This is a genomic window from Undibacterium sp. Ji83W (genome assembly GCF_049340385.1).
In the GTDB taxonomy this organism is placed as follows: Bacteria; Pseudomonadota; Gammaproteobacteria; order Burkholderiales; family Burkholderiaceae_D; genus Undibacterium.
The window spans coordinates 1-112,524 of record NZ_JBMPOZ010000021.1 but is presented as its reverse complement, the minus strand read 5'-3'; the positions used below and the strand labels follow the sequence as shown (position 1 = coordinate 112,524).

At 51.3% G+C, this 112,524-nt stretch carries 116 protein-coding genes, 1 pseudogene and 1 riboswitch (1 of these 118 only partly in view); of the genes and pseudogenes, 48 read left to right on the top strand and 69 right to left on the bottom strand.

Going from position 1 to position 112,524, the window contains the following annotated elements:
• From ACO0LD_RS25805 to ACO0LD_RS25710, 20 genes are all read right to left on the bottom strand, one after another.
• Positions 1–1,547 carry the 5' portion of a hypothetical protein gene (locus tag ACO0LD_RS25805; protein WP_423011330.1) on the bottom strand. It extends 16 nt beyond the left edge of the window, so 1,547 of the gene's 1,563 nt are visible here — the first part of the coding sequence; its start codon is at positions 1,545–1,547; its stop codon lies off the left edge, out of view.
• Positions 1,544–2,035 (bottom strand): hypothetical protein, encoded by a 492-nt coding sequence (locus ACO0LD_RS25800; protein WP_423011328.1) that lies wholly within the window; start codon positions 2,033–2,035, stop codon positions 1,544–1,546. Before ACO0LD_RS25800 ends, ACO0LD_RS25805 begins: the two co-directional genes overlap by 4 nt.
• 3 nt (positions 2,036–2,038) lie before the next feature.
• Positions 2,039–2,299, bottom strand: coding sequence for a hypothetical protein (locus ACO0LD_RS25795; RefSeq protein ID WP_423011326.1), 261 nt, complete (start codon positions 2,297–2,299; stop codon positions 2,039–2,041).
• Positions 2,300–2,307: 8 nt separating this feature from the next.
• The gene (locus tag ACO0LD_RS25790; protein WP_423011324.1) at positions 2,308–2,586 is read right to left on the bottom strand and encodes a hypothetical protein; all 279 of its coding nucleotides are present in this window, start codon (positions 2,584–2,586) and stop codon (positions 2,308–2,310) included.
• Complete coding sequence (locus ACO0LD_RS25785; protein WP_423011322.1) at positions 2,580–4,130, bottom strand: hypothetical protein; 1,551 nt, start codon at positions 4,128–4,130, stop codon at positions 2,580–2,582. Before ACO0LD_RS25785 ends, ACO0LD_RS25790 begins: the two co-directional genes overlap by 7 nt.
• Positions 4,117–5,766 (bottom strand): hypothetical protein, encoded by a 1,650-nt coding sequence (locus ACO0LD_RS25780; RefSeq protein WP_423011320.1) that lies wholly within the window; start codon positions 5,764–5,766, stop codon positions 4,117–4,119. Before ACO0LD_RS25780 ends, ACO0LD_RS25785 begins: the two co-directional genes overlap by 14 nt.
• Before the next feature lie 8 nt (positions 5,767–5,774).
• A complete protein-coding gene (locus ACO0LD_RS25775) occupies positions 5,775–5,912 on the bottom strand; it encodes a hypothetical protein (protein WP_423011318.1) in 138 nt (45 codons plus the stop codon).
• 2 nt (positions 5,913–5,914) lie between these two features.
• Entirely contained in the window at positions 5,915–6,679 is a 765-nt protein-coding gene (locus ACO0LD_RS25770; RefSeq protein ID WP_423011360.1) for a glycine-rich domain-containing protein, read from the bottom strand.
• An 89-nt stretch (positions 6,680–6,768) separates the two neighbouring features.
• Positions 6,769–7,188: a hypothetical protein gene (locus ACO0LD_RS25765; protein ID WP_423011316.1), complete on the bottom strand. Its 420-nt coding sequence runs from the start codon at positions 7,186–7,188 to the stop codon at positions 6,769–6,771.
• 9 nt (positions 7,189–7,197) lie between these two features.
• Positions 7,198–7,884 (bottom strand): hypothetical protein, encoded by a 687-nt coding sequence (locus tag ACO0LD_RS25760; RefSeq protein WP_423011314.1) that lies wholly within the window; start codon positions 7,882–7,884, stop codon positions 7,198–7,200.
• A gap of 92 nt (positions 7,885–7,976) precedes the next feature.
• Entirely contained in the window at positions 7,977–8,585 is a 609-nt protein-coding gene (locus ACO0LD_RS25755) for a phage adaptor protein (RefSeq protein ID WP_423011312.1), read from the bottom strand.
• The gene (locus tag ACO0LD_RS25750) at positions 8,582–8,866 is read right to left on the bottom strand and encodes a hypothetical protein (protein WP_423011310.1); all 285 of its coding nucleotides are present in this window, start codon (positions 8,864–8,866) and stop codon (positions 8,582–8,584) included. Before ACO0LD_RS25750 ends, ACO0LD_RS25755 begins: the two co-directional genes overlap by 4 nt.
• Positions 8,866–9,171, bottom strand: a complete 306-nt coding sequence (locus tag ACO0LD_RS25745; RefSeq protein ID WP_423011308.1) for a hypothetical protein — start codon at positions 9,169–9,171, stop codon at positions 8,866–8,868. The genes ACO0LD_RS25750 and ACO0LD_RS25745 overlap by 1 nt, the downstream gene beginning before the upstream one ends.
• Before the next feature lie 115 nt (positions 9,172–9,286).
• Positions 9,287–10,210: a DUF5309 domain-containing protein gene (locus tag ACO0LD_RS25740; protein ID WP_423011306.1), complete on the bottom strand. Its 924-nt coding sequence runs from the start codon at positions 10,208–10,210 to the stop codon at positions 9,287–9,289.
• Between the two features lie 24 nt (positions 10,211–10,234).
• Complete coding sequence (locus ACO0LD_RS25735) at positions 10,235–11,215, bottom strand: hypothetical protein (protein WP_423011304.1); 981 nt, start codon at positions 11,213–11,215, stop codon at positions 10,235–10,237.
• Positions 11,216–11,489: 274 nt separating this feature from the next.
• Entirely contained in the window at positions 11,490–11,642 is a 153-nt protein-coding gene (locus ACO0LD_RS25730) for a hypothetical protein (RefSeq protein WP_423011302.1), read from the bottom strand.
• A 5-nt stretch (positions 11,643–11,647) separates the two neighbouring features.
• A complete protein-coding gene (locus tag ACO0LD_RS25725) occupies positions 11,648–11,932 on the bottom strand; it encodes a hypothetical protein (protein ID WP_423011300.1) in 285 nt (94 codons plus the stop codon).
• On the bottom strand, positions 11,916–14,285 hold the full coding sequence (locus ACO0LD_RS25720) for a portal protein (protein WP_423011298.1): 2,370 nt from the start codon (positions 14,283–14,285) through the stop codon (positions 11,916–11,918). Before ACO0LD_RS25720 ends, ACO0LD_RS25725 begins: the two co-directional genes overlap by 17 nt.
• Before the next feature lie 8 nt (positions 14,286–14,293).
• Positions 14,294–15,541 carry a PBSX family phage terminase large subunit gene (locus ACO0LD_RS25715; RefSeq protein ID WP_423011296.1) on the bottom strand — a complete coding sequence of 416 codons (1,248 nt, stop codon included), beginning with the start codon at positions 15,539–15,541 and terminating at the stop codon, positions 14,294–14,296.
• Positions 15,531–15,851 (bottom strand): hypothetical protein, encoded by a 321-nt coding sequence (locus ACO0LD_RS25710; protein ID WP_423011294.1) that lies wholly within the window; start codon positions 15,849–15,851, stop codon positions 15,531–15,533. The genes ACO0LD_RS25715 and ACO0LD_RS25710 overlap by 11 nt, the downstream gene beginning before the upstream one ends.
• Positions 15,852–17,106: 1,255 nt before the next feature.
• Between ACO0LD_RS25710 and ACO0LD_RS25705 the strand changes: the two genes are divergently transcribed.
• Complete coding sequence (locus tag ACO0LD_RS25705; RefSeq protein WP_423011292.1) at positions 17,107–20,622, top strand: CHASE domain-containing protein; 3,516 nt, start codon at positions 17,107–17,109, stop codon at positions 20,620–20,622.
• Here the strand turns inward: ACO0LD_RS25705 and ACO0LD_RS25700 are convergent.
• Together ACO0LD_RS25700 and ACO0LD_RS25695 are read right to left on the bottom strand one after the other, a co-directional pair.
• Positions 20,567–20,779, bottom strand: a pseudogene (locus ACO0LD_RS25700) (helix-turn-helix domain-containing protein); the annotation flags it as partial. The gene ACO0LD_RS25705 and the pseudogene ACO0LD_RS25700 sit on opposite strands and share 56 nt — an antisense overlap.
• A gap of 148 nt (positions 20,780–20,927) precedes the next feature.
• Entirely contained in the window at positions 20,928–21,383 is a 456-nt protein-coding gene (locus tag ACO0LD_RS25695) for a hypothetical protein (RefSeq protein ID WP_423011290.1), read from the bottom strand.
• A gap of 443 nt (positions 21,384–21,826) precedes the next feature.
• On the opposite strand from ACO0LD_RS25695, the gene ACO0LD_RS25690 reads away from it, so the two are divergent.
• The 9 genes from ACO0LD_RS25690 to ACO0LD_RS25650 all read left to right on the top strand — a co-directional run bounded on the left by ACO0LD_RS25690 (position 21,827) and on the right by ACO0LD_RS25650 (position 30,941).
• The gene (locus ACO0LD_RS25690) at positions 21,827–24,025 is read left to right on the top strand and encodes a TonB-dependent hemoglobin/transferrin/lactoferrin family receptor (protein ID WP_423011288.1); all 2,199 of its coding nucleotides are present in this window, start codon (positions 21,827–21,829) and stop codon (positions 24,023–24,025) included.
• A 12-nt stretch (positions 24,026–24,037) separates the two neighbouring features.
• Positions 24,038–25,150 (top strand): hemin-degrading factor, encoded by a 1,113-nt coding sequence (locus tag ACO0LD_RS25685; RefSeq protein WP_423011286.1) that lies wholly within the window; start codon positions 24,038–24,040, stop codon positions 25,148–25,150.
• Positions 25,138–26,073 carry a heme/hemin ABC transporter substrate-binding protein gene (locus ACO0LD_RS25680; RefSeq protein WP_423011284.1) on the top strand — a complete coding sequence of 312 codons (936 nt, stop codon included), beginning with the start codon at positions 25,138–25,140 and terminating at the stop codon, positions 26,071–26,073. The genes ACO0LD_RS25685 and ACO0LD_RS25680 overlap by 13 nt, the downstream gene beginning before the upstream one ends.
• Complete coding sequence (locus ACO0LD_RS25675; protein ID WP_423011282.1) at positions 26,070–27,167, top strand: FecCD family ABC transporter permease; 1,098 nt, start codon at positions 26,070–26,072, stop codon at positions 27,165–27,167. The genes ACO0LD_RS25680 and ACO0LD_RS25675 overlap by 4 nt, the downstream gene beginning before the upstream one ends.
• A gap of 23 nt (positions 27,168–27,190) precedes the next feature.
• The gene (locus tag ACO0LD_RS25670) at positions 27,191–28,006 is read left to right on the top strand and encodes an ATP-binding cassette domain-containing protein (protein ID WP_423011280.1); all 816 of its coding nucleotides are present in this window, start codon (positions 27,191–27,193) and stop codon (positions 28,004–28,006) included.
• Positions 28,007–28,034: 28 nt separating this feature from the next.
• A complete protein-coding gene (locus ACO0LD_RS25665; RefSeq protein WP_423011278.1) occupies positions 28,035–28,427 on the top strand; it encodes a VOC family protein in 393 nt (130 codons plus the stop codon).
• On the top strand, positions 28,420–29,274 hold the full coding sequence (locus ACO0LD_RS25660) for a ChaN family lipoprotein (RefSeq protein WP_423011276.1): 855 nt from the start codon (positions 28,420–28,422) through the stop codon (positions 29,272–29,274). Before ACO0LD_RS25665 ends, ACO0LD_RS25660 begins: the two co-directional genes overlap by 8 nt.
• Before the next feature lie 43 nt (positions 29,275–29,317).
• Positions 29,318–29,590 (top strand): hypothetical protein, encoded by a 273-nt coding sequence (locus ACO0LD_RS25655; protein WP_186956450.1) that lies wholly within the window; start codon positions 29,318–29,320, stop codon positions 29,588–29,590.
• Positions 29,591–29,717: 127 nt separating this feature from the next.
• Positions 29,718–30,941: a DUF2325 domain-containing protein gene (locus ACO0LD_RS25650; RefSeq protein WP_423011274.1), complete on the top strand. Its 1,224-nt coding sequence runs from the start codon at positions 29,718–29,720 to the stop codon at positions 30,939–30,941.
• 48 nt (positions 30,942–30,989) lie between these two features.
• Here the strand turns inward: ACO0LD_RS25650 and ACO0LD_RS25645 are convergent, their stop codons facing one another.
• The gene (locus ACO0LD_RS25645; protein WP_423011272.1) at positions 30,990–32,009 is read right to left on the bottom strand and encodes a DUF5694 domain-containing protein; all 1,020 of its coding nucleotides are present in this window, start codon (positions 32,007–32,009) and stop codon (positions 30,990–30,992) included.
• 84 nt (positions 32,010–32,093) lie between these two features.
• On the opposite strand from ACO0LD_RS25645, the gene ACO0LD_RS25640 reads away from it, so the two are divergent.
• Positions 32,094–32,228 carry a hypothetical protein gene (locus ACO0LD_RS25640; RefSeq protein WP_423011270.1) on the top strand — a complete coding sequence of 45 codons (135 nt, stop codon included), beginning with the start codon at positions 32,094–32,096 and terminating at the stop codon, positions 32,226–32,228.
• Positions 32,229–32,288: 60 nt separating this feature from the next.
• Here ACO0LD_RS25640 and ACO0LD_RS25635 read toward each other — a convergent pair whose 3' ends face one another.
• Together ACO0LD_RS25635 and ACO0LD_RS25630 are read right to left on the bottom strand one after the other, a co-directional pair.
• Positions 32,289–32,516 (bottom strand): hypothetical protein, encoded by a 228-nt coding sequence (locus ACO0LD_RS25635; RefSeq protein ID WP_423011268.1) that lies wholly within the window; start codon positions 32,514–32,516, stop codon positions 32,289–32,291.
• Between the two features lie 342 nt (positions 32,517–32,858).
• Positions 32,859–33,782: a LysR substrate-binding domain-containing protein gene (locus tag ACO0LD_RS25630; protein WP_423011358.1), complete on the bottom strand. Its 924-nt coding sequence runs from the start codon at positions 33,780–33,782 to the stop codon at positions 32,859–32,861.
• Between the two features lie 91 nt (positions 33,783–33,873).
• Between ACO0LD_RS25630 and metE the strand changes: the two genes are divergently transcribed.
• Both metE and ACO0LD_RS25620 read left to right on the top strand, forming a co-directional pair.
• On the top strand, positions 33,874–36,174 hold the full coding sequence (metE, locus tag ACO0LD_RS25625) for a 5-methyltetrahydropteroyltriglutamate--homocysteine S-methyltransferase (protein WP_423011266.1): 2,301 nt from the start codon (positions 33,874–33,876) through the stop codon (positions 36,172–36,174).
• 312 nt (positions 36,175–36,486) lie between these two features.
• Positions 36,487–37,050: a hypothetical protein gene (locus ACO0LD_RS25620; RefSeq protein WP_423011264.1), complete on the top strand. Its 564-nt coding sequence runs from the start codon at positions 36,487–36,489 to the stop codon at positions 37,048–37,050.
• Between the two features lie 99 nt (positions 37,051–37,149).
• Here the strand turns inward: ACO0LD_RS25620 and ACO0LD_RS25615 are convergent, their stop codons facing one another.
• From ACO0LD_RS25615 to ACO0LD_RS25600, 4 genes are all read right to left on the bottom strand, one after another.
• Positions 37,150–37,632: a hypothetical protein gene (locus ACO0LD_RS25615; RefSeq protein WP_423011262.1), complete on the bottom strand. Its 483-nt coding sequence runs from the start codon at positions 37,630–37,632 to the stop codon at positions 37,150–37,152.
• Positions 37,633–37,714: 82 nt separating this feature from the next.
• A complete protein-coding gene (locus ACO0LD_RS25610) occupies positions 37,715–37,987 on the bottom strand; it encodes a DUF6086 family protein (RefSeq protein ID WP_423011260.1) in 273 nt (90 codons plus the stop codon).
• A gap of 105 nt (positions 37,988–38,092) precedes the next feature.
• Positions 38,093–39,430 (bottom strand): type II toxin-antitoxin system HipA family toxin, encoded by a 1,338-nt coding sequence (locus tag ACO0LD_RS25605; RefSeq protein ID WP_423011258.1) that lies wholly within the window; start codon positions 39,428–39,430, stop codon positions 38,093–38,095.
• 2 nt (positions 39,431–39,432) lie between these two features.
• Positions 39,433–39,702: a helix-turn-helix domain-containing protein gene (locus ACO0LD_RS25600; RefSeq protein WP_423011256.1), complete on the bottom strand. Its 270-nt coding sequence runs from the start codon at positions 39,700–39,702 to the stop codon at positions 39,433–39,435.
• A gap of 251 nt (positions 39,703–39,953) precedes the next feature.
• A riboswitch (cobalamin riboswitch) is annotated at positions 39,954–40,234 on the top strand.
• A gap of 282 nt (positions 40,235–40,516) precedes the next feature.
• On the opposite strand from ACO0LD_RS25600, the gene ACO0LD_RS25595 reads away from it, so the two are divergent.
• From ACO0LD_RS25595 to mmsB, 5 genes are all read left to right on the top strand, one after another.
• The gene (locus ACO0LD_RS25595) at positions 40,517–42,028 is read left to right on the top strand and encodes a CoA-acylating methylmalonate-semialdehyde dehydrogenase (protein ID WP_423011254.1); all 1,512 of its coding nucleotides are present in this window, start codon (positions 40,517–40,519) and stop codon (positions 42,026–42,028) included.
• Positions 42,029–42,038: 10 nt separating this feature from the next.
• Positions 42,039–43,199 carry an acyl-CoA dehydrogenase family protein gene (locus ACO0LD_RS25590; RefSeq protein WP_423011252.1) on the top strand — a complete coding sequence of 387 codons (1,161 nt, stop codon included), beginning with the start codon at positions 42,039–42,041 and terminating at the stop codon, positions 43,197–43,199.
• On the top strand, positions 43,196–43,987 hold the full coding sequence (locus ACO0LD_RS25585; protein ID WP_423011250.1) for an enoyl-CoA hydratase: 792 nt from the start codon (positions 43,196–43,198) through the stop codon (positions 43,985–43,987). The genes ACO0LD_RS25590 and ACO0LD_RS25585 overlap by 4 nt, the downstream gene beginning before the upstream one ends.
• The gene (locus ACO0LD_RS25580; RefSeq protein WP_423011248.1) at positions 43,984–45,183 is read left to right on the top strand and encodes an enoyl-CoA hydratase/isomerase family protein; all 1,200 of its coding nucleotides are present in this window, start codon (positions 43,984–43,986) and stop codon (positions 45,181–45,183) included. Before ACO0LD_RS25585 ends, ACO0LD_RS25580 begins: the two co-directional genes overlap by 4 nt.
• A gap of 198 nt (positions 45,184–45,381) precedes the next feature.
• The gene (gene mmsB, locus ACO0LD_RS25575) at positions 45,382–46,281 is read left to right on the top strand and encodes a 3-hydroxyisobutyrate dehydrogenase (RefSeq protein ID WP_423011246.1); all 900 of its coding nucleotides are present in this window, start codon (positions 45,382–45,384) and stop codon (positions 46,279–46,281) included.
• Positions 46,282–46,372: 91 nt separating this feature from the next.
• Here mmsB and ACO0LD_RS25570 read toward each other — a convergent pair whose 3' ends face one another.
• The 3 genes from ACO0LD_RS25570 to ACO0LD_RS25560 form a co-directional block, all read right to left on the bottom strand.
• Positions 46,373–49,102, bottom strand: coding sequence for a diguanylate cyclase domain-containing protein (locus ACO0LD_RS25570; protein WP_423011244.1), 2,730 nt, complete (start codon positions 49,100–49,102; stop codon positions 46,373–46,375).
• Between the two features lie 137 nt (positions 49,103–49,239).
• Positions 49,240–50,091, bottom strand: a complete 852-nt coding sequence (locus ACO0LD_RS25565; RefSeq protein ID WP_423011242.1) for a hypothetical protein — start codon at positions 50,089–50,091, stop codon at positions 49,240–49,242.
• The gene (locus tag ACO0LD_RS25560) at positions 50,084–51,034 is read right to left on the bottom strand and encodes a hypothetical protein (protein WP_423011240.1); all 951 of its coding nucleotides are present in this window, start codon (positions 51,032–51,034) and stop codon (positions 50,084–50,086) included. The genes ACO0LD_RS25565 and ACO0LD_RS25560 overlap by 8 nt, the downstream gene beginning before the upstream one ends.
• A 178-nt stretch (positions 51,035–51,212) precedes the next feature.
• Between ACO0LD_RS25560 and ACO0LD_RS25555 the strand changes: the two genes are divergently transcribed.
• From ACO0LD_RS25555 to ACO0LD_RS25545, 3 genes are all read left to right on the top strand, one after another.
• Positions 51,213–52,073, top strand: coding sequence for a hypothetical protein (locus tag ACO0LD_RS25555; RefSeq protein ID WP_423011238.1), 861 nt, complete (start codon positions 51,213–51,215; stop codon positions 52,071–52,073).
• A gap of 68 nt (positions 52,074–52,141) precedes the next feature.
• Entirely contained in the window at positions 52,142–52,921 is a 780-nt protein-coding gene (locus tag ACO0LD_RS25550; RefSeq protein ID WP_423011236.1) for a metallophosphoesterase, read from the top strand.
• A gap of 25 nt (positions 52,922–52,946) precedes the next feature.
• Positions 52,947–53,171, top strand: a complete 225-nt coding sequence (locus tag ACO0LD_RS25545; protein WP_423011234.1) for a DUF6434 domain-containing protein — start codon at positions 52,947–52,949, stop codon at positions 53,169–53,171.
• A gap of 79 nt (positions 53,172–53,250) precedes the next feature.
• On the opposite strand, the gene ACO0LD_RS25540 is transcribed toward ACO0LD_RS25545, so the two are convergent.
• Positions 53,251–54,741, bottom strand: coding sequence for a DUF4214 domain-containing protein (locus tag ACO0LD_RS25540; RefSeq protein ID WP_423011232.1), 1,491 nt, complete (start codon positions 54,739–54,741; stop codon positions 53,251–53,253).
• A gap of 409 nt (positions 54,742–55,150) precedes the next feature.
• Here ACO0LD_RS25540 and ACO0LD_RS25535 point away from each other — a divergent pair, with 409 nt between their 5' ends.
• The gene (locus ACO0LD_RS25535) at positions 55,151–55,459 is read left to right on the top strand and encodes a hypothetical protein (RefSeq protein ID WP_423011230.1); all 309 of its coding nucleotides are present in this window, start codon (positions 55,151–55,153) and stop codon (positions 55,457–55,459) included.
• A 34-nt stretch (positions 55,460–55,493) separates the two neighbouring features.
• Here the strand turns inward: ACO0LD_RS25535 and ACO0LD_RS25530 are convergent, their stop codons facing one another.
• From ACO0LD_RS25530 to ACO0LD_RS25500, 7 genes are all read right to left on the bottom strand, one after another.
• Entirely contained in the window at positions 55,494–55,949 is a 456-nt protein-coding gene (locus ACO0LD_RS25530; RefSeq protein WP_423011228.1) for a chromate resistance protein ChrB domain-containing protein, read from the bottom strand.
• A gap of 32 nt (positions 55,950–55,981) precedes the next feature.
• Positions 55,982–56,338, bottom strand: a complete 357-nt coding sequence (locus ACO0LD_RS25525; protein WP_423011226.1) for a rhodanese-like domain-containing protein — start codon at positions 56,336–56,338, stop codon at positions 55,982–55,984.
• An 11-nt stretch (positions 56,339–56,349) separates the two neighbouring features.
• Entirely contained in the window at positions 56,350–57,549 is a 1,200-nt protein-coding gene (locus ACO0LD_RS25520) for a chromate transporter (RefSeq protein ID WP_423011224.1), read from the bottom strand.
• A gap of 12 nt (positions 57,550–57,561) precedes the next feature.
• Complete coding sequence (locus ACO0LD_RS25515) at positions 57,562–58,548, bottom strand: chromate resistance protein ChrB domain-containing protein (protein WP_423011222.1); 987 nt, start codon at positions 58,546–58,548, stop codon at positions 57,562–57,564.
• Between the two features lie 105 nt (positions 58,549–58,653).
• A complete protein-coding gene (locus ACO0LD_RS25510) occupies positions 58,654–59,121 on the bottom strand; it encodes a GNAT family N-acetyltransferase (RefSeq protein ID WP_423011220.1) in 468 nt (155 codons plus the stop codon).
• A gap of 56 nt (positions 59,122–59,177) precedes the next feature.
• The gene (locus tag ACO0LD_RS25505; protein ID WP_423011218.1) at positions 59,178–60,059 is read right to left on the bottom strand and encodes a class I SAM-dependent methyltransferase; all 882 of its coding nucleotides are present in this window, start codon (positions 60,057–60,059) and stop codon (positions 59,178–59,180) included.
• 185 nt (positions 60,060–60,244) lie between these two features.
• Complete coding sequence (locus ACO0LD_RS25500) at positions 60,245–61,327, bottom strand: alpha/beta fold hydrolase (protein WP_423011216.1); 1,083 nt, start codon at positions 61,325–61,327, stop codon at positions 60,245–60,247.
• Between the two features lie 280 nt (positions 61,328–61,607).
• Here ACO0LD_RS25500 and ACO0LD_RS25495 point away from each other — a divergent pair, with 280 nt between their 5' ends.
• Entirely contained in the window at positions 61,608–62,174 is a 567-nt protein-coding gene (locus ACO0LD_RS25495; RefSeq protein ID WP_423011214.1) for an HAD family hydrolase, read from the top strand.
• On the opposite strand, the gene ACO0LD_RS25490 is transcribed toward ACO0LD_RS25495, so the two are convergent.
• Together ACO0LD_RS25490 and ACO0LD_RS25485 are read right to left on the bottom strand one after the other, a co-directional pair.
• Positions 62,147–62,968: a substrate-binding periplasmic protein gene (locus ACO0LD_RS25490; protein ID WP_423011212.1), complete on the bottom strand. Its 822-nt coding sequence runs from the start codon at positions 62,966–62,968 to the stop codon at positions 62,147–62,149. The two genes, ACO0LD_RS25495 and ACO0LD_RS25490, sit on opposite strands and share 28 nt — an antisense overlap.
• Before the next feature lie 7 nt (positions 62,969–62,975).
• Positions 62,976–64,604, bottom strand: coding sequence for a methyl-accepting chemotaxis protein (locus ACO0LD_RS25485; RefSeq protein WP_423011210.1), 1,629 nt, complete (start codon positions 64,602–64,604; stop codon positions 62,976–62,978).
• Between the two features lie 298 nt (positions 64,605–64,902).
• Between ACO0LD_RS25485 and ACO0LD_RS25480 the strand changes: the two genes are divergently transcribed.
• The 3 genes from ACO0LD_RS25480 to ACO0LD_RS25470 are packed head-to-tail and all read left to right on the top strand — an operon-like array spanning position 64,903 to position 66,307.
• Positions 64,903–65,409 (top strand): O-acetyl-ADP-ribose deacetylase, encoded by a 507-nt coding sequence (locus ACO0LD_RS25480; RefSeq protein ID WP_423011208.1) that lies wholly within the window; start codon positions 64,903–64,905, stop codon positions 65,407–65,409.
• A 52-nt stretch (positions 65,410–65,461) separates the two neighbouring features.
• Complete coding sequence (locus ACO0LD_RS25475) at positions 65,462–65,845, top strand: lysozyme inhibitor LprI family protein (protein WP_423011206.1); 384 nt, start codon at positions 65,462–65,464, stop codon at positions 65,843–65,845.
• 21 nt (positions 65,846–65,866) lie between these two features.
• Positions 65,867–66,307 carry a hypothetical protein gene (locus tag ACO0LD_RS25470; protein ID WP_423011204.1) on the top strand — a complete coding sequence of 147 codons (441 nt, stop codon included), beginning with the start codon at positions 65,867–65,869 and terminating at the stop codon, positions 66,305–66,307.
• A 93-nt stretch (positions 66,308–66,400) separates the two neighbouring features.
• Here ACO0LD_RS25470 and ACO0LD_RS25465 read toward each other — a convergent pair whose 3' ends face one another.
• Positions 66,401–68,368, bottom strand: a complete 1,968-nt coding sequence (locus tag ACO0LD_RS25465) for a methyl-accepting chemotaxis protein (protein ID WP_423011202.1) — start codon at positions 68,366–68,368, stop codon at positions 66,401–66,403.
• Positions 68,369–69,041: 673 nt separating this feature from the next.
• Here ACO0LD_RS25465 and ACO0LD_RS25460 point away from each other — a divergent pair.
• Entirely contained in the window at positions 69,042–69,632 is a 591-nt protein-coding gene (locus ACO0LD_RS25460) for an RDD family protein (RefSeq protein WP_423011200.1), read from the top strand.
• Between the two features lie 512 nt (positions 69,633–70,144).
• Here ACO0LD_RS25460 and ACO0LD_RS25455 read toward each other — a convergent pair.
• A complete protein-coding gene (locus ACO0LD_RS25455) occupies positions 70,145–71,890 on the bottom strand; it encodes a DUF4214 domain-containing protein (protein ID WP_423011198.1) in 1,746 nt (581 codons plus the stop codon).
• 304 nt (positions 71,891–72,194) lie between these two features.
• Here ACO0LD_RS25455 and ACO0LD_RS25450 point away from each other — a divergent pair, with 304 nt between their 5' ends.
• From ACO0LD_RS25450 to ACO0LD_RS25420, 7 genes are all read left to right on the top strand, one after another.
• Positions 72,195–72,698 (top strand): hypothetical protein, encoded by a 504-nt coding sequence (locus ACO0LD_RS25450; protein ID WP_423011196.1) that lies wholly within the window; start codon positions 72,195–72,197, stop codon positions 72,696–72,698.
• Positions 72,699–72,712: 14 nt separating this feature from the next.
• The gene (locus ACO0LD_RS25445; protein WP_423011194.1) at positions 72,713–73,306 is read left to right on the top strand and encodes a hypothetical protein; all 594 of its coding nucleotides are present in this window, start codon (positions 72,713–72,715) and stop codon (positions 73,304–73,306) included.
• A gap of 5 nt (positions 73,307–73,311) precedes the next feature.
• Positions 73,312–73,953, top strand: a complete 642-nt coding sequence (locus tag ACO0LD_RS25440) for a Vat family streptogramin A O-acetyltransferase (protein ID WP_423011192.1) — start codon at positions 73,312–73,314, stop codon at positions 73,951–73,953.
• Between the two features lie 92 nt (positions 73,954–74,045).
• Positions 74,046–74,375 (top strand): DHCW motif cupin fold protein, encoded by a 330-nt coding sequence (locus tag ACO0LD_RS25435; RefSeq protein WP_423011190.1) that lies wholly within the window; start codon positions 74,046–74,048, stop codon positions 74,373–74,375.
• Between the two features lie 140 nt (positions 74,376–74,515).
• On the top strand, positions 74,516–75,820 hold the full coding sequence (locus ACO0LD_RS25430) for an amidohydrolase family protein (RefSeq protein WP_423011188.1): 1,305 nt from the start codon (positions 74,516–74,518) through the stop codon (positions 75,818–75,820).
• Positions 75,821–75,959: 139 nt separating this feature from the next.
• A complete protein-coding gene (locus ACO0LD_RS25425; RefSeq protein ID WP_423011186.1) occupies positions 75,960–76,337 on the top strand; it encodes a hypothetical protein in 378 nt (125 codons plus the stop codon).
• Between the two features lie 244 nt (positions 76,338–76,581).
• Positions 76,582–77,199: a hypothetical protein gene (locus ACO0LD_RS25420; protein ID WP_423011184.1), complete on the top strand. Its 618-nt coding sequence runs from the start codon at positions 76,582–76,584 to the stop codon at positions 77,197–77,199.
• A 213-nt stretch (positions 77,200–77,412) separates the two neighbouring features.
• Here ACO0LD_RS25420 and ACO0LD_RS25415 read toward each other — a convergent pair whose 3' ends face one another.
• From ACO0LD_RS25415 to ACO0LD_RS25385, 7 genes are all read right to left on the bottom strand, one after another.
• Positions 77,413–78,237 (bottom strand): hypothetical protein, encoded by an 825-nt coding sequence (locus ACO0LD_RS25415; RefSeq protein WP_423011182.1) that lies wholly within the window; start codon positions 78,235–78,237, stop codon positions 77,413–77,415.
• Positions 78,238–78,529: 292 nt separating this feature from the next.
• Complete coding sequence (locus tag ACO0LD_RS25410; protein ID WP_423011180.1) at positions 78,530–79,033, bottom strand: hypothetical protein; 504 nt, start codon at positions 79,031–79,033, stop codon at positions 78,530–78,532.
• A gap of 378 nt (positions 79,034–79,411) precedes the next feature.
• The gene (locus ACO0LD_RS25405; RefSeq protein ID WP_423011178.1) at positions 79,412–80,122 is read right to left on the bottom strand and encodes a hypothetical protein; all 711 of its coding nucleotides are present in this window, start codon (positions 80,120–80,122) and stop codon (positions 79,412–79,414) included.
• 4 nt (positions 80,123–80,126) lie between these two features.
• Positions 80,127–80,447: a hypothetical protein gene (locus ACO0LD_RS25400; RefSeq protein ID WP_423011176.1), complete on the bottom strand. Its 321-nt coding sequence runs from the start codon at positions 80,445–80,447 to the stop codon at positions 80,127–80,129.
• Between the two features lie 34 nt (positions 80,448–80,481).
• Positions 80,482–81,219 (bottom strand): alpha/beta hydrolase, encoded by a 738-nt coding sequence (locus ACO0LD_RS25395; protein WP_423011172.1) that lies wholly within the window; start codon positions 81,217–81,219, stop codon positions 80,482–80,484.
• Between the two features lie 161 nt (positions 81,220–81,380).
• A complete protein-coding gene (gene lnt, locus ACO0LD_RS25390; RefSeq protein WP_423011170.1) occupies positions 81,381–82,958 on the bottom strand; it encodes an apolipoprotein N-acyltransferase in 1,578 nt (525 codons plus the stop codon).
• A 7-nt stretch (positions 82,959–82,965) separates the two neighbouring features.
• Positions 82,966–83,844, bottom strand: a complete 879-nt coding sequence (locus ACO0LD_RS25385) for an HlyC/CorC family transporter (RefSeq protein WP_423011168.1) — start codon at positions 83,842–83,844, stop codon at positions 82,966–82,968.
• A 480-nt stretch (positions 83,845–84,324) separates the two neighbouring features.
• Between ACO0LD_RS25385 and ACO0LD_RS25380 the strand changes: the two genes are divergently transcribed.
• The 5 genes from ACO0LD_RS25380 to ACO0LD_RS25360 all read left to right on the top strand — a co-directional run bounded on the left by ACO0LD_RS25380 (position 84,325) and on the right by ACO0LD_RS25360 (position 90,647).
• Positions 84,325–85,974 carry a hypothetical protein gene (locus ACO0LD_RS25380; RefSeq protein ID WP_423011166.1) on the top strand — a complete coding sequence of 550 codons (1,650 nt, stop codon included), beginning with the start codon at positions 84,325–84,327 and terminating at the stop codon, positions 85,972–85,974.
• Positions 85,971–87,350, top strand: a complete 1,380-nt coding sequence (locus tag ACO0LD_RS25375; RefSeq protein WP_423011164.1) for a radical SAM protein — start codon at positions 85,971–85,973, stop codon at positions 87,348–87,350. The genes ACO0LD_RS25380 and ACO0LD_RS25375 overlap by 4 nt, the downstream gene beginning before the upstream one ends.
• 10 nt (positions 87,351–87,360) lie before the next feature.
• Positions 87,361–89,109: a ferritin-like domain-containing protein gene (locus ACO0LD_RS25370; protein WP_423011162.1), complete on the top strand. Its 1,749-nt coding sequence runs from the start codon at positions 87,361–87,363 to the stop codon at positions 89,107–89,109.
• Complete coding sequence (locus ACO0LD_RS25365; protein WP_423011160.1) at positions 89,106–90,197, top strand: FAD-dependent oxidoreductase; 1,092 nt, start codon at positions 89,106–89,108, stop codon at positions 90,195–90,197. The genes ACO0LD_RS25370 and ACO0LD_RS25365 overlap by 4 nt, the downstream gene beginning before the upstream one ends.
• A gap of 93 nt (positions 90,198–90,290) precedes the next feature.
• The gene (locus ACO0LD_RS25360) at positions 90,291–90,647 is read left to right on the top strand and encodes a DUF1304 domain-containing protein (protein ID WP_423011158.1); all 357 of its coding nucleotides are present in this window, start codon (positions 90,291–90,293) and stop codon (positions 90,645–90,647) included.
• A 6-nt stretch (positions 90,648–90,653) separates the two neighbouring features.
• Here the strand turns inward: ACO0LD_RS25360 and ACO0LD_RS25355 are convergent, their stop codons facing one another.
• From ACO0LD_RS25355 to ACO0LD_RS25335, 5 genes are all read right to left on the bottom strand, one after another.
• Positions 90,654–91,550, bottom strand: coding sequence for an ion channel (locus ACO0LD_RS25355; RefSeq protein ID WP_423011156.1), 897 nt, complete (start codon positions 91,548–91,550; stop codon positions 90,654–90,656).
• A gap of 369 nt (positions 91,551–91,919) precedes the next feature.
• Entirely contained in the window at positions 91,920–92,426 is a 507-nt protein-coding gene (gene ybeY / locus ACO0LD_RS25350) for an rRNA maturation RNase YbeY (protein WP_423011154.1), read from the bottom strand.
• Entirely contained in the window at positions 92,410–93,522 is a 1,113-nt protein-coding gene (locus ACO0LD_RS25345; protein ID WP_423011356.1) for a PhoH family protein, read from the bottom strand. The genes ybeY and ACO0LD_RS25345 overlap by 17 nt, the downstream gene beginning before the upstream one ends.
• Positions 93,519–94,859: a tRNA (N6-isopentenyl adenosine(37)-C2)-methylthiotransferase MiaB gene (miaB, locus tag ACO0LD_RS25340; RefSeq protein ID WP_423011152.1), complete on the bottom strand. Its 1,341-nt coding sequence runs from the start codon at positions 94,857–94,859 to the stop codon at positions 93,519–93,521. Before miaB ends, ACO0LD_RS25345 begins: the two co-directional genes overlap by 4 nt.
• A gap of 83 nt (positions 94,860–94,942) precedes the next feature.
• A complete protein-coding gene (locus tag ACO0LD_RS25335; protein ID WP_423011150.1) occupies positions 94,943–95,326 on the bottom strand; it encodes a hypothetical protein in 384 nt (127 codons plus the stop codon).
• Positions 95,327–95,529: 203 nt separating this feature from the next.
• Here ACO0LD_RS25335 and ACO0LD_RS25330 point away from each other — a divergent pair, with 203 nt between their 5' ends.
• The 5 genes from ACO0LD_RS25330 to ACO0LD_RS25310 all read left to right on the top strand — a co-directional run bounded on the left by ACO0LD_RS25330 (position 95,530) and on the right by ACO0LD_RS25310 (position 97,895).
• On the top strand, positions 95,530–96,039 hold the full coding sequence (locus ACO0LD_RS25330; protein WP_423011148.1) for a flavin reductase family protein: 510 nt from the start codon (positions 95,530–95,532) through the stop codon (positions 96,037–96,039).
• A gap of 8 nt (positions 96,040–96,047) precedes the next feature.
• Positions 96,048–96,311 carry a SemiSWEET transporter gene (locus ACO0LD_RS25325; RefSeq protein ID WP_423011146.1) on the top strand — a complete coding sequence of 88 codons (264 nt, stop codon included), beginning with the start codon at positions 96,048–96,050 and terminating at the stop codon, positions 96,309–96,311.
• Positions 96,312–96,490: 179 nt separating this feature from the next.
• On the top strand, positions 96,491–96,871 hold the full coding sequence (locus ACO0LD_RS25320) for a nuclear transport factor 2 family protein (protein ID WP_423011144.1): 381 nt from the start codon (positions 96,491–96,493) through the stop codon (positions 96,869–96,871).
• 239 nt (positions 96,872–97,110) lie between these two features.
• On the top strand, positions 97,111–97,515 hold the full coding sequence (locus ACO0LD_RS25315; RefSeq protein ID WP_423011142.1) for a DUF4124 domain-containing protein: 405 nt from the start codon (positions 97,111–97,113) through the stop codon (positions 97,513–97,515).
• 29 nt (positions 97,516–97,544) lie between these two features.
• Entirely contained in the window at positions 97,545–97,895 is a 351-nt protein-coding gene (locus ACO0LD_RS25310) for a DUF1493 family protein (RefSeq protein ID WP_423011140.1), read from the top strand.
• Between the two features lie 9 nt (positions 97,896–97,904).
• On the opposite strand, the gene ACO0LD_RS25305 is transcribed toward ACO0LD_RS25310, so the two are convergent.
• The 6 genes from ACO0LD_RS25305 to ACO0LD_RS25280 form a co-directional block, all read right to left on the bottom strand.
• Positions 97,905–98,204 carry a hypothetical protein gene (locus tag ACO0LD_RS25305; protein ID WP_423011138.1) on the bottom strand — a complete coding sequence of 100 codons (300 nt, stop codon included), beginning with the start codon at positions 98,202–98,204 and terminating at the stop codon, positions 97,905–97,907.
• Positions 98,194–98,898 carry a hypothetical protein gene (locus tag ACO0LD_RS25300; protein ID WP_423011136.1) on the bottom strand — a complete coding sequence of 235 codons (705 nt, stop codon included), beginning with the start codon at positions 98,896–98,898 and terminating at the stop codon, positions 98,194–98,196. The genes ACO0LD_RS25305 and ACO0LD_RS25300 overlap by 11 nt, the downstream gene beginning before the upstream one ends.
• Positions 98,899–99,178: 280 nt before the next feature.
• Positions 99,179–99,475 carry a hypothetical protein gene (locus ACO0LD_RS25295; protein WP_423011134.1) on the bottom strand — a complete coding sequence of 99 codons (297 nt, stop codon included), beginning with the start codon at positions 99,473–99,475 and terminating at the stop codon, positions 99,179–99,181.
• 58 nt (positions 99,476–99,533) lie between these two features.
• On the bottom strand, positions 99,534–99,953 hold the full coding sequence (locus tag ACO0LD_RS25290) for a DUF4259 domain-containing protein (protein ID WP_423011132.1): 420 nt from the start codon (positions 99,951–99,953) through the stop codon (positions 99,534–99,536).
• An 86-nt stretch (positions 99,954–100,039) separates the two neighbouring features.
• A complete protein-coding gene (locus tag ACO0LD_RS25285; RefSeq protein WP_423011130.1) occupies positions 100,040–100,528 on the bottom strand; it encodes a hypothetical protein in 489 nt (162 codons plus the stop codon).
• Positions 100,529–100,759: 231 nt separating this feature from the next.
• Complete coding sequence (locus ACO0LD_RS25280) at positions 100,760–101,146, bottom strand: hypothetical protein (RefSeq protein ID WP_423011129.1); 387 nt, start codon at positions 101,144–101,146, stop codon at positions 100,760–100,762.
• A 139-nt stretch (positions 101,147–101,285) separates the two neighbouring features.
• On the opposite strand from ACO0LD_RS25280, the gene ACO0LD_RS25275 reads away from it, so the two are divergent.
• Entirely contained in the window at positions 101,286–102,269 is a 984-nt protein-coding gene (locus ACO0LD_RS25275) for a hypothetical protein (RefSeq protein ID WP_423011127.1), read from the top strand.
• 119 nt (positions 102,270–102,388) lie between these two features.
• Here ACO0LD_RS25275 and ACO0LD_RS25270 read toward each other — a convergent pair whose 3' ends face one another.
• The 3 genes from ACO0LD_RS25270 to ACO0LD_RS25260 all read right to left on the bottom strand — a co-directional run bounded on the left by ACO0LD_RS25270 (position 102,389) and on the right by ACO0LD_RS25260 (position 104,961).
• Positions 102,389–103,207 carry a transglycosylase SLT domain-containing protein gene (locus tag ACO0LD_RS25270; protein WP_423011125.1) on the bottom strand — a complete coding sequence of 273 codons (819 nt, stop codon included), beginning with the start codon at positions 103,205–103,207 and terminating at the stop codon, positions 102,389–102,391.
• A 1-nt stretch (position 103,208) separates the two neighbouring features.
• Positions 103,209–103,793, bottom strand: a complete 585-nt coding sequence (locus tag ACO0LD_RS25265; RefSeq protein ID WP_423011123.1) for a hypothetical protein — start codon at positions 103,791–103,793, stop codon at positions 103,209–103,211.
• Positions 103,794–104,070: 277 nt separating this feature from the next.
• Positions 104,071–104,961, bottom strand: coding sequence for a LysR family transcriptional regulator (locus ACO0LD_RS25260; protein ID WP_423011121.1), 891 nt, complete (start codon positions 104,959–104,961; stop codon positions 104,071–104,073).
• A 138-nt stretch (positions 104,962–105,099) separates the two neighbouring features.
• Between ACO0LD_RS25260 and ACO0LD_RS25255 the strand changes: the two genes are divergently transcribed.
• Both ACO0LD_RS25255 and ACO0LD_RS25250 read left to right on the top strand, forming a co-directional pair.
• Positions 105,100–106,578: an MFS transporter gene (locus ACO0LD_RS25255; RefSeq protein ID WP_423011119.1), complete on the top strand. Its 1,479-nt coding sequence runs from the start codon at positions 105,100–105,102 to the stop codon at positions 106,576–106,578.
• A gap of 217 nt (positions 106,579–106,795) precedes the next feature.
• The gene (locus ACO0LD_RS25250) at positions 106,796–108,961 is read left to right on the top strand and encodes a metallophosphoesterase (RefSeq protein WP_423011117.1); all 2,166 of its coding nucleotides are present in this window, start codon (positions 106,796–106,798) and stop codon (positions 108,959–108,961) included.
• Positions 108,962–109,040: 79 nt separating this feature from the next.
• Here ACO0LD_RS25250 and ACO0LD_RS25245 read toward each other — a convergent pair whose 3' ends face one another.
• The 3 genes from ACO0LD_RS25245 to ACO0LD_RS25235 form a co-directional block, all read right to left on the bottom strand.
• On the bottom strand, positions 109,041–109,340 hold the full coding sequence (locus ACO0LD_RS25245; protein ID WP_423011115.1) for a hypothetical protein: 300 nt from the start codon (positions 109,338–109,340) through the stop codon (positions 109,041–109,043).
• Between the two features lie 39 nt (positions 109,341–109,379).
• On the bottom strand, positions 109,380–109,967 hold the full coding sequence (locus ACO0LD_RS25240) for a hypothetical protein (RefSeq protein WP_423011113.1): 588 nt from the start codon (positions 109,965–109,967) through the stop codon (positions 109,380–109,382).
• An 83-nt stretch (positions 109,968–110,050) separates the two neighbouring features.
• The gene (locus tag ACO0LD_RS25235) at positions 110,051–110,713 is read right to left on the bottom strand and encodes a hypothetical protein (RefSeq protein ID WP_423011111.1); all 663 of its coding nucleotides are present in this window, start codon (positions 110,711–110,713) and stop codon (positions 110,051–110,053) included.
• Positions 110,714–111,014: 301 nt separating this feature from the next.
• Between ACO0LD_RS25235 and ACO0LD_RS25230 the strand changes: the two genes are divergently transcribed.
• Entirely contained in the window at positions 111,015–111,467 is a 453-nt protein-coding gene (locus tag ACO0LD_RS25230) for a hypothetical protein (RefSeq protein ID WP_423011109.1), read from the top strand.
• A 256-nt stretch (positions 111,468–111,723) separates the two neighbouring features.
• On the opposite strand, the gene ACO0LD_RS25225 is transcribed toward ACO0LD_RS25230, so the two are convergent.
• The gene (locus tag ACO0LD_RS25225; protein WP_423011107.1) at positions 111,724–112,281 is read right to left on the bottom strand and encodes a hypothetical protein; all 558 of its coding nucleotides are present in this window, start codon (positions 112,279–112,281) and stop codon (positions 111,724–111,726) included.
• Positions 112,282–112,524: the final 243 nt, after the last annotated feature.

Below are 112,524 nucleotides of genomic sequence, written 5' to 3'. Positions count from 1 at the left end.
GTTTGCCCTTCGGGGTAACCGCTAACTCCTTTGTTATTGGGAAGATAAGTCCAGACAGGGTCGCCAGTATTATTGGCGGCACTACCTATACCACCACCACCACCACCACCACCACCAAAAATACTACCGACCCCTTTGACCAAACCACCCAGCAAATTTGATCCCAATCCACCACTCTGATTACCGGATGAGCCATTCGAGCTTGAAGTGCTGCTGATGCCCATGTACGGAGACAGGAGGCCGTTGATCCTGCTGGCCTGATTCAATGCATAATCATTCTGATTATTGGCAACTCCATAAGCATTATTGATTAATGAAGTAACCGCATTGAGGCCATTCAGTTTGTTTTGGCTATTGAGCTGGTTATTCGCCAACTGCCATGCAGCGTTTTGCATATTGGCTTGCTGGCGATTACCCAGGTTTGCCATATTGGTCGCCTGCATGCCTTGATAATTATTTTGATTGGCTTGCTGCAAGAAACCTGCATTAGCCAGATTGGTTTGCAAAGCCCCGCCAAACAATTGCGACAACACATTATTTTGTGCCGTTGCATTGAATTGATTATTATTGTTAGCCATCTGCGCATTGCCGAGATTGACCTGATTCTTTGCGCCTGCATCCTGTCCCGCCACATTGTATTGCTGGCCTGACAACCCCATCGCTGCATTGAGCTGATTTTGCCTGTCCTGGTTATACTGCCCGGATTGCGCAGCAACCGCAGCGTCTGTCATGTTTTGTCCAACTTGTGACAAGGCGCGGCTCATATTGCGTGCAAGAGAATCTGCCGCCTTTCCTTCTGCGATGCCTTGGCGTGATCCACCATATTGGCCATTGGTAATGGCATCTCCACGTAAAGAAGGCAGGATGTCTTCCTTGAACTGTTGCATGGCATCGTTTTGCAAATTCTGGAATTGTGCAGAACTTTGATTCAAGCCTTTCTGGATAGCGCCAGCCAGATAGGGATTATTCCCAAGATCGCCATAAATCACATCTTGAAAAGCCCGGCCCAGACCAAGATTATTTTGCCCTGGAGCGTTAATCAACGCAGCAGGGCCTGCTTGCGCCAAGGCAGAAGTCGCCGCCTGATACGCTTGTGGCATCTGGCTGAAAGCAGCATTCATGGGCATGGTGTAAGCGCCTTGTGCTGCCTGCATGCTGACAGGGTCATAGGCGTTTTTCATCAATCTGAAGGCTGAATCTCGCGCTTCCCCCATATCCCAGGCAGAATTGGTGCCGAGATAATTGTCGGCGGCCTGGCCATAATTGGCTAATCCCTGATTTTGTTTTTTATCAAACAAGCCCTGATAGCGCCCCAACAAGCCATTGTCGTTGATATAGTCGCCTTCGTCATAAACTGGAACACCTGATTCATTTATTTCAGTCGGCGTTGCACCAGACTTAAGTACCCTGCCTGTGCCAAAGAGTATGTTGGCGATGCGTGGATCTAGCTGCGCCTGGCCACTTTGGCCCGAGGGTTTCGGATCATCCTTGAGCAACGCTCCACCGATTACGCTTACCGCCGCACCACCGATATATCCCCATGTCATGTCAATTCTCCTTTTATGCTCGCAATCATTTCCAATGCATCAATTTCTTCAAAATTTTTTGCGATAACTTCCTCTTCAATTTTCTCAAGATCCGTTTCATCAGTAACATGAATGGTTGTCCAGATTGTTTCTTCATGCACTAGCACAACACGCTTGGTGCCTGGTGAAGAAACAAAGGTGCACGGACCACGAAATTCAACAGGCCCGTCTTCTGTCAACACTGCAACATGTCCTTTTGAGATGATGTTCAAATGCGCATGCTTATGTATTTTTCCGATGATTAAGCCGCCAGCAGGTAATGTCATTTCGCGCCCGTACGACCCTGGAGCGAAGAAATGGCGGACAGGAAAATCCATTTCCGTAAAATTACCGGTATCTCTTGCAGAAAGCATCTGATCTTGCAGTCGTAAAATTAGATCGCGTATTTCTGATTTGGTCTTGTGCGTATTAAGTGAAAAAAAATTTTCTTGTTCGATGAGTGTGTTCATGTGTCACCCAAATTTTTGCAAAATTGCAGTGGCGAATTGCTTGATCATTTCTGGCTTTCCTGCCATATGCTCAAGCGACTGGATTATTTTTTTTGTTTCAGGGACGTGATGTCTCTTTAGATCAGCTATAACAGCAGCCACCGTCTTTGCGCTTTGGTCGTTCAATAGTGCATTGGCTAATCGCAAAGCATTTGCTTTGTCTTGCGCTCGCTGTAAAAGCCCGCCACTAGTCATGTGGTGACTGCCAAGTATTCCTCTTTCCATGTTTTTTCCTAACCTAAAAATATCCAGGAAGATGCTGTTGCTTTGTAGTAATACACACCTGTACCGGAACCTGGATTCCAATTGACGCCGTCAGCGTAGCGAATGTCCCCGTCTCTGGGCTTGGCTGGCGCAACTGTAGTCTTATCCAGGTGTCCCAGAGACAAGCCGGTGACAGCTGTAGCTATTTTTTGCAATTCAGACGAAAAAAAACGCTGCATTTCTGCAGCGTCACCTGGTACTTGTGATGGCGAATAGGCCACCGTGTTTGAATTGCTTAATCTCACCATACCCCCATTGTTTCAACGTCGAGATCAACCGAATCGAGTCGCCATTGAAAGGCCGATCCAGATGCATAACGATGTGCAATATAACGACCGCTGGCAAACAAATCTACCGCAACAGTCGAGCCTATGGTGTAGGTGCCAGTAACCCATACCGGTTCATCATAAGGCGTGTTGGCATATCCTACGCTGATCATGACAGTCTCACCATTATTACCGACGATGCGGGGGCGTACTCCCTTGACTAATTTAATGCTTTCAGGTGTGTCAAAAGATAAACCCCGGCGTTCAAGAAAAGCATTCGGCATGACTCCATTGAATGAGGCAGAAGCATCCAGCATATAAAACTTTTGATCATTTGACGCCATGACTACACGTGCAGTATCAGGTGTGTAATCTGGGCCGCTCCAAAATGTCAGGTCAGAATCCCAGGAATCTGAATCTTGCGCCCACGTGCCACCAAGGTCACTTGATACAGCACCATAATTTGCATGGTTCACGTTGGGTAAATCACGGAAAGAAACCGTCTTATCGACAAAATTGTAAACCATAGCCTTGTCACACACGCTGGAACCGATAGAAGGATAAGCCAGATAAATTTCGTTCAGGAATGGATTCTTGAACACGAATACATTACTGCGATAATTGACGTCGATATTTTGAAAAAAGAATCTACGCGTCTGCTTGTCCAGCACTGAAGTTGCTGTCTGTCCATCATGGACAATGACATCAGAACCAGTCACAACAAAATGCCAGCCATCAAATTCAACTGCACAATTACGATTGAGCAAGCCTGACATGCCCAATATTTTAGAAAACCGGAACATCGACTGCCCACCGACAAAATCCATACGATGAGTAGAATTTTCTGTATAAATGATAAAAGAGTCGCGTAAAGGCAAGCCATCGACAACAGGGCTGTTTGCTTCTGCCAGATCAACTTCACCTGCATCTTTAGTTGCATCTGCAGCGTCCCAACTTACCGGGAAAGCACCTGGATCAGCCGGATGCGACCACTTGACCAGAAATGGCTTATTTACTCCCGAAACAGTCAAGTTCATAGCGATCAGAAAATTCTTGTATGCTCGTAAGGACTTGCAATAGGTATTTGCTGGCCAATTAGGCAAGTCAACAAACTTGTTGGCCACATTCAAATCCCAGCACATCGGTACTTTCAACGCATCACCGACATTCAGTATCGGCAAACCCGACAGCAAGGCATGGGTCCACTGATTGACCACACCTGCTCTTGGCACTGTATGGCTAATATCGGTATGAGTAACGACTCCACCAGCATAAGTAACTACATATGATTTAGTGGCACTCATGTATACCCAGTAGCGGTTACTGGATATTGTCACCGGCAAAACGTATTGCGGTATTACAGTTGGGGAGTTGTACACTTCACCATGCCCATAAAACTGGTAGGCATAGCCGTCAAGAAAGCGAATATTACGCGCATCTGTCCAGGCATTGACAGGTATTTCATGCTGGGAAAGATCCTTATTCACCCCGAATTGCCCGACATTTTGTATTTTAACGAGAGCCATATGCGCTTAATAATCCATAGCGGTTTTGATTGTTGTTGGCAGGTTGTTGCTGTCCAGAGCCCTGATTGAGCAATCCCCTCGGTTGCTGAAAATTGTTTTGAAAGCCACCGTTATAGGGTTGACTTTGATTTACCTGTCCCCATGACGAAGATTGATTTTGATATGACTGCCCCCAAGGCGGGGCAGAATTATCATATTGCTGCCCCGAGGATTGAAACTGATTCCAACCCGATTGTTTCGAAGGAAAATCCTGCTTCCCATTTGACGTATTCGCCACTTCCTGCTGTGTGCTATTTTGTCCCCAGTACTGATTGGCCGCTGGTTGATTAGTGCTAGCCCAGTTTGTATTTACTGCCTGGTTATATGCAGGCGTTTGCTGAAATGGCTGCAAATAAGGATTCTGTTGCTGTGTTTGCTGTTGCTGTGATGCGCCTTGCTGCTGTGGAAAGAACTGCTGCATCTGCTGACGTTGCGTGGAAGACAGTCCTTGTAATTGCTGCTGTAAATACGACTGTTGTGCTGAATTGAGACTGCCATAAGTCTCTATCCTCTTTTGCATGTCCTGGTAGGGATCATTTGAATACATGCCTGAAGTCTGTAGTGGCGTGTAACCCATCTCATTTGCCCACGCCCGCATTTGCGGCGATGCGCCGTATTTGTCTGCCAACCCTTCAAATACGCCAGAGCCTTTCTTCCATGCATCGGGCCCTTGCTGAAAATAATTAAGCACATCCACATCTGCCTGACTGGCATTGCCACCAAACACTTTTCTGTTTGCGGTGTCCAGGACACTGTCCTGCGTGTAGCCATAGCCATTCTGACCAGCCAGTTTCAGCCATTGTGCATCCTGATCATTGACTTTACCTTGCAAACCCGCTTCCTGGCTGGCTTTGAGGTAGTCATATCTGACTTCTGCTTTTTGCGCATCACTGAAATTGGCCCCAGCTCCGGCGCCATTCATAAGGCCGCTGACGAATGCCGCGGAGCTATTCAAATTTAAAAATGGATTAACATCACCCATGACGTAACGACCATATTTGTTTTTCAGCTGAGATAAATAATCATTAGCTCCCCCATTATCGAAACTGGAGGACCTGTCCATGGACATGGTGTTATAGACGGGTTCGTTTTTTGCACTGACAGGTGGCGAAGTGCGATTCGAATTAGCTGATGCCTGCCCAGTGCCAAAATCTACCGGCATCTGGGTTTGAATATTTGAAGATCCTACTCCCTTGCCATTCGTGAGATTTTGCGCAGCGGCGACCAGGAATGCATTGTGAGAAACATCATAGCCCTTGTTTTTTATCTCGTTATTCCAATAATCGATGCCTGCCTGATCACCAATTCGACCAAATGGCGTGTACCAATCAGCTGATTTATTAGTGAATTTTTGATCTGAGATGCTATCCGCACCAACACCCTTGCCACTTGCCATATTCTGTGCAGTGGCAGTAAGGAAGTTTCGGTATGCAGTATCATATCCCTTACTGGTGATTTCATTATCCCAGTAGTCCATCCCTTCCTGGTCGCCGATCCGTCCAAATGGTGTGTACCAGTCATACGACTTGTTTCTGCTTAGCTGGTTGGCAGGTTTAATCGGGTCATTGCCGATTCCAACAATATTATTTTGTGTCATGATAAACCTCACTCTTTCGGTTTAGTAAATACCTGACCGTTCCAATGGTCACCTATTGATACAATATCGTCGCAGGGAATGTAGCCTGTTACCACGCCCAGAACAATATTCACTACGATGCCATTTTCAATTTGTGCGCTTTTCATATTTACCACCAATAAATAACAACCAAGCCATCCCCCCCCTTGCCGGAGGTACCTGAATCAGTCCCACCTCCACCACCGGAGGGGAAGCCACCGTCGTATCCATTGAGGCCAGTTGATTGCGCACTCGTTCCACCAGAGCCTGCACCACCCATGAGAGCGTGCAATACACCATCCACAGTATTAGCTGTGACTTGACCCGAATACGCGCCAGATTTACCTCCTCTATTTTGCGACCAACCGGGACCGCCTCCTCCGCCAGCAAATAAACTTGCACCGCCAGTAAAGCCAACGTTCGTTGCGCCACCTGAAGCGCCTCCCCAAACTGCGCTGCTCCCTTGTCCCGAATTTTCACCGCAAGCCCCGCCATAATCACTAGACGCATTCCAATTAAGGTTTGAAATACTTGCATTTCCCATTCGGATGCATGGAGCGCCTCCCAAACCTCCACTTGTGCCAATTCCAGCTAAACCACCGCCCCCTCCACCGCAACCCAAACCGCCTCCACCTCCACCGTAAGCCTCGATTAAAAAACCTAATATTGCAGAACCAAAAGACGACTTTCCTCCCGTATTACCCCCTCCCCCCCCAGTGGTAACACTAGCACCACCAGCTCCTACTGCCACCGGCACAACTGCGCCAGGCTTCATCAATTGCGCAGGAATCATAGACCTATGCCTTGCTCCACCACCACCTCCAGAAGCATAAGTTGCGACACTTGCACCACTACCGCCCGCTCCAAATACATCGACTAAATAATAGTTAGCCATTGGCACTTGAAAATTTCCCGATGTTTTAAACACCTGAAAACCCGCCCCTCGCGGCGCAGCCCCCACAAAACCCGTAAACCCAGTCATAATTAATAATCCCCCGAGTGCACACGTACACGCCAGCCGGCAGCTACCGCTGTCCCGATGGTGGCGTACAATATATATCCTGCTGGAATAGCACGATTAACAGGAATCACAACCTTCGTCTGAGCTGCGATTTCAGTTAAAGTCGTAGCGGGCAAATTCACTTCTTCCCAAAGTATGTTATTTGTAGCTGTGGTTGTCGTAGCACCATTATTCAAAAATACGCGTAAAACTGACGCTGTATTCGTACCAATTGGGAGCGCCTCCACGCTTTCAACGAATGCACCATTGACACCTGCAGGCGCAGAAATTTGTGTCACCGTACCAGTGCCATCTTTGGCAGTATTGGCCGCAGTAATTACTGACGGCATCGTCGCCGGAAATTTTGGAGTCAATGGAAATATAGGTTTTTGGTTCGCTGCCATGCAATCTCCTTAAAAATTATTGTATAAATACAGATCACTACCGACCGAGCCCGCATCACCCCAAAAAGCGGTGCTGCCATCACTTAAAATAGTCTGACCTGTTGTCGCGACACTCTGCCCAGGCAAAACTGCAGAAAAGACCAATCCATCTGCGTACATCTTGCTAACTGCATGAGCGGCAGAAATCGGGGTTGCAACGCTCAGCACAGCTGTTGAGAAATCATGTGCACCAGCGTAGCTTTCCCCGGCTTTATTCGCCTTGGCATTCATACTTGTGCCAGTCAACGCTCCACCCACGTCCAAAGAACCACTCACAGTCTGATTACCACTCAACGTCAAATTCCCCGTCAAAGTCTGATTGCCAGTCCTCAACAAAGTCTCCGATCCTGCAATGATGACAAAATTCGTACCGTCATACATCAACAGCAATGGCTGATTAGCTATGATGTCGCCAGCAGTAGGGTCCGCCCCCAACAAAGTCTTGACCGGCTTCGCACCAAGACCGGATACATTCATAGTTAAAGCACCGGTCCCCACATTGACAGGTCGGTACAACAACAACAGTCCCGTTGTATAAGCCAACAAAGCAGTAGCAGGATTTAAGACATGCGCCGCAGCCGTACCGGTTTCTGCAGCAGTAATAATCACCGCGCCGGTAAAACCAGCAAAGCATTCCTTTAATACCGTTTTCAGCATGCGGATATGATCATCCCCCTGGGATTTTGGATCAGATGCCGTTGGATTCGTGATCGTCAGATCATTGATATAATTTGCAGTTTCCAATGCCATTATTTAGCCCTCACTTGCATGGTTGAACCTGAATACCAGTCTATGGAATTGATGGCATCCACACTTTGCAAATACAGTTTTTCAAAAGTAGGAATGCGCGCATCATTCATGATAAAAGGCTGTGCAGCACATAAAGCAGCGTACAGATACACGTTGGGAAAAGCCGCCAGCAACCAGTTCGTCGTATTGATCGTCGACAAGGCCGGTATGCGCTGCTGATAGGTCAATTCCAGTTGATAAGCTGCATCCGGTACCGGTGCCAGTTGCAGTTGCTGACCAATGACAGAAAATGCCACTGGCTTGCCAGTCGCTGCACCTGCATGATCAGCACTGAGTTGATCTGGTGAGGCATAACGCAACACTGTGACCGGATCGCTACGCAAGATTAGCCGTCTCATTTCCAGCATATCGAGCGGCAAGTTCACATAGGCATTACCAGCTATTGTCGTCAGATTGCTGCGTATGTCCATGGGCCGCGCCACAATGTCCGAAGACATCTTGGCTTCAGCCAGAGCAATAAAATCAGCAATGAACGGAGTCAGATCAGTGCGATGCAACCAGCTACTCATGGCTGTTTGCAAGCTTGCATAGTCAGTGATGGCGCTCATACCCGGCCTCCCCATACACGAAAGGCAGACAATGCCGGATCTGCCAGCATGCTCTTTACATGCACGGCTTCCACCATGAATTCCTGGAAACTGATGCCTTTATCGTTCAGATATTTCTCTACGATCACCATGGGAAAAGACGCTGCATGTCGCATATCAGTCGAACCATGCTTTCCTTCTTTATGCAAAGCTTGGGTATGCTCCGCAATGACCGTGCAATCCTGTACGCGCTCAAACGTGACATCACCACCTTCGACATGGATATTGGTCATGACTGCCATTACATATTCTCCAGCGGAGAAACCTGCACCACACCCGCAGCAGCCACCTGTATCGCAGCAATCCTGTCATTGCCATTCACACTTAGAATGACAGCGTCACCGGGCTGTATCTGCAAATCGGTACTCAGAGCAGTCGCCGATGATTTTCCCAGACGCACACAAGCTGGCGCGGTCGCAGCGACACGAATAAAGCGCGGCAATTCACCGCTGGACATTGTTGGAATAGTTGCAGATGCGGACGTACCCGAAGTGGCTATTGCCACCCCGGTGGTCTGACTCGAGACGGTGATATATCCACCATTCATAAAACCTCCTGCGCTTCACAGCGTTTTAATTCAATTGAAAAAGGCGGGGCTTGCACCCGCCAGCTTTTTAATGCAGTCACCAAATAAGGCTGACTACATAATGCGACATCAGGAATTACAAGACGTCGTAAATCGCACCATGCGCTTTCGGCGCGCGACATTCCAGCGTGTATTCCACCACAAGTTCACGCTGCACTGCATCGCCTGTCGTCGCCAGTTCGATTGTGCTGAACGGGCGCAGGTAAGCCAGTGCCAGTTTGTCGGCCTGCAAGACAAACACATCACGTGCTGCCTGGAAGCGGTTTGGCACCACCTTCAAGGAACCAAAGTCAGATACATACACATCAATCGCCGCATACAATTTCGCATCTTCCGACTTATCGAAACGTGTAGCATTGCCAGAAAATGTAGAGAAAGTCTGCTTCTGCGCAGGACCAACCATGATGGTGTCAGGCTCGCCACCGGCGCTATAGCATTTCTGCAAGACGTTCTTCAACTGTGCTTCAGTGAAAGCACGAGGTGTACCGACCGTGCGGCCAGTGTTACCTGTGTACGATGCCAAAGTACCGGCATTATTATCGACGTTATCAACCACCCAACCGATCAGACCACGTGCCTGGCGCGGTGCAGTTGCGGCAACATCGAGTTGACACAGGGCCGACTCCATATCACGCTTCAGTTCCAGCGAGGCCATGGACAACTGGTAAGCCAGTTCATCCTTGCGACCCGCAGGGTTCATCGCTTGCTGTGTACCGGAGACGATGACGGTCTTCGATGCGATCTGGGTACGGTTGCTCAAACGCACAGTCGGCGTCACGCTCTTGGCCGTGGCATTGTCACCCTCAGCCTGTGCATTGGTGGTAACTGCGCTGGCCAGATCCTGCGTTTGCCATTCATGCAGCGTGTTGCTGGCCTTGGCCTTGGCAGCCATATTCATCAAAGGCGTAGTGGTGGGGGAAATGCGGTAGATGATATCGCTGAGATCTTCCTTGTTACCAATTGCGCTGGTCGTTACATAAGTATTGCTTGGTGCTGTCATAGATTTCTCCGGGGTCTCGCGACCTTAAATAAATTTTGCAAAAAGGGATGCTGCGTCTTCAACTCTGCCGGATTTGGCAAGACGCTGCATGGCAGCCTGACGACCATCACCACCGGGTGATTCGCCCACACCCGGCCTGACTACCTTTTGCGGTATGCTCGTCACACGTTTGGCTGCCGCATTGGCTTTGGACATCATGGCGTCGTACAGCATGGCTTTGCGTCCCAGCAAAACTGCCTTGTGGTCAGCAATGCTGTCTACCAGTTGATGTTCAAAACCTTGCTCCAATAAATAGCGGCGAATGGCGTTACTTTCAGCCTCAGCCTTTCTGCTGTCTTTCCAGTCCGGTAGCTTGGCAAGAAGTTCTTCTTGCTGCGTATGGAGCACAGACTCCAGATGGTGCGCCTGCTCTGCCTGGGCAATATGCGCCAAGTGTTGTTGTTGCTGAACATTTTTCTGATAGGCTGCTTGTCTCCTTTGATAGAGGTGCTGCTGTTTCAGATATTCAGCCGGGTTATTGTCCAGCAAATGTTCCCAGTCTATCTGCTGTTGCTGGTTCAAAGCGCCTTCGATTTGTGCCGCCATCTTTTGCAGATTGCTGGCATATTCCTGGCGCTCCTGGGTTGCCCTATGGATTTCAGCGTCAGCAGCCTTGCGCTGTTCAGCCACTTCCATGGTCTTTCTGGTGTAGTCGGATTGACGTAAGCCATTTTTATAGGCATCTGCCAGCTCTGCCTTGGACAAATTAACGGTCTTGCCATCTACTACAATGGTGACAGCCTCATCATCTCCAGCATGCAAGTCCTGCTCTGCATCCTCAATGCCTGGCTCTGCAGGCAAAGTATCATTCCCGTCTCTCCGTCCACTCAAGTCATCAAGCACTTCCTTCTCCAGAGCCTGGGCACTTTTTTCATGTGCCTGTGGTTCCAGAAAAGCGCCCATTGCTTGCGCTGCACCATCTATATTCAAAGCACTACTTGTGGGTTCAGTTACCTGATTATCCATATTCCCTCTCCAATCAATGAATGGGACTTCCACCCATTCCCGGCGCCTCACGGCGTTAAGATTTATCCGGCAGAAAAGCCGCTACTGCGGCCATCCAGTGTGCCGGACCGCTAAAAGTGAACTGCATCAGTTGAAAGCAGAATGCCTGTCACGTGCGCGCCGACCATGACTGCGTTGCAAATGCTCTCGATAGTCCCACTATCGATGTGCTTTGCGCCTTGCCCTGGTTCGCCGGGCACGCGCCCTTCACTTCTGCTTCAACTGCTACAGTCCACTAGACTTTTACTAATTCACCACTGTTCAGCTGATAAGCAGCCTCGCCACATGCTACCCTGACCCAGCCTTTGGCTGTCTGTATCATCGCCACCGTGGGATGCGGGTGAAAAGCCATGGCAACCGAATCCTTCCAGCCCTTGAAATCTTGCACTACCTTTACCAGCTCTTCAAACGATGCATCAGGCCTTGCTTGTGCTCCACTTCCAGTTGCGCCAGCTTGCCGGTCTCCAGCGTTGTATCGAGCTGGCTTTTGAGTTTCTTCAACATGGCCAGATACATCCAGAGTTTTTCCCGTCCCTCGGCGTCGCGTGCTGGTGAGTTTTTCCATTTTTCTGTGACCTCGTTTTCTATATTGGCAAATGCCTGTTGATAGGCTTCGTTCTCCAGCACTTCCCTGGCGCGGCTGGCTGCGTGTACGCGTTGTTCAAATGTGCTCATCATTCGCTCCTGTCAATCCATCTGCCATCCCCACAGCTAAACCGTTCACGCAAGCATCCAGTTGAGCTTGTGGCTGCATCTTCGCTTCTGCCGCAATACGGGCCACCATCATCCTGGTTTCAGCTTCCAGCTGTGCTTTCCAGCGTTCAAACTCCATGCGCTGCTGGGCCAATTGTGCATCCAGTTGTGCTTTATGCTGGCGTTCCTGCATATCGTTCTGCGACTGCGCCTGCTGTTTTTGCGCTTCCAGTTGCAGTTCACGCTCACGCAGCATGGCTTCCTGTTGCAATTCACGTTCGCGCATTTGCATGTCCATCATGTGTTTTTCTTTACTCGCCTGCATTTGCATCTGTGTCTTTTGTTGTTCGGCCTGCATCTGCATTTGCGCAGGGTCAGGCGGTGGTGGTGATGGTGGTGCTTGTGGATTTTTAGCAGGGTCGCTAAAAAACTTGTCACCATTCTTGAATCCCAGCAAACGTGCCAGCTCTGAGCTGGATTGATAAATCCCTTGCGGATTCGCTATCCCCAAAGGAAAAACCTTTTCCTGTTGTGCCAACAAGGCCATCAAATGATTCACTTTCTGGTCTTTGTTGCCCAGGCCTATGCCGACATTGATACTCACGTCAAACTGATTGCGCCATTCACGCGGATCAATATCCACCCAGCCATTCGATAACCTGACTTGCGCTTTCTTGTCCTGATGCTGGCATATCAATTTCAACACCAGTTTGAACAATTCAGTAAAACCTTCAGCAAAATTGCGCGAGATCAAGTCCAAACGCATGTCTGCCTTGTTGGTGATGATATTCATGCCCTGCGCAGTCTGATTCAGACCATCAGAATCATTGCCCTGGCTATAGCGTGTCCAGCCCGTCTTGTTTTCCAGGTCTTGCTGTATATAGTCCAGCAAACCCATGGCTTCGCCTGTATTGCCCTGCGCCTGGTCCAGCCTGCCTACCGCACCAGGCTGTTTGATACGTACCACTCCGCCAGGTCGTGAAGTCAGCAAATCATCCAGATTCACCTGGCCTTCGACTGCGTAATAACGGCCATTGACGTTCAAATAGAGATTATCGAGCTGGCTGCGCAAGATGCTGGTCTTGGTCTTCTGGCTTTCCATCGCCAGATCAGCAATCGACAGTCCAAAGAAAGTATGCGGCAATGGCACAGGCGTAATATCAACAAAGGGGATGAAATCTACCTCTTCATTATCAAGCAGTTCATTGCCGGCTACCGTCACCTTGCGCAATTCACTGATGCCATCGCCGTCAAAATCACAACGCACATACGCTTCCGTGATCCATATCTTGCGCTGGCTGTCATCAGCATTCGTGACTTCGTCAGACAAATAGGCATTTTCATCATTCCAGCTCAGCCGCTGTATACGTTCAAGATTCAAGGCTTGCCCCTGATCTTCGCCACTGATATTGTCAACGTTCTTGTAACCCATGGATTTTAACTCAGACACTGTGCGCTGCACTCTATGTCCGACAAACTTGGCTGTCTGTATATCCTTGGCATTGCGCGCAATCAGAAATTCTTCAGGTGGCACATTGTCGATTTGTATCTTGCCACCCGTCTTCACGCGCTTGCAAGTAATGTCGTACAGCAGTTCTGGTGGCTGTGACTGGATTTGCTGCAACTGCGCTTGCAGCTGTTGCACCGCTGGATTAGCTTGCGGACTTGCTGGCGGCATATTTGGCTGGCCAAGTGGCTGTCCGGGTTGCTGAGGATTCGCCTGTGGTCCTTGAGGTGCCTGCATCGCCTGCTGCATTTGCTGATTGATCTGTTCAACTGCCTGCTGGCGTTGTTTGGTATCGTCTTCATCCGGATAAGCCCGCTGAGCTATCACCTCAATTTCAGGGTCATCCAGAATTTGCGCCAACTCTATCTGGTTCAAACCTTTATATTCTTCTTTCGCCTCTTCAAAGCGCGTATCCCACCACACCTTGACGATGCCATTTTTTTGTAACAGAGCGTCCTTCATCCACACATAAGCTATCTTGTGGCCGTTATTCTTTTTAAAGAACAGGTAATTGACGTACTCAGTCGCTGCCTTGGCCCTGGCTTCATCATCCGGGTTTTGCGGTTCAAATTCCACGATGGAATCACCGCCGCAAAACGTCAGCATCAATTGCGGCAACATTGACTCTATTGTGTCCCTCACATCGGTAGAAACCACGGACGAACGACCATCCACTTCTGGCGGTGACAAATCACCAACTGCCAGGCCCAGATAATAATATTCCGCCTTTTGCCTGGCTTGCGACAAACGCGAAGATGAATAACCCAGGCTCTGGCGCATTTCTGTCTGCACCAGTGCTTTCAATTCGTCTTGAGATAAAGCTTTAGCCATTCCGTCCTCTATGCATAAGTAAATTTAGGGTAAGTCAGTTTGCCGCCCCATTCTTCGTTCGACATCGTTTCTGCATTGATGCAGATATAGCGCAGATTGTCCGCACCATGGCTGAACTCATCATGCAAGGGTGCGCCAGCTTCATTCGTGCTTTGGTTGATAACGCGGCGATAACGCTTTACGCATTCAATCAGGCGCGCAGTTTTGTCCGCATCAAACCACAGGCGTCCAAATGTCATGCGCGTCAGGCGTATGCCATCTTCGACACTCATACTGGGTGTGATTGCCACATCCCAGCCCAAGGCCGTCATGATTTCTTCTGCGCTCTTGCCAGTCTTGAAATCCTTATTACGACCGTCATGAGGTAAAAATAATTTTCCCCAGTTCATATTCTTTTGCTTCAACAAGGCCGAGTAATAATCCAGGGTCTGGTGGCTGTCTTCCTGGTATTCAATCACCCGCAATTCCGAACTTTGCCTTTGCACCAGGCTGATCGCCATCGCATCATTCCAGCCCAGGTCAACCACCACATGCACTTTCAGCAGGGGGTCATACGGCACATGACAAATCCTGCCCTGCGCACTGGCAACTTCGTGGTAATAAATCGCCCCACTGACTGCCGGTTTGCATTCACCATCCCAGATATTTTTATAAGCTTCAGGTTCACGCTGCATGCAGGTTTGCCTTTCTCTTTCCAGCACGTCTGGGAACCATGGGTTATCGCGCCAGTTCATCAAGATCGAAACACAATCATGCGGTGGCCGTGCGACAAAACGCTGATGAGTAGGATCGGTTTCCAGCTCCGGGTTATAAGTCACCCAGATTTCTGATCCTGCCGTGCGTATAGTCGGTATCAAAATACTCCATGACCTGTCTGAAACACTCTGTCCTTCTTCTATCCAGACCTTGGTACAACCTTCAAATGACTTGATGCTGTCAGCCGTCTGGTCAGACAAACCGCTGAAATAAAAACGCGTGCCATTCATGCCGCGAATTTCTGATTCATACACCTGGTAGAAATGACTCAAGCCAAGTGCAGTAATCTGGTCACGCAAAAGCTGGTGCACAGATTGCTTGATCGATCTCTGTAATTCACGAGCACATAAAATCCGCTCTATATTCTGCACGCCCAGCAACAGTAATGCTCGGGCAAAACCCCAGGACTTGCCACTACCGCGCCCACCACGCGCCACCTTGTAGCGGGCTGGCTGGAACAAGAATTCCAGCTTTTCAGGAAACTCGCATTCAATCTGCATTCGGCTTGACCAGTTTGATGGCGATATCGCTAATCAGATGTTCGCCGTTTTCTCCAGCCCCATTAACTTGCAGGGGCAAAATCTTCAGATACAAAACTGTCCAAAAGGCTTTTTCATTTGTCGGGTCTTCCCTTGCCCATTGCGCCAGGCGCAAAGCACCACCGAGTTCTTCACCCGCTTTGGCAATCGCATCCCTGACAGTCAGTGTCGATTGACTGACTGCTTTCTTAGGCCGTCCGCGTGCCTTGGTAACTGGCTTGGCCGCCATCTCAGATGCAATAGCAGTCTTCACAATTTTGCTTTCACTCATATATTTTCAGGATGCCTTGCGGCTTGTCCTGCTCCAGGATTATCAGCATTGGCCCGTCCGGGAATCATGGGCAGCGCATCTGCAAGGACTGCACGGTCTGCAATTGCAGGCGCACATTCCCATGATTCCCGTCAACGCCCAAAAAGATTTACCTGTCTGCTGCTTCGCGTTCAGTATGGTCAGCACTATGTGATAGGGGATACGCTTGCAATCACAAACAGGTAAAAGCCTGAGCGCCAGCACAAACATGTCGTGCGGCGCAATTCGGTCAATTTTCTGCATTCATCAACAAAATTCGTGAACAAAACGCAGAAAACAAAAAGCCCCGCTGCTTTACAGTAGCGGGGCCAGATCAAATCTAACAAATCAAATTCTTCAGGACGCAAATCGCCCTGAACAGAACTATATACTGATTAAATAATCAGTGCAAATTTTTCTTAAGCTCAGCACCAACAAGAAAATCTCCTGAAAACACAGCTCAGAAGCTTAAGAAAAAATCCTGCAGCTCAAAACCAAAAACCCCACTTTTTTCAAAGCAGGGTTCGTGGTTTTTATCTGAGGGATACAACAGTATGGCAACAGGACGCAGCTCGCCCTGAACAACACTATATACTGATTATTTAATCAGTGCAAATTTTTCTTATTAAATTAAAGTACGCAAGCACAACAAGAAAACAACATCTGAATTCAGCCTGGCACACGTTTTAATAAAAAGAAAATAATCAATAAAACAAGGCTTTAAAAACCAAAAACCCCGCTTCTTTCAAAGCAGGGTTCGTGGTTTTATCTGAGGGATACTAGTGGCCTGTCATAGTGGAATCGAGAGTGAAGAGCATGTACCCGGCGAATCAGGGCAAGGTGCAAAGCGGAGAGATAGCGAGGCTATCGCGAGCATTTGTAACGCAGCCATGATCGTCGCGCACATGGCAGGCACTCCGATTTCCACTGTGACAGGCCACTAGAGTATGGCAACAGGGCACAACTCTCCCTGAACAACACTATACACTGATTATTTAATCAGTACAAATTTTTCTTAGGCTTATATTTCACTATAAATGTCCCTCAGAACTACAGCGCAAAACCAGCGCTAACAAGCTCATAAATAAAAACACAAATCCCGCAAGATGAATAAAATCACAATGGCTTGCTTTCAGTCATATAATTATTCAAAGCAAATTTTTCGCTATGAGGTGTTCACCATGGGGAGCCAGGTATCTTGCCCGCATCGTCCTTGAACAATTTCTCATCTCTGGTAATGAGAAATCTGCTGCTGGCCTTCGTCTATATACTACTCGGACGCATTGCCTTGCTGCTGGCGATTCCTCCCGGATACGCCATTGCCGTCTTTCCGCCGGCTGGCATTGCTGTCACTGCCGTATTAATCGGCGGGTATCGCCTCTTGCCTGGTGTGGCCCTGGGCTCATGCATTTTCAATTTGTGGATAGGTTGGGAGAGCAAGGGGCAATTGACGGCAGCAACTACCGGCCTTGCGCTACTGGTTGCCAGCGGTGCCATGTTGCAGGCCATGAGCAGCACCTATCTGCTCAAACGCTTTGTCGGCTATCCTGCGGCACTGGATGATGAACGCCATGTTGCCCTCTTCCTGCTGCTGGCAGGCCCGGTTGGCTGTCTGGTCAATGCCAGTGTCGGTATCTTTTCCCTGTTCACCCTGGGTTTGCTACCTGCAGCTGACATGTTTGGTAACTGGCTCACCTGGTGGATAGGTGACATCCTCGGCGTCCTCATTGTCTCGCCGCTGGTCATGATACTGATAGGCCACCCGCGTACTATCTGGACATCCCGCCGCCTCAATGTAGGCATGCCTTTGCTGCTAACACTATCGGTTGTTGTTTCCGTCTTCCTCTACGTGCGTGAATCTGAGCTGGACCGGCAAAAACAGGAATTTGAAACTGAAGCCAGTCGCATGGTGCAAGCCATACAGCAAAGATTCGATTTCCAGAGCGAATTGCTGCGCAATCTGGAACGCTTCTTTGCCAGCACCGACCATGTCTCAAGAGCAGATTTCCAGAGTTTTGTCAGCTCTACCCTGCAAAGAGAAAGTACCATCATTGCAGTCGACTGGGCTCCCTTGGTCTTGCATAAGGACAGAGCGGCCTTTGAAGCCAGCTTAAGAAAAGAAGGCCATGCCTCATTCAGCATCAAACAGCGTACAGACAGCGGCATTTTCGATCCGGCTACTGCACGTGAATTTTATCTGCCCGTAGAATTTGTTGAGCCATACCTGGCTAACCGGCCAGCCCTGGGTTTTGATCTATTCTCTGAGCCTGGCAGAAGAGTTGCCATAGAAAGAGCGCGCGATACAGGCCATCTGAGCACCAGTTCTCCCCTGAGTATTGTCAGTACAGACAGGGCAAAAAATGTCACAGGCAGCCTGATTTTTGCGCCCGTGTACGCGCGGCATAGCCCCTTGTCTACACTAGAAGAAAGACGTGCCGCTTTTCGCGGTGTCGTACTCAGCGTATTGCAAGTGGACGACCTGATCAGGCATGTATTTACCGAAGAGGTACGCGCTCAGGTCTTGTTCCGCCTGCGTGATCTCAATAGTGCAGCCGACAAGGCCGATGTCTACGATACCCTGGACAAGCAAAAGACAACAATGGGTTTTCGCAGTGTCATCCTGTTTGGCGACCATGAATTTGAATTCACCGCCCAGCCCTCGCCCGCCTATTGGCAGTTGCATCATTCCTGGTCAGCCTGGGCCACCCTGATAGGCGGCTTATTCTTTACCAGCCTCGTCAGCGTGTATTTACTGGTCGTCAGCGGCAACGCCTTTCATATCGAGCATAAAGTCAGGCAACGCACGCTGGAACTACAAGCCAGCAAAGAAGAACTGATACGCAGTGGCCTGCTATTGCAAACCGTGATGGAAGGTACAGAATCCTATATCCATGTACGTGATCTTGAGGGTCGCTACCTCTACATTAACAAGGAATACGAAAACGTCTTCCAGATGAAGCGCGAGCAATTGATAGGCCAGATCATAGAAGACGTTTTCCCATATGAGCTGGCCAGAAAATACCGTAGTGCTGAACAAACCGTCATCGCCACCAAGACCGCATTGCGCACCGAAGCCATAGTGCAGCAAAAAGATGGCATGCATACTTACCTCGTCGTGCGATCCCCGCTCATCAATGCCGATGGTGAAGTCTTCGGCGCCTGCGGTGTCGGCACCGACATCACCCAGCGCAAGCGCGATGAAGTTGCCCAGTACGAAAACCTCATGCTGCTGCAAGCCGTCATGGACAGCACCGCATCGGCAGTCTGCCTGCGCGACAAGAATGGCAACTATCTCTATGCCAACAAGGAATATGACAGACTCTTCAAGCCCGCCAATATTCCCAGTCTGGTTGGCACCAGCGTGTACTATCTTTTCTCAAGGGACAAGGCAGAACAATACATGCGCATGTCGGACGAAGTAATACGAAACGGGACCATACACCGCACAGAGGTCGCCGTAACTGCAGGCGGCATCGACACCACCCACATCCTCATGCTCACACCCTTGCGCAATGAGTCAGGTGAAATTTACGGCGTCTGCACCGTTGGCACCGACATCAGCCAACGCAAAAAATCCGAAGAAGCCATCCTCGCCCTGAATGCGCAACTGGCAGCCACCACGGCCTTGCAAAATGCCATACTTCATAGCGCCAATTTTTCCATCATCGCCACCGACACCGCAGGCTTGATACAGGTCTGGAGCAAAGGCGCAGAACTCATGCTCGGCTATGGCGCGGCAGAAATGATAGGCCTGCAAACTCCAGTCTGCCTGCATGATGCTACAGAGCTTGCCACCCGGGCGGCAAAACTCAGCCTGGAATTTGATACCACGGTGGCCGCCGGGTTTGCCGTATTTGCCTTGCGTGCCTTGCATGGCATGGCGGATGAAAGTGAATGGACATACAGGCGCAAAGACGGCAGCCGCCTCCCCGTCATGCTCTCAGTCACAGCCCTGAAAGACAGCACAGGAGAAATTTCCGGCTTCCTCAATATCGCCTACGACATCACAGAACGCAAAAAAGTCGAGGTCATGAAAAACGAATTCATCTCCACCGTTTCGCATGAATTACGCACCCCGCTAACATCCATACGCGGTGCCCTTGGCTTGCTGATGGGTGGTGCGTTAGGAAAAATGCCTGACAGTGCAGAAAAAATCCTCGACATCGCCACCAAGAATTGCCAACGTCTGGTCAGGATGATTAATGACATACTCGATGTAGAAAAAATAGAATCAGGCAAGATGGAATTCAATCTCGCCCACGTACATTTGATCCCCGTATTGGAACAGGCCATCGCCGCCACTGCCGCCTATGCAGAGCAGCACCAGGTCAGTCTCAGGCTGCAGACAGAAGTTGAACACGAAGAAGACTTAGTCAAGATAGACACTGACCGCATCACCCAGGTCCTCATCAACCTGCTCTCAAATGCCGCCAAATTTTCACCCCAGGGTGCGACTGTCGATGTGCTGCTGACTGCACAAACCGGACAATTACGCGTCGCCATCATCGACCAGGGCATAGGCATCGCAGACGAATTCCGTGAGCGCATCTTCCAGAAATTTGCCCAGGCTATTTCTTCCGATTTCCATAAGAAAAGTGGTACCGGCCTGGGCCTGAGTATTTCCAAGGCCATCATCGAACATCATGGCGGGCAAATTGGTTTCACCAGCGTCATCGGCCAGGGCAGTGAATTTTTCTTTACCCTGCCTGTAGGTATTGAAGCTGCGAGTCAACAAAAAGAAAATCAAGCCTGAAAAAATATCGCCCCGGAGGCTGCCCCAAATAACGCTTGAACTTTGCAATAAAATTGCTCGGTGTCGCATAACCTAGCGCATCGACAACTGTGACTACTGCATTACCAGCAGCAAGGCGTTCCAGCGCTTGCAAGAGTCGCGCCTGCTGACGCCACCGTTCTGGTCAGGATAAATAAGCACACCTTGGTTATTACTTGCTCAGGTTAGCGACTATCAAGCACCGTCACAAATTAAAAAGTGTCAGCACTTGGTAACAGCCAAAAACGACACAGTAAATCGACATGATATCGCTGATACCCACCTGCCTAATCAGGTCGCGGCGAGAACTCGAGTATGAAAGTTTTTTTCCCATCGTTGACGCTAATTAATTTTCGTTCCGCAATCCTCCTGTTCCAACTTCGAGTGCGACCGCCAAACATATCTGGAGAAAATGATTCAATCAAATTGTCTTTGTCTACCGTGAATGTCCCAGCAAAGCAACTTGGGTCACAATCTCCAACATGTGGCGCAAGACCGCGTTTAGCAAGTACCAAGAGATCGTCGGTGACAGTTTCTGTGAAAGCCCAGAAATCAAACGGGTGATCGCGGTAACAGCTAATCCAGTCGCCATTGGCGTAGTAGCGCATGTAATGAAAACGAACACCATGCATGCGCACACCAGCATGCCACTCCTCCCATTCTCGAGCGCCAGAAGCATAAAAACCATCAAATAAAACTAATGCGCTCACTATTGGCGTCTTGCGGAACTTGAACCAAAACATTATTGGGTCCTGAGGTCATAAAGTGCAGTTAATAGGGATTCATTGCATGGAGACTCAGTAGCTTGAGTACGCTTAGATTCTATATCGCTTGGCCACCATCAGTCTGCTTTGTGTGTGCCTGACGAACAGTCGGTATTGAGGAACAGTGTCGGCCCATCATTTTGTCACCACAGTATGAGAGGCGTATCAGGCAGATGTAAAAAGAGCGCAGCAGAATCTGGAGAAAAGACTAACAAAGAAAACTCCAAATGCACTTGCAACTGAGAATGATTCTCATTTATAATAAACCTGATTAAAATATATTAGTCGTAAAAACTCCCCTTTTTACGATGCTCCCAGTCTCAAGCACGGTGCAACATCCGTGCTGGCAAGGGAGTTGTACACGATACACACCAGCCAGTCGCCGCTAGCCAGTGTCCAAATTTTTTAAATTAGGAAACACGATGCTAAGCAAGACGCAAATCGCCCTGGCGCTGGGTATGGCATGGGGCATGACTCCGGTAACTACTTTTGCACAAACTCCCGGCCCGGTCCCACCGACAGAAGCAACTACCCTCAAAGATATTACTGTCACTTCTACGCGCACCGCCAGGACGGTCGATAGCGTACCCAATACCGTCACCGTCATCCCTGCAGCCAGGATAGAGCAAGAAGGTGGTCGTGACATCAAGGACCTGTTCCGCAATGAACTCGATATCAGCGTGCGCGTTGCCCCTACCCGCTTTACAGCGGCCGGCAGCTCCACTGGCCGCGCTGGTAATGAAGGTATCAATATTCGTGGCCTGGAAGGCAATCAAGTCTTGATGCTGGTTGATGGTACGCGTGTACCGGGTAGTTTTTCGTTTGGTGCATTTGCTACAGGCCGTGGTGATTTTCTTGAACTCGATGGCATCAAGGCAGTAGAAATTTTGCGTGGCCCAACCTCCACACAGTTCGGTAGTGATGGCTTGGCTGGTGCAGTCAGCTTCCGCACCCTGGACCCGTCTGATCTGCTCAAAAAAGGTCAGTCTTTTGGCGGCTTCGTGCGTTCTGGCTATGCCACAGTCGATCGCTCATGGCGCAATACCGCCGCCATAGCTGGCGACAATGGTAGCTGGCAAGGCTTGCTGCTGGTCAGCGACCGTCGTGGTCATGAAACAGAAAACCGTGCCGACAATGACGTAAAAAACGTCAACCGCACAAAACCAAATCCAGTAGATTTCAATGCCCAATACCTGCTGGGTAAAGCAATCTTCAAAATCGATGGCAACCAGCAAATCGAAGCCAGCGTAGAAGCACAAAAACGCACGCAGGATACTGATGTTTATTCTGCCCGCGCCATCCCGCCACTGGCATCCACCAGCACCCTGGACCTTGATACCCGCGACAAGGTAGAACGCAATAAACTCAGTCTGGCACACCGCTATAAAAACCTGAATTCCAGCTGGTTGCACAATGCCGAGACCCGCCTGTACTGGCAGGACGCCAAGGTCAGCCAATACTCTGCTGAAGACAGGAACACCGCCGCTGACCGCACCCGCGACAATCACTACAACACCAAGATCGTCGGCTTGTCCAACATCATGGAAAGCAATTTCTCCGGTGCGCTTGAACAAAAACTCAGCTATGGCTTTGACTGGAACCGCACAGAAGTCACAGGCCTGCGCGATGGCACGGTAGCACCGTTTGGCGAAACTTTCCCGGCCAAGCCTTTCCCGGATACAACTTACACAGTCACAGGCGCATTCATCCAGGATGAAATCGAAGCAGGCAAGCTGAGCATCATCCCCAGCCTGCGTTATGACCATTACAAACTTGCTCCATCCAGTGCAGGTTACACAGGCGGCGCAGTCGCCACCCTGTCTGACAGTGCGGTCACTCCACGCCTGGGTCTGGTATGGCAACTCGACGCAGCCTTTGCACCTTATGCACAATTCGCCAAGGGCTTCCGTGCACCGACACCAGACCAGGTCAACAATGGCTTCACTAACCTGGCATCCGGCTACACCAGCGTAGGCAATTCGCAACTGAAAGCAGAACGTGCTGACAGTTTTGAGATTGGCTTCCGTGGCAAGGTGCAGGGTTTGCGCTACTCCTTCGCCGCATTTGACAATAGCTACAAAGACTTCATCAGCCAGCAAGTAGTGCGCGGCACAGGCACAGCAGTTGATCCACTGGTATTCCAGTACATCAATCTGACCAAGGCGCAGATCCGTGGTGCAGAAGCCCGTGCAGAATGGCAAATCGACAGCAACTGGCAAGCCACTGCCGGTGTCTCCTACACCAAGGGCGACAGCGAAGTTGCTGGCGTAAAAACACCACTCGATACCATCAACCCGATGAAGTTCCTGGCAGGCCTGCGCTATGACACAGCAGCCTGGGGTGCGCGTGCGCAATTCCAGCATCATCAAGGCAAGCAGTTGGACAGGATAGCCCCTGCAGCCACACCACAGTTTGCACCAGGTTCTTACCACGTCGTTGACCTTGGCGTCTATTGGAAACCCATGCCTAATCTGACAGTCAATGCCAACCTCAACAATGTCTTTGATACCAAATACTGGGCCTGGTCTGATGTACGCGGCCTGGCTGACAACACCAACGTCAAAGATGCTTACACCGCCCCTGGCCGGAATGCCCAGGTATCAGTTCGTTACGACTTTTAAGAAGGAATCGTCATGCCAGCCCAACATTTGAACCCGCAGCAAAATGCTAAAGTACGTGAAGAATTCGCCAGCATGCGCCGCGAGAAAAAAGCCAGACATCGTGACATCGCCGAAACCCTGGAGATCAGTGAAGGTGAACTGATCGCCGCCCACGCAGGCACAGCAGCCATAGAAAGCAACTGCCTGCTGCGTGCCACCTGCCTGCGCGCAGAGTGGCCAGAAATTATCGCCGCAGTAGAAAGCCTGGGCGAAGTCATGGCCCTGACACGCAATCCTTCCTGCGTCCATGAAAAAACTGGCACCTACAGTAAAATCAGCCACAACCACCATGTCGGCCTGGTGCTGGCAGGTGAAATCGATTTGCGGATTTTTTATCAGCAATGGGCGTTTGGCTTTGCCGTCACTGAGCAAACAGGAAGCGGCGAAGAGCGCAGCGAGCAAAAAAGCCTGCAATTCTATGATGCTACCGGCACTGCCATCCACAAGATCTTCATCAAGCCACAAAGCAATGTGGAAGCTTATGAAGCGCTGGTCGCCAGCTTTGCTGCCGTAGAACAGCAAACCGGCATACAAACAAAAGACGCCGCAGAAAAAATGCTGGAACTGGCTGACAAGGATATCGATGTCACAGGCTTCCGCCAGGCCTGGGCATCCTTGCGTGATACTCATGAGTTCTTTGGCCTCATGAAAAAATTTGCCGTGACACGCACCCAGGCATTGCGCGTGGCTGATGCCCAGTTTGTCCAGCAAATTGATGTCAGCAGCTGCCAGGACCTGTTGCAAGCCGCCGCTGCCGAAGCCGTTCCTATCATGGTATTCACTGGCAATGCAGGCATGATACAAATCCATTCCGGCCCGGTCAGCAAGATTGCCAAAATGGGCCCATGGGTGAATGTGCTCGACCCACGCTTCAACCTGCATCTGCGTGAAGACCATATCGCCAGTGCATGGGTCGTCAAAAAACCAACCACAGATGGCCTCGTCACTTCACTGGAATTGTTTGATGCCGACGGCGAAACCATCGCCATGTTCTTTGGTGAACGCAAACCCGGCAAGCCAGAACTCTGCGAATGGCGCGCACTGATCGACAACCTCTTGTCAGAAAGCCAGACATGCGCAGCATAAGCCCACAAATCCAGCACAATCGCCTGCGCAGGCAGGCTTTGATGCAACTGGCGGGCCTTGCAGGTTTGGCTGGTGCTGGCCTGCTGCCATCCTTTGCCCAAGCCGCAACCAGCAAAGGCAAGCAGCGCATCATCAGCGTAGGCGGAGCAATCACCGAGATCATCTTCGCCCTCAATGCCAGCAATGACCTGGTGGCCGTCGATACCACCTCCAACTTCCCTGAGAGCGTGCAAAAACTGCCTAATGTTGGCTATGCGCGTGCGCTATCAGCAGAAGGTGTACTGGCATTGGCCCCTACCCAGATCATCGCCAGCGAAGATGCAGGCCCGCCTGCCGTGATACGCCAGTTGACATCCTCCGGCATCCCGCTGGCTGTCTTGCCTGCGCATCACAAGTTTGAAGGCGTGCTCGACCGCATCAAGCAGATTGGTGAACTGACTGGCACACAAGCCCAGGCAGCTACCCTGATGCAAAGCCTGCAGCAGGAGTGGACCAGGGTCCGCACACCGATAGAGCAACGCAAAGGCAAGGCACCAAAAGTTGTTTTCATCCTCGCCCATGCACCTAACCAGATCATGGTCGCAGGTCGTGAAACCGCTGCCCATGCCGTGCTTGAATATGCAGGTGCCAGCAATGCGCTGACTGCGGCCAATGGCGGCAATGGCTTCAGTGGCTACAAGCCTTTAACTCCAGAAGCCATGATCGCTGCCCAGCCTGACATCATCCTCGTGACTGACCAGGGCCTCAAAGCCTCGGGCGGTATAGAGTCTGTGCTGAAATTGCCGGGTGTGGAACAAACACCGGCAGGCCGCAAGCGCCGCATACTTTCACAAGAAGCCATGCTCATGCTGGGCTTTGGGCCACGTCTGCCATCGGCGATCAGCCAGTTGGACAGCGCCATCATCAAGGCTATGCAGGCATGAAAGCGTCAGTAGCCGTGTCTGGTGAATTGCGAAAAGGTTTACACCAAGGTTTGCAGGCAAAGCTTCTGCAAGGCGGCAGGCCTAGCCTGCTGCTGGTGCTGGGTATCTCCCTGCTTGCCGCTTTACTACTGAGTGTGCAATTCGGTGCCGTGCCTGTCAAATTGCAAGACTGGCTGACCTTGCTAAACTTCAGCGACGACCAGACGCTAACTGGCAGCAGCTACGTCTTGTGGAATATCCGCCTGCCACGTGCCCTGTTTGCCGTGCTGGTGGGTGCAGCACTCGGCATGTCAGGTGCATTGACGCAAGGCCTGTTCCGCAACCCGCTGGCAGATCCCAATTTGCTGGGCATTACTGCCGGTGCGGCTGCGGCTGCGGGTTTGAGTATCGTTGTCCTGTCAGGCATGCACTTGCCCATACCCATGTCCTGGCGTATGTGGATCTTGCCTGTCACCGCGTTCAGCGGTGCGCTGCTGGTTTGCTTTGCACTTGATCGTGTGGCGCGCTGGATTTCTCCTGGTTCCATTGTTGGCCTGCTCTTGACTGGCATTGCCCTCAATGCCCTGAGCGCTGCCGTGCTGGGTCTGTGTACTTACCTGGCAACGGACGAGCAATTGCGCAACCTGAGTTTCTGGACCCTGGGCTCTCTGGCAGGCGCCAACTGGCTGACTGCTGGCTTGTTGCTGGCATTACTATTGCCAGCCTGGTGGTGGGTCAAGCGCATGATCAGCGCCATGAATGCCCTGGCACTGGGTGAAGCTGCGGCTGCCCATGTCGGCATCGATGTACGCCGTTTGCGTACCCAGGTCATTGTGCTGGTCGCTGTACTGACCGGGTTTGCCGTAGCCTGGTGCGGCATGATCGGCTTCATCAGCCTGGTTGCACCGCATCTGGTGCGCACCATGGGTGGGCCAGATCAAAGACAGGTGATACCACGCTCCATGCTCATGGGTGGTTTGCTCTTGCTGCTGGCCGACACCGTGGCACGCTGCATCGCCATCCCGGCTGAAGTACCAGTGGGCATTTTCACGGCCCTGCTGGGCAGCCCTTTCTTCCTGATCCTGCTGCGTAATGCACGTGGTCGCTTAGCCTGAATCGCATGGATGAGAAACGCATCATGTTAATGAAAACCACCACACAACAGGGTTTGCTCCAGCTTGACGCCGTCTGCACCAGGCTGGGCAAGAAAGACTTTGGTCCCTTTAATCTGAGCATAGGCAAAGCAGAAAAAGTCGCCATACTCGGCCCCAGTGGTGCAGGTAAATCCACGCTGCTGAAACTGCTGTCCCGTGAATTGAAAACCAGCAGCGGCGACATCACTTTTCAGTCACGCCCGCTGGCAAGCTGGTCCTTGATGGAACTCAGCCGCCTGCGCGCCGTCCTGCCGCAAAACAGTGATGTGGCCTTTGGCCTGGAGACTGATCTGGTCATCAGCCTGGGTCGCGTCAGCCGTGCCCATGACCCCGAACTGCCCAACATCGTCAGACAAGCAGCGGCCATGGCCCATGCAGCCCATTTGCTGGGCCGCCGCTTTGACAGCCTCTCTGGCGGCGAACAGGCACGCATACAACTGGCACGCATCTTTGCACAACTGTGGGACCAGCGCGATGGTCTGATACTCGTCGACGAACCGCTGGCAGCACTCGACCCCGGCCTGCAATTTGACCTGCTCGCCAGTCTTGAAGAATATGCGACAGAACGCCAGCACGCCATCGTCGCCATCCTGCATGACATCAATCATGCCATGCAGGCGTTCGAACGTCTGCTGTTAGTAAAGAATGGCCAGCTCGTTGCTGATATCGTCAGCAACCGCGAAGCAGTACCAGCGCTGGAAGACTTATACAATATTGCTCTGACCTGCATGCACAATGAAGAAGGTGATTTGCTGGTCACCCCCTTGCGCGCTTCATCCCGTGCCAGGAAAAGCGCATAGCAAACAATATTGCCGAATGAGAGAGATCATGCAAAAACCAAAGATGCAAGAAATCAAGGCCTTTGTGCCTGCCAAAAATTTTGAAACTTCCCTGGCCTTTTATCAAGACCTCGGCTTTGAAGTCGTCTTTAGTGAAGATGGCATTGCCCATCTCAAATATGCACAATGCAGCTTCATGCTGCAAGAATTCTATGTCGCTGATCACACCAATAATTTCATGATGCATATCCTGGTCGATGATGTCGGCATCTGGCACGAGTTCATCGTCTCAGCCGGCATTGCAGAAAAATACCAGGTGCGCCTCACCCCAGTCGTTGAACAGCCTTATGGCATGCGCGACTTCACACTCACGGATCCTAGTGGCGTCTTGTGGTTCATAGGCCAAGAAATCAACACTAAGGATAGCTGTACCAATGCGTAAATTAACTCGATTCACAAGTGCAGCCGCAGCCCTGGCCGCAGCCAGCCTTTTATCAGCATGCGCAACCCAGGCTGAAAAACCAGTCAGCGGCAGCAAGATATTGTTATTGGGCGAAGTCCATGACAATCCAGACGGGCATGCGCACCGCTATACCGACCTGCAAAAAATGGTCGTCGCAGGCTGGCGTCCGGCCATCGCGATGGAACAGTTCGATCGCGAAAACCAGGCTGAACTTACCCAGGCTCAGGTAACTTGCACTGACGCAGACTGCATCATCAGCAAGGTCGGCAACAAGCGCTGGGAATGGCCACATTATCGTCCCGTCATCCAGCTCGCCATCGATTACAAACTGCCGCTGCTGGCAGCCAACCTGTCCCGTAGTGATGCTGCCCGCGTCATGCGTGAAGGCTATGCTGCCGTACTCGACAAGAACACCATCACCAGCTACAAGCTCGACCAGCCCTTGCCTGCCGTGGTAGTCGATGGCCAGCGCGCTGCGATGGAAAGCGGCCATTGCGGCAAGATGCCAGACAATATCGTCCCCAGCATGGTCAGGGCACAAGTTGCGCGTGATGTCGTGATGGCCAAGATCGTCACTGAAAACGCCGAGCGTGGCGTCGTCCTGCTGGCTGGCAATGGCCACGTCAGGCGCGACCTCGGTGTGCCGGTATGGCTGCCTGCCAGCCTGCAAGCCAGCCTGCAAATCCATGGTTATATTGAAACAGATGACGACAGCAAATCAGGAAGCGTGACCACTGCATCCATCTATGACGTCAGCCATGTCGTCAAGACGCATACCCGCACCGATCCATGCCTGAGTATTCAAGCACCTAAAAGCTCAACTTAGAATCCAACCTAGAACCCAACTTAAGCCTAGCGCAGAGGAACACATGAAACATCAGCCATCAGCCAACGCTTGCCAGCACCTCGGTCTGGCTTCAAGCAAAGTGGGCGAAGTCATGATCTGCCCTGAATGCGGGGTAGTCCACCTGTCTTTGAACCATGTGTCCCTGCGCTTTGATGTCGAAGCTTTCCGCGTGCTCGCCTATATGCTGGCAGAAGCGCAGTTGAACATAGAAAGCTATGATGCGCGCCTGCCAAAAACCCCGGAAGCGCCTCACGTCACCGGCTTTGAAATAGCACCGGGTAAAAAAATGCACTAACCCGATTTATGCAAAATCCTTGCAGCATGGCGACAGTGGGCGTTCATCAGCGCGCACAGTTCGCGACGAAATGTCTGCAATATCATTTGGGCTGTTTTGCATAAGTCCTCACTAACAGGAGTACCGTATGTGTGAACATGACAAACATAGTATTGCATTACCACCAGAAGCCACACCGGCAGGTTCACGCCGTCGCCGCATCTGGGATTTGACGCATGAATGCCATTGCCCCGTCGTCGGTGTCTGCATACCACTGACGACCTTGCGACGCATCGTCAACAAAGCCATGAATGGCCAGGCCATTGCCGAAGACTATGAAATCCATGTCGGTGCGATTGCTGAGTGTGGCCGCCGCAATCGCCTGTCAGAAGCCATACAGCAAGAACTGGAACAGCGCTATGCCCGCACCATACAAGAATTCCGTGCAGCAAAAACAGTAGAAGCCGTCACCCGCCTGTGGCTGGCCGCCATCGACAAGGGCGACGTCGCCGGTGCTTTCTGGGCCGCACTGACACACCCGCGTTGCGACGCCGATTTGCAAGACGGCTTATGCCGCGACATGCACATGCTGCAACATCAGGCCGGTGCCAGCGTGCGTATCGATATCGCCCGCTTCAATGCCCTGGTTGAACAAAACAAGTTACTGACCCGCGAACTGGGCCGCGTACAGGAAAGACATAACCGCGCCCTGGCAGAAAAAACCCGCGAGATCGAAAAGCAAAACACCCAGCTAATACAACTGCGCGCAGAAAGCATAGGCAAGGACAGCAGCATCCATTTCCTCAGTTCCGATATCGCCGCACTAAAAGCAGAAATCCCCGAACTGGAAACCCGCCAGCGTCTGCTCAAGAAAATCGAGCAAATGGCTGAGCGCCAGACCGAAACAGAAAACCAGGTACGCGAGCTAAAACAAAAACTCGCAGAAGCCAGCAAAGCCGCCGCCGACATACAAGAGCAGGCCGCCGAGCAAAGCAGGCAACAGCCAGAAGAAAAAGTCTACCCTATCACCCTGCACCTGAAGCAAAAAACCGTGCTGTGCGTAGGTGGTCGCAGCGGCAATGTACCCACCTACCGCGACCTCATAGAACGCATAGGCGGCCGCTTCGCCCACCATGATGGCGGCCTCGAAGACAACCAAAGCCTGCTGGATGCCAGCCTGGCCGCCGCCGACCTCGTCATCTGCCAGACCGGTTGCATCAGCCACACCGCCTACTGGCGCGTCAAGGATTTCTGCAAACGCACCGGCAAACGCTGCGTCTTCGTAGAAAACCCCAGCGTCTCATCACTGGCACGCGGGCTTGAGCAATTCGGCAGCGAAGAGGAAGGTGCTCAGGCCAAAGTGACGATGTAATAAGCGGCGGCCGGCACACCGGATTTCCATCCACAAAAATGGGGCGCTTCACTTCAGGATATCGACCGCATCCACGATCTCTACCCCCTGCAGTTGCCCCAGCCAACTATCAAACCAGGGTTTGTGGGAGACACCTACGACAGACAAAACACGGGCACCAGGGCGTTCGCGGAAAGTTTCACGAATATTGGCAACCATGCGCAGGTTGCGGATCTCCCATCCTGCTACCCATATCTGCGGATAGCCTTCCGCTGACTGGGCACGCATCGCAGGGATCACATTGGCTTCGGCATAAATGCGCAAACCTTCAGGTTCGCTGATGTATCGATACAAGGGCAAAAGGTCTGTGGCGAGCATCAGCTCCTCTTCGCGTTTTTTTCGCATATTCAAGGCTGCATTACCTGAGGCCCATGCAGATTCTATGGAGCGGACAAAGGCCTTGATGTCCGGTACATCGATACGGTCACCAGTATGGTTATCGACCGCATGGACACGTTGCAAACCCAGGCGTGCTGCCAGGCGAGCAGCGATGTGATAGTTTTCGTCCTTACGCTTTGCGGCCTTGGCGAGTTGAGCAATCAGCACCTCGTTCAAGCCATCGCCTGCGTGGCGCTCAGCTTCTGGCAGTTGCAGCCATTGCACATAGGCAGACGCCGTGTCGTAAGATGCCATGAACAAGGCAGCCAGACGACGACGCTGCGCCGCCGTTGCCGTTGATTGTTGCGGCCAAACCTTAAGCATCTTGTCTGCTTCAGCCATCGCTATCGGTGCATCCAATCCCACAGCCAGCCTGCCTGCTTCGACCGATGCGCAATAGTCTGCACCATACCTGACCACATGACGGGCAGCCATGTCGCACTCTTCGCCTGGCTCGGTTTCTATCGTAATAATCTCAGGTTTGAATTTCGCCAGCTTATCGAGCACACCGTCCAGCGATGCAGGATTGAAACTGGCTGGCATGCTTCTCAAATGCACAGTCCCCAACACCAGCACTTGCGCGTGAGGCCCGGCCATATCACGATCCAACACAGTCAGATCAATCTGCGCCTGAGCCAGAACTGGCATCATTACGCTTGCAAGTAATGTCCAATTTCCCCATTTCACCATGTCATATCTCCTGTATATCAATCCCGCGAATGTAGAGGATGCCGGATGCATGAACAAGAAGAAGTCGACAGGATGCGGTTATCTCAGCATGGAATGCAAAAACCAGAGAATAAGGGGATTCAAGATTTTATTGTTTCACTTCAGCTAAAGATGCAGAAGTATGCTGCTGTCTCTGCCTGAAGAAGAGTATAGGTCAGCCACGACTCAGTAGATGAACAGAAAAAATGCACTTAGTGTGGTTCATTCAGTCTTATTTACTTCATCCGTCAGCAAAATCTTTTGTTCGTCAATTTGCGCAATAGCTTCAGCTTTTCTCATGGCCTCCACCTTTTCTTTAACGATTTTGAGTGAATTTGCCATATCACCAGTCAAAGCCTCATCCCATTGCTTCGCCGTTGCACCCAAAACTTTAGTCTCACTGGTCAAGCGAGTCACTGTAGTAAAGCGACCTGACATTTTGGTGGTCATGAGAAAACCTTCTGAGTAAGTAGAACTCATTTCATAAATAGGGTGAGATGCGTTTGCCTCATAACGTGGGCTGGCAAGGCGGACGAGGCAGTCAATAGCGGTGCTATTGATAACGAGTCCAACGCAGTCCAGCACGCGATATGAGGCAAACCCTTCGGGAACTGACGATTTGGGCGCATTGCAGCGTTGCGCCCTTTGTTAAGGCACGAGCCTTAGCTGCAGGTCACGCCTTGCACTGCGTCCCAAATCGTCTTGTTCGCACTCATCCTATTTATGAAATGAGTTCTAATATCCATTCTAGCCGATTTGCATAACGGGAAGCGCATCACAAATTTTGCGCATTCAAATCAGTTCTATACTCTGCAAATTCAAATAACTACTCTCCCGTATCGTCGTCACAAAATCACTGAGATACGCCTTAGCCGACAAATCCGGCAGACAGGCTGCATATAGTCTGCCAGTCAGCCCATCCTTGGTAATGCGCTTGGGAAGTACATAGTCACGGTTCACATAATTTTGTGCTGCCCACACTGGCAAGGTCGCGATGCCGCGCTTGCTGGCGACCAGTTGCAGCATGGCGACGGTCAGCTCGGTCGTACGGCGTGTGGTATCTATCCCGGCTGGTTTCAAGACCTGGCGTACCACGTCCAGCATTTCGTCAGGTACAGGATAGGTGATCAGGGTATCGGTCGCAAAGTCTTGCGCCACCAGATAATCACGTTTGGCCAGCGCATGGTCTTTGGCGATCAGAGCGACAATCTCAAAACGGAACAAGGGATGGTAAGCCACGCTTTCATCTGCATCCATTTCCGACACGATGGCAACATCCGCCTTGTGGCTATACAACAGCCCGACAGGGTCAGCCTGGAAGCCGGAAACGATGTCCAGCTCCACCTCCGGCCAACGCTGGCGGAACAAATCCATGGCAGGCATGAGCCAGTCAAAACAGGTATGGCATTCCACTGCGATGCGCAATTGCCCGGCCACGCCCTGCGCCAGCCGGGCCAGGTCGCGCTCACAATTAGCCACTTGCGGCAAGATACTGTCGGCCAGTTGCAGCAGGCGCTCACCGGCAGGCGTGAAGCGTATGGGCGTCGTCTTGCGCTCGAACAGCGGCACGCCATGATGCTCTTCCAGCAACTTGATCTGGTGCGACAGGGCAGACTGGGTGACATTCAGCAAGACGGCAGCCCGCAATAAATTGCCGGATTCACGCAGGGCATGCAGGGTTTTCAGGTGGCGTAGCTCTAGTATCGATTGCATTATGAATAAAATTCAAGTTAATTCTTAAAATATGTCGTTTGAATCATAATCAATTCTAACCCATCATAAGCTCAATATGATTGGAGAATAACAAATGACTATCGCTCACACTCTCGGCTTCCCCCGTATCGGCGCACAAAGAGAATTAAAATTCGCACAAGAATCCTTCTGGCGCGGCGACATCACCGAAGCCACCCTGCGCGAAACAGGTAGCGACCTGCGCGCCCGCCACTGGGGTTTGCAAAAACAGGCAGGCCTGGATTTCGTCAGCGTTGGCGACTTTGCCTGGTACGACCAGGTCTTGAACACACTGGCCCTGCTGGGTGCCCTGCCCCGTCGCTTTGGCTTTGATGCAAAACAACTGACGCTGGCAGATTACTACGTCGCCGCCCGTGGCAACCCCCAGCATTTTGCGATGGAAATGACCAAGTGGTTTGACACCAATTACCACTACCTCGTACCAGAATGGACAGCGGATACCAGCTTTGATGGCGGCACAGACTGGCTGTTTGAAGAACTGGCGCAAGCCCAGTCCCTCGGCCATGCAGCAAAAGCCACTCTGATTGGGCCCCTGACCTTGCTCTACCTCGGCAAAATCAAAAGTGGCCTGACACATAAACTGGATTTGCTACCCAAGATCATCCCCGCCTACCAGCGCCTGCTGGCACGCCTGCAAGAACAAGGGGTGGAATGGGTACAGATAGACGAACCAATACTCGCACTAGACCTGGACAACGCCTGGCTGGATGCCTTTATCCTGTCCTACAATGCGCTGGCGCAAAATACACCCAAGGTTTTGTTGTCCACCTATTTTGAATCAGTGCAAGAGCGCGCTGCACTGTTGCATGCCCTGCCCATCGCTGGCCTGCATCTGGATCTGGTACGCGCACCGCAACAATTGACCACCCTGCTGGCTAACTGGCCGCAAGGCCGCGTCTTGTCTGCCGGTGTCATTGATGGCCGCAATATCTGGCGTGCCGACCTGAGCAGCTTGCTGGCTGATTTACATGCTGTCCACGCACAACTCGGCGACAACCTGTGGCTGGCGCCAAGCTGCTCCTTGCTACATGTGCCAGTTGACCTGGCAACAGAAACTGCACTCGATGCAGAAACCCTGAGCTGGCTGGCTTTTGCCGCACAAAAACTCGATGAAGTCGTCGCCCTGAAACAATCCCTGAATGGCAATGCAAATAAAGTCGCGCATCAGTTCACAGCCGCCGATCAGGCCATCGCCAGCCGCCGCAAATCAGTACGCATCCACAACCCTATCGTACAAAAACGTCTGGCCGCCATCACCGAGCAGGATGTCACCCGTCACAATACATTCAAGCAGCGCATAGGCCAGCAACAGCAACGCTTTGCCCTGCCTCTGTTCCCCACGACCAGCATAGGTTCCTTTCCGCAAACCAAGACCATACGCCAGGCCCGCGCCACCTATAAGCGTGGTGATTTGTCGCACCTCGAATACCTCGAAGCCATGCGCGCAGAAATCCGCCTCGTCGTTGAGCAACAAGAAAAGCTCGACATCGACGTGCTGGTCCACGGCGAGCCAGAACGCAATGACATGGTTGAATATTTCGGCGAACAACTCTGGGGCTATGGCTTCACTCTGAATGGCTGGGTACAAAGCTATGGTTCACGTTGCGTCAAACCGCCCTTCATCTATGGCGACGTTTACCGCCCAGAAGCCATGACAGTCAGCTGGAGTGAATACGCCCAGAGCCTGACCAGCAAACCCATGAAAGGCATGCTCACCGGCCCCGTCACCATGCTGCAATGGTCTTTCGTGCGCGACGACCAGCCACGCTCCACCACTGCCATGCAAATCGCCCTGGCCCTGCGTGAAGAAGTTGCCGATCTCGAAAAAGCCGGCATAGGCATGATACAGATAGACGAACCCGCCTTCCGCGAGGGCCTGCCACTGAAACAGCAAGACTGGTCCGCCTACCTCGACTGGGCAGTACGCGCTTTCAAACTGAGTTCTGCAGTCGTCAGGGATGACACGCAAATCCATACCCACATGTGCTATTCAGAATTCAACGACATCCTGCCGTGGATAGCCGCCATGGATGCCGACGTCATCACCATAGAAACCTCACGCTCGGATATGGAATTGCTCGACGGCTTCGGCGAATTCGCCTACCCCAACGACATAGGCCCCGGCGTCTACGACATCCATTCGCCACGCGTGCCCAAGGTCAGCGAAATGCAAAGGCTGCTACAAAAAGCACGTAGCGTACTTCCCGACGCCCGCCTCTGGGTCAACCCCGACTGCGGCCTCAAAACGCGCGACTGGCCTGAGACAATAGCTGCGCTGGAAAACATGGTGCAGGCGGCCAAGTTGTTGCGGACAACTGTGGCGGTGGATGATGAGGAGCATCAGGATTGCTGCTGATAAAGACAGACCAGGCAGTCTGAAGTTAAGCCCAGGCGCATCTCAGCTTTTGATGAGATGCGCCCGCCTGCATTGAAACGCAAAGCTCCCCATCCTGTAGGAGCGGCTTCAGCCGCGAACAAGCTTTACCGTAACACCAAAATCCCGCAAGCCAGCAATCGCCCCAATTTTCGCGGCTAAAGCCGCCCCGGGAAGCGAAGCAATCACCATCCGATGAATGAGTAATATTCATTCAACTTCAGAAAACCACCTGCGATCCCTTCATCCGCATGTGGAATATCTTACACCTCCGTAAAAACGTCCCATCCCACAATGTCAATGCGACTTAATACATGGTATATTTTTTTGTCTCGCTCACATTACAGCTCTGCTTTTGATGTGCCTGAGCCGGAAAACAATGCTGATCAGCAGCCAAATTTATACAATGAGCCTTATCCCATGTCATACCTTGTCCGCAGCGTCATAGCGATATTTTCCATATGCTGTCTCGCCTTGTTTACGCCTGCAAGTCGCGCCGAAGTGCCCCCGCTTAAAGCCGCTGAGCTTGATGCCATGCCATTCAAATTCGAGGCTCAAGTAATCTCTGTAAGCTCAAAAACCCTGGCGTCAGACAACTGCAAAACAGAAGTCAGATTTGAGCTTACGGCAAGCAAAGTCAAAGACATGGGCACTCAGCACGTTCCTGAGGAATTCAAACTGACTGGCAGTGCCTTCAGTTACCATTTCGGTTGCGTTGGCCCAAGCGGCATGCGCATTTTTGAATTCATCAAACCAGGTGAGCACATCCTGATCCATGCGAACAGCAAAGATACGGATGGCAGCTTCGAGCTTACTCACTATTCGCAAGTTACTCGCTTACCGCTTCAGAGCCCATAAAGTCACTGCCAGCGCCGTCCAAGAAGCAGGAAAGCATTTTGATGCCTATTTTACTAATCAACTCGCTCGTCGCAATGTAGCATTCAACAGCTCAACCAACTATTTGGGTACAGTCTTATCGTCAAAAACATAATATTTATTTTTGAAATCATAAATACGGGAAAAATCTCTGAGTGCACCTGACCACATGCCAAAATGGCCCGTATCGCTCTGGTCAAAAAATGCCTCTATGGTTGCCACCTTGCCGTTAAATTTATAGAGTACCTTATATTTTTTATCGATTCGCTTCCTGTCATCCTCCGTTTCATACGGCCCGGAATCGACATTCAGCCAAAGGCAATCCTTGCTGGAATTCCTGACCTTTGTCAAACATATGGACATATTTTCCCGACCAACAGTCACATAGCCAGTCACCAAGACAAGTTTTCCATCGTAACGTTCAGGTGTCGCGATCAGATTAATTAGAGACAGGCTTTGAAAGCGATTTTCGACATCAGCTTCAGTCGCAGTGACAAAAAGACTAATTCCAGAAAACAGGCAGGCAACCATTAGGCGGTGGATTTGATTGTGTATTTTTTTCATCTTATATAACCTGATAAATAGCCTCATAAAAACCGATGACAAGATCAAGCTGTTCGCGAATCTCCATCTTGAAATGGCACGCTCAACTTGGCATGGACTTGCTCGCCTCGGCAGAAATTGTCAGCAATTCCTCTGAAACTAAAAGCTTTTCAAAGTTGCCGGAATTTACTCTCTTGAATAACTCAATCACGATCGCTAGCGTCGGCAAAAGCTGACTTTTAAGAACAACATGGCGACTCTCAGTTTGAAATTCACATAATTTCGCGATAAATAAATTCAATTGATCTTCGTTTATGTCGAACATGTCCGAAGCATGTTCGACAAATCCGCTCTCCAGTTTCAGCACATTTTCCATTACCCTGATTTGGCAATAAACAGTTTTCCTATCGTTAAACTTGGCTGCCAAATTGATTTGTCGTCAATGCCTATCCAGTATCCCATTTCATTTATCTCATGTCACTCATGAAGACTTGTCTGCAATTTCAGACAAAAACCGCAGTTGCTGCCTGAGCATCCCATCCCTGATACTGCTCCATATCTGCTCAGGAAAATGTACCGGCAATTCGTGCTCAAGCTGCGCCAAGGCATCTGGTACATGTTGAACCAGTCGCTGCATCTGCGCAAAACCATCCACGACACCAGTCTGCGCGGCCAGCCCCTGCCAATGTCGTACATGCATCTCACTCATTTTGAAGTGCGCATTCTTTGACCTCAAAGCCATGGCCATCTTGTTTTTCTTTTCCTGCAATTGATTTGCACCACGCCCTATCACTGGCCACGCTGACAAAATATCGTACATGGGTGTCATGCGGTAATCGCCACCAGCAAGCAAAGAAATTGAGAAGTTTTTGGCATGACCATCAGTCGCTGCCAGCAACCAGAATGCCAGGTTCACCAATGCAAAATTCAGTTTATCTTTGGCTGCGCTGACACTGCCTTCCAGTATGTGCAGACACTGCGCCATGCCAGGCCCGCCGTCAGCTTCATATTTATTGTCTGGTGCGACGCCGCTGGCCTGGCAAAAATCTTCTTGCGGCAATCTGGCTATCCAGCCCTGTCCCATCCACTTCCTGTCAAACCGCTCAACCACCAAAACTTTTTGCGTGCCAAATTGCGCAATCTCAGTCTTGGCTACTTCAAATCCCAGTACTGCCATGATACGCATGCACAGCCATTCATTTTCTATGGAACCGGACATATCGAAGCGCATGCCACCAATCGGACCCAGGGGTAATTTCAGGATATGTGTCGTCGGTGTCGCGCTGTGCGGCACATGCCACTGCCCCTGATACCATAGCAGGGCCGTTTTTTCCTGTGCACCTGCCAGTGAAATGCGGAAGTCGTCAATAATATTACTGTCGCCTTCATCGCTGGTCACATTCAGCAAGAGCTTTTCAACTCCACTGTCTGTGAGCGCAGTCGCTGCAATCTGATCAAAGCCTGCTGGCTCTATACCCGGCGGTAAAATTTGTACTGCGCCTATGCAGTCGCGTCCCATTGCTTCAAGCAAATCTGGCACATTTGTGGACGCAAGTTGATAGCGAAGACTTATGCGCTGCCTGATCTTTTTATTGTCAGGTAATAGATTGTCGAAATAGTTCTTTACAGCCGTGCCACGCAAGATGCTCTTGCCTGCGGTAATAGGTAATGAGAGTGACAAGGGGCGAGCCGCCACTGATTTGATCCAGCTTTCGGCATACTCAAATTGATGTGTATCGGTGCGATCCCAACTCCACACACCGACCAGCAAGCCGTTCATCCAGACATTGAGAGAGCGATGAATACGGAACTTGTTCATGATTACCAATCCGGCCTGGTGTCGTTATCGGATTTGCTTGCAATAGTTTCATCATCCTGACGCTTGTAGATAGACAAACCGCAGCCAAGCAAATGCAAGATGCTCAGCATCTGGTCCACGCTCACTGCACCGGGATTATTTTCTATATTGGCAATCCTGACCTGCCCAACGCCTAACATTGCCCCCAAGGCGGCCTGGGATAAGCCCTGTTGACTACGCAAGGATTTGAGATGGCTGCTAAGCTGTGTTGCCAGACTAATTCGGTAGTCCATGATGTTCTCTGCCCTCCATAGCCTGAATATGTCATTGCCAAATAAAGGGCGATGATCACCTTGAAGTAATAACTTCAATTTATCACTCAAAAACAATAAAATCAATATATCATCTTAAAGTGATATTTCAATATTATCACTAATAAGATATAAACAGCATCTATCGATAGCCCCTTCAACTGGTTCTCCACAATACAACTTACCTTGAATTTTTTTCACCAATTAACGTTTACGTTAACGTCAATTCTTGTGCTATTCTAAAAATAACAGGTGCATAGCCCAATCTCTTGGGCTGTGTTAAACGGGAAAGTGGTCGTCCTGATCGCTGTCACCAGCAGGTGACAGTAGCTATCAAGACCTAAAAACGTATTTACGCTCGCGCTTAAGATAGTAAATATGTTCCAAGCCCCTGCTGCCTCCGCAACGGTAAGCGAGTGCGGTTACATCATCCACGCCACTGGTCATGCATGACTGGGAAGGCGATGTAACAAGACTTGCAAGCCCGGATACCGGCCTGTTGATCGCTGAGAAAAACATTGCGGAAGGCGGTGTTTGGGATATGGCATGGCGCGCCTGATGGCGGGCGGGTGCTTGTCTTCAATACTGTTCTTTCACTGTTTTCCCAAGGTCTGGTCACGTACGGAAGGTGCGTGGCGGGTGTGCGTCCACACGGCGTGTGCCCATGGTCAGGATGGTTGCTGCGGCAGGTTTCTGTACGCGGCGGCTGTCTTGTTTTCAGGCATCAGTGCGGCTGTTGTTGCGGGCGTGGCCCGCCGTCTGTCCGTGCGCAATCAGGAAAGTACAGGAAATCATCATGGCAACTCTCTCCCAGGTTCCCAACGTCAAACTGCTCATCAACGGCGAACTGATAGACTCCAAATCCACGCAATGGCGCAATGTGATCAACCCGGCCACGCAACAGGTGCTGGCCCATGTGCCGTTTGCCACGCCAGAAGAGATGCAGGCTGCAGTCGATGCTGCCAAGGCCGCTTTCAAGACCTGGCGCAAGACAGCGATAGGCACACGCGCCCGCATCTTCCTCAAGTACCAGCAACTGATACGCGAAAACATGGCCGAACTGGCTGCATTGCTGACAGCCGAACAGGGCAAGACCCTGGCCGATGCTGAAGGCGATATCTTCCGTGGTTTGGAAGTGGTTGAGCATGCGGCAAATATCGGTAATCTGCAAATGGGCGAAATCGCCAATAACGTTGCCAGCGGTGTCGATACTTATACCCTGAACCAGCCACTTGGCGTGTGCGCTGGCATTACCCCCTTCAACTTCCCGGCGATGATACCGCTGTGGATGTTCCCGATGGCGATTGCTTGCGGCAATACCTTCATCCTGAAACCGTCCGAGCAAGACCCCATGGTCACCATGCGCCTGGCGGAGCTGGCCATGCAGGCTGGCGTGCCACCTGGCGTGCTGAATGTGGTGCATGGTGGTGAAGATATCGTCAACGCGATTTGCGATCACCCTGATATCAAGGCGGTGTCCTTCGTCGGCTCTACCCGCGTCGGCACACATGTGTATAACCGCGCAACACTGGCGGGCAAACGTGCGCAGTGCATGATGGGTGCCAAGAACCACGCCATCGTTCTGCCGGATGCAAATAAAGAACAAACCCTGAACAACCTCGCCGGTGCTGCCTTTGGTGCTGCTGGCCAGCGTTGCATGGCCTTGTCTGTGGTGATACTGGTTGGTGAAGCCAACCAATGGGTGCCAGACTTGCTGGGCCGTGCCCGCAGCCTCAAAATCAATGCCGGAGCAGAAGCCAATACCGACATAGGCCCGGTCATTTCATGTACTGCCAAAGAGCGTGTAGAAAGCCTGATCGCGCAAGGTATTGCTGAAGGTGCGACGCTGGTGCTGGATGGCCGTGCACCGCAAGTGCCAGGCTATGAGCATGGCAACTTCGTTGGCCCTACAGTCTTCACTGGCGTCAAGCCCGGCATGCGTGTGTATGAAGAAGAAATCTTTGGCCCGGTATTGTGCATCATGCAGGCAGATACCCTGGCAGACGCCATTGCCATCATCAATGCCAACCCTAATGGCAACGGCACGGCACTGTTCACCCAGTCTGGCGCTGCTGCTCGTACCTTTGAAGAAGATATCGACGTAGGCCAGATCGGCATCAACGTACCTATTCCTGTGCCTGTACCGTTGTTTTCCTTTACTGGTTCGCGCGCATCCAAACTCGGTGACCTGGGGCCTTATGGCAAGCAGGTCATCCAGTTCTACACCCAGACCAAGACCATCACGGCACGCTGGTTTGATGACAGTGTCAGCGCTGGCAAGGTGAATACCACTATCTCTTTAAAATAGGGGGATGGCCATGGACTTCGAATTGAACGAAGACCAGCGCGCCTACCAGCAATCTGCCCGCAGCTTCGCCGCCCATGAAATGACGGCGCAAGCCGCGCATTGGGATGCCACTTCCCACTTCCCGCTGGACGTCATCGCCCATGCCGGGGAGCTGGGATTTTGCGGGCTGTATGTGCCAGAAGAACTGGGCGGGCTGGGTCTGACACGGCTGGATGCAGCAATCATTTTTGAAGAGCTGGCACGCGCCTGCCCTTCAACCACGGCTTATATCACGATACACAATATGGCAAGCTGGATGATCGCCAACTGGGGCACGCCAGAAGTACAACAGGAATGGGTGCCCAGACTGGCCGCAGGCAAGAAACTGGCTTCATATTGCCTGACCGAGGCTGGCTCGGGTTCTGACGCAGCATCACTGCGCACCAGCGCCCGCCTTGATGGCGACAGTTATATCCTCAATGGCAGCAAAGCCTTCATCTCAGGCGCAGGTGCCACCAATATGCTGGTCGTCATGGCGCGCACAGGTGGTGATGGTGCTGGCGGTATCTCGGCCTTTGCGGTTCCTGCAGATTTGCCCGGCATCACCTATGGCAAGAAAGAAGACAAGATGGGCTGGAACAGCCAGCCCACCCGCACCGTTAATTTTGACCAGGTACGCATACCGCGCAGCCACTTGCTGGGCGAAGAAGGCGAAGGCTTTCGCATTGCCATGCGTGGTCTGGATGGGGGCCGCATCAACATCGCCACCTGCTCCATCGGTGCGGCGCAATCAGCACTCAATAGCGCGCAAGCGTATATGAATGAGCGCATGCAGTTCCAGAAAAAACTGTCTGATTTCCAGGTGCTGCAATTCAAGCTGGCCGACATGCAAACCGAACTGGTCGCTGCCCGCCAGATGGTGCGTCTCGCCGCCAGCAAGCTCGACAGCAAGGCAGACAATGCCTCAGTGTATTGCGCCATGGCCAAGCGCCTGGCAACCGACACCGGCTTTACCGTCTGCAATGAAGCCCTGCAAATTCACGGCGGTTACGGCTATATACGCGAATACCCGCTGGAGCGTTTCCTGCGCGACGTCAGGGTGCACCAGATACTCGAAGGCACGAATGAAATCATGCGCGTCATCGTCGCCCGCCACATGCTAAATCAACCCGCAAGCGAGGAATTTTTATGAGCAAGTACAGTAACTACACCAATCTGCAATGCGAAATCATAGGCCACACTGCCCTGGTGACCCTGGCCAACCCACCCGCCAATACATGGACGGCTGCGGGTTTGCAGGCATTGACGCAACTCGTCAATGACCTTAATGCTGATGCAGATATCTATAGCCTCGTCATCACAGGCTCAGGCCAGAAATTCTTTTCAGCAGGCGCAGATTTGAAGCTGTTTGCCGATGGCGACAAGGCCGTAGCACTCGACATGGCACGCCGCTTTGGTGAAGCATTTGAAACCCTGAGCCGCTTCCGTGGTGTTTCCATCGCTGCCATCAATGGCTATGCCATGGGCGGTGGCCTGGAATGCGCACTGGCTTGCGATTTGCGCATTGCCGAAACCCAGGCGCAAATGGCTTTGCCAGAAGCTGCAGTCGGCTTGCTGCCCTGCGCTGGCGGCACACAAAATCTGGCCTGGCTGGTCGGTGAAGGCTGGGCCAAGCGCCTGATCTTGTGCGGTGAACGTGTCGATGCTGCCACGGCCCTGCGCATAGGCCTGGTAGAAGAAGTGGTCGCCACCGGCGGCGCACTGGAACACGCACTGGCCTTGGCCAAACAGGTAGGCAAGCAAAGCCCCAGCAGCGTCAAGGCATGCAAGCAACTCATACAAGGCGCACGCCAGCAACCGATGAACACTGTGCTGCCACAAGAACGCGAAGCCTTCCTGGCCCTGTTTGATACCGCCGATCAAAAAGAAGGCGTCACTGCCTTTCTGGAAAAACGCCCTCCCGTGTGGAGGAATGCATGAGCGACGCTCCAGTCCTGTTCCATACCCTGCCTGCTGCCAATGGCATGCAGCTAGGCGTAGCCACCCTCAATTCAGAAAAAACCCTGAATGCCCTGTCCAAAGAGATGGTGCAATTACTGGGCAAGCAATTGCAAGCCTGGGATGAAGATGACAGCATCGCCATGGTGGTCTTGCAGGCCGCTGGCGAAAAAGCATTTTGTGCAGGCGGTGATTTGCAAAATCTGTACGCCAGCATGCGCCAGCATCATGCCTCAGATAAAAAAGACGACCTGCTGGGCAATGCCTATGCACTGGATTTTTTTGAGCAGGAATACCGCCTAGACTATCAAATTCACACTTACCGCAAACCCATATTATGCTGGGGCCACGGCATCGTCATGGGCGGTGGCATAGGCTTGATGGCCGGTGCCAGCCACCGCGTGGTCACAGAAAAATCCCGCCTCGCCATGCCAGAGATTGCGATAGGCCTGTTCCCCGATGTAGGCGGCACCTGGTTTTTGAACCGCATGCCGGGCAAGCTGGGTTTGTTCCTGGCCTTGACGGGTGCGAACATCAATGCCAGCGACGCCGTATTTGTGAAGCTGGCCGACCTGCAATTGCCGCACGAGAGCAAGACAGAACTGCTGGCCCGCCTGCAAGCCTGCGAATGGAGCAGGCAGGCAGACAACAATAAGCTGAGCAACCACCTGCGCCTGAGTCATATCCTGCATGAGCAGCAACGCAGCGACAAAGTAGTCAGCAGCGCCGGGCCTTTGCGCCAGCATTTTGACCTCATCAATCAACTGTGTAGCGCAGCTGACCTGAGCACCATCATCAGCAATATCTGCCAGCTGGATGTGAGCGTGTTGAACGACGATGTGTGGCTGCAAAAAGCTGTCGCCAGCCTGCAAAAAGGCAGCCCTACATCCGCCTGGCTGGCGCACGCCTTGCAGGAACGCGGCAAGCATTTGTCGCTGGCAGAAATCTTCCGTATGGAACTGGTGGCAGCACTGGCCTGCGCGCAGGGCCATGATTTTGCGGAAGGGATACGGGCGCTGATTGTAGATAAGGATCAGAAACCGCAATGGTTGCCGGGTAGTCTGGATGCATTGCAGCCGCAAGATAGTGAGCGATATTTTGCGCGTCTTTGGGACGCAGAGCGGCATCCATTGCGGGATTTAGGTGCGGTTGAATCATTGCATAAGCAAGCGGCTTAGCACGAGTACAGTCGTAAATGAAGCTGCAATCCGTAGGTTGGGCTACGCTTCACCAGCCCAACACTCGGCGCTTCAATAACGTACGTGGTGTTTCAACCGCACAGTGTTGGGCTGGTAAACCGTAGCCCAACCTACAAACCCGGACCAACCTACGCGCCACGCAATATAAAGAACAGACTAAAACAGGAGATAACCACCATGTCAAACCAATCCAAAATCGCCTTCATCGGCCTCGGCAACATGGGCGCGCCCATGGCCCTTAACCTGCTCAAGGCAGGCTACCCGCTCACCGTCTTCGACCTCTCCCCTGTCGCTCTCAAAACACTGAGCGACGCAGGCGCACTGCCCGCAGGCAACGCAAGGCAAGCCATAGAAGGCGCAGACATCGTCATCAGCATGCTGCCCGCCAGCCGCCATGTAGAAAGCCTCTACCTCGGTGATGACGGCATACTCGCCCACATCGCCAATGGCGCACTAATCATAGACTGCAGCACCATCGCCCCGCAATCTGCCAAGAAAGTCGCACAAGCAGCCGCCGCACGTGGGCTGGCAATGGTGGATGCTCCAGTCTCAGGCGGCACAGCAGGCGCAGCAGCAGGTACACTGACCTTCATCGTCGGCGGCAGCACAGACGACCTCGAACGCGCCCGTCCTGTGCTGAATACCATGGGCAAGAACATCTTCCACGCCGGTGAACACGGTGCCGGACAAACCGCCAAAATCTGCAACAACATGCTGCTGGGCATACTCATGGCAGGCACGGCAGAAGCGCTGGCGCTAGGCGTGGCGAACGGGCTAGATCCAAAAGTCCTGTCCGACATCATGAGCAAAAGCTCAGGCCGCAACTGGGCGCTTGAACTGTATAACCCCTACCCCGGCGTCATGGAAACCGCCCCCGCATCACGCGGCTACACCGGCGGCTTTGGCGTAGACCTGATGCTCAAGGACCTGGGCCTGGCGACCGAGGCGGCACTAGGTACCAATTCCAGCATTCCGCTGGGCGAAGCAGTGCGCAACCTGTATGGTATCCACAGCAAAGCCGGTGCTGGCGGCAAGGATTTTTCCAGCATACTTGAACTGTTGAAGAGCAAGGAATAAAAAAGTGATGGGGACAGGTCCCGTCAGCATTTGAATGCTTGAATATTCAAGCGAATATTCAAGCGAAACCTGTCCCCTGATTTATACATTCTCATTCCAGTTGCAACACCTTGAAATTATTCCGCCCCGCCTTCTTGGCCAGGTACAAGGCTTCATCCGCTTTCTTCAGCATCTCGCCAGCGTTGGAGTTATGGTCTGACGAAATCGCCACACCTATGCTGGTCGTCACCATCAGCGGTTTGCCTTCTATATCAAAAGGGGTGGTCATGGCTTGCACGATTTTGCTAGCCACCATATCAGCTTCATTGTGCATATTCAGGCCTTCCAGCACGATGACGAATTCGTCACCGGCAAGACGGCCTGCAAGGTCGGTCTGGCGTATGCAATGTTTGAGGCGAGTGGCAAATTCCTGCAAGACCAGGTCACCGGCATGGTGGCCCAAGCTGTCGTTGATGCTCTTGAATTTGTCTACATCCAGGAACATGACAGACATCAAACGTCCCGTGCGCAATGAGCGGGCGCTGGCTTGTTCCATTCTTTCATTGATCTGATTACGGTTGGGCAAGCCAGTCAGGGTGTCAAACCTGGCCAGGGCCAGCAGTTGCCTTTCCACTGCCTTGGCGTCACTAATATCATTGACCAAGGTGTTCACCCCTACCACTTTGCCACTGCCGTCATATTGCGGGACATAGGTGGCATGATAATGGCCAGTCTTGCCAGCCACGGTGATCTCGGTTTCAAACTCTGTCTTTTCACCTGCCATCGCCAGTTTGTAATGAACGTGATGTTCCTGCTGCATGGCACCGGACAATAGCGATAACACAGGCTGACAGCGTATCTCTGACAAGGGCAGATCGAACCAGGCTTCATAAGGGCGGTTCACAAACTGATAGCGATTTTCGCTATCGATAAGACTGACAAAGGCCGGGATATTGTCGGCGATGGTGCGCAGCAAACCTTCGCTGGCTGCCAGTCTTAACTCTGCTTCCTTGCGTGCCGTGATATCGATGACCATGGAATAATAGCCCATGGTTGCACCTTCGGCATTGATATCGGGCACGTACTCGTACTGTAAAAATCGCTTGATATCGCGCTCAGGTGCGTAGCGCTCAAAGGATACTTTTTCACCGTGCAAGGCCCGCTCCATGTTGCCTTTCAATTCCAGGTAGGATTGTTCGCCAAATACCTCGGCAACAGTTTTCCCTAAAAGATGGGCAGGTTCAAGGCCGGGTATCAAACCATAATTGCGGTTACAGAACTGGTAGCGTTCATTGGCATCGACATAGGCTATCATCGCGGGCACATTGTCAGTAATAGTGCGCACGCGTTTTTCACTGCGCATCAAATCATCTTGCACACGCTTGAATTCGGTGACATCTTCCACCAGTACAAAGAACCCATCGACCTGGCCGGATTTATTAAAGTCCGGCACATAAGTCACCCTGTCCCATTCCCAGTAACCATAGCGCTCTGCGCGTCGTTCGAAGCAAGTCCATTCACCATTCAATACCTGGGCCACATAAGGTTTGGTGTGGCGATAAAACTCAGGGGTGGAAATTTGCTTGATGGTTTTACCTATGGCCTGCTGCGCTGTCAGACCAAACAAGTGTTCTATGCGTTTATTGACGAAGGTGTATTTTTCCTGGTAATCGACATAAGCGATAAAGGCTGACATATTGTCAGCAATAAGGCGCAATTTCTTTTCACTGGCGCTCAGGGCAGCCTCAGCATCCCTGCGTTTTATCATGGCATCATCAAACGCCTTGGCCAGGTCACCAATCTCGTCTTTGGGGTAGGTTTTATTGGCTTGCGTCACCAGCATATTGACGTCTGCATTATTGACCTTGTCACGCAATTTTTGCAGCGGTGCGAGTTGCCAGTACATGAACCACCAGACCAGTAACAGCAAAGTCAGGAGCAGGGCCAGACCGAGCATCGCGGCTTCCCTTCTGACTTTCGTGACAACGCTAAAAGCTTCGCTGGTGGGATACACACCGGCAATCAACCAGTCAACCGACTTCAGGCGGCGGTAACACAGTATGGCTTCGTCTTTACTATCGTCATTGGTGGTCAGGTTACCTTCCAGTGCAGCAAAGGCACTGACAGGTATCTGATTTTTATCTGGCAATTCACGGCTGTTTTTTAATATGCGTCTGTGATCAGGATGCGTGACAAATACACCTTCGGTGGTCAGGACATAGAAATAACCCTGGTCACCGATTTTGGCAGTCGCCAGATCAGCCAGGAAGCTGTCTTGTGTCAGTTCTATGGTACCCATCAACACCAACAACATGCGGCCACCGGGGTCGAAGACCGGCACGCAAATCACCACCAGTGGGCGTCCGGATATACCGCTTTTTAAAGGGGAAGAAATAGTGATTCTTTTTTTCTCCAGCGCTCTTTGAAAATAATCGCGGCTGCTGACATTGAGCTGCCCCCGTGTTTCAGGATTATCCAGATTTGCCAGCAAGTCACCCCGCAAATCAAATACAGCGAGGTTATCAAATAAGCCATCAAGACTATGATAGCGTTCCAGAAAGCTCTGGATTTTTTCATGGGCAATATCGTCAGAGCCCAAATCGCTGGCCAGGCGTATCAGGGCATTTTTTCTGAGTTCGACTTTCTGGTCAATTTCATTGCCAACATTGGCAATCAGGCTGGACTGCCTGGCAACGATGAGTTTTTCCAGTGCGCTTTCAAAAACTGATGAAGCCAGCACATACAACAAAACCAAGGATGAGACAAAGAAAATCGCCACCGCCAGCGTCAGGCGGGTTTTCAGGGTGATATTACGAAAACGAAATAGTCGGGAGGGCGACATATCTTTCGAAATAGTGAATGAATCCCAAAGACAATATTAGCATTCGCGTCATTGATGACAATCATAATTTCGATAAAGCGTGGTATTCCAGGCCCGTGCAAGACGCATTCCGGGCACTTTTTACCAAATTCTACAATTCAGGAATAAGCCCCCAGAGTATCGTCAGTGCGGCAAGCCAACTGGTCAGTGGAGCCGGGTGTACTTGATGCATCTGTTACACAGTTGACGAGAGCTGCGGGCGCATCAGACGGGTGCCTTGCTTCTTCCTGTACATGCGATCTGGCGGCTGGTTCATAGTCAAAATTGTGACTGATGTCCTGACTGAAGTACAGCCAGGGAAAAGCCGCATTGCTGTTATAGCTGTCATAGCTGCTGTTATCATATTCAGTGCTGCTATTGTCAGCAGGCCCACCCACCTGTCTTGCAGCAATCTGACGTGCCCGTTCTGCAAGTTGGCGGATATAGGCTTGTACCTCCGCCGGAACAGCCTGCCCACTGGCCTGGTATTTCTCCAGCATCTTGATGGCTGCCTGGGTTTCATAGCGCAGCTTTTCCAGCTGGTGCTTCTCTTCATTGGCGCTGGCAATCTGTTCATCCACATTGCGTAGCTCTGCACCCTTTTGCGTATCCAGGAAAAAAGCCAGGCGTATTTTCAAGGTCGTCAGCGCAGTCGCTGCGCCGGGGCGGGCAAACAGGCCGAGTATCTTGCGGTTCTCGCTGAACGTGGCACGTACCATGTCATCCACAAAACCGGGGCAAGCAAGCACCAGGGCATCCAGGGTAGTGCCTGAAAAATCTGGCAACAAGCGCGCTACCTGGCTTTCCAGCAATTGCCGTCTGCTTGTTTGCAACTGTTCCAGCGCAATGGTTTGTCGTGCGATCTCGGTCTGCATGGCATGCAGGGAATTCTGCAAGCCTTGCAAGGCCAGTTGCATGTCTGGCAGTGCCGGGTCTATGGTGATGGAATTGCTGATATTCGCGTCAGGCATGGGCTACCTCTTCATGGGCTTCGCCGTCTTCACGGCGGGATTGGAAATAATCGACAAAATACTGGCGCAAACCGGGTTTGCGCATATCCGCATGCCACTCCAGTGGCTGACCTGCACGCACACTCAAATCAGTCCACGGGTTAAAGCCGAGGTCGGTGATTTCATGCATGCGCAAAAAATAGCGCCTGTGCCGGACTTCGCCATGCCACAGGTGGCGTATCTCGCCACGTACCACCCCCAGCCCACCTTGCGCCTGTTCATGAAACCGCTGGCCCCAGGCTTGCAGATGAGCGATCTGGGCATGGTCATGCTTCAGGGCATTTTGTATGCAAAAATTATAGTCGCCATAAATCGCATGTGCCATGAAATGATCTGCACTACCCGATATCGCAGCCTCGTATAACCCAACGCTGTCAAACAGGCTGCGCCGCATGGCCCAGCCGTAACCAGTATGCCCGTGCGTATCATAACGCCCGGCATGCAAGGTCGCTGGCTGTGCCCGCATGACAGCAGCGAAAGAGTCAACGCGATCAGGCTGTGTACCTGCAAGCCCCGCACTGCCATCCCGCTCCAGGCGAAGACAACTTTCCCATACCTGCGCCACCGGGTATTGCTGCAATACTGTCACCAGCTCTTTTGCCCAGTGCTTGTTCTCAAACACAATGTCGCAATCCAGCCAGGCCACATAGCGGCAACTGGCAGGCAGCCACGAAGCCGCCAGGTTCAGCAGCCTTTCCTTTTGCCACAACAGGGTGGCGGAACGCAGTTGCAAGACATCCACAGCCGCCGGCAATTCAAATTCAGCATCGCCAAAGGCACACTCCACCGTAATACAGGTCACGCCAGCCGCCCGCATGCCCTGCATGAAGACATCATAATTACGCCTGCGCGAGGCATAGCGGCAAGGGTTGAAGTAAGTGGTGAGGATGACGAGTTCAGACATGGGTGGCAAACCAGGATGCATACATCGCAGGATCATAGCAAGTATTTGTCTTTTATTCACCAGCAAAAACTAGTGCTACACTCATCCTCTTGATCACAGACTATGCCGTCGCTGTCCATCAACTGCAATCAACTGCAATTCAATTGCAAGCGCACAGCACATCACGGCAAATGCTTACATGAACAAAATTCCTGTATTTTATAACCCTGCCATGGTCGTTGAGATAGACCTGGAATCACCATCGCCCAAAAAACCCAGGGAAGTAGTCACTGAATGGCAACAAAGCTACCCAATTGCAGTCATCGATTTTGCTCCTTTGACTGAAGAGGATTTTTGCCTGGCGCATAAGGCAGAGCATGTACAAGGCATCATCAGCCTGCAGATCGCCAATGGCATGGAAACCCGACATCAGGAAGTTGTAGATTCCCTGTACTGGACAACAGCGTCTTTTTATCACGCAGCTGAGCATGCTTTGCAATACGGTGTGGCTGTCTCGCCGACCTCTGGCTTTCATCATGCTGGCCATGATTTTTCATGGGGATTCTGTACGTTCAATGGGCTACTGATTACTGCCGTCAAGCTGCTGAACAAGCATGACATACAGCGCATAGGCATCCTCGATTTTGATTACCATCAGGGTGATGGTTCGGAAGATATCATCGCCAAACTTGCACTAGGCGACCGCATCTCACACCGCACTGGGAAGATACATTACACGCGCGAAAAGCAGGCATTTTTCCAGGAGTTGCCCGTACTACTGGACTCATTGAAAGATGTCGACATCCTGCTTTATCAGGCAGGTGCTGACCAGCATGAGAATGATCCGCTCGGTGGCTTCCTGAATAATGCAGAAATGCGTGAACGCGATCTGCAAGTATTTCGTTTCGCCAAAGACCACGGCATTCCTGTCGTCTGGAATCTGGCAGGTGGGTATCAGGAAGAGCGCACAAAGCAAGGGCGCTGCATACAAAAAGTGCTGGATATCCATAATGCCACGATGGAAGCTTGCATGGCAGTCTACCTGCATGAATCTTCCTGAACCCGTTCCAACAGCGCATTGCATTCATTGCTACAATTAATTCCTGTCAATTGAAATTGCGGTCACCCATGCGCATACAAATCCTGTCCGATTTACACCTTGAAGTCTGGGGTGATACTGCACCACAGAGTGATCCAGCCATCAGCCAGCCTGATGTGGTTGTGCTGGCTGGCGATATCCATACCGGCAGCAAGGCTGTCACCTGGGCCGCACAACAGTTTGCTGGCATACCGGTGCTGTATGTACATGGCAATCATGAAGCCTATGGCAAAAACCTGGAAGACATGCAGGCCGATGTTGCCCGCGCCTGCGAGGTCACTGACAATGTCCACTTCCTCAATGCCCGTGAATACCAGCTAGGGGGCATACGCTTTCTGGGCGCAACCCTGTGGACGGATTTTTGCCTGTTCGGCGAAGAGCAGCGCGACTTCGCCATGACAGAAGCAGCAGGCCTGATGCCGGACTATCAGCGCATCACCCTGGCAGAACAAGGCTACCGCAAACTCGTCGCTGATGATACGGCACTCATTCACGCCAGGCAAAAATCCTGGCTCAACAAGCGATTGGATACTCACTTCCAGGGTCGCACGGTGGTTGTCAGCCACATGGCACCATCGATACAGTCGGTATCACCGCGTTATGCCGATGACCTGCTATCCGCCGCCTTTGCTTCTGAACTTGACGCACTGGCGCAAAAAGCTGATCTGTGGATACACGGTCACACGCATGACAGCTTTGATTACCAGCTAGGCAAGTGCCGCGTCATCTGTAACCCTTGCGGTTATCCTTTGCATAATGGCAGGATCGAGAATGAGAAATTTGATCCGGATTTGGTTGTCACACTTTGAACGCAAATGAGCGAAAGAATCAAGCATGAAAACAGACTGGCACAGCCTTGAAATATCACGCACTACCGTCGTCGACAAAGACTACAAAAACACCCAAAACGTCAGGCGCTTTTTAAGCGCAGAATGCGGTACCGAATGTAAGCTCGACCGTGACTTCATGGCCTGGATCACCAATGGCGATCACAAAACCATGGGCGATGTGGCCGATGAATGGCAAAGGCGGCATGCGGATACAGCAAAGCAGGCTTAAAGTCTTTGCTGGCCTGTATTTCACCCATCAATGAGCACTATACAGACCGGCAAATCATATCTTTAAGATGACGACAAACTCAACCCAGCCACAGTTTGAATTCTATGCCGTTTTGTATCGTGCCTATGACCTGTGCCTGGTTCTCGGCACTTTCACAGAAACTGGCGAGCGCACCGGCTGCTGTGATCTGGCCTTTGCTTAACTGGTTATTCCAGTAATCAAAACCAGCCTGGTCAGGGGTGCGGTGCAAGACGTTCTGATAAAAGTTGGTGATCAGCGTTGTCGTCGATGGATTGGCACCATATAGCTTTTGAAACTCAGCAGACTGGAAGAAGCCTGCCGCCACCGTCGTCAGGCTGGAACCCTTGTCCATGTCCTTGATCCAGTAACCCAGTCCTTCCAGATCAGGCTTGCGGCCAAATGCTGCCTGGTACAGGCGATATGCCTGTCCTGCCGTGCCACTGACGTCCAGTGCGATGCTTTTGTCAGAAAACTGCAGGCGTTCGACGTTAAACAGACTATCGATGTCACCATTGGATTTGACGCGCAACTGGAAAGCCGCGCCAACAGGGGTAATCGTAAAATTGCTGGCATTTCCAGCCATGATGGCCGTGTCCATGCCCGTGCCGCCATCGATATTATGGTTGCCAGTGCCAACATTGATGGCATCATTGCCGCTGCCCGCGTTCACATGCAAACGGCCACCGCCGCCATTGATGGTGATCAGGTCAGCACCTGCGCCTGATGCGATCAGGTAATCTGAATACATAGTGGCAGGTAAATCGACGCTGATGACATCTGCCCCGCCAAACAGGGATTCATCAGCCAGCAGTTTTTCATCGATCTGCTGGTTGGCAGAAATGGCAGCAGAAACACCATTGATACGTGCATAGCTGCCGTCGCGGTACTCTGTGACTGATGACGTCATGGTACCTGCAACAACAGACTTGCTCAACCCCTGCGCAACCTGGCTGGTATTGCTGGATAGCGTGAAATTGCCATCGACAGCAGTTGAGCTAATGAATTTGTCTGCACTTGATGAGATGCGGCTGATCGTGCCATTGTTATTGCCGTTGACATCTCCTTTGATGGAACCCAGCACCTGGATAGAGACATTGCCATAGTCAGCATCATAAGAAGAGCTGCCCGGAGACGCCAAGGTAGAGACGGAGAGATTACTTGCCAGTACTCCAGTACTGGTGATGGTCAGTACGCCGCTGGCACTGACAGAGTAATCAAAATAAAACTGCCCGCTCTCAATGATATTCATCAAACCAGATTTATACATCTGCGAACTTGATGCAATAGCCGTACCCTGCAAGGCATCTGGATTGGCGCGGACCACGCCATTGAATGTCGAAGTCGCCCCATCAGGAAAACCAAATTGCACCCTGCTGCCAGTGTAATCAAAAGAGGAATAAACCGTATGATCCCTGGACCAGATGGCACCCAGTTTAGCGAAGCCGTCAAACACGCTGCCCAATGTGCCATTCGTGGGAGGCGATTTTATAAGCAACTGAGAAATAGTGGTGACAACATTTTGAGAGAGCTTGATGGTGATATTTGCCATGTAAATACATTCGATAAGAGGAGTGAGAAGCTGTGATGCGCAATGCCAGTGGCACTGTTGCCAGATCAGTTGCAAAATCAGTTGCAAGACCAGTTGTCATGTGCATCAGTATTATTGCCGCCGAATGCTACAGGCTTATTTTTAGTCTGGCAATTTAAACAGCTGCCCCAACATCCCTGCACAAATGCTTCGTTTGTATCGCTAAACCTGACACTTCGTGAAGCCAACAGCAGTTCAATAGCTGTTTTCTGTCGGCAACATGGATGAATCTGCAGAACAGCAATAATTTATAAAAATAAATTGCTAATTCGATAATGTTGATTTATATTCTATTATTGCAATTTCGATCACTTACCGAACTGCAAAATCAAAGACCACCACCTATGACAAAATAAAATCAGGAGTACGCATGAAGCAGACCCGCATTCTCTCCGTCATCATGATCTTGTTTGCCCTGTCAGCCTGCGATGGTGGCTGGTCAGGAACACGTTACCAACTGCTGACAACGCCAGATGGCAAGGTCTACCGGCTCGATGCCAAGAGTGGCAGTGTGCATTATGTGACGACCGAAAAAATGCTGGCCCTGAATGATGAATTACCCACCTTGCATGTGGGTGAGTATTATCAGATGGCAGACGCCAAGGGCAACGTCAAGTATCTCAAGTATGTAGGCAACGCCCAGTTCGAAAAAAGCCCGGCGTCCAGTCAGGTGAAGTGATCACCTGCAAAGGACGCCGCAGTTAACTCATACATCAGTTCATCACCGGCGGCCATTGATGAGCTTCTGCCTGACAATGCTGGCACCAGGCATACAACGCGTCATACATCACCATGCCGTGGCTGAGCATGACGTGATCATCTGCAAAAGTTTTCGACAGCCCAAGCGACAAGGCATACAAACCTGCCGATTGCGCCGTCAAATCCAGCTTGCCTGTGTCCGCCCCACGGATAATGGTCGCCAGGGTTTGCAAGGCAGGCTCAGCCAAGGCATATTTCTTCAGGAAGGCGTCAAAGCTGCACAAGTCGCCGACATGACTTAACTCCACGCCCGGAATGTCATACGGTATGGCACCGGTTTCTCTGGCGATGCGCAAGACATCGTCATTCGGCACATATAAGAATTCTGCCTCATTGTCGATGAAATTCACGATCAGCCAGGGGCAGGCAATACGGTCTATCTTGGGTCGTTCACGGGTGATCCATTGCATGATTGTTCTCCCATAAATTGCTTACGCAGGATTTACGCAGCCCGTCTGGCCAGCATGCCGCCTGCCTGCTTGTATGCTTCGAGCCCACCTTCCAGATATCGTGCAGCGATACCCGCTTCGTTCAATGCGCTGGCGCAGTTGATACCAACTTCATGTCCCTTGATGCAATACACGACGACATTTTGCTGCTGTGTCAGTGCCGGTGCCCAGCTAGTCACTTTTTCAGGATCCAGCCAGACTGCACCGACGACTTGCAGGGTATCGGCTTCAAAGGCCGGACGTTTGCGTACATCGATGACCGCTGGCGGATTGGCGCTGCTTAACTCACGCATGAATTCGGCTACGCTGACGGTTTGCTTTGTTTGTTCCGTTTGTTCCATTTGTTCCATTTTTGACTCCTCTAAGGATGAAGCAAGGGGTAAATGACCAGCCCCAAAACCGCTGCGGCCGCAACGATGACAGGTTCCTGCAGTTTCTTGAACTTCCACAACAAGATAATGCTGACCAGGGCAATTACCGCCGTCGGCACATCCAGTATCGAACGCCTGGCAATGACCAGTACCGAACCAGCAATTGCACCTATCGCTGCTGCTGTAATGCCATCGACAAAAGCAATCACACCGGGCAATTTTCCATATTTCTTAAAGTAAGGTGCGGGGATGACGGTAAACAAATAGCAGGGCAAAAACGTCGCCAGCGCAGCCACCGTTGCGCCCGGCAAGCCTGCTACCAAGTAGCCGATAAAACCCACCGTGATGACCACTGGCCCAGGTGTGATCATAGCAACCGCGACTGCATCGACAAACTGCTTGTCTGTCAGCCAGTGATGTTCAGTCACCACACCGCCATACAGGAAAGGCACGATCGCCAGGCCAGAGCCAAATACAAAGGCACCGGCCTTGGCAAAGAAGATGGCAATCTGCGTCAACAACGATGCGTCCTGCGTTGTCAGCATGCTGCCTATGATGGGCAACTGCAGCAGGGTCAGACTGCTAAGTCTGCCGCCACCCAGCCATGCTGGTGGTGCACGTAACAACCAGACCAGCACGCCAGCGCCGATAAACAGCCAGGCGATTTCTGTCTCGGTGATAAAAGTCAGCGCTGCCAGCAAAAGATAGATCGCCCACAGCAACTTGTCCTTGCCTATGCTTTTTTGCGTGAGCTTTTTGGTGCTCATGACGATGATGCCAACCACCGCCGCACCGACACCATAAAACACTGCCTGCATCCAGGCCAGACCGCCGTAGCCGACATAAGCCCAGCCGAGTAAGACCACGATCAGGAAAGAAGGCAAGACAAAGGCGATTCCAGCCAGCGTCGCGCCCCAGATGCGGTAATGTACATAACCCATATAGATGCCAAGCTGCGCCGCCAGCGGGCCGGGCGCCAGTTGCGCCAGCGCCAGTCCTTCCTTGTAATCTGCTGGCGAAATCCAGCCACGTTGCTCAACCAGGTCGCGCTGCATATAGCCCACCAGCGCCACCGGGCCACCAAATCCCAGCGCACCCAGGCGCAGCATGTAGAGCACCATTTGCCACAGCGTATAACCGGGGGCAACATCTGGTACAGTTTGATTTGAATCAGGCAGGCTCTGGCTCATCGCTGATATCCTTTAAGTTGACACTGGCTGCACGACAGAAAAATGCTGGTACAGCGCATCCAGCACTACGCTCATCTTGTCCAGCAAGTCATCGTCATCACGGGCATTTTGTCTGGCACCTGTGAGCATGGCTTCAAAGCCACTGGCCTCGGGCACAAAGCCATTGCCCACATCCAGCACATGCACCATGGCACCCAGGCGTTGCAAGCCACGATCAGCTTCCAGATCAAAGCTGGCCAGCAAGACCTCAAAACTGACACGCTCGCCAACATGGGTAAACGCAGCGCCGTCAAAGTCAAAACCCAGCGCATCTGGCGGACAATCAGTGACTGACTCCAGCCAGGCAAAGCGCGCCTGCTTGTCGATGAAACGGCGTATCAGCCAGGCGCAGGCCACCCTGTCCACCCACAGGTGCTGGCGGGTAGCCCAGGTACGGCCCTGATAATCATCGATTGCCAGGGCCTTGATTGCCGCCTGCACTGCCTGTGGCTCACCTACCGACAGCAGGCTTTCCGCCGCGTTCATGAAATCCATCCAGGCCGCTGCCAGCGTATTGCTGCCATCACCTGGAAAGTAATCTATGCTGTTGAAAGTCTCATATTCGCGGCGCATCTTGCGCAAGAGCTTGGTAATTTCTTGCGGCTTTAAATTGCTCAAACCGAGGCGTGCATCCGCCAGGCTTTGCAGCCAGGCAGCATATTCGCCACTGCGGTCAAACAAGGCCTGAAAGGCCAGGTTTTCATCCGCAGTCTGTGCCCAGACATGCAATAACCAGGCACTGCCACCTTCACGCAAGGTTTCTTCCGACAAATCCTGTAGCGCTTGCTGTTGCAGGTCACCAAAGGGCAAGAGATAAGCGCCGTCGCGCAGTGAGCCACAACCCAGGGCCTTGAGGTTGCGCCAGATACGCATGCGCCCTGTCGCGCTATTCGTGGGCAAGCTCAGCACCAACAATAGCCAGCGGGCAGCAGGATCGGTAGTGATAGTTTGTGTTTTCATGAAACACATTCTATACAAGAATATTAGTTATTACAAATTTTGTAGAGATAATTACTTATCTTATAAAAATACAAATAAAACCTGGGCAGCCTGCATACCGGATAGTCAGGCAAGATTTGTGGCCCTGCTCATGATCGTGACGGGTGTATCGTCCAGCTTGGCATTCTCTATGACTTGCCAGCCAAGGCGCGCATACAGCGACTCATTGCGCGGTGTGAACAAATACAATTGATCGTAGCCCATAGCTCCCGCCTCTTCCACAGCGCGCAGCGACAGTGCCGAAGCGATGCCCTTACCCCGGAATTCTGCCGGCACAAACACGGCAGACAGCCAAGGTGTCAAATGCTTGTGCGTGAGGGTGGTGGCGAAGATGCTGGCAACACCAACGATCTGATCGTCTGAAGACAAGGCAAGCAAAGTCACAGGCAATGCCCCTTTTTGTAATGACTGCTGCAAGCGAGCTACTCTTTGTTCTATCGTGACAGACGGTGTCAGATATCCAAATTCTGCTTGCTGCCACATGGCTATCACAGGAATCAGCGCGGCATGGTCAGCCAGGTATGCTATGCGCATATCCAATTTTGATGTTTTATTCAATTCGCTTACCCATATAGATATTAAAAATTCGTTCAAGACCTGGTACGTACCCAGGCAGCAACGGACAGCGGCGGCATGGTCACAGTGCGGTGATCCCGCCCTTGCAGTTCTGCAGCGATCAGGGCATCAACGTCATACCGGTCAGCATCACTGCGCCCCAGTTTCCTGGCCATAGGGATGACGGACCTGACTGCTTCCAAGGGAAGTTCAATCGAGCTGGCACCAAACTGGAGCGGTGCTGCAGTTTCAGCATGCACCGTGCCATAAAGCGCCAGCATGCTTGGCAACCTTACCCCCATGTGGGGATTGATGCCTGCATCCAGCATGACATCGGCGATGAATTCAATGGCGCTATTCGTCTCGGCAGCAACGGGGGGCCAAATACTGCTGCGCACGCCGCGGTAAAAGTCCATTTCCAGGAAAGCCAATGATCCGCCAGGTTTTACCCACAGTACCATGCGCGCCAGCGCACTTTCAGGGTCAGCGATATACAGCAGGAAGTAGCGGCCAGCGATGGCATCAAATACCTGTTTCGGTACAAAGTCGTTCAGGTCAGACAAGACAAAGTCGAAATTACAAAAACCTGCATCAGAAATCTTTGCTTTCGCCGCCTCAATCTGTGCAGGGTCGCTATCCATCGCTACAACCCTGCCAGTGGGTCCAACTGCAGCGGCCAGCAACAAAGTCATTTCACCACTGCCACAACCCAGTTCGAGAACTTGCGCACCATGTGCAATACCAGCCCCATTCAACATTCTTTCGCTTAAAGGAATCAGCGCTTGCGCCTGCATTTTCAGACGGTGACGTTCTCTTTCACTACTGCTTAATGGGTAACTTTCGGGGTAACTTTCCGGGTAACTTTTAGGGCAATTTTCTGGATGATTTTCTGGATGAATTTCTGGATGAATTTTCATGAATGAATCCGAATAAGGGCATGAGCATACATGCGATGATTTGCGCTCTCACGCAAATGACAGCGCAGGATAGCGCTGGGAAAAATTGAGTCGCCAGTGTAGGGCTGGCCTTACTCCATGCATAGTGTGCTTATTACGGTATCCAGTACCCAGGATTACGGTAAGCCTTACCGTAATCCATGTGCTCATTCAGGCGGCAACAGGCCCTTTTGCACTGCGTGATGAACTGCTTCGGCACGTGTCTTGCAACCCATCGCCTTCAATGCACCTGCCACATGCATTTCTACGGTGCGCGGGCTGAGCGACAATGCGCGTGCGATTTCCTTATCAGCTTTTCCATTGGCGACATGACGCAGTACTTCACATTGCCGTATCGTCAAAGTGCCAGCCTCAATGCGTAAATTCTTCCCCTGATCAGCATCAAGAAATGTCAACACTGTGTCCCGCACAAAAGGCCACGCAGGTTCACCTTCCAGCAGCATATTATTATTCGATGTAACTGGCAAAAACCGCGCTGCCGGTATGAGTGCGGCCAGCCTCTGCCCTTCTGATAGCGGATACAGTATGTCATGCAACGCATGCAAAACCAGAGTCGGCACACGTATCAATAGTGCCCGTTCACTTAAATCCAGCTTATAAAATTCCCTGACGCTTTGCGCGGCAATCGCACCTGTCATGCGTTCATTGAGAATGGCATCAATTGTCGCCAATTGTTCTGGCGTTGCATCGGGAAGAAACTGGACCGTAAAAACCTGGCGAAAAGTAGCTGCAAATTCACTGCGCCCATCCAGGCCGGACTCATACACCTGCAAGGCAGACAATGCATCTTCACGCTGTGCCATACTCAATTCGCGCTGCAAGCGCCCGCGCACTGAGCCGCCATAGATCACCAGATGCGTCAGTCGCTCAGAATGGCGGGCGGCATATTCAATCGCCGCATACGAGCCTGTGCACACCGTCATCATGGCAAACTGCTCAAGCCCGGCGGCATCCACCACGGCTTCAATATCTGCCACCCAATCATCCAAAGTCATGCTACCGGGTTGACGTTCAGAAAGCCCGCATCCACGCATATCAAACTTGATGACGGTAAAAAATTTTGACAGCGTGTCCATCCAGTGCTTGCTGGCCGGGCCGGGAGAAATCAAATCATTGTCGGTATAGTGTAGTGTCAGCCACAGCAATGATGGGCCGGTTCCTGTCACAGAAAAAGCAATTATCGTACCGTCCCGGCTATGACAAAAACGAATTTGAGATTTGCTATTCAACAAAAATATCCACCTTCTTTATTACGCAATACCAGGCTGGCATCGGCATCTCAACTTAAAGCGTGGCCAGAGCCTGCTCCTCATCAAGTGCAGCGCAATTTATCATATTTTTTATTTGAACTCATTTCGTCAAGTAAAGCGGAACAGAATGGCACCCGTTTTTTTGAGTCATCCTCAACGATAGCTTGTCTGCTTGCCGGGAGCTATCGCTACGTCTATCATGTTGCAGCAATAGCCAAGGGGTGGTAACAGCATCTGCAAAAGGCGACATAAGATAACTATGAAATTGAAAAAAAACGTGAACAAACAACGCCAGCTTATCGTTTTCGATCTCGATGAAACATTAGTCCATGCAAGCATGGCAGAGTTAGGCCACCCTGCCGCATTTGCATTTCCACCCTACTTTGTTTATCAGCGCCCCTTTGCGGCAGAAATGCTGGAACAACTGGCAGCAAATTATGACCTGGCAGTGTGGTCGTCTTCATCCAGGGAATATGTGGATGCAGTGGTCGCGCAAGTCTTTGGTGATCGCTACCCCATCAAGTTTGCCTGGTCGATCGAACGTTGTGTGCAAAGGGTGGACATCAAAAGCAATAGCTATGTCTACATCAAGGATCTGAGAAAAATTCAGGGTCAAGGATATACGCTAGACCAAATTAGCATCGTGGATGATTCACCAGAAAAAATCGCCAGGCAGCCAAGAAACCATGTGGTGATTACTCCCTATCTTGGCGACCAGAATGATAAGGCCCTGCTGGATATCGTCGAGACATTCAAATTGAGGAGCGGAACCACGGAATCAATTACGCACTTTCCAGTTCACGGGGCAGGAGAGCCCGACTCCTGATAGCGCTCAAATATTCTTTTTAATTCTCCGTTCTTCTCCAGCAAAACCAGCGCCGCGCCTATTTTTTTGACAAGCTCAGGATGCATGGTTTTTGCCATGCCCATGTAGAATTTTTCTGTCAGTTGCGGTTTGCTCAATAGCCTGATTTTATCTTCCAGGCCTGCCTGCTGTATCGCCAGACCTATGCCGGGTGAACGATGGCAGTAGAAACGCCCACGCCCTGCCAGCAGTTTTTTCAGGTTGGAGATGGATGAGGTTGCGGTGTCGTCAACCTTCAGGCCGCCCATTTGCGTCAGGATATCGACAATGCCAAAACCACGCAGCGCCAGTATGATGCCGTCATTGCCCAGCTTGCGGATGTCGTCCCAGTCCTCAATCGTAATGGAGTCATCGGCCCGCACAGCAAGCAGGTAGTTGACAGAAAACAGCGGTGTTGCCGCAAACTGATATTGTGAGGTATTGCGGGCTATGCGCTGCACGCCGCAGATGACATCGATATTGCCAGCCTTGAGGCCAGCATCAATACGGGCACGAGGCTGCCAGATCTGATCGCCCACAAATTGCAGGCCTGGATCAGCCTTTTCCATGGCGCGCATGATATCCACGCACATGCCACCCACCGCCACTTTGCCTTGCGGATTGACGATGGCAATGTACTTGGGTTCAGATGCTTCCTGGGCGGCAGTATGTATCTCTGTGCCTGCGAATGCAGGCAGCATGAGTGTCATCAATATCGACACCACCACAGCTTGCGGCAACACCCGGAAATTGCGGAATTTCACGGGCCTGTTCATGGCCGGCTCATGGTCTATATGCCAGCCTCTTGTCGGTTTTTCTCATCTTGCCAGGCTGCGATGCATGGCTGCCAGGGCTAGCCTGAGTGAACTGTTGTTGCACTTTAAAAATACTGACCACATTCGACAAATTACCGGCCTGATCCTGCAGGCTTTTTGCAGCCGCTGCCGCTTCTTCCACCAGGGCTGCATTTTGCTGTGTGACGCCATCCATTTGTATGATGGCATTGTTGATCTGGTCTATACCGGCAGACTGTTCTTTGCTGGCATTATTGATTTCATTCATGATCGTCGTGACTTTTGCCACACTATCGACGATCTCAGACATGGTCGCACCTGCCTGGTCGACCAGGCGCGCACCCTCGCCCACTTTTTCTACCGAATCAGAAATCAGGGCCTTGATTTCCCGCGCTGCACTGGCTGATCTTTGCGCCAGGTTACGCACTTCTGAAGCCACGACAGCAAAACCCCTGCCCTGCTCACCTGCCCGCGCAGCTTCCACCGCAGCATTCAAGGCCAGGATATTGGTTTGAAACGCAATACCATCAATGACGGCAATGATATCGACGATTTTCTTTGATGAATCACTGATAGCGCCCATGGTGACCACCACTTGCGACACCACCGTCCCACCTTTGACGGCAGAATCCGATGCGGCATGCGCCAATTGATTGGCATCGCGGGCATTTTGTGAATTCTGCTTCATGGTACTGGTCAACTCTTCCATGGAAGAAGCGGTTTCTTCCAGCGAGCCTGCCTGGCTCTCGGTGCGGGCAGACAAATCCATGTTGCCAGTGGCAATATCAGTTGATGCGCCAACGATAGTGTCGGTGCTGTTACGCACTTCACTGACGATATTCACCAGTCCATTATTCATGTCCTTCAAAGCCTGCATGAGCTGCCCAGTTTCATCGCTGGATTTCACTTCAATATTTGTCGTCAAATCACCATCCGCCACGCTTCGTGCCAGGTTCAGGGCATGGTGCATGGGCCGGGTGATTCCTATGGTCAGGAACCAGGCGCAGGCGCTACCAAAAATAATAAACAAAATAATCAGCGCGCTGATCAGCATTAGGCTGTTCTTGGCAATGGCATCCACTTCCTGGCTCAGGTCATCAACATCCCTCTTCTGAAACTCCAGGAAATCAAGTTCACTCTTTTGATAAGCATCTGACACCGGCATGAATTTTTCAAACAGCTTAGCTGCCTCATCTGCCTGACCATCTTTTTTCAGTTTGGTGATCTGGTCACGCAAGGCAATATATTGCTTGCGCACGGCAATGATGTTATCGAGCAGTTTTTTCTCTTCAGGGAAGGCGATATGCTCTTCCATGTATTTTTGAATTTCGTTATTCCGCGCGGTAGATACCTTGGCGTCGTTAGTAAAATACTCTGCCAGCGACTCATCGCTGCTCTTTACTATTGCCAGCGTGCGTTTCAGCCCCGCCACGGTAATCCGGTACCATTCTTCGGTCATGCGCTCTTTTTTTAAGGGTTCCTGCATCATGGAACGGGTGCTGTCAGCAACCTCATTCAAGCGCCACAAACCTATCCCGGAAGAAATCGTCGCCAGCAGCATGACCAGGCCAAAGCCCATGGCGAGACGTATCCCTATATTCAAATTTTGAATTTTCATTGCCTGTCTCCTGGATATTTTTATGGTAAGGCACTGCAGAGCCAGAGTTTGCGCCTGTGCATTACATGGCACCCACTCCTGTCTTGCTTATTTCCCAAGAATGTCATGTCAGGAAAAGCAAGATTTCATTGTTTTACTTCTTTCAAGGATATTAGGCAATTGCTATTTTGCAAGTTAAGGATTGCAAAATACCATTAAAATGGTATAACCCAGCCAACTTACATAGGGGGAATAGATAGGTGCCAGCCAAATATTGGCATACAATTTTGACACTACTCTTCTTTAATCAACAACATCCATGCCACAAATACTCACTGTTCGAGCCGATATCACCAGGCTGCAAGTTGATGCCATCGTCAATGCCGCCAACTCTTCCCTGCTGGGCGGTGGTGGCGTAGATGGCGCAATACACAGAGCTGCAGGCCCAGACCTGGTTCATGAATGCAGGCTGCTGGGCGGCTGCAAGACTGGCCAGGCAAAAATCACAAAAGGCTATCGCCTGCCTGCCGCCCACATCATCCACACCGTAGGCCCGGTCTGGCGCGATGGCAAGCAAGGCGAGCCAGACTTGCTGGCATCCTGCTACCGCCACAGCCTGGAACTGGCTGCGGCAAAAAATTTACGCAGCATTGCTTTCCCCAGCATCAGTACAGGGATTTATGGCTATCCCATAGAACTGGCAGCGAGGGTCGCAATCAACACAGTCAGGGCATTTGGCTCAGAGTCGAGTTCTATCGAAGAAGTGATTTTTTGCTGTTTTTCAGATGCGGATCTGGCGGTGTATGAGGCAGTGTTGCATGCGTAAAATCCAGACTATAATCCGACCCTGAATCTCCCCCTTGACGAAAGGCTCCATCATGCGCCAGCTACTCATCTTCATCACCCTCGCCTGTGCCAGCAGCTTCTCCCATGCCATCGATTGCAACAAAGCCTTGAACACCATGGAAATCAATGAATGCGCTTCGATAGAGCAGCAAAAAGTTGAAGCGAAATTGAACCAGGTATACCAGCGCGTACTCAAAGGCATGGAAAAAGACTATGCGTCTGACGGCAATTTCGCTGATATGAAAAAGTCTTTCGTCAATGCCCAGCGTGCCTGGATCAAGTTCCGTGAAGCAGATTGTGATGCCGTCTATCAAAAGAATATCGGTGGCACCATACGCAATGTCATGCACATCAGTTGCATGCAGGCGCGTGCAAAAAGACGCATAGAAGAGCTGGAAGAATTTGAAAAGAATTAAGCCAGATCAGTCATGAGAAACATGGAAACACCCGCTGACATTGAACGACTGAGGAAGAAAAGACAGTGCAATGTACAGGAGCAAAACAGGCTCGTCGAATATGGCCTCAGAACCGAAGCAATTTACTGGCGCGAACATGCACTACCCAAGGCACTGCATGATGAAGGGCTTGCTCGCGGCATAGATTGGGATAACAGTATCATTCTTGATCTGGATATAGACTTTCCTGGCATGCCATCCTTGTTTGGCTTATTTCTGTCACAGAATGAAACGTTTATCCGCTTTGAAATCGATACCGATGAAAAGCATGAAAATGTCTTGGCCGTTGAAGAGTGGACAGACTGGACTAGCAAGCAAAATATGAACACCCATAATCGCGGCACGGGCATGGGCTGGGGTGCGCAAGCCATCCTGATACGCCGTGAACTATGTGCCAGACCAGCAGGCAAAGAGTCACTGTAAGGACGAAGATAGCGTTGCTCTCCTGCTTTACTACCCAGCTTTGCCATCCTCTGACCACACTTTCACTGCCTTGGCTGCCTGAACTGCCTTTGCTTAAAACTCATTCCACTCCTCATCATCCTTTTTGGGCGCATTCCCCTTGCCTGCAGCAGGGCTGGCTTTAGCTATCCTGGCCGCAGGTGCAATCCTCCCTGCAACCGGTTTTGCCCTGACAGCGATCTTGGGCGCACTGGGTGCCGACACTACGGCCTGCTTGCCATCGTCAAGCTTGAACATGCTGATGATCTGCGACAGATGTTCAGCCTGCTCCTGCAGGCTTTCAGCAGCAGCCGCCGCCTCTTCCACCAATGCCGCATTTTGCTGCGTCATTTCATCCATCTGGGTGACGGCGCGGTTGACTTCTTCTATGCCTGAGCTTTGCTCCTGGCTGGCGGCGGTGATTTCGCTCATGATGTCGGCCACCTGTTTGACCGAGGTGACAATCTCGCCCATGGTGTGTCCAGCTTCATCAACCAGGCGTGCGCCAGAATCGACTTTTACCACTGAATCATCGATGAGGGTCTTGATTTCTTTGGCGGCGGTGGCTGAGCGTTGTGCCAGGTTGCGCACCTCGGATGCCACTACGGCAAAGCCGCGCCCTTGTTCACCGGCGCGGGCCGCTTCTACTGCAGCATTCAAGGCCAGGATATTGGTCTGGAAGGCGATGCCATCGATGACGCTGATGATGTCGACGATCTTGCGCGAGCTGTCCTTGATCGACACCATGGTGGTCACCACTTGCGAGACCACCTCACCACCTTTGCCAGCAACATTGGCAGCAGAGGCTGCCAGTTGATTGGCCTGGCGCGCATTGTCGGCATTTTGCCTGACGGTGGAAGTCAGCTCTTCCATCGACGAAGCAGTTTCTTCAAGAGAGCTGGCCTGGCTTTCAGTGCGGGCAGACAAGTCGGCATTGCCCGCCGCAATCTCGCCAGATGCCAGCCTGACCGAACCACTGGTGGCGCGTATGTCTATCAACACCGCAGCGATCTTGTCGACAAAGCGGTTAAAAGCCCCGCTGATTTGCGCCAGTTCATCCCTGCCGTCGGCAGCCAGGCGGCGGGTCAGGTCACCTTCGCCGGTCGCAATATCGGCCATGGCATCGCGCACCAGTTCCAGCTTCTTGAGGGCTTGTGCTACCAGTGCTGTCAGTATCAGGGCGGCCAGTGCTACCACGATGATGGCAGTCACGGCTGATGCGGTCAGCATGGCCGTCAATGCCTGGGTCGCTTCGGCTTTATCAAGGACAGTAGCCAGCAGCCAGTCAGTACCGGCAATTTTGGTGACAAACAACATGCCCTCGCGCCCGTTGAGATGGATGGTGCTGCTGGTCTTGGAAGCTTCGGTGGTATTCAAAACCTGTGTCGTCAGACTGGCATCGAGTTCACTGAGCGGCTTCAGGGTCAGTTTTTCATTGGGGTGCGCAATAATCTTGCCACTGCCATCGAGCAAGAAAGCAAAGCTCGCAGGGGTAGGTTTGATCGACGCGACATTGCTGGTCACCACATCCAGCATGACATCAGCCGCCGCCACCGCTGTGACACTGCCCTTGCCGCCTATGGGGTCGGCAAAGGTGACCACCAGCTTGCCTGTGCTGGCACCGATGTAGGGTGCCGTGATAATTGGCCCGCCAACTTCGCTGGCCTTGATATACCAGGGGCGGACTGTCGGATCATAGTCAGCAGCGCGTTTGCGGTCTTGCGAAAACACCGCATGCTTGTCGGCAAAACCAATATAGGACATGTCAAACACGCCGGCTTGTTCAGCGGCTTTGAGTGCGCCCAGCGGTTCGGGCAATTCTGCCGCCAGCTTGAGCGAAGCAACCGCAGCCTGCTTGGATTTGACCCATTCGGTAATGGCTGTTGCATGGCTTTCAGACAGTTGCAATAACTGGCTATTGAGTGCGTCCATGGTACGCGAGCGCGTAGTAAAGAAATTTGCCACCACCATGGCCAGCATGGCGATCACGACGATGGATACACAAATGCTGATGAGCTTTCTGCGCAGCGACGAAAAAAACATACCGGTTCTCCAATACAAAAGTCGGACGGAATATTCTGTAGCAACAGCTCTTGCAGGATAGCACTGATTTTGTCACTTGATAATTTAGCAAACCAAATGACGTACTGAAGTCAGCTATGAAGTCATCTTGTCAGAAATCTTGTTGACATATTGAAAGCCAATGCCAAAAACAATACCCTGGAGATAATAATTTCGATTTCAGTTGCAATTTGACGACGTTGCTGCAGGCCAATATCATTGGTCACGATGACACTTATGCGCGCCCCCGCCATCCAGTTTTGCACTATGTGACAAGACATTTTTTAATGGCGATAATTACTGCCGCGATGCAACAACTAGCATTATTAGCATCAAACAGCTCGCCGCAAGCCAGCTTGCAGTTTTGATTTTCTGATCTTCTACTGGTATCTTCAACTTCTCACTGGTTACTTTGGCCATGTATTACTGGTCATAATTACTGGTCATAAAACAATCAAGGACTGTAACAGGGCACGAACAAGCGTGCAGTTTTCATCCTGAAGCCCGGTAAATACCATAGGCACATATTGCTGATGGCAGATCAGGTCTGCTCTTCCGCCTCTGTAATATGTTGCAACAATTTCGCCAAAAATTGCCTGATTAATACACTATGCTGTATCAAGCACCCCTCTACCTTTGACTTTGAATTGCAAAAATGAATGCATTAAATGCTTTACAAAGACCATTGCAAGACAGTTATGCGTCAAAAGAGACGGGGGATTTGCTCGCCCTGGGCATCAAGCCTGATCTGGCTGAACATGAATATGCCGCAGTTGAATCGATACTCTCTGTACGCGGCGTTGATATCAACGCCTTCAGGGAGCAACGCCAGCAACACCTGAAGAGTGCTGACCTGCAAAATGCTGACGATGAAAAACTCGCTGGCCTGTCAAAACGCCTCATTGCCCAGGTCATTGACACCGTTGGTGTTGCATTACTGCTGGCCCTGCTGGGTTTGCTGATCACCGTCACCATGCCCAACCTGTTCAAGCAAACCAACCGGGTAGCAATGATTTTGTGGCTGCTGTATCAGTTGTTCAAGGATGGCTTTGACGGCCAAAGCCTGGGCAAGCGCATCATGCACATACGCGTGGTTCATCGCGAGACTGAACATCCCTGCAATCTGACACAATCCTTTTTGCGTAATATTCTTGCGCTGACGGTAGTGGATTGGGTGTTTGCACTGGGGCGCAAGCAGTTGCGTTTGGGGGATATGGTGGCGGGGACTAAGGTGGTGAAGGAATAGGGGTTTTCAGATATTGAGACTGCGCCAAGGTCTCATGCTGCAAGACAGCTTTGCCTAACCTGGTTTACGAACTCACGATTAACGTTTACCTTTATTAACGTCATTCCTGCGTGCTTTTGGCTGGAATCCACCGGGCTGGCGCTCCAGTGGCGTTCGTGGTATGCCGTGGCGTTTGTTGCATGGCACTTTGACTAAAACGTTTACCCTTTGTGGATACAAGCCGGGTCTCGGCCCTGCAGCCGAAATACTTTCTTTGCGTCGCCAAAGAACGTATTCAAAGAAAGGCGACCCAGGCGTCGTCGCCCCTGCGGGGTTCCCGTTTGTGCAGTACAAAAAATGGGAAGATCCGAAACTCGCCTTCGGCTCAAACAGCGGCTCTTCTTTTTCCATTTTCTGTACCGCACAAACGGCGTCGACACATGGGAACAGCAAAAGTCAAAAGCAACGTCACCGCGGCCTCTCCCCATATTCCTACATCCTTTATACTGCAATCTTCAAATCACATATCTACATCACAAAAAATTCGTCGCATCAAACCCAACCAGACTCAGGTTATTCACGTTCTTCAACACCCCCACCAGCACAATTTCATCCGGCGTGATGTTGTTGACATCCAGCTGATTAATCACATACCAGACGCTTGCATCACCAATAATGTCCGCAGTGATGATGACCATCTTGCTGGCGACGGTGGGGCCAGTGAAGGCTTTGCCTGCGCCGAACAGGGCGGCAATTTTTGTGGTGTCAAGCGCGTTGCCCTGTACCGTTAACACGTCGCCATTGGCCCAGGCTTTGGGTGTGATGGCAGCGGCGTTGACGGCGGCGATTTTGGTGGTACCGGTCTTGTTCAAAAAGGCGGAGAAGTTCAATACATCACCGCCCTTGCCTATGGTGAAATTGGTGATGGTGTCAACGCCATTGGCAACCGGGGTGATGCCGAATGCATAGGTGTCCACGCCAATACCGCCCTGCATGGTATCCAGGCCGCCGCCGCCAGTGAAAAAATTGGGGTAATTCGAGCCTATCAGCAAATTATTCGCCTCATCACCTTTGATGGTGGTGGTCACGGTCACCTTGGTGCCCGATGTACCGGTGCTTGTTCCCGTAGTGGTGGCTGCGGCGATCAGGCTCAGGTCTACATAATCCACCTTCTTGATGTCACCACTCAGCAATGCCAGGGGCTTGCTGTCCAGCGTCAGCAAATCCAGATTCAGGTCAATCACCAGGGGCGTGGTCAGCGCGCCTTTGCCGCTCAGTAAATGATTGGTTTCATTGAGCGGGATATCGATGTAATTGATTTGCAGATCAGACTTGACTGCATTGAGAATATTAACAACCTTGCCACCGGTGAAGGAAGTGTTATCCAGCGTCACTGTCAGGTTGGCGATGTTATTGATACTGGCATTCGCTGTGGCCTTGCCACTCAGGGTCAGCGTGGCAGTGGTGTCTGTGGTCTTGACCAGGGTGCCAGTCAGACCGGTAGGCACATTGGTCAGTTTGCCCAGTGCAGCGCCGACATTGCCCTTGAAGGTGTCGCCAGTCAGTGTCAAAACTATACTGCTGGTCATGCTGCCGTCATTGAGTTGCTGCTCTACAAATGCAGGGGCTGAGTAAGTGATGCTGCCCAGAGTCGGTGTCACTTCAGATGCCTGCGCCACTTTCAGGACCAGTTGTTCGACATTGGTAGGTGCAGCCGCCGCTTCAGCTGCTGTGGGCATGCGGCCTATCAAGGTTGTGTACACCACACTGGCATACACCTTGGTGGACGCTGCGATCTTGAATTCTTGCGACTGCGCAAACTGGTTGACGATCTCGCCACGTGCCATGCCGTTGCTCATTTGCCCTACCCAATAATCACGGCCTGCTGCATCGGCACTACGGCCAAGTACATTTTGATAAATCAGGTCGAGAAACTGGCTATTCGACAAATTGCCACCATATTTGCTGACAAACTCCTCTGACTGGGCAAACACCTGGGCGATCTGGCTATTGCTGCCACCATTCCTGTGCACCCCCATCCAGAAGGTGAAGCCATCCGTGTCCGGGATGCGGTTGAAGGCAGCCAGGTACAGGCGCACGATTTGTTCTGCAACCGGGCTATACTCCGGCGCGATCAAAAAGCTATATTCAACCCCGGCGCGCGTGAGCAAGCCAGAATCCAGACGGGAGGCATATAAGTCCACCGTCTGCTGATCGGGTTGCTTGTCCCAGAGTATCTGGAACAAGCCTGTGACAAATTCTTTATTGGTTTTGGCCATCGTTGCACCTGCACTTATTGCAGCAAATGTTCATATCGGAAACAGCAAGCATGCCTTGGTTTACGGCAAACTTTCTCAAAGTTTCAGTGTTACTCCTGCACATAAATAACATTTCCAGAACTTGCCAGACGGCAAATGTCTGATTTAAGCAGTATATGCCAAAAAATTTGCATGTAATCCCCGCAATAAGCGCAAAAAAGCCCTTCAATTCAGTTTAGCTATCATCCGACAATTGATAAAATAAAACCTGTCCACAAACCTATGAGTGACGAAGACTTTTTTCATTGACCATGAAGGAGGAAAAATGAAGCACACAGGAAGGCTCACTTTCAAATTGGCATGTGGTTTTATTGCCCGCACCACCTTACTGCATTTACTCACCTATCTCATCATCGGCGCAATTTCTTATCGCTTGTATGCTTACCGCATGTGGGAAGGCGAGCATGCCGTGCCAGGGCTGCGCGACCCGCACAGTCAATTTGTTCAAACCTGGATTTTGCCGACACAACTACTACGTGGCATACTACATGGCATCATCTTCCTGCCTTTAAGACAAAATTTGCTGAAACAGGGTAAATGGGGCGGTTTGATTATTGCCTCTATCTTAATATTTATAGGCGCTGTAGGTGGCATTAACGGCGCCATGGAAGCACTGGTGTACACCACGGGCTTCAATCTTGAATTATTTCTCACACATTTCCCTGAAATTGTCGTGCAGACCCTGTTGTTTGCCTATCTCTTACTGGCCTGGGAAGCACGCATAGACAGAAAAAACCTGCGAGTGCAGGCTGCATCGAATCAAAGCTGATCTGGATCCACAAAATGAAAATAGCCGTCCTCTTCCCCACCCAGACTGAAGCCAGCCTGTTCCAGCGTGAAGGCATTATCACCATCGTCTCTGGTGTAGGGCTTACCGCGACTGCCCATGCGACACTCAGGGCCATCTACGAATATGAACCAGACATGCTCATCATGGCGGGCATAGCCGGGGCTTATCCGCATTCCAGTTTCAAGGTAGGTGACGTGGCGCTGGTTGAGAGTGAAGTCGAAGGTGACCTGGGCTTTTTCACGCCCGATGGATTCACCCACCTCGCGCACCTGCCCATAGACATGGAATTTGAACGCCGCCATACGCTTGGCTGCCCCTTCATTCCGGCAGGTACAGAGTTCCCGAAAGCCCGCAGCATGTCACTCAATGCCGCCATGGCACACTATGTCAACACTGAATTCGTCGACCTCGAAAACATGGAAGGCGCGGCCTTCTTCTACGCCTGCCTGCAGGAAAACCAGCCTTTCCTGGAATTGCGCGCCATATCGAATTTCGTCAATGTCGATAATGATGAATGGGATATGCAGGGTTCGATCAAGGCTTTGACGAAAGCTCTGCATCAACTTCTTGACGACATCCAACACTAAATTTTATGCACGGACCAGACCCAAAAACCACGCACCCCATGCAGGGCTTCCCCCAGGTTTGCTATATCAAAAATACGGTCAGCAACCCGAATATCCTCATCGGTGACTACACCTATTATGACGACCCTGAAGGTGCCGAAGATTTCGAGCGCAATGTGCTGTATCACTTCCCCTTCATTGGCGACAAGCTCGTCATAGGCAAGTTTTGCGCGCTGGCGCGTGGTATCAAATTCATCATGAATGGGGCAAACCACAATATGGCGGGCATCTCGACCTACCCTTTCCAGATCTTTGGCAATGGCTGGGAGAAAACGCCGATGGACCTTGAAGCCCTGCCCTACAAGGGTGACACCGTCATCGGCAACGATGTCTGGATAGGCTACGAGGCACTGATCATGCCGGGTGTGAAGATAGGCAATGGTGCCATCATCTCATCACGCTCCGTAGTCGTCAGCGATGTGCCAGCCTATACCATCGTTGGCGGCAATCCGGCCAAACCGATACGGCAGCGCTTTACGGATGATGTCATCGATATCCTGGAACAAATTGCCTGGTGGGACTGGCCTGCAGAAAAAATCAGTCGCCATATCAGTATTATCATTGCAGGGGATGTTGGTGCCTTGAAGGCGATTGCTTTGGCAGAATAATCAAGCTCAAGGCATCACATCAAAGAGACAGCAAAAGCAGCCTGGCCCCAATGTATCAAAGACTATTCACTTCATTTCTTTAAAATCTCCACATGAAAATTTCAGATATCCCCTTTGGCACTACCGACTGGTCCACTGTTGAAAAAACCGAACATCCCGGCATTACCGGCAAGGCCTTCTGGCGCACCTGCAAGTTTGGTGACATCCGCGTGCGCATGGTCGAATATACACCTGGCTATCTGGCCGACCACTGGTGCAGCAAGGGTCATATCCTGCTGTGCATGGAAGGCGAAATGCAAACCGAGCTCGATGATGGCCGCGTGCTGACTTTGAAGGCTGGCATGAGCTACCAGGTTGCCGACGGTGCCGAAGCACACCGCTCATCAACAGCAACTGGGGCGAAGTTGTTTATTGTGGATTAGTCATGCGTCTTAAGCATTGCTGCGTGTTACGTGCTGCATGCGGCGTAAAACTTCCCCCATGTTATATTCGCTGGCAATCATCTTGCCAGCATACCGGCAAGATGAAAATTCCATATATAAAAACACCATAGAGAACAATAATGAATAAAAAACTGACATCCGCATTATTGAGCAGCATGCTATGCAGCCTCATGTTGGCCACAACACCGACCCAGGCTGAAGATAAGGCCCCCGCCAAAGAAACCATCGCCATCAAGGCAGGTCGCCTGCTGGATGTTGAAAGCGGCAAAGTCTTGCGCGACCAGCTTATCGTCATTGAAGGTGAACGCATAATTGCGATAACGCCCATAGCTGGCACGCCTATCCCGGCAGCGGCCAGGGTCATAGACCTGTCCAAATCCACCGTGCTGCCTGGCCTGATTGATGCGCATACGCACCTGACCAGCAACCCCCACCAGCATGGCTATAGCTCATTGGGGACATCCACGGTACGTGGTGCACTGTATGGTGTCAGGGCTGCCCGCGATACCCTCAATGCTGGTTTTACCACCGTGCGTGATGTTGGTTCTGAAGGTTTTTCTGATGTTGCCCTGCGCGATGCCATCAATGATGGCGATTTCCCCGGCCCGCGCATACTCGCGGCTGGCTATGCCATAGGCATCAAGGGTGGTCATTGCGACAATAATTTACTGCCGCCTGAATACAATGATGTAGGCAAAGGCGTGGCTGACGGCCCATGGGCAGCACGCAGCAAAGTGCGTGAAATGGCCAAATACGGTGCCGATCTCATCAAGATTTGCGCTACTGGTGGCGTATTGTCCAAAGGCGATGCCGCAGGTGCCCAGCAATATACCCTGGAAGAAATGCAGGCCATCGTGCAGGAAGCACACAAGCTGGGCCGCAAGGTTGCCGCCCATGCCCACGGTGCCAGCGGCATTAGTGACGCCATACGTGCAGGTGTAGATTCTGTCGAACACAGCAGCCTGATTGACGACGAAGGCATCAAATTGGCCAAACAACATGGTACATGGCTGGTCATGGACATCTATAATGACGACTATATTCTTGGTGAAGGTGAAAAAGCAGGTTTCTTGCCTGAATCGCTGGCCAAGGAAAAAGAGATAGGCCAAAAACAACGCGATAATTTCCGCGCTGCCCTGCAAGGTGGTGCCCGCATGGCTTTTGGTTCAGACGCTGGCGTCTACCCGCATGGTGACAATGGCAAGCAGTTTTATTATATGGTCAAGTATGGCATGACCCCCATGCAAGCCATACAGGCAGCCACCATCAATGCGGCGGATTTGCTGGGCTTGAAAGACAAGATCGGCAGTATCAAGATCGGCAAGTTTGCCGACATCATCGCTGTGGATACTGATCCGCTGGCGGATGTAACGAGCCTGACGAAAGTGAATTTCGTCATGAAGAGCGGCAAGGTTTACAAATAGAATTAGTTATTACGAAGAAAAACCTCTCACCACAGAGGCACAGAGTCACAGAGAAAGACAGAAGAAAATCTCAAGAAAACCAAACATGGCTATACGTAACCAGGTTTGGTTTTCATCATTACAAATGTAGAAAGCAGCAATGAATCAAAAACTCAGCATAGATGAATACGACGCACTGGAGCAATTAAGCAAGCTGCCGCGCAACACAAAACCAAATGCCTGCATCAGCCGCAATGCCAAGCGCCTGTGCGGCATCAAGTTCATGACCCACCGCAAAGACGGCACGCTGGAACTGACCGATGCAGGCAGGCAAACCCTGTTCATCAAGCAATGCATAGACGGCTTGCGTGCGATTGCCAATGACCCAGACACCACCCTCCCCGGCCCGGTAGCCACCTTCCTGGGCAAGAAGGCGCATGTGGAAGTCAACGCCGAAACCGGCAAGATGACCATCACCCAGCGTGGCCTCGAATGCCTGGCGGATATTGATGCACAGATGGTGCAGGGGAATAAGTAAGAAATGTCCAGGTGACACAATAAGTCGCCGAGATAGGCTTGGTTGGGCATGACTATAATCGTGGTGCTCCCACCAAGCATACTCAGCCGCAATAAATAGCATAAATTGAATTCGGCGAAGTGGACATCACACTTAGTCAATGTATCTGATGTGAATAGACATGCGTATGATTGCGTTGCGTTAATCTTATCTGCACAGCCTATTTCTAGAAAATCAAATCACTTCGTTCCACCTACCGACCATTATGTTTGAAAAATTTTCTTTGACATTTCCATCTGAAGGCGGCGTAAAAAATATTATTGATGTATCTGTGCTAGTTAAATTTGTCGAAAAAAACTTGGGTGTCAGCGTGCCAGCAGAAGTTGTCGCCTTTTGGGATTGCGTTGGTGCTGGATATCTTGGAGACAGAATTTTATATGTTTATGGGGATGGCACAAATTTGCTGGTCAGAGACTCATTCCAAGAATGGAATAAGAAAGATTTTTGGCAGGCTGTGTACCCGGCACCTCAAAATGGCGGGCCTGTTTTTTTTGCAGAAACCTGCTTTGGTGATCAATTAGGATTCAGGTGGGATGGTGAACGTGTTTTGTATGTACTCTTTTGTGTAGATACGTTCGAAGCTTTTACCGTCACAGACAATGGGACAGATCTTTTTTCCCGTGTTTTAAGCGATAAATATGCGCTTTTGGATGAACAACGATTTGTAGCCGTGCTCAATAGGCTTGGCCCTCTGCGAACTGGAATGCACTACGCACCAATAGTCAGTCCGATGATTGGCGGATCAAGCGATGCTGATAATCTGTGTTTTGAGACGCCCAATGTTCATTTTAGAACAGCGATTGCTACGTATAATACCAAGTAGCCAGTAGGTAGGTTTAACCACGAGTAATCGGACTCATGCTGCGCGCCGGAAAAACCCACTGCCATTTAATTTCTCACAAAAAATCCGGCGCATTGCCCTGCTGAATTCAACAGAATAAGTGTCACGTTTTCAAAGTATTTGAGAAAGATAGACATGCGTGGGATTACGTTTCGCTAATCGCGCCTACGCGGGCTGAACAAGACAGCAAGCAAATCAATAACCCACCTTATATTTAGTATGATCTAAAGAGCACCATGCATCAACTAGTGTGTGGAATGCAAAATCATCATACTTACTTGCAAGTAAATTTAACGCTTTTCTTGCATCGATAAATGACCATCCATTTGAATTTAATGCAAACCAAGCTTCTGATAATTTCCCTTCGTCCAATAATGCCGCAAAAACTTCTGTCTTTTTATAATTCTTAAACCAATTTGGACAAAATGATTCAGACAAATACTCGTTTTCCAAAGTCTCATTTAATTCCAAAGAACACGACTCAGACATAAAATATTGGTCGATATTCATTCCGACATGCGGGAAATCACCTTTATATGCACTGGGATCACGAAAACAGCTTAATGGTGGGTTATTTGAGAACGAGGGTAAATGTAGGAAACCTGCTGGGCGATCTCCGAATTCTGTCGAGATCTGATCAAGTAAATTAAGGTTAGAAACGTTTAAAGCTCGCGCAAAGCCATCTACTTCACTTGTCAGTTCATCAGCAAAAACTAACTCCCTCATCACCAAATAATCCTTGAATTGCTCAACCGAGCGAGCGCATTCCGTTAAACGGAAAAGTACATTTACATGCATCCTCACGAAACTACTAGACCTGCTACCAAACCAATGTTTCCAATAACCCGTGTAAATCATGCTGTCAGGAGCACTGAATAATGGAATCATTGCAGGAGGAAATCCGTAACAGCAGGCAGGCTGATCTTCAGTTCCACGCGGAATTTTCAGATCACCATTCGCTAACGCAATCAACTCACTTGGAAAATCAAGGTGCTGATAGACCTTTTCATATGCTTTCATTCAGCTTCCTTTTGACTAAATTGGTATTAAATTAAATGACAATATGGGGAATACAATCAAACCCGCGCAGATACAAGCCCCGCGTAATAGTACGTATGTTATACGTCGGATGCCCTCATTGTCATTTGATATGTTTCAAAAAAGTCCGACGCATTGCCCTGCTGAATTCAACAAAATAAGTATCACGCTTTTCAAAGTATCTGAGATAAATAGACATGCGTACGATTACCTTGTTCTAATCGTATCTATCTGACTGAACCTCTTTTCCTGCCATTTTCGATTATTTAATTGGCTAACATAAAGTAGGAACACCCGAGTATTTAAGTCTTGGCATCTCTGGCAACTCCTGAAGATAGAGTTGAACAACTTGATCATCTCCCAGCACGCCTGATTCTGGTTCGTTACTGAGCAAGGTCAGATGATAGAAACCATCATCAATATCAATCATCTGCTCACGAGGACACTCTGCATCCCAGTTCAATAAATCAAAAATATCTCTGATACACAACGTACGGTCACGCACTTCTACACCCAGCCTTAGCTTAAAGCACTGCTGCTCCAAAGAAGTTTGTTCCGGGTACCCTTTGAATATCTCAAGAAAGAAGCGACCAGGCGTCCCAGTGCTTACACCAACAATTCGACCTTCAGTCGCTTGTTTTTCAACTACGGCTGGATCAGAAAAAGTTGTTTCAAAATAGTCTTCACCATGCAGAATGAATTCTGTAGAGAACGGTGAATAAAATATAAACCCGAATCCTGCCACGTCCAGACATATCTTTTTTATTGCGTTTGCCAATATTTCCCTCGCTCTTTTTTGTTACCCAATATTGCCGCCACAATCCCAATTAACCTGACAGTCGCGGAATTGGTCTAAGCGTTTTTCACGCCACAGACAAACCACGCAAGGCCGATAACACCGCAGCCCATAGATACGAGCAGTCCGCGTAATCGTAGGTATGTTATACGTCGAATGCCCTCATTGTCATTTGATAGGTTTCAAAAAAGTCCGGCGCATTGCCCTGCTGAATTCAACAAAATAAGTATCACGCTTTTCAAAGTATCTGAGATAAATAGACATGCGTACGATTACGCTTGCGCTAATCGCACCTACGCGAGTTGACAATCGCCGTCTTCAAATCGGGTAACTGTCAGATCAGGTCGCGACTACTACACTTTATGGTTTTGCGTCTAAAATTTCTATTTTGAAATTTCGTCCATTAGACGCTACGCCCCATCCGATTTTGCTTGCATCTGAAATGTCTTTAAGCGGCGTACGCTCCTGTTTATATATTCTTGCTTCAAATGTACCAACTGGCAAAGGGACTTTAATGATGGGTGAGAATTCCAAATAATCACTTCTAATCTTGCTATTAAGATCTATAGTTCTTTGGGGTGTCCTTATATACATGTTGAAAATAGTTGTATCAACTGCTGGTACAGCATATTTTAATGGAACCTTAATTGTTTCATAAGGAGTATAACTTTTTGGATAATCTAAAATATCTAATGTCGGTAATTTAAAACTATGCTCCATAGTCTTATTTGGATTTCGAACTAGCTTGAACGTCAATATCCCTTCTGTTACAGGAATATTTCCAACGTAAGAGTAAGCACCCGTTGAACCCTGCTCCGCTTTCAACTCAATACCATTTACAGCGATTACACCTGCTGAAGACAACTTGACAGATTTTTTTGTCTCTGGAAACCAAAAACCCGCCCGAACAAAGGTAAATTCTTGCCCATCAGTATGCGTCATGACATAGACGGGCATGATCTCGGATTCAGCGTCATCAATCACCCAGGCTTGAGCATTTGAATTACTCATAATCGCCAAAGAGCCCGTTAAAACCATTCCAATGTAGATACCAATATCTCGTCGTTTCATTTATCTAATCATCTCTATCTGAGCTTTTCAGTTCTGTACATGCAAACTCTATTTCACCGGTTTCGATTAAGCTCGCAACTGTTTTATGAATAGTCTCTTCATCGATGGACTCAACGACTATCATGTCAGCTGCCCATACATAGGTGCCTTTTGCGCACTCTCCAGTTGTGCGAAATTTCTCTAAAAGATACTTCAGATTGCGAAGCGAAAAAAAAGTCGCCGTAAATTTTCTGCCATCAAGCAAATCAATTTGAACGTCAATATTCTCATCTGCTGCAGATAATACTTCATCGATTGCATGTATTGTTATAGAAAAATTCTTCATCGGTTTTTCTCAAATCAAGCCAGGCATCGCAGCATTAATCAGACAAGCCAAGCAAGGCCGACAAGACTGCAGGCCAGGCATTACTTTGTGGATCAATCACAGCAAAATGCCCTGCTTCTGGCAGCAATACCAATTGCGTTTTGGGAAAAGCCTGACAGTAAGCTTCAGGCACAGCAGGGGGCACGACCTTATCAAGGCTACCTTGTAGCACGGTCACCGGCACTGCAGGCGCAGGTAATTGCATGGGATCGACATCTGCGCGTTCCAGCGGGTTCTTGCCTAGAAACTTCAACACGGCACCATCACCCAGTTTCAAATCATGGGCCATGCGCAGGTCTGCGGCGGGTGCCAGGGCAAGTACACCGGCGAGTGCGGGCGTTGTACATTTGACTGCTGCCCACAGCACCAGATGTCCACCAGCAGAATGCCCGACCAATACTATCTTGCCGTTGTGTCGCGCCACTTGGTGTGGCAGCATTTCTATCGCGCTGGCGATATCTTCCAGGCTGGCGTCAGGCTTGCCGGGGATGCGGCGATACTCTGGTGTGACAACCGTCCAGCCTTCAGCGGCCAGTGCACTGGACATCGCTTCGGTATGCTGCCTGTCATATTCTGGTTTCCAAAAACCGCCGTGTATCAACATCACCAGTGGACGTCGTGCACCGTCACTGCCAAACCGTATATCGGCTACCTGGTCTGCATGACTGCCATAAATCAGACTGTGGTCAGGTGGATTGCCCTTGCGGGTCAGGATGGAGAGGTCTTCTGTCATATTTTTTCCAGCAATGATTTACGTAGAACGGGAGAAGTACAATGCGCTCATTGTAACTGGCTCGACGATGATTCCCCCGTAGGAGCGGCTTCAGCCGCGAACAATGGACACTATCCGTCATTTGTTCGCGGCTGAAGCCGCTCCTACGTGAATGCTACAAGCTATCTATTTTTTTCTTTGCGCCCCAGTACAAACGCCAGCAAGATTCCCAGTACAGACAAGCCCAATGCACCAAAGTTACCGATGAGGATGTAAGGCGTCATCCCAGTATAACCATGCACATTCGCCGCCAGCACAGCGCGGGTATTCTCGGGCAATAACTGCTCAACCACACCACCCGGCACGATGACGGCTGTGGCCCCGGTATTGGTGGCCCGCAGCATGGGGCGGCCTGTTTCGAGTACGCGCATCTGGGATATTTGCAAATGCTGGGGGATGGCGAATGAATTGCCATACCAGGCCAGGTTGGATGCATTCAGCAAGATACTGGCAACGGGTTGGCCCGCTGTATGTTGGGCAGATAGTTGCGCAGCAATTTCTTCGCCAAACAAATCTTCGTAACAGATATTCGGCATCACCCACTGGCCTGCCACTTTCATGGCTGGCTGTATAGGGCCGGAGGTAGAAAACTCGCCCATGGGGATGGACATCATATTCACAAACCAGCGGAAACCCGGCGGGATGAATTCGCCAAAAGGCACCAGATGATGTTTGTCGTAGCGGTAAGGCTGGGCGTACTGGCGCGACATGCCGAGTACGCTGTTGGAATATTTGTCAGCACCATCATGTACCCCCACACCAAGGATGACGGTGCTGGCGCTGTCTTGGGCAAAACTGTTCAACAGCGGCAGATAATCTGGCGGCAGTTGTGAAGTCAACATGGGTAGTGCCGTCTCTGGCGTGACGATGAGGTCAGCCGGGGTTTGCGTGATCATGTCGTGGTACAGGGTCAGCGAGTCGTTCAGATGTTCCTGGCTGAACTTCATGTCTTGTGCGACATTACCTTGCAACAAGCGCACCTGTATGGCCTGGCCTTGCGGCTTGGTCCAGTTGATTTGTTGCAAGCCAAAGCCCGCGACAAATACGACAAGGACCAGAGCAGGCAATGCCAGATTTTGCTTGCGATTGCCCACAGTTCCTACATTCACCAGCAACAAAGCCAGCGCCGCAGCCAGCAAGGCATTCAGCCAGCCCAGGCCCAGCACACCGATGACAGGCGCAAAACCAGCCAGCGGACTATGGGTATGGGCATAACCGGAAATAGTCCAGGGGAAGCCTGTCAAAAAGCAGATGCGCAGCCATTCAGCCACAGTAAACAAACCGGGCAAGACCAGCAGGCCAGCGACGGTGGAAGAAATTTTCCAGCGCTGCTGCAGCCAGCGTGTGCCCCAGGCAGCCGCGGCTACATAGATGGACAAAGCGCCGGTCAGGAACATCAAGGCCAGCAAAGACAGTACGCCGGGCAAACCACCAAATACGGTCATGGCATATACCAGCCAGCTTGTGCTGGCCGTCAGCCACCCCAGGCCATATGCCCAGGCCAGCCAGCCTGCCCGTTTGCGGCTGATGGCGTCATCACCCTCACGCAAAATCTGGCTGAACAATAACGCCAGACTCAGGATTTGCACAGGCCAGAAATGGAAAGGGGCAAACGACAGTACATTCAGCCCCCCTGCCACCAGCGCAAGCAGGAAGGATGAACGTGCAGACAAGGAGGACAACATGGACCGCAAAGACATTGCAGCCTTAATCATCAGACCGCACAGTTGGTCTTTGTTCCACCAGCAGCATTTGCACTTCACGCGCATCGGCACGCAAGACTTCGAAGTACAGGTTGCCTATCGAGAATTCATCACCCATATGCGGTACCTGCCCCATATAGTCGGCGACATAGGCACCTATGGTCTCGGCATGCTCAGACCCCAGCGTCGTGCCCAGGGTGTTATTGAATTGTTCAAGATCAGTCAAACCCTTGATGCGCCAGCGCTTGCCGTTGCCCTTGCTTTCCAGCGCCAGGATATTGTCTTCTTCTTCCTCGAAATCATATTCATCTTCGATGTCGCCGACGATTTGTTCGAGCACGTCTTCAATCGTGATCAGGCCAGAGACACCGCCGTATTCATCCACCACCATGGCAATATGATTGCGGTTGGCACGGAAGTCGCGCAGCAAGATGTTGAGGCGCTTGGATTCAGGGATATAGATCACCGGGCGCAGCATGTCACGCACATCAAATGCATCAGAGGCGTAGTAGCGCAGCAAATCCTTGGCCAGCAAGATACCAACGACCTTGTCACGGTCACCATCAACAGCAGGGAAACGGGAATGCGCTGTCTCCAGCACTTCTGGCATCCATTCTTGTATGGGATTGGAAATGTCGATGACATCCATTTGCGCGCGCGGCACCATGATATCGCGTGCGCACAGGTCAGACACCTGGAACACGCCTTCTATCATTGCCAGTGCATCAGCATCGATGAGATTGCGTTCTTGCGCGTCGTGCAAAACTTCCAGCAGTTCGGCGCGGTTTTCAGGTTCAGGAGAAATCAGGGCGGTCAATCGTTCAAACAATGACCTATGGGGTTTAAGGTCAGATGGTCTGACCTTACTAGAATGCTCTTGCATAATAGGCGTAACGCCGTTGTTTCAATCCTACAGAATACAACAAATGGCAGCGGTTTCCCAAATTTTGACATGAACAGATACAAAAACTATCGCAAAACATGCTCAACAGAACATCAAAACCAGCGAAAAGCAGCATTTGTCATTCGCCTGTCATAAATCAAGCCAGGTAAATTGCATTGCATCCCGCATTGCATCCCGCATTGCATCCTTTTCTGGCTTGCCTGTCCAATTTGCTCCACTAGCATCGCTAACACAGTGGGGATAGTGGTATAAAAACGTCAATTAATTTTTACGAAATAAAAGATTAAAAAAACAATTGCCTTTAATTTTTCGACAACTTATGCTGACGAAAGAACATCCCAAACTGCCATCTGGCGTCAGGAATACCCCTCCTGTCGACACTAGCACTGACATTGAAATAGCGGTGGAAGTAGCAGAAGTAACAGCAGCAGCGGCAACTTTACAAATGGAGGTTCATCCATGTCAGCAATCATCCAGGCCATCTTTATCAATCCACCGATGGCAATTGCCCGTCTAGGCGGCAGTAGTACGCCGCAAGAGGCTTTCCAGTGGATACAAAATCCAGCACCGCGCGCCAATGCAGAAACGGTTATTGCACCTGACTGGTCGCTGCGCATCTTGCCTGACAGTTCAGTCGAACCTTTTATGCCAACAGAACTCAGCTTGCGCGATGGCGAGCTGATACGGCCAGTGGCACCCTTCTTTGAAATCTGGGCAAAAATGGGCGAACCCGGTTCGGCAGAAAGCAGCTGGACAGATGCGCCGCTGACCCCGGCCTTGTTGAAGCGCTTCAAAATCCCGCTCGCCAATCTGACCCTGGAAGTGAACGCACAAAACCACAAGGCAGCCCGCCGTGCTGCCAACCCGCTTTTGCGTTTTGGCACCAATCCACCTGTAGTAGTGGCGGCTGACAATCATGCGAACACCCCGCTATTGGGTGTCAGCCCGCCAGCCGCTACCGCACCCATGATACCGGCGGGACGCAATATTCCTCTTGGCAGCATACAGTTCTTGCTCAGCAAACCCCAGCCCGCCACTGGCCAGCCCTGGCTGGCAGCAGTCAATGTCGAAGTATTGCGCTTCCGCTTTACCCCGGCGCGTGGGCGCGTGTATGGCCCGCCAGATACCAGCCAGGACCATCCGCCACCAGTGGGTACCCCAGCACCCCCGGTACTGGAACCTTTTAACTTCCTCAATCCAGATGCAGGCTGGCGTGGCATCACCGGCACCCAGGCAGAAGTAGTCAGCCCCTGGGACACCTATGATGGCGCTGATGTTGGTGGTGGCAACATATCACTGGGTGTCGTGGACGATACCTGCGAAGCCAGGGTCAAAGCCACTTTGCGCTTCCCCGGCGCGACCGGGAGAACTCTCAACACAACGGCCAATGTCTTTGTTGCACCACCCGACTTTGCCCCGGACCGCCGACCTTTCCTGTCCATGGCTGACGAGATCAATGACCGCAGTGGCGATATGGCCAGACGCAACGCCGCCATGACCACAGCCGAGCGCGAACGCTGGGTAGAAGACTTGTTCGAGCGCGTTTATGAAACCCTGAGCCTGTTCAACGTCGATCACTACCGCGACCTGCGCGCCATGGATTTGCCCGCCAATGCACGGCTACCCAGAAAAATTACCGGTGACGGCATGCTTGAGCCTCTACGGGCATTCGGTGGACGTGACCCTTTGCGTAATCAAAATTTCACCATACCCAATGGCAATGCTGCCGATCCCTTGCCACTGACCACCCATGCACGTTCGCGCCACCGCTATTTATCTGATTTACAGGCCTTGCATGATTTTGTGCAATTGCATCCCACCCGGCTTAAGGAGCTGATACGCCAGAGTTTCCATTTGAGGTCACCTGAATCTGCCGATGCCACCAGCATGCAGATGCCACCGCTGATGCGCAACTCCAATGCCCAGCCGCTGACTCTCAGCACCTGGCAATATGATCTGCTGCTGAGCTGGGTAGACGATATAGTGCAGACACCTGTCGCTGCACCACTGGGTCGTTCGGCCATTGTCGCCAATCGCGCCAATGAAAGGCGGGATGAAATCCTGGCAGGCATGGGCACCAGCACAAACCCTGCTGGTGGCCAGACATGAGTTTGCTGCCACTCCCCTCTGCTGTGCATGCACCAGGCAGTTACCGCTTCAGGTCTAGCCTCGGTCAGCATTTGCTGGTAGTGCCGCATAGCCAGATCTATGACCTGCCCGAACAGGAAACTGACGTTGATGCTGATGTTAATGCTGATGTTAATACCGAAGCTGATGTCAACCTGGATCATGTGCTCAGCCAGATGCTGGCGCGCACCCTGAACAATGAAGCCAGTCTCGACGCACTGAGCCTGCCAACAGTACAAAGCCTGTCGCTGAATGTAAGTTCCAGTTGCAACCTGGGCTGCAGCTATTGCTATGCCAGCCAGGGTAATTTTGAGGGCAAACAAAGCAAGGGCATGGACTGGGAACAGGCGCGCGGCAGCATAGACCGTTTGCTGGCAGAAGCCGATCCACAAGCGCCGCTGACCCTGGGTTTCATAGGCGGAGAACCCTTTGTCAATCGCGCCCTGATACACCAGTGCGTGCACTACAGTGCTGCGCTGGCCCGCGAGCAGCGCCTGGACTTGCGCTATTCCGTCACCACCAATGGCACCTTGTTGCGCCCAGAAGATCACGAACTGCTGCGGCGACACCGCTTTGCAGTCACCGTCAGCATTGATGGCGGCAGTGTCGTCCAGAACCGACAGCGCCCCATGCTCAATGGCAAGCGCGATTCCTTTGCTGCAGTAATTGAACACTGCCAGCCTTTGCTGGACACACCCGGCATGTGCAAACTGGCGGCCCGTGCTACTGCCAACAGCCTCTCACTTGACCTGGACCAGCAGTTTGACGCCATCGCCGCGCTGGGCTTCCAGGACATAGGCTTCTCGCCCTTGCGCAGCGGTTCAGCACTGGCGCTGCAGGATCAAGACTGGCCAGTCTATGAACAAGCCATGGTCAGCCTGGCCAGCCGTGAACTGCAAGGCGCTTTGCAGGGCCAGCAAATACGCCTGAGCAATTTCGCCACTGCCCTGAAGCAATTGCATGTTGGTGCCAGCAGCCCTTACCCCTGCGGCGCAGGGGGCGGTTATTTTTCTGTTGCCAGCGATGGCGACTGGTATGCCTGCCACCGTGCCATCGGCAATCAAGATTACAAGCTGGGTGACCGGCACGCACTGGATGCACCCAAACGCCTGCAGTTTTTGCAAGAGCGCCATGTACATGCCCAGACCGATTGCCAGGCTTGCTGGGCGCGCTACCTGTGTTCAGGCGGCTGCCACCAGGAAAAAGCCAGCCGCAGTGGGGCTTCTTGCGACTACATCCGTCATTGGCTGACTTTTTGCCTGCAGTCTTATTGTGAACTCAGCCAGGCCAGGCCGGATTATTTTACCCATTGCCTGCCATCCCCACGTGCCAGCGTCTCAGCACAGTCAGGAACATAAGGAACATAAAATGAGCCTTCCCGATATCATCAAACTGATCCCGCGCAATGCTGCCGCCCTGCGCCGCACGCAAACGGCTGACAGCGCCATTACGCCGGTTGCTGGCAATCCCGTTTCTACCCGTCTGGAGTCTGGCGTCGGTAATTGTTATCCCGGACTGGAAGCCGATTTACGTAATCTGGAAAGGCGCTTTTTCCCATTCCTTGAAGTAGACATCGACGATACTGAAATCCGTATCGTGGCTGTCGACAGTAGCGGCATTGATGCAGCCACTACCAATACCACCACTACCACCCCAGGTACGGCAAACACGCCAATGAGCGCAGCAGTAGCAAAGAAATATCGCAACCTGGCGCGGGACATCAGCCAGAACCGGCGCTGCACGATCACCGGGATTAACGGTAACTTTGGTCCCTTCGGCAATCAGGATTTGAGCATTGCCACATTAAGCCCGCCAGGCAATACTGATATCAGCACAGCACCTCCGGATGCCTGGACTGCAATACGCCTGCTACCAGAAAACACTCCCCTTACCCTGACAATACAGACCAGTGCTGGCAGTGTTTCGCTGCAAGGAAAACGTTCCCCCTATTTGAGCAGTACTGGCAGCCTGGCCGCCATGTTTGAACCCGGCGAACTCACGCAATCCCTGTGCAGCCCATGGACCCATGATTTTCGCGATTGCGGTTGCTTTTACTGGGCCAGCAATCATCCTGACATTGCCCAGCCACCGACACCAGACGCCAGCGAACCGGGTGTACCCTGGCTGGCCGCAGTCCCATGGGAAAGGTTGAACAGAAGCATAGGCAACACACCGCCTGTACCCGCCGACATTAATGAACCCGAAGAACTGGGTCATTACGCCATCAACCACCAGTGGCAAACCCTGAACTTCGTGCTGGAAGGCCGCGAAACCATACGCCCCTACAAGCCTGGCAAGTTCACTGCACTCCCGCTGGCATCCAGAGAAGAATTACAACTATACCTGCGCTATGCTGCTGGCCTGGAACTGGCTGCCATTCAGGAATACCTGTCAGCAGCTTATTCGCTGCTGAGCCCGGCCATGCTGGCAGCAGGTGATCTGCGCAATAATGTCACGGTCAGTTTTGCTGAACTCATGCGCATCGCCTATGGAGAAATGCGCCACCTGCGGGCTGTCAACAATGTTCTGTTATCACTTAACGGCCCTGCCTATACACCAGCTTTGCAAGTAGCCAAAACGATTCCTGATGCCGCGGGCAATCAAAGCCCGGTACGTGCGAGGATACTCGACCGGCAAGCCATTTTGGATTTCCTGGCACTGGAACAGGCCAACACAGGTGCCGACAAATTATATGCACGCATCTACGCTACCCTGCGCCAGCCAGGCTTTGGCAGCGATGCCGACTGCCAGAGCATACGTTACATCATGGCCGAGGGTCAGGACCACTTTGAGACTTTTGAGAATATGCAGGTATGGCTGCAAGGCTTCCAGCCCAGCCAGTATCTGCACCAGAATCTGGTACAGGCACCCGCCAGCAACAGCACCTACAAGGCACTGCAAAAAGCTTATCGCAGCCTGCTGGAAAAACTGTACGCCGGTTACCAGGCGGGCATGCCCCAGGGGGCGGTGGATATTAACTCGGCCCGTAGCGACATGGTGGCCGCCAGCGGTTTTGGCAGCGCTGCCAGGGCAGTGATCAACGCGGGTTTCCTGCTGTCTTTCGATACCATCAGCGACGCTCGTTTTACCCCTATAGCCCCGCCACCTGGTTTATGAAGCATTACCGTGTTGCGGTGCTTGGCAATGGCCCGGTTGGCATACTGGCTGCCTTGTGTGCAGCCAGGCAAGGACGTGGCCCGGTGTTGTTACTCGCCGCAGACCCGCCTGCCAGTGTCGATGCAGGAGGAAGCGGCTATCGCATTGAGGCTGTCCCCGTCAGCCTGCTGGCATTACTGCTGGAGTATGGCATCCACCCCCACCTGATCGGGGCTGAGCAGACGCATGATCTCAGGCAGGTACAGTGGGACAGCAAAGCCAGCATGTCCCTGCCCACGCCCAAGACCGTACACATCCACCGCCCCGCGCTGGAGCAGGCCCTGTGGCAAAAGCTATTGCAGGAGCCGCGTATCCACCTGCGCCTTGGCGAACAAAGCCTGCAATTGCATGACGCCGGTGCCGGTGGTACTAATAGTGCAGATAGTGACAATGGCGACGACTGGCACGCCGACCTGCTGATCGACGCCAGTGGCCGTGCCGCCAGGACTGCCAGCAGCATAGACAAATCGCAGCAACCCTGGGTGGCCCGCCTGTTCACGCTGGCTCGCCAAGCCCGGCAGCCAGGACGCTTTCACTCTCATTTTCAGCCCGATTTTCAGCCTCACTTTAAATTGGCCGCGCTGCCGCAAGGCTATGTCTACAGCCTGGCTACACCCCAGGTACAGAATGTCGTTTTTGTCGGGCGTGGCAAGGCAGTCAAAGGCAGTGCAGGAGAGTTGCAGCAACTGTTGCATGGTGCCCAGGCTGGCTGGGTGCTGCAAGGCTTGCCTGATCTGATGGAGTTTCATGGCGGCATGGCTCACCCGGTTTCGCTGCAATGGGCCACATCCGAACGCAGCGTGCTGATCGGCGATGCCGCCCTGGCGCGTGACATCCTTTCTTCCCAGGGCTTGTCCTGCGGCCTGTCCGAAGCCCTGTGCGCACCTGACCTGGGCACGCCACTGGCCAGGGCAAGTTTTCAGGAGAGGCAAAAACAGCAACGGCAGCTGCATGCCACGGCATTACTGAACCAGATCAGGAGCTGTCTGTATGGCATTGAGACTGCCTGGCAAGACTATGCACAGTTTATTCTGACAGCACGCACATAAACCGCCAAGACTGTCACTTTCAACACTGTTTAAATAACCGGGGATCAACTAGTATCAGGGCATGGAAATCAACATTTATAACAAGGAGAAACCGTGTACCTCATCGCCAACATACTGACCGGCATCGTCGCCGCCCTGCATATTTACTTCCTGATACTGGAAATGTTCCTTTGGGATAAGCCCATGGGTTTGCGCACCTTCCGCAACACGCCAGAGAAGGCAGAAACCACCAAGGTGCTGGCAGCAAACCAAGGTTTATACAACGGCTTCCTGGCTGCAGGCCTGGTCTGGGGTTTGCTGATGGGTGGCCATGAAGGCTTTCATGTGAAGATTTTCTTCCTCACTTGCGTCATCATTGCCGGTGCCTATGGCGCATATTCAGTCAGCCGCCGCATCTTGTACATACAGGCAGCACCGGCTTTGCTGGCCCTGGTCTTATTGCATTTCTAAGCCGACTTACTGCGCAGGCACATCGACGATCTCTTCCGAGTCATGGAAGCGTGAATAATGGATGTGCTGGACATTATCTGCATCAAGGCTGTTTTCAAATACGTCCACATAGCGATGGTTCCAGTGTATCTGGCTGCAAGGGTAATAGTGACGCGCCCTTTGCGGCTGGTTGGTAGTGTCATCCACCCCTTCTATACTCAGTATCAGTGAAGCCCTGCAGGCGTGCAGGGCTTCTGCATCCATGCCAAACAGCGGGCTGTTTTCATCAATGACGTGGATGACGGTCCAGCCAAGGATGAAAATGGGGTGCTGTTCACGTTCCAGCTTCATGTCAGTGATCTTGCGAAAACTGCCCATGTTGGCCGTGTTTTCATCACGCATTAGGCGTAGTTTGGCGGTTGCCTCGCTGATGATATTCATGCGCGCATTGGCCAGGCGTATCAGCAAGACCTGCTTGCCATCCATCACGTGACTGACAGGGTGGTGTGCAAAAATAATGCTGGAACGAGGGCGTGAAAAGCGCGCAAACATGACACCTGTAATCAGTGCCACGCTGGCCATACCGATGAAAATCTCCAGCGTGGCTATGCTGTGTCCGTACACGGTTTGCGGGTGCATGTCGCCATAGCCCACGGTCGCCAGCGTCTCTACACTAAAGAAAAACGCACCCAGAAAACCATTCGGATGCAAATTGCCTATGGGGTTATCGCCCATCATGAACAGCGCGGCAAAGCACAGGTTCAGCACCAGGAACACCACCCCCACACCCGCAAAAAACACTGGCCAGCTGGATGTCATCGCATAGTAGTAAATGTCTTGCCAGAACTGCGTGCGCAAACCATAGGCAACGACAGAACGGCCACCCATGCTGATGCTGCGGCCATGTGGTTTTTGTTGGGTCATATGGGAGGGCTTTCGCTTGAAAATTTTTATCCTTGGAGAACCAGGAGGGTTCATGCTGAATATTTTTTTATTTGGCTTATATTGTCGTTTAAATTCGCTGGCATTGCGACGAATTACTGGTACGCAGCGAACGCCGCTGGGTTCCTGCCTGCGCAGGAACGACGGAGTTTAGGTTTTCGGGAGAATACCGCAGCTTCTGTTCTACGAGAGAGGGATTAAGTTTGTATATAGTTAAACTCTGCCTGAATCCGCAATATGACCATCCTCAAATCCGTCGCTCCTGCGCAGGCAGGAGTCCAGCGGCGTTTGTTGTTCACTGAGGAATATGCAACGGGTTAGCGTAAAAATATTTTAGTTTTTCTGAACTAACTACTTGTAAGGATTCCCCAGCCCCATCCCCGCCAGTATCTCTATCTCCAGCGCCTCCATCTCATCAGCCTCGTCATCTTCTTCATGATCATAACCCTGGGCATGCAGGACACCGTGCACGATCAGGTGCTGGGCATGTTCGAGCACGGTTTTCTTTTGCTCTGCAGCTTCCTTCTCCAGCACATCGGTACACAGGATAATATCAGCCTGGGTCACTTCTGCATCTTCATCTTCGGTATAGGCAAAGGTCAGCACATTGGTGGCGTAGTCCTTGCCGCGATAATCATGGTTGAGTAGCTTGCCTTCTTCGGCATCAACAAAACGCAAAGTGATTTCTGCCGGGAAGAACAGCGCCGCCTGCACGGTTTTGCGTATCAGCGGACGGGTCAATACATCTTGCAAACGCTTGTCGGCATATTGCACCGACAAAGTGAGTTTATGCTTGCTGACAGTTTTGGATTCAGCTTTAGGTTTAGCTTTAGATTCAGTTTTACTTTTTGCGACCATGGTGGGCAGAGCTTAAAGGGGTTGCGGGTTTCAGCAAGCCGATAGCGGCGCTGTTGGCGGTGGCGTTGGCATTGGCGCTTTCATAGGCATCGACGATGCGGGCGACCAGCGGGTGACGTACCACATCGACGCTGCCAAAATGAGTGAAGGCGATGCCACGCACGCCATCCAGCACCTGGCAGGCATCAATGAGGCCGCTTTTCACGTTACGCTGCAAGTCAACCTGGGTAGGGTCACCGGTAATCACCGCCTTGCTGCCAAAACCTATGCGTGTCAGGAACATCTTCATTTGTTCCGGCGTGGTGTTTTGCGCTTCATCGAGGATGACGAAAGCATGGTTCAGGGTGCGGCCACGCATGTAAGCCAGCGGCGCAATCTCGATGACCTGTTTTTCAAACATTTTTTGCGTGCGGTCAAAGCCCAGCAAATCATACAGGGCGTCATATAACGGGCGCAGATAAGGGTCAACCTTTTGCGCCAGGTCACCTGGCAAGAAACCCAGACGCTCGCCTGCTTCCACTGCCGGGCGGGTCAACACGATACGTTTGACGGCATCACGCTCCAGCGCATCAACGGCGCAAGCCACTGCCAGATAGGTTTTGCCCGTACCAGCCGGGCCTATGCCAAAGCTGATGTCGTGTTCGAGTATGGCCTTGATGTAATGATTCTGATGCGGCGTGCGTCCGCGCAAATCGCTGCGGCGGGTTTTCAGCATCGGGCTTTCTATATCGGCATCTTCAGGCAAGGGAGCATCAACCGCAACGGCATCCGCCGGAATCACATCATCCTGATCTTTGCCAGCCTTGCCTTTTTTCAGGCTCTTGCTGGCGCGTTGCTCTACCAGTGCTAGTTGCACTTCATCAATGGTGATGATTTTTTTCGCCAGACCATAGAAATGCTCAAGTATCTCTATCGCTTTTTCGGCATTGTGGCCGCTGACGATAAATTTTTCACCACGGCGAAAGATCGTCACATCCAGTGCTGACGAAATCTGCCGCAAGTTCTCATCCAGCGGCCCGCACAGATGTGCCAGACGGGTGTTGTCCAGAGGTTGAGGGATGAAGTGCGCTACCGGCACGGGTGTTTTTGCCATTATGCTGTCACAGCCTCTTCGACTAATTCGCCGCGTAAGGAATAATTATAGGATTCGGTAATGCGGGTATTCACCAGCGTACCGACCAGGTCTTTGGAACCCGCGAAATTGACAACGCGGTTATTCTCGGTGCGACCCTGCAATTCATTGGGGTCTTTTACCGATGGGCCTTCTACCAGAATACGCTGTACCGTACCTATCATGGCATTGCTGTATTTCTTGGTATTGGCATCAATCACAGACTGCAAATGCTGCAGACGGCGCAATTTCAATTCTGCCGGTGTATCGTCAGTCAGGTTAGCTGCTGGCGTACCTGGGCGCGGGCTAAAGATAAAGCTGAAGCTGTTATCAAAACCAATGTCATTGATAAGCTTCATCAGCGCATCAAAATCTTCATCCGTCTCACCAGGGAAGCCGACGATAAAATCAGACGACACTGAAATATCCGGGCGCACGAGTCGCAAACGACGCAGGACGGATTTGTATTCTATGGCAGTGTAGCCGCGCTTCATCGCCGACAGGATGCGGTCAGAGCCATGCTGGGCAGGCAGGTATAAATGATTGACCAGCTTGGGCACCTTGGCATAACAGTCTATCAGGCGCTGGGTAAATTCTTTGGGGTGGCTGGTGACAAAGCGTATGCGTTCTATCTGCGGGAACTCGGCTATGTATTCGATCAGCAGCGCAAAGTCGGCAATCTCGCCATCTTCCATGAGGCCACGGTAGGCATTCACGTTTTGCCCCAACAGGGAGATTTCTTTGACGCCCTGTTCAGCCAGGCCAGCTACTTCTGCCAGCACATCATCAAAAGGGCGCGAGACTTCTTCACCACGGGTATAAGGTACGACGCAATAACTGCAATACTTGCTGCAACCTTCCATGATGGACACATAGGCACTAGCACCTTCAACACGGGCAGGCGGCATGTGGTCAAACTTTTCAATTTCAGGGAAGCTGATATCTACTTGCGAGCGGCCAGAAGTACGGCGCGCATCGATCAACTGCGGCAAACGGTGCAGGGTTTGCGGGCCAAAGACCACGTCCACATAAGGAGCGCGCTTGATGATGGCATCACCTTCTTGTGACGCCACACAACCGCCAACACCAATCAGCAGTTCAGGTTTTTTGCGTTTGAGTTCACGCAGGCGGCCCAGGTCAGAAAACACTTTCTCGGATGCTTTTTCGCGCACGCTGCAGGTATTGAGCAAGATAACGTCGGCATCGTCGGGATTATCGGTCTGCACCATGCCATCATTGGCATTGAGGATATCTGCCATCTTGTCCGAGTCGTACTCGTTCATCTGGCAACCGAAGGTTTTGATAAATACTTTTTTTTGCATAATTTTTTACTTACTCAACTTACTCTACGTACTTTAGGGATTACAGCACTGCGTCAGGCGTGGCTGTTATCCCTGGGCAGATCTCAAAAATTCTTGTTCTGGAAAATCTGTGGTACCCATTCCTTGGCGGCTGGCAATACCCTTTTACGTTCAATCTCGGTCAATACCCAGATTTTTGAGACATCACCAAAATTATCCTCAAGATAATTAACGATGACGTAATTACTCGTAATTTGCGTGGGCGAGATAAACAGGTTCTGGTCATCATAGATACGCAAACCCGGTGCCGTATTCTTGGCTTTACCATCAATCAGGACGTTTGGATATTGCGACATATTCAAGACACCGCGCCTGGTATTTTCCGGGAAATTGCGTTCCTCCGGTATTTGTGCAAAACCTTGCAAACTCGTCATCGTCAGCAGGGCTAACACAGACATCATCATTACACGGCGTAAAATCAGCAGCATAGGCATACCTCAGCACCTCTTAGTGGGAAATTTAGTTCAAGCAAATCAACTACTTAGCTTCAAACCTGGGGAAACCGGCAAGCCTGCAAGTTTAACACAATCAGCGCCACACTTCCTATTGCAGCATAGCAGGCCATGCCGCTGCAATGAGCCAAAATGCCTGAAAATCTGTGATAATGGTAAAAAAAGAACCATGGAACCTCATGCACACCCGCTCACCCCGCTCTGAAAAGCGTGAATTTGATACCCGCCATTTCCGGGATGCCCTGTCACAATTTGCCACTGGCGTCACCGTCATCACCACACGTTTGGCGGATGGACAGTTTTTGGGCTTGACAGCATCGTCCTTCAATTCAGTCTCGCTTGACCCACCGTTGATACTCTGGAGCCTGGGCACTGCCGCCAATAGCCTGCCCGTGTTCAGCGGCAATTCACACTATGTGGTGAATATACTATCGAGTGAACAAGCCTGGCTGGCAGAGCAATTTGCCAGCCGCAAGACTGACCGCTTTGCTGGTGTTGACTACACCCTCTCGCGCACCGGCCACCCCATACTGACAGGTGCATCGGCCTGGTTTGAATGCCACAACCGCAGCCGCTATCCTGAGGGCGACCATGTCATCTTCGTTGGTGAGGTTGAGCATTGCGAATTCACCAAACAGGCGCCGCTGGTGTTCCACTCTGGCCAGTTCCTGCCCCCCAACAAAGAATAAACCTGCCCATGCCCTCTATTTTGCCTGTCGACCTGGTCGGCTATATCGCCGCCTGCCTGACGACCACCGCTTTTGTCCCGCAAGCCTGGCTGACCTGGCGTCGCAAGCGGGCCGAAGGCGTGTCACTGGGCATGTACATCATCCTCGTGGCCGGCATCATGCTGTGGCTGGTGTATGGCCTCATGCTCAGCGCCCTGCCCATCATCATCGCCAATATGATCACCCTGATGCTGGCGCTTTTTATCCTCGTGATGAAGCTGGTGTACAAGTAATTTTAAAAAACCTGGCTCCACCTGGCTCAATCTCGCATGTCTGGAAACTATAACTCAAACACTCACCAGAATAGTAGCGAGAACCAGGATATCTACAAGAAGCCCAGCGCTGGCCCAAATAAAATAGCTATTGCTAAAGCTACAATAATCATTCGCGCATTCTGAATGGGGTCTGGATAATGAAGGACGAAGAAAAGAAGATCACGATACTTGCCTATCTGGCTGCCTATAATCATTTCGACATAGATGGCATGATCAAGTTGCTGCATGCAGATATCATCTTCAAGAATATCGCTGGTGGTGAGATCAATGCCCAGACCAATGGCATGCAAGAATTCCGCAGCCTGGCAGAGCAATCCAAAGGTTTTTTCTCATCCCGCCAGCAACAGGCAAGTAACTTCCAGTTCCAACATGATAGTGCAAGTGTTGACATCAGCTACGAAGGTGTCGCTGTGGATTTATCAAACGGATTGAAAACCGGCGAGACACTGAAACTCGAAGGACGTTCTGAACTTACCGTCAAGGACGACTTGCTGATTGCCATCAGCGATTACAGTTGAATGTCATTATGCCCATCCCCCTTATTCTGCTTATTCTGCTTATTCTGCTTATTCTGCTTATTCTGCTTATTCTGCTTACATTTACCCCTTGTTGCATAAATCAATGGAAATAAGCTACGAAGCGGTAGTTTAGATATAGCAACAGGGCATTACTTGAACTTCGCCTTCGTTTATGAGATGCTGACGCACCCTGTAAAACTCATAGCCAACACCCCGATCTGGAACCGAGGACCGACATCATGAAACTCTCACATCTCCTTACTGCTGCAATACTGATGGCGCTGACGAATATGGCATCTGCGCAAGTGCAGAGATGCGTGGACAATGATGGACGCGTGACGTTTACAGACAATATTTGCCCAAAATCCACTGCCAAGGGAACTTCAGTCAAGGCCGGTCAAAAGTATGTAGGCTCAGGCTCGGAAGGCGGCGCGGACACCAATTGGGCAGCCAAGAATGAAGCCTTCAACCAGCGCCAGGCAGTGCGTGACCGCAATGATGTGCTGGAAAACACCCGTCGCAGCAATGAACGCGCTATCAAAGAATTCATGAGCACACCCATGCCTGAGGGTGTGAAATCCCGCAGACTGACTACTTACTATGACCAGCCCTATAAGTTGGAAAACAAGAAATACAACCAATAAACAAGGCTGACCCTGGCAACACTGCACGCATGCACGAACAGAGCATAAACCCAACGAGCATTGCAGATGAAGTACGGCGATGCATCGCTGACTTTGTCGGCATGCCATTGGACAGGGTAAAAGCCAATGCCAGTCTGTTTCACGACTTGGGCGTGGACGGAGATGATGCCCATGAATTGATGCAAGAATTTGCAAGTCGTTTTCAAATTGACTTGAGCCACTTTGTATTCAGCGACTATTTTGGTCCCGAGCATGCAAGCAATCCACTTGCTCTAGTCAAGGGTATGCTGGGATTGGGACAGCCTGCAATAGATAAACGCCTGGAAACGCGCGACCTGGTGCAAGCTGTAATAGCCGGTAGATTTATTCCACCGGGCTGAGTCTTCCATTTAGATGCCTGGATCAGATTCAGTTTTGACGTTTTTTTTCACAACCGCCTCGACACCACGCTCACCATGCAAATCAGTATCTTGCATACCAGCCTGCAAATCACGCAAGGCCTGCTTCATGACTTTGCGTGGCTTGGTGTTGTCATCTGTCGTTTGATCACGTTCGTGAGGTAGCAAAGCCTCGCTGCTTTTGATAGCAGCACTTCGATCAGCAACATGAGCACCAGAGTGACCTGCAGCTTCGCCCGTATCGCCCTGCTTGCTATTCTTACTGTCCAAATTCACATGTCTAGAGCTCACGGCCAGTTACTCCCTGCTCTGCCGCCTGCTGTTCAACAGGTGTTGAAGTCGATGAACCTGCGGCCGCACTGGCAACTGAGCTGGCAACTGAGCTAGCGACTGCACCAGTAACTGAATTTGTCGATGGCAAACTGGTCGGGATAAAATTAGGTGGCACGCGTGGATCAAAATCTGTCCAGTCGCCTTTGCTGATCGTGCCTTCGCCCATCTCAATCTGGTCTGCCCCCAGGTTTTTCAACACGGTGATGACATGTTGTTCACTCTCAGGCTTGCTGACACTGACAGCCACCATCATGCCGGATCGACGTACAGATGCGGCATTTTCAGCGTCGTCGTCTGTCGTCTCACCTTTGTCCTTCATCTGCGACAAACTGCCGATCAACGCCCCCACATGCGCACCAACCAGTGCGCCCAATGCCGTACTCACAGGACCAGTTACAGGTGCACCGATCATGCCCACGGCAGCACCAACCGCCCCACCTGCAGCAGCACCATTGAGCGCACCACTGCCAGCCTTGGTAGCGCCCGGCGATTCATCGCGGTCACCCCCAACAGGATACATATCATGCTGCCCCGGAGGATTAAGATAAAAAGAACTGATTTGACCTGGCGCAAAACCCAGCACCATCAATTGATAGATAGCCTGCTGCACCTGGTCTTGTTGCTGTAGTCGCCCGGCAATAATATGAGTCATGATAATCTCCATCCTGGTTGCAAAACCCTGCATTGACCTCAGCCAATGAGAATGCTTACAAACAAGATAGACGCATACCGGAAAGTCCTCTGTGCGTTGGCGTACGGAGTTATCTGCATTGGCAATAGGGAAATATTGTCACCGTCTTGCTTTGACCACTTCCAACCGTATCAACAGATACCAGGATACCCACCCACTCGTCATTCCTGCGCAGGCAGGAATCCACGATTGGAATACTGTTACATTACATGTTCGCCATGATGGCACTCCAACAATGCATTCAGTCACTTTTTTGCTGACTGAAAAATCTCTTGATGCAATTTATCAGTGGATAAAAATCAGGATAGACTTTTGTCCCTTTAGGAAAAGGTTTTTCCTGTTCAGCTAAAGGCAAGACAGGTGGCGCGTCAATAAACACAAAGAAGACAGGACCAAAAAAAGGAATCGCAGAAATAAACATGAGCAAACACTTGCCCCAAGGATGACCTTGTCTGCGCAAGACTATGCTCCAAATTTTGATAGTGGCGCAGAGCGATGCAAACATCAATGCCGCGAATAAAATCGGATGGCTGCTCATCAAGGATTTACCAATTCTGTCATATTCTCGGGCCGCATTTTTTTTATTTTTAATAAAATCAAACCTGCGATAGCTTCACACGGCCCGCCAACTCTTGCACCGATACTGTCCATTCCTTAGACAGGCTAGAATCCGCCCAAAGTTCTTTGAGTTCAGATTCATCCCCCAGGATTCTTGCGATTACCTGATGGGCTTTTTCCACCAGTTCCTTGTCCGGTACCAGTTTTGATTTCTTGACCCATTTATCGACACTCTCGCTATAGGCATTGCGCGTACCCCAGTTGCCCTGCAACCTCGCAATCACTTCGATAGCGGCAATGGCTTCCTCTGCATCAGAAGCGTCAATATAGCCATCCCCTTCATGCAATACCTTGTCCAGCGTCTCTTCTACCAGTGACAGGTCATTACAATCTTCGATGGCATAAGCCCAGTCACATGCAGTATCGTTCCCAAAAGAATCGGCAGCCCAGGCACCCATAAAATATCCTCACTATTGAAATATGAATTGGAAGACAAACGCCTCCGCATCAGAAAAATCTCTCAGCAACTGGAAGTAATAAATTCTTAAACCTCATCTGCCTTGCGCACATACACCCCTATTACACCAAGCACACCCAAAAAAACACATAACAGATGCAAATACATTAAAGGAATAATTTCATACAAGGCATTCTCGTCACTGAAAGGATGTAAAGGCTGTATGTCAGCATGCATGATACTGTCGAACACCACATGCGACAAGGCACCGAGTATTGCGCCAAGGCTGACCTGTAACAAGCTCAACTGTTGCCATCGATAAAAATTGGGCAAATAAAAGCGCCTGGCGCACCAGCGCGCCAGCAGGAATAACAAGATCGTAAAACCCGCCATCAAAGGCGCACCAAGATAGGTATGAAAGAAGGCATGCACAGGAAAACGTCCATGCGTCAAGTTATAGAATGACTCCACATCAATGAACACATTCACAGCCGCGAATGACAAGAAACTGAAACGGGCAGGCGCTGCCGCCTTGAGAGCAGCACCAAGGCCAAAATGAAATGGAGTAACTGGCATGGAAGATGCGCGCCTCTGCGAAACTGATGAACATATAGGCAGCATACGATGGCGACGGTTTATGGTCAACAAGGCAATATCACCAGAGCTTACACAAAACCGCCATGATTAATCCGCAACTGAATATCTTAAATGCAGCTGCTATAAAGTTGAATTTCAATCAAGACGCAGGTAAATACCCGCACGTAAAGTCTAGCATTACCAGCAAAGATTCTTGAATGGTAAATCTGCTTAGTGAAAAATATCCAGCGCCAGTGCTGGCTTGAGAATCATGAAAATCGCGATACCAAGAGCAATAAGGCCGCAAAAAATCGCAAGGGTGCCTGTCAGGTGCCCTATAGGCTCCTGCCCTTCCACGCCATAAGGGATACGTCGCACGAACAAGCAATGGCATGCAAATACCAGCATCGACAAGCCCATTGCACGCACACCGGCATTTTTCCCCACCAAGAAAAACACGACCAAGGTCAGGACAAATCCTCCCTGCTCAAGTACACGCCAGATAGCTGAAGACTGTGGTGTTTTTTTATTCAATTTTTTAGCGGATATTGTCATAGCCCGCATTATAAATCTGGGGGCATCGGTCAGATCAATTCTTTTAAGCTTTGATGAGCTCACATTATCCTGTCAAGGTAGGTGGCAACATCTTTGTAGTTTTACCGATGCGTTACAATCTATCTAAAAAATGGCGTTCCCAAGACTAAAGGCAGCAGGTACTTTTACCTTGAACACCTCAGTAACACAGAAAGATTGCAACATGAATGAAATAGCCAAAAGCTTTTTGGATGCCTATGCCAGCGGTGGTGAAATAGAAGGTGGCTGGAAATTTGCCAAAGCCTTGCAGCAAGCCCAGCTCGATTATTCGGACAAGGGTTTACACCGCCTGGACCAATTGTTTGCAGCCATGCGGGAACGTGTAAAGCCATCCCGCGAGGACATGCAAGGGGCGCTGCAAGGTCGCAACTTTTGTGCCCTGATTGCCTATCATGTCATTGAAATCATACGTCGCCGTAGTGGTGCGCATATTGAATGGCATGACAGGGCATCCGCCATTCAGGCACTGCCGGCTGGTGTGCAATTGCCCAACGAAGCGTTCGCACGGTTGATTGCCCTTGCGCCCGATCAGGGCGTCGCATTCATGCCGCTGGATTGGATAGAGGCAGAGATATTCAGTGACAGCCAGCAGTCCAGGGCTGCAGATTATGTCACCAGTCTCATACAGCAGCTTGAGCGTAACGGCCCCGTCGTTTGGTGGACAGGCATGCAAGCCCTGGGGCGAACTGCCTCGTGGCAAATGATGATGGCGGCTGATGGCGGTGCGGTGCTGCCCTTGATGCTGCGGTCAACCGAGCCTATGTCCTGGCGCGCACTCATGTCTGGCCTGCCGGGTGAAAACCCTGAAGAAGCGCTGCAGTATGGTGTTGACTGCCTGGAGAAAAACCCGCACGACACAAGCTGGCAAGTGCTTGCCTACGATGGTTACGCCGATCTCGAAGAAGCTCGTTTCGATGCGGTGATCGTCATTCTTTATACTTACGGCAGATCACCTTTGCAGTTGAAACTGGCATTTCCCTATCGTCCCGCCCAGGCTGGTCAGACGTTTCAAATCCTCAGCCCTACTTTGCGTGGCACGAACGTGGAAGACGAACAAGTCTTGATGTTGGGTAATGCCATGCAACGTGGCATACAGAGTGTCAAGTGGGCGTTCGGAACAACATGGGATCAACTGCGAAAAGCATAGCTCCAGGAACATGCTCTACAGCGCTACACCGACATGCAATACACCGATGCAGCGCACGAGTGATATAGAGTGATATATATACCCGGCGACTCTACTATCGCCCGGCATATGTTTTCAAGCTATTGCGGTTTGACAGTCTCTTTCTTCACCGGTTCTGGCACGCGCATCATCATGCGGCTTGAAGGTGAATCGGTACCCATCAACATGTTCCAGTTCTTGTCGGCATCCTGCCCCGCCTTGTTCAACAGCGGGATGGACAACAACACATCGCCAGATTTTTTTGGTGCTTCTGATTCTTCCTTAGTTGGCTTGGTGGATTTGGCGGGCTCAGCAGTTTCGCCAGGCTTGGCTGGCGCAGCAGGTTTTACCGGCGCGGCCGGGCCTGGGCCATCCCAGACTTTATTGGTCAGGTCTTTATCATACTGCGTCGCATGCGTATCCAGGCGCGTCAGCAATTTATTGTATTCTGCCGGGTTGGTATTCCAAGCCTTGTAGATATCGCCCACATCATCAGAACCGGCGACCTTCTTTTTATCCAGATAAACCGCAATACCAAAAGACACATTGGATGCCGTGTTGAACCTGTCGTACTTGTCAGCCACTTCATAATTGCCTATGCGCTTGCTGCCGCTCAGCCTTTCTGTCGCATCTTTTGCAGTGCTGTCAGTAATGGCGAACACGCCAGATGCAGAAGACTTGCGCGAAGTCGTTGCAGCGTCAGGGTTAAAACCAGACTCTACCTCAGCCAGCGCCAGCAGGTTGGCAGTGTCTTTTTGCGACAGCTTGGCCTTGCCCGCCTGCTGCACGATTTCTTTCTGCACTTCAAACTTCACGTGATCATTGGCGTCACCCCAGGTGCGGCTGTCGCCCTGGGAGTCTGCCGTCAATGGGTCGCCGTTATGGCTAAAGTTCTTGGTTTTATGTTTAGCGCCAGTCATGTTATTTCCCTTCGCGCTGTGTGCGCTTTACTGATACTTTTTCAATTTCAGTGAAACGCCCTTGGTCATTGAGCAAGATGCCATGCTTTTGATAAAAATTGCCGGGTATAGCTTTGGGTTTGCTATTCGTTGCCCCAAATTTTTCACGGGTAGAACCGAGGAAAACACCTGTCTCAGAAAAATAATCATCCCACTCGCAAGACTTGCAGTTACCCAGGTTGGTTGAACTCAGTACGACCTTGCTCTTGTCACCCCCCTTATCCCCTTTCCCTTTCACGCAAGCCAGTTGCGTCACCAGCGACTGGTCTTTCAGGTAATCCTCATACAGATAGAACTTTTCAATGAGCTTGCCGCTGGCAGTCTGGCGCAGCTTTACCTTTTGCAGAAAGCATGCCGCATCGAGACGTTCATTCGGTTCGCAATACGTTTCGACAGTAACATCCAGCTCACCACAGTGCAGGCTGGCTTCAGTAATATAGGTCGCGGATTTGGTCGCCGCTTGCGCACTGGCAACAGCAGGCAACAAGGCTGTCCCAAGGATAAGACCGCTCAACAAACGAAAACTGCCGGGAAAGTAGTTATTCATAGGCATCCACTTCTTGAAGTATGAGGCAAGGGGGAAAAGCATCAACAATACCTATTCTACAACATAATATATTTTACTTTGGTTTTTATATAAAATTAGAAGCGGCAGTAAGAATAGCTTTAGGCACACCATGTAAGCATGGCTTTCGCAGTGCTATCCAACACACGGCAATCTCCACCACCAAGCACTAGCCACCCAACCGTCATGCCAGACTTGATCTGGCATCCAGTGTCGTTAAGCCGTGATGTACGTTTAAGCGCGTCCGCTGACAGAAGCCCTACCCCGCACACACCTCCCACAAACACTGCCGCAACCACCGGTGCCCAGGATCAGCATCCATACGCGGATGCCACAACATGGAGACAGTAATTTCCAGCGCAGGAAACGGCAGCTCAAAACCATGCATGCCCGCACGCAAATTGCCCGTATGCCGCTCAGGCACAGTAGCAATCAAATCAGACGCCCGCGCCAGTGCCAGCGCCGCAGAAAAGCCACCTACGGTCGTCACCACATCCCGCTCCAGCCCATAAGGTTTAAGCGCATCCGCCATCGGCCCCTTGCTCTGCGTACGGCGCGCTACCAGCACATGCTGGCCAGACGCATAGACGGCTGGCGTCATCACAAGCTGACTCAAAGGATGCCCCATGCGTACCACGCCTATGAAACGGTCACGGAACAAAGCACGCGTGCGCACCTCCGGGCTGACGGCATCGCCCACAACGCCAGTTTCCAGATCGACCGTGCCATCACGCAAGAGCGCGCTGTCCTTGTTCAATTTGGGCATGAAAGTCAAACGTACACCTGGCGCATCTGCACTGATACGAGCGATCAGGGCTGGCCCAAAATTCTCGACAAAGCCATCACTGGTACGCAGGGTAAAAGTTTGCGTCAACTGCGCAAGATTGAGCTGCGCTGCCGGGCGCAATACCGCCTGCGCATCCTGCACCAGTCGGCTCACCTGCTCACGCAATTCCAGCGCCCTGGGCGTAGGCACCAGGCCACGCCCTGCCCTGACCAGCAAAGGGTCACCCGTCGTCTCACGCAAACGCGCCAGCGCCCGGCTCATGGCAGACGGGCTAAGCCGCAGCCCGGCAGCAGCACGCGCCACGCTGCCTTCTGCAAGTACAGCATCCAGGGTAATCAACAGGTTCAGATCAGGGATAGACATGCATTTATTTTAACGCGCTTTCACCTGACACAGTTTATGGCATAGCGTCATACGCATGAATAAAGTGCAAACCATGCGCCTTCCGCCATGAATGCTTGAAGCCTATGATCAGGGCATCACCAACCAAGTCAGCCAAAAATGAAAGCCGTGCCAGAATCCATCTCTGCAAATGCAACGAACAGCGCAGGCAACCAGCAAATGCCAGTATCCGTTCGCTGGATACTCACCAGCCTGTCGCTGTCCATGTTGCTGTCCTCACTAGGCACCAGCATCGCCAATGTGGGATTACCAACCCTGACTCATGTATTCAATGCCTCATTCCAGCAAGTTCAGTGGATAGTCGTCGCCTACCTGCTCGCCATTACCACCCTCATCGTCAGCGCGGGACGCCTGGGAGACATGATGGGCCGCAAGCGCCTGTTGCTGGCGGGCATCGCCCTGTTCACGATAGCTTCCGCCCTTTGCGGTGCAGCCCCCACGCTGAATATGCTGATCGCCGCCCGCGCCCTGCAAGGTCTGGGGGCCGCCATCATGATGGCGTTGACCATGGCCTTTGTCAGTGAAACCGTCAGCAAAGAAAAAACCGGCAGCGCCATGGGTTTGCTGGGCACCATGTCTGCTGTTGGCACTGCGCTAGGTCCTTCGCTGGGCGGCATACTCATCGCTGGCATCAACTGGCGCGCTATCTTCCTGATCAATGTCCCGCTAGGTATCCTGAGTTTCATACTCGCGCAACGCCATCTGCCACAAGACCAGCAAGCCAGCAACAAAGCCAATAATAAAGCCAATAACAAAGCCAGCCCGCGCTTTGACCACACAGGCACACTCTTGCTGGCCCTGACCCTGGCAGCCTATGCCCTCGCCATGACATTGGGTCGCGGACATTTTGGCGCGCTCAACCTGGCATTGCTGCTGGCCGCCATTCTTGGCGCAGCTCTGTTCATGCTGGCAGAAACAAAAGTCGCATCACCACTGATACGCCCCGCGCTATTCCGCGACATCACCCTCAGTACCAGCCTGGCCATGAACACCCTGGTCGCCACCGTCATGATGGCTACCCTGGTCGTCGGCCCCTTCTACCTGTCACGCTCACTGGCACTCAGCGACGCCATGGTTGGCCTGCTCATGTCCATAGGCCCCGTCATCTCCGTCTGCAGCGGCGTTGTCGCAGGTCGTATCGTTGATAGCATGGGTGCAACAGCGACTGTTACCATCGGCCTGATCGCCATGACCACAGGCGCATTCGCCCTGGCCCTGCTGCCAGCCATGGTGGGCATCACAGGCTACATTATCGCCATCGCCATCCTCACCCCAGGCTACCAACTCTTCCAGGCCGCCAACAACACCGCCGTCATGCAAGACATCGCCCCCAACCAGCGCGGCCTTATCTCCGGCATGCTCAATCTCTCCCGCAACCTCGGCCTCGTCACCGGTGCAACTTTGATGGGAGCAGTATTTGCCTACGCATCAGCAAGCAGCGACATCAGGACGGCAGCGCCAGCGGCGATTGCGACTGGCATGCAGATGACGTTTATTGTGGCAGGGGTGATGCTGGTAGTGGCGCTGGGGATTGCAGGGATAGGGCGATTGCTCGCAAAGTCGTATCACACAGTTTGAATAAGGCATTCAATCCCAGAACTCATGTCGGGCAACACAGCATTTTCCGCAACACCTGATAAGCATCGTCACCGCCTTGTCATCAAGCAACTTTACAATGCCAGCCCATGCAGGTGGCTAGTACCCCTCATTTTACGTCCCTGCAACAGTCCCGCTATCTATCTCCGCCTGGTACACATGTGCCTGGTGTGCCTCCGAACCTGTGACAGGAATGACCATGAATGTTCGTTTTTTAAACGAAGGCAAAGCCGCAAAGCAATTGCTTTCATTATGCTTGCCGCTGGCACTGATCGCTTGCGGCAACAGCAAGGATGCTGCAACGCCAGCACCAGAACCCGTCGCCGAAACGCCTGCCGTGGCCGTCATGTCTGACGTGCATTTTGAAAACGTCTACGGTGACCTGAAAAATGCCAAATTCTCAGGCATACCGACTGGTGACGGTAAATTTGCCACTATACGCACCATGTATGCGCAACTGACTTCCACCCGCCTGTTCAATGAAAACTACTTCGCCTTCCGTGGCGCACTGGATGACGCTTATGCACGCGGCATCAGGCTGGTGGCCTTGTCTGGCGATTATTCCGACGATGCACAACCCGTCAACATCGATGGCATTGCCGCGATCTTGAAAGAGTATCAGGCCAAAGGCATGCGCTTCTTTATCGCGCCCGGCAATCACGATCCTAATGAGCCTTATGACGATGACGAAGCTGGCAAAAATGATTTCCTGACAGCAGAGGGGAAAGAACAAAAAGTCTATGCCGTCAATTATTCCGGCTGCAAATCACAGGACGCCACTGTCGCCTGTACCAATCAGCTCATGGAACTCGGCTACGAAAAGCTGATCGCCCAACTGGGTGAATTTGGCTATATGCCCAACAAGGCCGACGTGTATTGGGAAACCCCGTTTTCCAGCTACGCCAATTCCACCTACACCTATGACGCAGCACTCAGCAGCGCCGATGTAAAGAACCGCCAGTTTGAAATTTGTGCAGAAGGCGAAGGCGGTAGCTATAAAGCCGAAGGCGAAAAAAACCTGGGCAAGGCATTTACCAAATGCACCAGCATTATCGATTCCAGCTATCTGGTAGAACCGGTCAAGGGTGTCTGGTTGCTCTCGATTGATGCCAATGTCCACATCCCCAACAGCGCATTTGACCCTGTCAATGCCAAGGCATTCAAAGGCTTTGACGGCGCTGGCAATGCGGGCTGGAACAAGGTACTGACGCATAAAAAACACTTGCTGGCATGGATCAAAACTGTCACTGCCCGCGCCAAGTCCCAGGGCAAGCGCCTGATTGCCTTCTCGCATTATCCGACCATGGATTTTTACGCCAACCAGACTGATACCATGAAGGCCGTCTTCAAGTCGGGCGCCTTCCAGGTTACTCGCGTGCCTGATCAGGCAACCACTACGGCACTCGCAGCCACAGGCATGCAATTGCACATGGGCGGCCACATGCACTTCAATGGAACAAATGATTACAAGGACGCATCCGGCAATTATTTCGTCAATGTGCAGTCACCCTCACTGGCCGTATTTGGTGCCGCTTATAAGATCGTCAAATACAAGGACCAGGACACAGTCGATATCGAAACCGTTTCCCTCAACAACGTGGGACGCTATAACGAACTCTTCAAGTATTACCAGACAGAGTACGACTACCTGCAAAACAGCAGCCTCGCCGCTGACGTCAGCAAGCGATGGAGCAAAGACATACTCGCCACCAAATCCTATGGCGAATTTACCCGCTTCTATTTTGGTGAACTGTCACGCCTGCGTTTCATGGATGAATACTGGCCTTGCGAAATGAAAGAAGCCGCCACCAGCCTTGACGCCAAACAGATGCTGATCCTCTCGCAATTGCAAACCCAGGTCACGTTCGCGCAATTGAAAGACATCCCCGGCGTCTTGCCCCTGACTGCCGCCTGCATGTCTAAAGGCAGTGTCAGCGGCACGCCTGTCTCTGCCAGCCAATTGACTGCCGACTGGACAGTAGCCACCAACAAGGCAACACAACTCGCCACTGCTGCAGGTTATAAGCTGGATGATTTCGCCAAGATCAGCGCCTATGAATTCTATGGCGACTTCCACCGCACCGTCTATGCAGGCGAACTGGCCTTGCGCGACATGGGCACAGACCGGGTCAAGCAATACAAGGTCCTGATGAACGCCTTCCCGGCCAGCCCGGCTACCATCAGCATGCTTGACGGCAAACCCTCAGACCAGAATGCGGTCAACGTGCTTTTCCAAAACCAGTTCAAGCAAGTCTTCAGCATCCTCAAAGGACTTGGATCTGGCAAACCAAGTGACCGCTTCACAGTCAATTTCAAAACCCAGACTTTGACGAATACTAATACGAGCTCTGCCAGTTTTAACTAGAGTTTTTAGCTAGAGTATCAGATCAGCTTATTCCCGTTTGCCTTTGGGCGAACGGGAATGATTTTTATGAATAATGAATTTACCATTCCTCAGAAATAAATCGATCAATTCTCTCATCTGGAATTTCGCCACTCAACCAGCCTGCCGCAGGTTTCGCTGCCTTTAAAGACATATCAAAAGCAGTTCTAAAATATTCAATGAAATACAAACCTGAAACTATGGGAAGTTCATTTTTCAAATACATTAGCAATGCAGAAGGTGGCTGCCCCAAAGATTTTAGTCTTCGTAGCTCAGCAACTATTCTTTCGTCTGGTATGTAAGGCGAATTTTGCAAGACAGCATTTATTTTCAGATCAATGATGTTTTCTTTGCCTGTCATTCTTACTCCATTGCATACGTTGGCAAACGTTTATCTGGATTATCGTCCCTGACGCTCTTCAAAACGATTTGCAAATGGCAAACTATTTGCTTCCACATACTTCTCGCCCTGCCAGGTATAAACATCAGCTATTTCCAAATTAGAAGGTCTATCTTTTATATATCCATCTTGCTCATTACTGTAACCCGGGAAGCTAAGACGCTCCATGCCGTTCGATTGATAAGTGATTTCTGGCAAGCCCTTTTTTCTTAGGTCCAGTACCTTCCGGATGCCTTTACTGTTTGTATCGTAGACTGTAATCCAGAATGCGCTGCCAGATTCCCAAGTTACCAACAGTCTTGAGTTGACTGGCCAAATAGCCACGGGTGTCTCGGCCATCATCTCGGTATAGACTGTTTGCTTTCTGGATGGGAGTACGGGATTCTTTATTGCCAAACGCCTGACACATGCACCGAGAGAGCTATCAAATTGATTGCTGATACCTACTTGAAGATCATTTGCCTGCGCCCTCCACACAGTTTTCATGCTTTCACCGTTGCAGCGGGAATTGCGCAATGGCTCTGCTAAAGCAAGCTTGGAAAATATGGAGGTGAGTAAAAAGACAAAGATCAATACAAATTTATTCATGATTTAGATTTATTTCGCGTCTGCACGCACACCATTACGCTGCGTTGATCGTATCTATATTGGTTTGTCTTATCATCGTATTTTTATTGACTCCCAACCGCATCCTCCAACAAAGTCATGCTTTTAGCGACCTTGCTTTTCTTTGAACTGAGTATGACTTTGCGATCACGTTTCTCATCATACTGATAGCTTTCACTGATTTGCTGGCCAGTCAGCAAGTTGGTGCTGACGGTAGAACCCTTGCCCACCATGCCATCCGCCTCTTCTTCATCTATCCCTATCATTTGCAGGCGCTGGCTGGCCGCATCCAGGCGGAAGCGCCAGGTGTAGACTGAGTATTCACGCGAACCACTGTATTGGCTAACGACCAGCACGCCGTTTTTGATAGTGACGTTGACACCATCCTTGACACCACCGCAACCCTGGCATTGCAGGAGCTTGCCATTGCTGCCCAATAAACTGTATCCCTTGCCCGCAGCCAATAACACGATCAAGCCACGTTGCCTGTCATCAGCACTACCCTTGCCTTCCACCACGACGGCGGCAATATCTGCCAAGCCGTCACCATTGAGGTCACCGCTGACCTGGTTTTCCACAGCCCAGCCAGGCGGCACAAAATCACGCAGCGCCGGTGCGGTAGCTGGCAGTTTTTTGCCAAAGAGCAGGTTTTGTTGCGCCTGGCTGCTGTTATGCAGCACGGTAGCTAGTAACAGGACGGTGAATTGGATAGATGTGGCAAGCTTCATGGACTTTGATCCTTCTAAGACGGTGGATGCACGTGATGTTGACGCAACTCCGCGACATTGACCTACGCGGAGTGAATATGATTGTGGATATGATACTTGATGTTATCGCTTGCCTCGTCATTGGCATTCACAGGCAGGCGAAGATTTTATTTGGCAATGTGCGCTAGCGCCCAGAAGCATACTGTGTTGGCGACTACACTCAAGCGAGTGACAAGATAAATTGCGGGCTTGATGGCAATGCAATTACGCCTGCCTCCTACCCGCAAATACAGAATCTTTACCATTTCAATGAGGCCATGCCATGAAGCACGATCAAACAAAAGACAGCACCATCAATATTATGCATAGAGAGTCACGCATGCATGCCATCAAAAAAACGCTGGGCTTGATTGTCGGTATCATTTCATCCTTCCTGCTCGTGAATATGTCCGTGGCGGCAGATCGCCCAGATGCCAGCGCCCGCGCACGTTATGAACAGGAGAAAAACACCTGCATCAACGGCCAGTCCAATCAATCAAAAGAAACCTGCTTGCGCGAAGCCGGTGCAGCCAGACAGCAAGCCAAATCAGACAGCCTCACCACAGCAAGCGAAGAACAACTCCAGCGTAACCGCGAACGCCGCTGCGATTCCCACCCACCAGCAGACCGCGAATACTGCCTGCAACGCATGCGCGGAGAAGGAACGCAATCCGGCAACGCACAAAGCGGTGGTATCTCACGTGAACTGGTTGTGCCGGTCAAGCCGCCGCAGTAAGGCTTTATTCACACTGCGCGCAGTAAACTCCGAAGATATGTTTCAACACCAAGCCCGTAGCCTGGTGCTGAACTTGCACTGCCTGACAAGCCGCGGTATACAAAATACTGTCGTTCCGCTCATCAAAAACTTCAGGACGATTCCACAAGCGTCTTCAAACTACCCGGTGCCCCTTCCCACTGTTTATCGATGATATTCAGCATGCACCGGGTCGGCACTTCACTGAAACGGGCTGTTGCTGTAGATGCACATTCGCTCATCTGAATTTCGGGTTTGAATACCTGTTAGATACATAGCGGTTCTGGCCTATTCCGCCAAAGCTGATTGGCTCACTCAATCTGGTACTGACCTTGTCTTTCCAAAAAGGGACATCGGAACAAGTATAGGATTTTCCTTTCCTATCTTCTTCATAGGCAATGATCTGTTCTGAAGTGATCAGGTTCAGGCGGCAATAGGTACTGTCAGCAACTTCCAGAATATAAGGTTGTTGCTGGTCATCGTAGAAACTGACTTGGGTTATAGTATGCAAGCCAGTCGATTGATTGGCATCCATGCGAATTTGTTTGATTTCCTTGCCTTCAAAATTCATGCGTCTGATGACGAACTCTTTTTTATCACTATCATCTTGACAATCAATAAACTGGCCGGGAGAGATGATACGCTCCCAGGCAGAGCAGATATCGATCCCCTTTTTATCCGCCTCCGTGATGAGTTTGACGGTAAAATCGGTTTTTTTCAGTTTTTTGCCAAATAATGATTCAGCATAGTAATACGAGCGGCCTGCCAGTACATGCTGATCGTCAATAACATTCACGACGTCATATTTCAGGTCTTCCCAGGCTGAATAGGAAACAAACCACCATTTTTTTTTTACTTTTATGGTGTGACTGGTATGCACAAGCTCATTCGTCATCGGGAGCGGGATAACTTTAGGGAATGTCTGATTAAGTTCTAATTTTCTTCAATTTCAAAATCATGTTCAGGCAAAAGCATGAAATGCGTTGCAGGAACATGATGATCTTCATAAATTGGGGAACATCTCCCCCATCTGTATCAG

Excerpts from the sequence above, each read along its gene's own strand:
- ACO0LD_RS25800 (WP_423011328.1), bottom strand. The coding sequence starts at position 2,035 with ATGAACACACTCATCGAACAAGAAAATTTTTTTTCACTTAATACGCAC.
- ACO0LD_RS25795 (WP_423011326.1), bottom strand. The coding sequence starts at position 2,299 with ATGGAAAGAGGAATACTTGGCAGTCACCACATGACTAGTGGCGGGCTT.
- ACO0LD_RS25790 (WP_423011324.1), bottom strand. The coding sequence starts at position 2,586 with ATGGTGAGATTAAGCAATTCAAACACGGTGGCCTATTCGCCATCACAA.
- ACO0LD_RS25785 (WP_423011322.1), bottom strand. The coding sequence starts at position 4,130 with ATGGCTCTCGTTAAAATACAAAATGTCGGGCAATTCGGGGTGAATAAG.
- ACO0LD_RS25780 (WP_423011320.1), bottom strand. The coding sequence starts at position 5,766 with ATGACACAAAATAATATTGTTGGAATCGGCAATGACCCGATTAAACCT.
- ACO0LD_RS25775 (WP_423011318.1), bottom strand. The coding sequence starts at position 5,912 with ATGAAAAGCGCACAAATTGAAAATGGCATCGTAGTGAATATTGTTCTG.
- ACO0LD_RS25770 (WP_423011360.1), bottom strand. The coding sequence starts at position 6,679 with ATGGCTAACTATTATTTAGTCGATGTATTTGGAGCGGGCGGTAGTGGT.
- ACO0LD_RS25765 (WP_423011316.1), bottom strand. The coding sequence starts at position 7,188 with ATGGCAGCGAACCAAAAACCTATATTTCCATTGACTCCAAAATTTCCG.
- ACO0LD_RS25760 (WP_423011314.1), bottom strand. The coding sequence starts at position 7,884 with ATGCTGAAAACGGTATTAAAGGAATGCTTTGCTGGTTTTACCGGCGCG.
- ACO0LD_RS25755 (WP_423011312.1), bottom strand. The coding sequence starts at position 8,585 with ATGAGCGCCATCACTGACTATGCAAGCTTGCAAACAGCCATGAGTAGC.
- ACO0LD_RS25750 (WP_423011310.1), bottom strand. The coding sequence starts at position 8,866 with ATGGCAGTCATGACCAATATCCATGTCGAAGGTGGTGATGTCACGTTT.
- ACO0LD_RS25745 (WP_423011308.1), bottom strand. The coding sequence starts at position 9,171 with ATGAATGGTGGATATATCACCGTCTCGAGTCAGACCACCGGGGTGGCA.
- ACO0LD_RS25740 (WP_423011306.1), bottom strand. The coding sequence starts at position 10,210 with ATGACAGCACCAAGCAATACTTATGTAACGACCAGCGCAATTGGTAAC.
- ACO0LD_RS25735 (WP_423011304.1), bottom strand. The coding sequence starts at position 11,215 with ATGGATAATCAGGTAACTGAACCCACAAGTAGTGCTTTGAATATAGAT.
- ACO0LD_RS25725 (WP_423011300.1), bottom strand. The coding sequence starts at position 11,932 with ATGATGAGCACATTTGAACAACGCGTACACGCAGCCAGCCGCGCCAGG.
- ACO0LD_RS25720 (WP_423011298.1), bottom strand. The coding sequence starts at position 14,285 with ATGGCTAAAGCTTTATCTCAAGACGAATTGAAAGCACTGGTGCAGACA.
- ACO0LD_RS25715 (WP_423011296.1), bottom strand. The coding sequence starts at position 15,541 with ATGCAGATTGAATGCGAGTTTCCTGAAAAGCTGGAATTCTTGTTCCAG.
- ACO0LD_RS25710 (WP_423011294.1), bottom strand. The coding sequence starts at position 15,851 with ATGAGTGAAAGCAAAATTGTGAAGACTGCTATTGCATCTGAGATGGCG.
- ACO0LD_RS25705 (WP_423011292.1), top strand. The coding sequence starts at position 17,107 with ATGAGAAATCTGCTGCTGGCCTTCGTCTATATACTACTCGGACGCATT.
- ACO0LD_RS25695 (WP_423011290.1), bottom strand. The coding sequence starts at position 21,383 with ATGTTTTGGTTCAAGTTCCGCAAGACGCCAATAGTGAGCGCATTAGTT.
- ACO0LD_RS25690 (WP_423011288.1), top strand. The coding sequence starts at position 21,827 with ATGCTAAGCAAGACGCAAATCGCCCTGGCGCTGGGTATGGCATGGGGC.
- ACO0LD_RS25685 (WP_423011286.1), top strand. The coding sequence starts at position 24,038 with ATGCCAGCCCAACATTTGAACCCGCAGCAAAATGCTAAAGTACGTGAA.
- ACO0LD_RS25680 (WP_423011284.1), top strand. The coding sequence starts at position 25,138 with ATGCGCAGCATAAGCCCACAAATCCAGCACAATCGCCTGCGCAGGCAG.
- ACO0LD_RS25675 (WP_423011282.1), top strand. The coding sequence starts at position 26,070 with ATGAAAGCGTCAGTAGCCGTGTCTGGTGAATTGCGAAAAGGTTTACAC.
- ACO0LD_RS25670 (WP_423011280.1), top strand. The coding sequence starts at position 27,191 with ATGTTAATGAAAACCACCACACAACAGGGTTTGCTCCAGCTTGACGCC.
- ACO0LD_RS25665 (WP_423011278.1), top strand. The coding sequence starts at position 28,035 with ATGCAAAAACCAAAGATGCAAGAAATCAAGGCCTTTGTGCCTGCCAAA.
- ACO0LD_RS25660 (WP_423011276.1), top strand. The coding sequence starts at position 28,420 with ATGCGTAAATTAACTCGATTCACAAGTGCAGCCGCAGCCCTGGCCGCA.
- ACO0LD_RS25655 (WP_186956450.1), top strand. The coding sequence starts at position 29,318 with ATGAAACATCAGCCATCAGCCAACGCTTGCCAGCACCTCGGTCTGGCT.
- ACO0LD_RS25650 (WP_423011274.1), top strand. The coding sequence starts at position 29,718 with ATGTGTGAACATGACAAACATAGTATTGCATTACCACCAGAAGCCACA.
- ACO0LD_RS25645 (WP_423011272.1), bottom strand. The coding sequence starts at position 32,009 with ATGATGCCAGTTCTGGCTCAGGCGCAGATTGATCTGACTGTGTTGGAT.
- ACO0LD_RS25640 (WP_423011270.1), top strand. The coding sequence starts at position 32,094 with ATGCATGAACAAGAAGAAGTCGACAGGATGCGGTTATCTCAGCATGGA.
- ACO0LD_RS25635 (WP_423011268.1), bottom strand. The coding sequence starts at position 32,516 with ATGACCACCAAAATGTCAGGTCGCTTTACTACAGTGACTCGCTTGACC.
- metE (WP_423011266.1), top strand. The coding sequence starts at position 33,874 with ATGACTATCGCTCACACTCTCGGCTTCCCCCGTATCGGCGCACAAAGA.
- ACO0LD_RS25620 (WP_423011264.1), top strand. The coding sequence starts at position 36,487 with ATGTCAATGCGACTTAATACATGGTATATTTTTTTGTCTCGCTCACAT.
- ACO0LD_RS25615 (WP_423011262.1), bottom strand. The coding sequence starts at position 37,632 with ATGAAAAAAATACACAATCAAATCCACCGCCTAATGGTTGCCTGCCTG.
- ACO0LD_RS25610 (WP_423011260.1), bottom strand. The coding sequence starts at position 37,987 with ATGGAAAATGTGCTGAAACTGGAGAGCGGATTTGTCGAACATGCTTCG.
- ACO0LD_RS25605 (WP_423011258.1), bottom strand. The coding sequence starts at position 39,430 with ATGAACAAGTTCCGTATTCATCGCTCTCTCAATGTCTGGATGAACGGC.
- ACO0LD_RS25600 (WP_423011256.1), bottom strand. The coding sequence starts at position 39,702 with ATGGACTACCGAATTAGTCTGGCAACACAGCTTAGCAGCCATCTCAAA.
- ACO0LD_RS25595 (WP_423011254.1), top strand. The coding sequence starts at position 40,517 with ATGGCAACTCTCTCCCAGGTTCCCAACGTCAAACTGCTCATCAACGGC.
- ACO0LD_RS25590 (WP_423011252.1), top strand. The coding sequence starts at position 42,039 with ATGGACTTCGAATTGAACGAAGACCAGCGCGCCTACCAGCAATCTGCC.
- ACO0LD_RS25585 (WP_423011250.1), top strand. The coding sequence starts at position 43,196 with ATGAGCAAGTACAGTAACTACACCAATCTGCAATGCGAAATCATAGGC.
- ACO0LD_RS25580 (WP_423011248.1), top strand. The coding sequence starts at position 43,984 with ATGAGCGACGCTCCAGTCCTGTTCCATACCCTGCCTGCTGCCAATGGC.
- mmsB (WP_423011246.1), top strand. The coding sequence starts at position 45,382 with ATGTCAAACCAATCCAAAATCGCCTTCATCGGCCTCGGCAACATGGGC.
- ACO0LD_RS25570 (WP_423011244.1), bottom strand. The coding sequence starts at position 49,102 with ATGTCGCCCTCCCGACTATTTCGTTTTCGTAATATCACCCTGAAAACC.
- ACO0LD_RS25565 (WP_423011242.1), bottom strand. The coding sequence starts at position 50,091 with ATGCCTGACGCGAATATCAGCAATTCCATCACCATAGACCCGGCACTG.
- ACO0LD_RS25560 (WP_423011240.1), bottom strand. The coding sequence starts at position 51,034 with ATGTCTGAACTCGTCATCCTCACCACTTACTTCAACCCTTGCCGCTAT.
- ACO0LD_RS25555 (WP_423011238.1), top strand. The coding sequence starts at position 51,213 with ATGAACAAAATTCCTGTATTTTATAACCCTGCCATGGTCGTTGAGATA.
- ACO0LD_RS25550 (WP_423011236.1), top strand. The coding sequence starts at position 52,142 with ATGCGCATACAAATCCTGTCCGATTTACACCTTGAAGTCTGGGGTGAT.
- ACO0LD_RS25545 (WP_423011234.1), top strand. The coding sequence starts at position 52,947 with ATGAAAACAGACTGGCACAGCCTTGAAATATCACGCACTACCGTCGTC.
- ACO0LD_RS25540 (WP_423011232.1), bottom strand. The coding sequence starts at position 54,741 with ATGGCAAATATCACCATCAAGCTCTCTCAAAATGTTGTCACCACTATT.
- ACO0LD_RS25535 (WP_423011230.1), top strand. The coding sequence starts at position 55,151 with ATGAAGCAGACCCGCATTCTCTCCGTCATCATGATCTTGTTTGCCCTG.
- ACO0LD_RS25530 (WP_423011228.1), bottom strand. The coding sequence starts at position 55,949 with ATGCAATGGATCACCCGTGAACGACCCAAGATAGACCGTATTGCCTGC.
- ACO0LD_RS25525 (WP_423011226.1), bottom strand. The coding sequence starts at position 56,338 with ATGGAACAAATGGAACAAACGGAACAAACAAAGCAAACCGTCAGCGTA.
- ACO0LD_RS25520 (WP_423011224.1), bottom strand. The coding sequence starts at position 57,549 with ATGAGCCAGAGCCTGCCTGATTCAAATCAAACTGTACCAGATGTTGCC.
- ACO0LD_RS25515 (WP_423011222.1), bottom strand. The coding sequence starts at position 58,548 with ATGAAAACACAAACTATCACTACCGATCCTGCTGCCCGCTGGCTATTG.
- ACO0LD_RS25510 (WP_423011220.1), bottom strand. The coding sequence starts at position 59,121 with ATGCGCATAGCATACCTGGCTGACCATGCCGCGCTGATTCCTGTGATA.
- ACO0LD_RS25505 (WP_423011218.1), bottom strand. The coding sequence starts at position 60,059 with ATGAAAATTCATCCAGAAATTCATCCAGAAAATCATCCAGAAAATTGC.
- ACO0LD_RS25495 (WP_423011214.1), top strand. The coding sequence starts at position 61,608 with ATGAAATTGAAAAAAAACGTGAACAAACAACGCCAGCTTATCGTTTTC.
- ACO0LD_RS25490 (WP_423011212.1), bottom strand. The coding sequence starts at position 62,968 with ATGAACAGGCCCGTGAAATTCCGCAATTTCCGGGTGTTGCCGCAAGCT.
- ACO0LD_RS25485 (WP_423011210.1), bottom strand. The coding sequence starts at position 64,604 with ATGAAAATTCAAAATTTGAATATAGGGATACGTCTCGCCATGGGCTTT.
- ACO0LD_RS25480 (WP_423011208.1), top strand. The coding sequence starts at position 64,903 with ATGCCACAAATACTCACTGTTCGAGCCGATATCACCAGGCTGCAAGTT.
- ACO0LD_RS25475 (WP_423011206.1), top strand. The coding sequence starts at position 65,462 with ATGCGCCAGCTACTCATCTTCATCACCCTCGCCTGTGCCAGCAGCTTC.
- ACO0LD_RS25470 (WP_423011204.1), top strand. The coding sequence starts at position 65,867 with ATGGAAACACCCGCTGACATTGAACGACTGAGGAAGAAAAGACAGTGC.
- ACO0LD_RS25465 (WP_423011202.1), bottom strand. The coding sequence starts at position 68,368 with ATGTTTTTTTCGTCGCTGCGCAGAAAGCTCATCAGCATTTGTGTATCC.
- ACO0LD_RS25460 (WP_423011200.1), top strand. The coding sequence starts at position 69,042 with ATGAATGCATTAAATGCTTTACAAAGACCATTGCAAGACAGTTATGCG.
- ACO0LD_RS25455 (WP_423011198.1), bottom strand. The coding sequence starts at position 71,890 with ATGGCCAAAACCAATAAAGAATTTGTCACAGGCTTGTTCCAGATACTC.
- ACO0LD_RS25450 (WP_423011196.1), top strand. The coding sequence starts at position 72,195 with ATGAAGCACACAGGAAGGCTCACTTTCAAATTGGCATGTGGTTTTATT.
- ACO0LD_RS25445 (WP_423011194.1), top strand. The coding sequence starts at position 72,713 with ATGAAAATAGCCGTCCTCTTCCCCACCCAGACTGAAGCCAGCCTGTTC.
- ACO0LD_RS25440 (WP_423011192.1), top strand. The coding sequence starts at position 73,312 with ATGCACGGACCAGACCCAAAAACCACGCACCCCATGCAGGGCTTCCCC.
- ACO0LD_RS25435 (WP_423011190.1), top strand. The coding sequence starts at position 74,046 with ATGAAAATTTCAGATATCCCCTTTGGCACTACCGACTGGTCCACTGTT.
- ACO0LD_RS25430 (WP_423011188.1), top strand. The coding sequence starts at position 74,516 with ATGAATAAAAAACTGACATCCGCATTATTGAGCAGCATGCTATGCAGC.
- ACO0LD_RS25425 (WP_423011186.1), top strand. The coding sequence starts at position 75,960 with ATGAATCAAAAACTCAGCATAGATGAATACGACGCACTGGAGCAATTA.
- ACO0LD_RS25420 (WP_423011184.1), top strand. The coding sequence starts at position 76,582 with ATGTTTGAAAAATTTTCTTTGACATTTCCATCTGAAGGCGGCGTAAAA.
- ACO0LD_RS25415 (WP_423011182.1), bottom strand. The coding sequence starts at position 78,237 with ATGAAAGCATATGAAAAGGTCTATCAGCACCTTGATTTTCCAAGTGAG.
- ACO0LD_RS25405 (WP_423011178.1), bottom strand. The coding sequence starts at position 80,122 with ATGAAACGACGAGATATTGGTATCTACATTGGAATGGTTTTAACGGGC.
- ACO0LD_RS25400 (WP_423011176.1), bottom strand. The coding sequence starts at position 80,447 with ATGAAGAATTTTTCTATAACAATACATGCAATCGATGAAGTATTATCT.
- ACO0LD_RS25395 (WP_423011172.1), bottom strand. The coding sequence starts at position 81,219 with ATGACAGAAGACCTCTCCATCCTGACCCGCAAGGGCAATCCACCTGAC.
- lnt (WP_423011170.1), bottom strand. The coding sequence starts at position 82,958 with ATGTCTTTGCGGTCCATGTTGTCCTCCTTGTCTGCACGTTCATCCTTC.
- ACO0LD_RS25385 (WP_423011168.1), bottom strand. The coding sequence starts at position 83,844 with ATGCAAGAGCATTCTAGTAAGGTCAGACCATCTGACCTTAAACCCCAT.
- ACO0LD_RS25380 (WP_423011166.1), top strand. The coding sequence starts at position 84,325 with ATGTCAGCAATCATCCAGGCCATCTTTATCAATCCACCGATGGCAATT.
- ACO0LD_RS25375 (WP_423011164.1), top strand. The coding sequence starts at position 85,971 with ATGAGTTTGCTGCCACTCCCCTCTGCTGTGCATGCACCAGGCAGTTAC.
- ACO0LD_RS25370 (WP_423011162.1), top strand. The coding sequence starts at position 87,361 with ATGAGCCTTCCCGATATCATCAAACTGATCCCGCGCAATGCTGCCGCC.
- ACO0LD_RS25365 (WP_423011160.1), top strand. The coding sequence starts at position 89,106 with ATGAAGCATTACCGTGTTGCGGTGCTTGGCAATGGCCCGGTTGGCATA.
- ACO0LD_RS25355 (WP_423011156.1), bottom strand. The coding sequence starts at position 91,550 with ATGACCCAACAAAAACCACATGGCCGCAGCATCAGCATGGGTGGCCGT.
- ybeY (WP_423011154.1), bottom strand. The coding sequence starts at position 92,426 with ATGGTCGCAAAAAGTAAAACTGAATCTAAAGCTAAACCTAAAGCTGAA.
- miaB (WP_423011152.1), bottom strand. The coding sequence starts at position 94,859 with ATGCAAAAAAAAGTATTTATCAAAACCTTCGGTTGCCAGATGAACGAG.
- ACO0LD_RS25335 (WP_423011150.1), bottom strand. The coding sequence starts at position 95,326 with ATGCTGCTGATTTTACGCCGTGTAATGATGATGTCTGTGTTAGCCCTG.
- ACO0LD_RS25330 (WP_423011148.1), top strand. The coding sequence starts at position 95,530 with ATGCACACCCGCTCACCCCGCTCTGAAAAGCGTGAATTTGATACCCGC.
- ACO0LD_RS25325 (WP_423011146.1), top strand. The coding sequence starts at position 96,048 with ATGCCCTCTATTTTGCCTGTCGACCTGGTCGGCTATATCGCCGCCTGC.
- ACO0LD_RS25320 (WP_423011144.1), top strand. The coding sequence starts at position 96,491 with ATGAAGGACGAAGAAAAGAAGATCACGATACTTGCCTATCTGGCTGCC.
- ACO0LD_RS25315 (WP_423011142.1), top strand. The coding sequence starts at position 97,111 with ATGAAACTCTCACATCTCCTTACTGCTGCAATACTGATGGCGCTGACG.
- ACO0LD_RS25310 (WP_423011140.1), top strand. The coding sequence starts at position 97,545 with ATGCACGAACAGAGCATAAACCCAACGAGCATTGCAGATGAAGTACGG.
- ACO0LD_RS25300 (WP_423011136.1), bottom strand. The coding sequence starts at position 98,898 with ATGACTCATATTATTGCCGGGCGACTACAGCAACAAGACCAGGTGCAG.
- ACO0LD_RS25295 (WP_423011134.1), bottom strand. The coding sequence starts at position 99,475 with ATGAGCAGCCATCCGATTTTATTCGCGGCATTGATGTTTGCATCGCTC.
- ACO0LD_RS25290 (WP_423011132.1), bottom strand. The coding sequence starts at position 99,953 with ATGGGTGCCTGGGCTGCCGATTCTTTTGGGAACGATACTGCATGTGAC.
- ACO0LD_RS25285 (WP_423011130.1), bottom strand. The coding sequence starts at position 100,528 with ATGCCAGTTACTCCATTTCATTTTGGCCTTGGTGCTGCTCTCAAGGCG.
- ACO0LD_RS25275 (WP_423011127.1), top strand. The coding sequence starts at position 101,286 with ATGAATGAAATAGCCAAAAGCTTTTTGGATGCCTATGCCAGCGGTGGT.
- ACO0LD_RS25270 (WP_423011125.1), bottom strand. The coding sequence starts at position 103,207 with ATGACTGGCGCTAAACATAAAACCAAGAACTTTAGCCATAACGGCGAC.
- ACO0LD_RS25265 (WP_423011123.1), bottom strand. The coding sequence starts at position 103,793 with ATGAATAACTACTTTCCCGGCAGTTTTCGTTTGTTGAGCGGTCTTATC.
- ACO0LD_RS25260 (WP_423011121.1), bottom strand. The coding sequence starts at position 104,961 with ATGTCTATCCCTGATCTGAACCTGTTGATTACCCTGGATGCTGTACTT.
- ACO0LD_RS25255 (WP_423011119.1), top strand. The coding sequence starts at position 105,100 with ATGAAAGCCGTGCCAGAATCCATCTCTGCAAATGCAACGAACAGCGCA.
- ACO0LD_RS25250 (WP_423011117.1), top strand. The coding sequence starts at position 106,796 with ATGAATGTTCGTTTTTTAAACGAAGGCAAAGCCGCAAAGCAATTGCTT.
- ACO0LD_RS25245 (WP_423011115.1), bottom strand. The coding sequence starts at position 109,340 with ATGACAGGCAAAGAAAACATCATTGATCTGAAAATAAATGCTGTCTTG.
- ACO0LD_RS25240 (WP_423011113.1), bottom strand. The coding sequence starts at position 109,967 with ATGAATAAATTTGTATTGATCTTTGTCTTTTTACTCACCTCCATATTT.
- ACO0LD_RS25235 (WP_423011111.1), bottom strand. The coding sequence starts at position 110,713 with ATGAAGCTTGCCACATCTATCCAATTCACCGTCCTGTTACTAGCTACC.
- ACO0LD_RS25230 (WP_423011109.1), top strand. The coding sequence starts at position 111,015 with ATGAAGCACGATCAAACAAAAGACAGCACCATCAATATTATGCATAGA.